At 33.7% G+C, this 115,343-nt stretch carries 128 protein-coding genes, 3 tRNA genes and 2 pseudogenes (1 of these 133 running past the window's edge); 119 read left to right on the top strand and 14 right to left on the bottom strand.

Translation table 11 applies throughout. The annotated features are described in order from the left end of the window. From CCC31_RS05930 to CCC31_RS05880, 11 genes are all read left to right on the top strand, one after another. Window positions 1-21 carry the 3' portion of a fibronectin type III domain-containing protein gene (locus CCC31_RS05930; RefSeq protein ID WP_117908446.1) on the top strand. 873 nt of this gene lie to the left of the window's left edge, so 21 of the gene's 894 nt are visible here — the last part of the coding sequence; its start codon lies off the left edge, out of view; the stop codon is at window positions 19-21. A 582-nt stretch (window positions 22-603) separates the two neighbouring features. Further along, on the top strand, window positions 604-1,905 hold the full coding sequence (locus CCC31_RS05925; RefSeq protein ID WP_290850257.1) for a diguanylate cyclase: 1,302 nt from the start codon (window positions 604-606) through the stop codon (window positions 1,903-1,905). 241 nt (window positions 1,906-2,146) lie between these two features. Continuing rightward, on the top strand, window positions 2,147-3,673 hold the full coding sequence (locus CCC31_RS05920) for a sodium:solute symporter (RefSeq protein ID WP_290850256.1): 1,527 nt from the start codon (window positions 2,147-2,149) through the stop codon (window positions 3,671-3,673). A gap of 177 nt (window positions 3,674-3,850) precedes the next feature. Continuing rightward, window positions 3,851-4,723 (top strand): phosphoribosylaminoimidazolesuccinocarboxamide synthase, encoded by an 873-nt coding sequence (locus CCC31_RS05915; protein ID WP_117908453.1) that lies wholly within the window; start codon window positions 3,851-3,853, stop codon window positions 4,721-4,723. 95 nt (window positions 4,724-4,818) lie between these two features. Next, window positions 4,819-5,565, top strand: a complete 747-nt coding sequence (locus CCC31_RS05910) for an Rpn family recombination-promoting nuclease/putative transposase (RefSeq protein ID WP_118564984.1) — start codon at window positions 4,819-4,821, stop codon at window positions 5,563-5,565. Between the two features lie 676 nt (window positions 5,566-6,241). Then, window positions 6,242-8,011: an indolepyruvate ferredoxin oxidoreductase subunit alpha gene (iorA, locus tag CCC31_RS05905; RefSeq protein WP_363347795.1), complete on the top strand. Its 1,770-nt coding sequence runs from the start codon at window positions 6,242-6,244 to the stop codon at window positions 8,009-8,011. Continuing rightward, window positions 8,011-8,586, top strand: coding sequence for an indolepyruvate oxidoreductase subunit beta (locus CCC31_RS05900; protein WP_022089113.1), 576 nt, complete (start codon window positions 8,011-8,013; stop codon window positions 8,584-8,586). The genes iorA and CCC31_RS05900 overlap by 1 nt, the downstream gene beginning before the upstream one ends. Window positions 8,587-8,615: 29 nt before the next feature. After that, the gene (locus tag CCC31_RS05895; protein ID WP_117908457.1) at window positions 8,616-9,446 is read left to right on the top strand and encodes an amidohydrolase family protein; all 831 of its coding nucleotides are present in this window, start codon (window positions 8,616-8,618) and stop codon (window positions 9,444-9,446) included. A 12-nt stretch (window positions 9,447-9,458) separates the two neighbouring features. Continuing rightward, on the top strand, window positions 9,459-11,093 hold the full coding sequence (locus CCC31_RS05890) for a class I adenylate-forming enzyme family protein (RefSeq protein ID WP_022089115.1): 1,635 nt from the start codon (window positions 9,459-9,461) through the stop codon (window positions 11,091-11,093). 218 nt (window positions 11,094-11,311) lie between these two features. After that, the gene (locus tag CCC31_RS05885; protein ID WP_117908461.1) at window positions 11,312-11,665 is read left to right on the top strand and encodes a hypothetical protein; all 354 of its coding nucleotides are present in this window, start codon (window positions 11,312-11,314) and stop codon (window positions 11,663-11,665) included. 103 nt (window positions 11,666-11,768) lie between these two features. Continuing rightward, window positions 11,769-11,954, top strand: a complete 186-nt coding sequence (locus tag CCC31_RS05880; protein WP_290850250.1) for a hypothetical protein — start codon at window positions 11,769-11,771, stop codon at window positions 11,952-11,954. Window positions 11,955-12,056: 102 nt separating this feature from the next. Here CCC31_RS05880 and CCC31_RS05875 read toward each other — a convergent pair whose 3' ends face one another. Beyond that, entirely contained in the window at window positions 12,057-12,770 is a 714-nt protein-coding gene (locus CCC31_RS05875) for a cell wall hydrolase (RefSeq protein WP_290850248.1), read from the bottom strand. Between the two features lie 565 nt (window positions 12,771-13,335). Between CCC31_RS05875 and CCC31_RS05870 the strand changes: the two genes are divergently transcribed. Next, a complete protein-coding gene (locus CCC31_RS05870; RefSeq protein ID WP_118564997.1) occupies window positions 13,336-14,625 on the top strand; it encodes an MATE family efflux transporter in 1,290 nt (429 codons plus the stop codon). A 30-nt stretch (window positions 14,626-14,655) separates the two neighbouring features. On the opposite strand, the gene CCC31_RS05865 is transcribed toward CCC31_RS05870, so the two are convergent. Then, window positions 14,656-15,468: a cell wall hydrolase gene (locus CCC31_RS05865; protein ID WP_290850244.1), complete on the bottom strand. Its 813-nt coding sequence runs from the start codon at window positions 15,466-15,468 to the stop codon at window positions 14,656-14,658. 388 nt (window positions 15,469-15,856) lie between these two features. Here CCC31_RS05865 and CCC31_RS05860 point away from each other — a divergent pair, with 388 nt between their 5' ends. After that, window positions 15,857-17,698: an ABC-F family ATP-binding cassette domain-containing protein gene (locus CCC31_RS05860; RefSeq protein WP_022089122.1), complete on the top strand. Its 1,842-nt coding sequence runs from the start codon at window positions 15,857-15,859 to the stop codon at window positions 17,696-17,698. A 150-nt stretch (window positions 17,699-17,848) separates the two neighbouring features. On the opposite strand, the gene CCC31_RS05855 is transcribed toward CCC31_RS05860, so the two are convergent. Next, window positions 17,849-18,280: a thioesterase family protein gene (locus CCC31_RS05855; protein ID WP_290850242.1), complete on the bottom strand. Its 432-nt coding sequence runs from the start codon at window positions 18,278-18,280 to the stop codon at window positions 17,849-17,851. Window positions 18,281-18,467: 187 nt separating this feature from the next. On the opposite strand from CCC31_RS05855, the gene CCC31_RS05850 reads away from it, so the two are divergent. The 7 genes from CCC31_RS05850 (at window position 18,468) to CCC31_RS05820 (ending at window position 24,254) form a co-directional block, all read left to right on the top strand. After that, on the top strand, window positions 18,468-19,001 hold the full coding sequence (locus tag CCC31_RS05850; protein ID WP_118565000.1) for a helix-turn-helix domain-containing protein: 534 nt from the start codon (window positions 18,468-18,470) through the stop codon (window positions 18,999-19,001). Window positions 19,002-19,138: 137 nt separating this feature from the next. Continuing rightward, window positions 19,139-20,182, top strand: a complete 1,044-nt coding sequence (potA, locus tag CCC31_RS05845; protein ID WP_022089125.1) for a spermidine/putrescine ABC transporter ATP-binding protein — start codon at window positions 19,139-19,141, stop codon at window positions 20,180-20,182. 102 nt (window positions 20,183-20,284) lie between these two features. Then, the gene (locus tag CCC31_RS05840; RefSeq protein ID WP_022089126.1) at window positions 20,285-21,112 is read left to right on the top strand and encodes an ABC transporter permease; all 828 of its coding nucleotides are present in this window, start codon (window positions 20,285-20,287) and stop codon (window positions 21,110-21,112) included. Then, entirely contained in the window at window positions 21,113-22,990 is a 1,878-nt protein-coding gene (locus CCC31_RS05835; RefSeq protein WP_117908472.1) for an extracellular solute-binding protein, read from the top strand. A 106-nt stretch (window positions 22,991-23,096) separates the two neighbouring features. Further along, window positions 23,097-23,903 carry an RNA methyltransferase gene (locus tag CCC31_RS05830; RefSeq protein ID WP_290850237.1) on the top strand — a complete coding sequence of 269 codons (807 nt, stop codon included), beginning with the start codon at window positions 23,097-23,099 and terminating at the stop codon, window positions 23,901-23,903. Window positions 23,904-24,106: 203 nt separating this feature from the next. After that, a tRNA-Phe gene (locus CCC31_RS05825) sits at window positions 24,107-24,179 on the top strand. Window positions 24,180-24,183: 4 nt separating this feature from the next. Continuing rightward, window positions 24,184-24,254, top strand: a tRNA-Gly gene (locus CCC31_RS05820). 110 nt (window positions 24,255-24,364) lie between these two features. Here CCC31_RS05820 and CCC31_RS05815 read toward each other — a convergent pair. Beyond that, window positions 24,365-25,207 carry a glycoside hydrolase family 16 protein gene (locus CCC31_RS05815; RefSeq protein WP_022088692.1) on the bottom strand — a complete coding sequence of 281 codons (843 nt, stop codon included), beginning with the start codon at window positions 25,205-25,207 and terminating at the stop codon, window positions 24,365-24,367. Window positions 25,208-25,475: 268 nt separating this feature from the next. On the opposite strand from CCC31_RS05815, the gene CCC31_RS05810 reads away from it, so the two are divergent. The 17 genes from CCC31_RS05810 to CCC31_RS05730 all read left to right on the top strand — a co-directional run bounded on the left by CCC31_RS05810 (window position 25,476) and on the right by CCC31_RS05730 (window position 41,335). After that, the gene (locus tag CCC31_RS05810; RefSeq protein ID WP_290850234.1) at window positions 25,476-27,257 is read left to right on the top strand and encodes a B12-binding domain-containing radical SAM protein; all 1,782 of its coding nucleotides are present in this window, start codon (window positions 25,476-25,478) and stop codon (window positions 27,255-27,257) included. Beyond that, entirely contained in the window at window positions 27,250-27,975 is a 726-nt protein-coding gene (locus CCC31_RS05805; protein ID WP_022088690.1) for a 3'-5' exonuclease, read from the top strand. The genes CCC31_RS05810 and CCC31_RS05805 overlap by 8 nt, the downstream gene beginning before the upstream one ends. Before the next feature lie 391 nt (window positions 27,976-28,366). Further along, the gene (locus CCC31_RS05800; RefSeq protein WP_290850231.1) at window positions 28,367-29,887 is read left to right on the top strand and encodes a VanW family protein; all 1,521 of its coding nucleotides are present in this window, start codon (window positions 28,367-28,369) and stop codon (window positions 29,885-29,887) included. Between the two features lie 27 nt (window positions 29,888-29,914). Then, window positions 29,915-30,892, top strand: coding sequence for an AIR synthase-related protein (locus CCC31_RS05795; protein ID WP_022088687.1), 978 nt, complete (start codon window positions 29,915-29,917; stop codon window positions 30,890-30,892). A gap of 15 nt (window positions 30,893-30,907) precedes the next feature. Beyond that, window positions 30,908-31,390 (top strand): Lrp/AsnC ligand binding domain-containing protein, encoded by a 483-nt coding sequence (locus CCC31_RS05790; RefSeq protein WP_022088686.1) that lies wholly within the window; start codon window positions 30,908-30,910, stop codon window positions 31,388-31,390. After that, window positions 31,390-32,556: an aminotransferase class I/II-fold pyridoxal phosphate-dependent enzyme gene (locus tag CCC31_RS05785; protein ID WP_290850228.1), complete on the top strand. Its 1,167-nt coding sequence runs from the start codon at window positions 31,390-31,392 to the stop codon at window positions 32,554-32,556. The genes CCC31_RS05790 and CCC31_RS05785 overlap by 1 nt, the downstream gene beginning before the upstream one ends. Before the next feature lie 208 nt (window positions 32,557-32,764). Continuing rightward, window positions 32,765-33,256, top strand: a complete 492-nt coding sequence (gene trmL, locus CCC31_RS05780; RefSeq protein WP_022088684.1) for a tRNA (uridine(34)/cytosine(34)/5-carboxymethylaminomethyluridine(34)-2'-O)-methyltransferase TrmL — start codon at window positions 32,765-32,767, stop codon at window positions 33,254-33,256. Window positions 33,257-33,580: 324 nt separating this feature from the next. After that, complete coding sequence (locus CCC31_RS05775) at window positions 33,581-34,117, top strand: nitroreductase family protein (protein WP_290850225.1); 537 nt, start codon at window positions 33,581-33,583, stop codon at window positions 34,115-34,117. Window positions 34,118-34,183: 66 nt separating this feature from the next. Next, entirely contained in the window at window positions 34,184-36,256 is a 2,073-nt protein-coding gene (gene pflB, locus CCC31_RS05770; protein ID WP_022088682.1) for a formate C-acetyltransferase, read from the top strand. A 26-nt stretch (window positions 36,257-36,282) separates the two neighbouring features. Then, on the top strand, window positions 36,283-37,053 hold the full coding sequence (pflA, locus tag CCC31_RS05765; protein WP_022088681.1) for a pyruvate formate-lyase-activating protein: 771 nt from the start codon (window positions 36,283-36,285) through the stop codon (window positions 37,051-37,053). Window positions 37,054-37,065: 12 nt separating this feature from the next. Beyond that, on the top strand, window positions 37,066-37,308 hold the full coding sequence (gene grcA3 / locus CCC31_RS05760) for an autonomous glycyl radical cofactor GrcA3 (protein WP_022088680.1): 243 nt from the start codon (window positions 37,066-37,068) through the stop codon (window positions 37,306-37,308). A gap of 212 nt (window positions 37,309-37,520) precedes the next feature. Next, the gene (locus CCC31_RS05755; protein ID WP_118565007.1) at window positions 37,521-38,114 is read left to right on the top strand and encodes a xanthine phosphoribosyltransferase; all 594 of its coding nucleotides are present in this window, start codon (window positions 37,521-37,523) and stop codon (window positions 38,112-38,114) included. 94 nt (window positions 38,115-38,208) lie between these two features. Beyond that, window positions 38,209-39,513, top strand: coding sequence for an ATP-binding protein (locus CCC31_RS05750; protein ID WP_022088678.1), 1,305 nt, complete (start codon window positions 38,209-38,211; stop codon window positions 39,511-39,513). A gap of 42 nt (window positions 39,514-39,555) precedes the next feature. Beyond that, complete coding sequence (locus tag CCC31_RS05745; RefSeq protein ID WP_260978363.1) at window positions 39,556-40,272, top strand: hypothetical protein; 717 nt, start codon at window positions 39,556-39,558, stop codon at window positions 40,270-40,272. A 1-nt stretch (window position 40,273) separates the two neighbouring features. Next, window positions 40,274-40,702 carry a S26 family signal peptidase gene (locus CCC31_RS05740; RefSeq protein WP_147339781.1) on the top strand — a complete coding sequence of 143 codons (429 nt, stop codon included), beginning with the start codon at window positions 40,274-40,276 and terminating at the stop codon, window positions 40,700-40,702. Continuing rightward, on the top strand, window positions 40,699-41,196 hold the full coding sequence (locus CCC31_RS05735) for a hypothetical protein (RefSeq protein ID WP_290850219.1): 498 nt from the start codon (window positions 40,699-40,701) through the stop codon (window positions 41,194-41,196). The genes CCC31_RS05740 and CCC31_RS05735 overlap by 4 nt, the downstream gene beginning before the upstream one ends. A 66-nt stretch (window positions 41,197-41,262) precedes the next feature. Then, window positions 41,263-41,335, top strand: a tRNA-Gln gene (locus CCC31_RS05730). Window positions 41,336-41,394: 59 nt separating this feature from the next. Here the strand turns inward: CCC31_RS05730 and CCC31_RS05725 are convergent. From CCC31_RS05725 to CCC31_RS05710, 4 genes are all read right to left on the bottom strand, one after another. After that, on the bottom strand, window positions 41,395-41,967 hold the full coding sequence (locus CCC31_RS05725) for a manganese catalase family protein (RefSeq protein ID WP_290850216.1): 573 nt from the start codon (window positions 41,965-41,967) through the stop codon (window positions 41,395-41,397). 7 nt (window positions 41,968-41,974) lie between these two features. Next, the gene (locus CCC31_RS05720) at window positions 41,975-43,429 is read right to left on the bottom strand and encodes a recombinase family protein (protein ID WP_290850214.1); all 1,455 of its coding nucleotides are present in this window, start codon (window positions 43,427-43,429) and stop codon (window positions 41,975-41,977) included. Between the two features lie 264 nt (window positions 43,430-43,693). Beyond that, the gene (locus CCC31_RS05715; protein WP_290850212.1) at window positions 43,694-44,701 is read right to left on the bottom strand and encodes a DUF3644 domain-containing protein; all 1,008 of its coding nucleotides are present in this window, start codon (window positions 44,699-44,701) and stop codon (window positions 43,694-43,696) included. A gap of 349 nt (window positions 44,702-45,050) precedes the next feature. Continuing rightward, entirely contained in the window at window positions 45,051-45,704 is a 654-nt protein-coding gene (locus tag CCC31_RS05710) for an XRE family transcriptional regulator (RefSeq protein WP_290850210.1), read from the bottom strand. Window positions 45,705-46,229: 525 nt separating this feature from the next. Here CCC31_RS05710 and CCC31_RS05705 point away from each other — a divergent pair. The 3 genes from CCC31_RS05705 to CCC31_RS05695 all read left to right on the top strand — a co-directional run bounded on the left by CCC31_RS05705 (window position 46,230) and on the right by CCC31_RS05695 (window position 46,846). Continuing rightward, window positions 46,230-46,436: a DUF739 family protein gene (locus CCC31_RS05705; RefSeq protein WP_147585424.1), complete on the top strand. Its 207-nt coding sequence runs from the start codon at window positions 46,230-46,232 to the stop codon at window positions 46,434-46,436. 135 nt (window positions 46,437-46,571) lie between these two features. Next, on the top strand, window positions 46,572-46,688 hold the full coding sequence (locus CCC31_RS05700) for a YlcI/YnfO family protein (protein ID WP_167553862.1): 117 nt from the start codon (window positions 46,572-46,574) through the stop codon (window positions 46,686-46,688). A gap of 14 nt (window positions 46,689-46,702) precedes the next feature. Next, window positions 46,703-46,846: a BC1881 family protein gene (locus CCC31_RS05695; protein WP_290850207.1), complete on the top strand. Its 144-nt coding sequence runs from the start codon at window positions 46,703-46,705 to the stop codon at window positions 46,844-46,846. Here CCC31_RS05695 and CCC31_RS05690 read toward each other — a convergent pair. Further along, window positions 46,843-47,052: a KTSC domain-containing protein gene (locus CCC31_RS05690; RefSeq protein ID WP_290850205.1), complete on the bottom strand. Its 210-nt coding sequence runs from the start codon at window positions 47,050-47,052 to the stop codon at window positions 46,843-46,845. The two genes, CCC31_RS05695 and CCC31_RS05690, sit on opposite strands and share 4 nt — an antisense overlap. 135 nt (window positions 47,053-47,187) lie before the next feature. Between CCC31_RS05690 and CCC31_RS05685 the strand changes: the two genes are divergently transcribed. The 49 genes from CCC31_RS05685 to CCC31_RS05445 all read left to right on the top strand — a co-directional run bounded on the left by CCC31_RS05685 (window position 47,188) and on the right by CCC31_RS05445 (window position 79,508). Beyond that, window positions 47,188-47,334 carry a hypothetical protein gene (locus tag CCC31_RS05685; protein WP_290850203.1) on the top strand — a complete coding sequence of 49 codons (147 nt, stop codon included), beginning with the start codon at window positions 47,188-47,190 and terminating at the stop codon, window positions 47,332-47,334. Further along, window positions 47,331-47,648: a hypothetical protein gene (locus CCC31_RS05680; RefSeq protein ID WP_147585426.1), complete on the top strand. Its 318-nt coding sequence runs from the start codon at window positions 47,331-47,333 to the stop codon at window positions 47,646-47,648. Before CCC31_RS05685 ends, CCC31_RS05680 begins: the two co-directional genes overlap by 4 nt. 9 nt (window positions 47,649-47,657) lie before the next feature. Continuing rightward, window positions 47,658-48,401, top strand: a complete 744-nt coding sequence (locus tag CCC31_RS05675; protein ID WP_290850200.1) for a YqaJ viral recombinase family protein — start codon at window positions 47,658-47,660, stop codon at window positions 48,399-48,401. A 20-nt stretch (window positions 48,402-48,421) separates the two neighbouring features. Then, window positions 48,422-49,336 carry a DUF1351 domain-containing protein gene (locus tag CCC31_RS05670; RefSeq protein WP_290850199.1) on the top strand — a complete coding sequence of 305 codons (915 nt, stop codon included), beginning with the start codon at window positions 48,422-48,424 and terminating at the stop codon, window positions 49,334-49,336. A gap of 13 nt (window positions 49,337-49,349) precedes the next feature. Then, the gene (locus CCC31_RS05665) at window positions 49,350-50,249 is read left to right on the top strand and encodes a recombinase RecT (RefSeq protein ID WP_290850197.1); all 900 of its coding nucleotides are present in this window, start codon (window positions 49,350-49,352) and stop codon (window positions 50,247-50,249) included. 12 nt (window positions 50,250-50,261) lie between these two features. Further along, a complete protein-coding gene (locus tag CCC31_RS05660; protein WP_290850195.1) occupies window positions 50,262-50,552 on the top strand; it encodes a hypothetical protein in 291 nt (96 codons plus the stop codon). Between the two features lie 108 nt (window positions 50,553-50,660). Then, window positions 50,661-50,996, top strand: a complete 336-nt coding sequence (locus tag CCC31_RS05655; RefSeq protein ID WP_022088656.1) for a hypothetical protein — start codon at window positions 50,661-50,663, stop codon at window positions 50,994-50,996. Window positions 50,997-51,001: 5 nt separating this feature from the next. Beyond that, window positions 51,002-51,829 carry a DUF4373 domain-containing protein gene (locus CCC31_RS05650; RefSeq protein WP_290850191.1) on the top strand — a complete coding sequence of 276 codons (828 nt, stop codon included), beginning with the start codon at window positions 51,002-51,004 and terminating at the stop codon, window positions 51,827-51,829. Window positions 51,830-51,831: 2 nt separating this feature from the next. Further along, window positions 51,832-52,017 (top strand): hypothetical protein, encoded by a 186-nt coding sequence (locus tag CCC31_RS05645; RefSeq protein WP_290850189.1) that lies wholly within the window; start codon window positions 51,832-51,834, stop codon window positions 52,015-52,017. Window positions 52,018-52,169: 152 nt separating this feature from the next. Next, window positions 52,170-53,669 carry a DNA cytosine methyltransferase gene (locus tag CCC31_RS05640; protein ID WP_290850187.1) on the top strand — a complete coding sequence of 500 codons (1,500 nt, stop codon included), beginning with the start codon at window positions 52,170-52,172 and terminating at the stop codon, window positions 53,667-53,669. A 14-nt stretch (window positions 53,670-53,683) separates the two neighbouring features. Then, entirely contained in the window at window positions 53,684-54,130 is a 447-nt protein-coding gene (locus CCC31_RS05635) for a hypothetical protein (protein WP_290850185.1), read from the top strand. After that, complete coding sequence (locus CCC31_RS05630) at window positions 54,118-54,504, top strand: hypothetical protein (protein ID WP_290850183.1); 387 nt, start codon at window positions 54,118-54,120, stop codon at window positions 54,502-54,504. Before CCC31_RS05635 ends, CCC31_RS05630 begins: the two co-directional genes overlap by 13 nt. Before the next feature lie 331 nt (window positions 54,505-54,835). After that, window positions 54,836-55,006, top strand: coding sequence for a hypothetical protein (locus CCC31_RS05625; protein WP_290850181.1), 171 nt, complete (start codon window positions 54,836-54,838; stop codon window positions 55,004-55,006). Next, complete coding sequence (locus CCC31_RS05620) at window positions 54,987-55,169, top strand: hypothetical protein (RefSeq protein WP_147585438.1); 183 nt, start codon at window positions 54,987-54,989, stop codon at window positions 55,167-55,169. The genes CCC31_RS05625 and CCC31_RS05620 overlap by 20 nt, the downstream gene beginning before the upstream one ends. A gap of 14 nt (window positions 55,170-55,183) precedes the next feature. Next, window positions 55,184-55,378: a chemotaxis protein gene (locus tag CCC31_RS05615; protein WP_290850178.1), complete on the top strand. Its 195-nt coding sequence runs from the start codon at window positions 55,184-55,186 to the stop codon at window positions 55,376-55,378. Window positions 55,379-55,475: 97 nt separating this feature from the next. Further along, on the top strand, window positions 55,476-55,961 hold the full coding sequence (locus CCC31_RS05610) for a DUF551 domain-containing protein (protein ID WP_290850175.1): 486 nt from the start codon (window positions 55,476-55,478) through the stop codon (window positions 55,959-55,961). Next, window positions 55,962-56,243: a hypothetical protein gene (locus CCC31_RS05605; protein ID WP_290850173.1), complete on the top strand. Its 282-nt coding sequence runs from the start codon at window positions 55,962-55,964 to the stop codon at window positions 56,241-56,243. A gap of 288 nt (window positions 56,244-56,531) precedes the next feature. Beyond that, a complete protein-coding gene (locus CCC31_RS05600; protein WP_290850171.1) occupies window positions 56,532-56,822 on the top strand; it encodes a hypothetical protein in 291 nt (96 codons plus the stop codon). Further along, the gene (locus CCC31_RS05595) at window positions 56,815-56,940 is read left to right on the top strand and encodes a hypothetical protein (protein ID WP_290850169.1); all 126 of its coding nucleotides are present in this window, start codon (window positions 56,815-56,817) and stop codon (window positions 56,938-56,940) included. Before CCC31_RS05600 ends, CCC31_RS05595 begins: the two co-directional genes overlap by 8 nt. Window positions 56,941-57,018: 78 nt before the next feature. After that, window positions 57,019-57,807, top strand: a complete 789-nt coding sequence (locus tag CCC31_RS05590) for a hypothetical protein (RefSeq protein WP_290850167.1) — start codon at window positions 57,019-57,021, stop codon at window positions 57,805-57,807. A 70-nt stretch (window positions 57,808-57,877) separates the two neighbouring features. Further along, window positions 57,878-58,306: a hypothetical protein gene (locus tag CCC31_RS05585; protein ID WP_290850165.1), complete on the top strand. Its 429-nt coding sequence runs from the start codon at window positions 57,878-57,880 to the stop codon at window positions 58,304-58,306. 197 nt (window positions 58,307-58,503) lie between these two features. Beyond that, window positions 58,504-59,040: a terminase small subunit gene (locus tag CCC31_RS05580; protein WP_290850163.1), complete on the top strand. Its 537-nt coding sequence runs from the start codon at window positions 58,504-58,506 to the stop codon at window positions 59,038-59,040. A 2-nt stretch (window positions 59,041-59,042) separates the two neighbouring features. Further along, window positions 59,043-60,431 (top strand): terminase, encoded by a 1,389-nt coding sequence (locus tag CCC31_RS05575; protein ID WP_290850161.1) that lies wholly within the window; start codon window positions 59,043-59,045, stop codon window positions 60,429-60,431. Then, on the top strand, window positions 60,428-61,969 hold the full coding sequence (locus CCC31_RS05570; RefSeq protein WP_290850159.1) for a capsid protein: 1,542 nt from the start codon (window positions 60,428-60,430) through the stop codon (window positions 61,967-61,969). The genes CCC31_RS05575 and CCC31_RS05570 overlap by 4 nt, the downstream gene beginning before the upstream one ends. Further along, entirely contained in the window at window positions 61,938-62,129 is a 192-nt protein-coding gene (locus tag CCC31_RS05565; protein WP_290850157.1) for a hypothetical protein, read from the top strand. The genes CCC31_RS05570 and CCC31_RS05565 overlap by 32 nt, the downstream gene beginning before the upstream one ends. Window positions 62,130-62,134: 5 nt before the next feature. Then, window positions 62,135-63,703: a phage minor capsid protein gene (locus tag CCC31_RS05560; RefSeq protein WP_290850155.1), complete on the top strand. Its 1,569-nt coding sequence runs from the start codon at window positions 62,135-62,137 to the stop codon at window positions 63,701-63,703. Between the two features lie 15 nt (window positions 63,704-63,718). Beyond that, entirely contained in the window at window positions 63,719-63,913 is a 195-nt protein-coding gene (locus CCC31_RS05555) for a hypothetical protein (RefSeq protein WP_290850153.1), read from the top strand. A 51-nt stretch (window positions 63,914-63,964) separates the two neighbouring features. After that, a complete protein-coding gene (locus tag CCC31_RS05550; RefSeq protein ID WP_290850151.1) occupies window positions 63,965-64,285 on the top strand; it encodes a YjcQ family protein in 321 nt (106 codons plus the stop codon). A gap of 69 nt (window positions 64,286-64,354) precedes the next feature. Then, window positions 64,355-64,516, top strand: a complete 162-nt coding sequence (locus tag CCC31_RS05545) for a hypothetical protein (protein ID WP_290850149.1) — start codon at window positions 64,355-64,357, stop codon at window positions 64,514-64,516. A gap of 80 nt (window positions 64,517-64,596) precedes the next feature. Further along, window positions 64,597-65,259: a hypothetical protein gene (locus tag CCC31_RS05540; protein WP_290850147.1), complete on the top strand. Its 663-nt coding sequence runs from the start codon at window positions 64,597-64,599 to the stop codon at window positions 65,257-65,259. A gap of 13 nt (window positions 65,260-65,272) precedes the next feature. Next, a complete protein-coding gene (locus CCC31_RS05535; protein WP_290850145.1) occupies window positions 65,273-66,169 on the top strand; it encodes a capsid protein in 897 nt (298 codons plus the stop codon). A gap of 11 nt (window positions 66,170-66,180) precedes the next feature. Further along, entirely contained in the window at window positions 66,181-66,507 is a 327-nt protein-coding gene (locus tag CCC31_RS05530; protein ID WP_290850143.1) for a hypothetical protein, read from the top strand. An 11-nt stretch (window positions 66,508-66,518) separates the two neighbouring features. Continuing rightward, a complete protein-coding gene (locus tag CCC31_RS05525; RefSeq protein ID WP_290850141.1) occupies window positions 66,519-66,905 on the top strand; it encodes a hypothetical protein in 387 nt (128 codons plus the stop codon). Beyond that, entirely contained in the window at window positions 66,905-67,243 is a 339-nt protein-coding gene (locus CCC31_RS05520; protein WP_290850139.1) for a hypothetical protein, read from the top strand. The genes CCC31_RS05525 and CCC31_RS05520 overlap by 1 nt, the downstream gene beginning before the upstream one ends. 1 nt (window position 67,244) lies before the next feature. Further along, window positions 67,245-67,625 carry a minor capsid protein gene (locus CCC31_RS05515; protein WP_290850137.1) on the top strand — a complete coding sequence of 127 codons (381 nt, stop codon included), beginning with the start codon at window positions 67,245-67,247 and terminating at the stop codon, window positions 67,623-67,625. After that, window positions 67,626-68,021: a minor capsid protein gene (locus tag CCC31_RS05510; protein WP_290850135.1), complete on the top strand. Its 396-nt coding sequence runs from the start codon at window positions 67,626-67,628 to the stop codon at window positions 68,019-68,021. 1 nt (window position 68,022) lies between these two features. After that, window positions 68,023-68,460, top strand: coding sequence for a hypothetical protein (locus CCC31_RS05505; RefSeq protein WP_290850133.1), 438 nt, complete (start codon window positions 68,023-68,025; stop codon window positions 68,458-68,460). A 56-nt stretch (window positions 68,461-68,516) separates the two neighbouring features. After that, window positions 68,517-68,813, top strand: coding sequence for a hypothetical protein (locus tag CCC31_RS05500; protein WP_290850131.1), 297 nt, complete (start codon window positions 68,517-68,519; stop codon window positions 68,811-68,813). Between the two features lie 14 nt (window positions 68,814-68,827). Beyond that, window positions 68,828-69,148, top strand: coding sequence for a Gp15 family bacteriophage protein (locus CCC31_RS05495; protein WP_290851707.1), 321 nt, complete (start codon window positions 68,828-68,830; stop codon window positions 69,146-69,148). Beyond that, window positions 69,141-69,284, top strand: a complete 144-nt coding sequence (locus CCC31_RS05490; RefSeq protein ID WP_290850128.1) for a Com family DNA-binding transcriptional regulator — start codon at window positions 69,141-69,143, stop codon at window positions 69,282-69,284. Before CCC31_RS05495 ends, CCC31_RS05490 begins: the two co-directional genes overlap by 8 nt. A 50-nt stretch (window positions 69,285-69,334) precedes the next feature. Beyond that, window positions 69,335-72,559 carry a hypothetical protein gene (locus tag CCC31_RS05485; RefSeq protein ID WP_290850126.1) on the top strand — a complete coding sequence of 1,075 codons (3,225 nt, stop codon included), beginning with the start codon at window positions 69,335-69,337 and terminating at the stop codon, window positions 72,557-72,559. Window positions 72,560-72,570: 11 nt separating this feature from the next. Continuing rightward, the gene (locus CCC31_RS05480) at window positions 72,571-72,930 is read left to right on the top strand and encodes a hypothetical protein (RefSeq protein WP_290850124.1); all 360 of its coding nucleotides are present in this window, start codon (window positions 72,571-72,573) and stop codon (window positions 72,928-72,930) included. Window positions 72,931-72,942: 12 nt separating this feature from the next. After that, window positions 72,943-75,108, top strand: a complete 2,166-nt coding sequence (locus tag CCC31_RS05475) for a hypothetical protein (RefSeq protein ID WP_290850122.1) — start codon at window positions 72,943-72,945, stop codon at window positions 75,106-75,108. Between the two features lie 13 nt (window positions 75,109-75,121). Continuing rightward, on the top strand, window positions 75,122-76,360 hold the full coding sequence (locus CCC31_RS05470) for a hypothetical protein (RefSeq protein ID WP_290850120.1): 1,239 nt from the start codon (window positions 75,122-75,124) through the stop codon (window positions 76,358-76,360). Then, window positions 76,360-76,608 carry a hypothetical protein gene (locus CCC31_RS05465; protein ID WP_290850118.1) on the top strand — a complete coding sequence of 83 codons (249 nt, stop codon included), beginning with the start codon at window positions 76,360-76,362 and terminating at the stop codon, window positions 76,606-76,608. Before CCC31_RS05470 ends, CCC31_RS05465 begins: the two co-directional genes overlap by 1 nt. A gap of 3 nt (window positions 76,609-76,611) precedes the next feature. Then, complete coding sequence (locus CCC31_RS05460) at window positions 76,612-77,409, top strand: hypothetical protein (protein WP_290850114.1); 798 nt, start codon at window positions 76,612-76,614, stop codon at window positions 77,407-77,409. 133 nt (window positions 77,410-77,542) lie between these two features. Then, the gene (locus CCC31_RS05455; protein WP_290850112.1) at window positions 77,543-78,013 is read left to right on the top strand and encodes a phage holin family protein; all 471 of its coding nucleotides are present in this window, start codon (window positions 77,543-77,545) and stop codon (window positions 78,011-78,013) included. A gap of 3 nt (window positions 78,014-78,016) precedes the next feature. Further along, entirely contained in the window at window positions 78,017-78,535 is a 519-nt protein-coding gene (locus tag CCC31_RS05450) for a peptidoglycan recognition family protein (RefSeq protein ID WP_290850110.1), read from the top strand. Window positions 78,536-78,641: 106 nt separating this feature from the next. Further along, complete coding sequence (locus tag CCC31_RS05445) at window positions 78,642-79,508, top strand: hypothetical protein (RefSeq protein WP_290850108.1); 867 nt, start codon at window positions 78,642-78,644, stop codon at window positions 79,506-79,508. A gap of 284 nt (window positions 79,509-79,792) precedes the next feature. Here CCC31_RS05445 and CCC31_RS05440 read toward each other — a convergent pair. The 3 genes and pseudogenes from CCC31_RS05440 to CCC31_RS05430 form a co-directional block, all read right to left on the bottom strand. After that, window positions 79,793-79,885: pseudogene (locus CCC31_RS05440) on the bottom strand (Mn-containing catalase); the annotation flags it as partial. Next, window positions 79,885-80,148, bottom strand: coding sequence for a spore coat protein CotJB (locus tag CCC31_RS05435; protein WP_260978366.1), 264 nt, complete (start codon window positions 80,146-80,148; stop codon window positions 79,885-79,887). The gene CCC31_RS05435 and the pseudogene CCC31_RS05440, both read right to left, overlap by 1 nt. After that, window positions 80,138-80,437 (bottom strand): spore coat associated protein CotJA, encoded by a 300-nt coding sequence (locus tag CCC31_RS05430; protein WP_290850106.1) that lies wholly within the window; start codon window positions 80,435-80,437, stop codon window positions 80,138-80,140. The genes CCC31_RS05435 and CCC31_RS05430 overlap by 11 nt, the downstream gene beginning before the upstream one ends. Before the next feature lie 200 nt (window positions 80,438-80,637). On the opposite strand from CCC31_RS05430, the gene CCC31_RS05425 reads away from it, so the two are divergent. The 6 genes from CCC31_RS05425 to CCC31_RS05400 all read left to right on the top strand — a co-directional run bounded on the left by CCC31_RS05425 (window position 80,638) and on the right by CCC31_RS05400 (window position 89,637). Next, complete coding sequence (locus CCC31_RS05425) at window positions 80,638-81,882, top strand: 6-phosphofructokinase (protein WP_117908502.1); 1,245 nt, start codon at window positions 80,638-80,640, stop codon at window positions 81,880-81,882. 322 nt (window positions 81,883-82,204) lie between these two features. Further along, window positions 82,205-83,662 (top strand): glycoside hydrolase family 16 protein, encoded by a 1,458-nt coding sequence (locus CCC31_RS05420; RefSeq protein WP_290850103.1) that lies wholly within the window; start codon window positions 82,205-82,207, stop codon window positions 83,660-83,662. A gap of 82 nt (window positions 83,663-83,744) precedes the next feature. Continuing rightward, window positions 83,745-85,175, top strand: a complete 1,431-nt coding sequence (locus CCC31_RS05415) for a family 16 glycosylhydrolase (protein WP_022088611.1) — start codon at window positions 83,745-83,747, stop codon at window positions 85,173-85,175. A 133-nt stretch (window positions 85,176-85,308) separates the two neighbouring features. Continuing rightward, the gene (gene fba, locus CCC31_RS05410) at window positions 85,309-86,178 is read left to right on the top strand and encodes a class II fructose-1,6-bisphosphate aldolase (protein WP_022088610.1); all 870 of its coding nucleotides are present in this window, start codon (window positions 85,309-85,311) and stop codon (window positions 86,176-86,178) included. 124 nt (window positions 86,179-86,302) lie between these two features. After that, window positions 86,303-87,274, top strand: a complete 972-nt coding sequence (locus tag CCC31_RS05405) for a class B sortase (RefSeq protein ID WP_117908506.1) — start codon at window positions 86,303-86,305, stop codon at window positions 87,272-87,274. Window positions 87,275-87,546: 272 nt separating this feature from the next. After that, window positions 87,547-89,637 (top strand): glutamine synthetase III, encoded by a 2,091-nt coding sequence (locus CCC31_RS05400; protein WP_022088608.1) that lies wholly within the window; start codon window positions 87,547-87,549, stop codon window positions 89,635-89,637. Window positions 89,638-89,764: 127 nt separating this feature from the next. On the opposite strand, the gene CCC31_RS05395 is transcribed toward CCC31_RS05400, so the two are convergent. After that, on the bottom strand, window positions 89,765-91,135 hold the full coding sequence (locus CCC31_RS05395; RefSeq protein ID WP_022088607.1) for a sodium-dependent transporter: 1,371 nt from the start codon (window positions 91,133-91,135) through the stop codon (window positions 89,765-89,767). 345 nt (window positions 91,136-91,480) lie between these two features. On the opposite strand from CCC31_RS05395, the gene mgtE reads away from it, so the two are divergent. From mgtE to CCC31_RS05380, 3 genes are all read left to right on the top strand, one after another. Continuing rightward, window positions 91,481-92,866: a magnesium transporter gene (mgtE, locus tag CCC31_RS05390; protein WP_022088606.1), complete on the top strand. Its 1,386-nt coding sequence runs from the start codon at window positions 91,481-91,483 to the stop codon at window positions 92,864-92,866. Between the two features lie 287 nt (window positions 92,867-93,153). After that, window positions 93,154-93,678, top strand: a complete 525-nt coding sequence (locus CCC31_RS05385; RefSeq protein WP_022088605.1) for a peptidylprolyl isomerase — start codon at window positions 93,154-93,156, stop codon at window positions 93,676-93,678. Between the two features lie 199 nt (window positions 93,679-93,877). Further along, window positions 93,878-94,099: a DUF1858 domain-containing protein gene (locus tag CCC31_RS05380; RefSeq protein ID WP_022088604.1), complete on the top strand. Its 222-nt coding sequence runs from the start codon at window positions 93,878-93,880 to the stop codon at window positions 94,097-94,099. Between the two features lie 157 nt (window positions 94,100-94,256). Here CCC31_RS05380 and CCC31_RS05375 read toward each other — a convergent pair whose 3' ends face one another. After that, complete coding sequence (locus CCC31_RS05375; protein WP_290850098.1) at window positions 94,257-94,805, bottom strand: DUF6465 family protein; 549 nt, start codon at window positions 94,803-94,805, stop codon at window positions 94,257-94,259. A 482-nt stretch (window positions 94,806-95,287) separates the two neighbouring features. Here CCC31_RS05375 and CCC31_RS05370 point away from each other — a divergent pair, with 482 nt between their 5' ends. The 21 genes and pseudogenes from CCC31_RS05370 (at window position 95,288) to CCC31_RS05270 (ending at window position 115,309) form a co-directional block, all read left to right on the top strand. Further along, a complete protein-coding gene (locus CCC31_RS05370) occupies window positions 95,288-95,728 on the top strand; it encodes an NfeD family protein (RefSeq protein WP_022088039.1) in 441 nt (146 codons plus the stop codon). A gap of 28 nt (window positions 95,729-95,756) precedes the next feature. Beyond that, on the top strand, window positions 95,757-96,671 hold the full coding sequence (locus CCC31_RS05365) for an SPFH domain-containing protein (protein WP_022088038.1): 915 nt from the start codon (window positions 95,757-95,759) through the stop codon (window positions 96,669-96,671). A 176-nt stretch (window positions 96,672-96,847) separates the two neighbouring features. Continuing rightward, complete coding sequence (locus tag CCC31_RS05360) at window positions 96,848-97,084, top strand: hypothetical protein (protein ID WP_022088037.1); 237 nt, start codon at window positions 96,848-96,850, stop codon at window positions 97,082-97,084. Between the two features lie 13 nt (window positions 97,085-97,097). After that, window positions 97,098-97,676, top strand: coding sequence for a hypothetical protein (locus CCC31_RS05355; RefSeq protein ID WP_022088036.1), 579 nt, complete (start codon window positions 97,098-97,100; stop codon window positions 97,674-97,676). 117 nt (window positions 97,677-97,793) lie between these two features. Continuing rightward, on the top strand, window positions 97,794-98,474 hold the full coding sequence (locus CCC31_RS05350) for a response regulator transcription factor (RefSeq protein WP_022088035.1): 681 nt from the start codon (window positions 97,794-97,796) through the stop codon (window positions 98,472-98,474). Between the two features lie 7 nt (window positions 98,475-98,481). Next, window positions 98,482-99,849 carry a HAMP domain-containing sensor histidine kinase gene (locus tag CCC31_RS05345; protein ID WP_022088034.1) on the top strand — a complete coding sequence of 456 codons (1,368 nt, stop codon included), beginning with the start codon at window positions 98,482-98,484 and terminating at the stop codon, window positions 99,847-99,849. Between the two features lie 186 nt (window positions 99,850-100,035). Next, on the top strand, window positions 100,036-100,362 hold the full coding sequence (locus tag CCC31_RS05340) for a DUF6145 family protein (protein ID WP_022088033.1): 327 nt from the start codon (window positions 100,036-100,038) through the stop codon (window positions 100,360-100,362). Further along, window positions 100,363-101,133, top strand: a complete 771-nt coding sequence (locus CCC31_RS05335) for a type III pantothenate kinase (protein ID WP_290850092.1) — start codon at window positions 100,363-100,365, stop codon at window positions 101,131-101,133. It begins immediately after the preceding gene. 9 nt (window positions 101,134-101,142) lie between these two features. Continuing rightward, complete coding sequence (dusB, locus tag CCC31_RS05330; protein ID WP_022088031.1) at window positions 101,143-102,099, top strand: tRNA dihydrouridine synthase DusB; 957 nt, start codon at window positions 101,143-101,145, stop codon at window positions 102,097-102,099. Between the two features lie 79 nt (window positions 102,100-102,178). Further along, window positions 102,179-102,664, top strand: coding sequence for a transcription elongation factor GreA (gene greA / locus CCC31_RS05325; RefSeq protein WP_022088030.1), 486 nt, complete (start codon window positions 102,179-102,181; stop codon window positions 102,662-102,664). Between the two features lie 45 nt (window positions 102,665-102,709). After that, the gene (gene lysS / locus CCC31_RS05320; RefSeq protein WP_290850089.1) at window positions 102,710-104,710 is read left to right on the top strand and encodes a lysine--tRNA ligase; all 2,001 of its coding nucleotides are present in this window, start codon (window positions 102,710-102,712) and stop codon (window positions 104,708-104,710) included. 390 nt (window positions 104,711-105,100) lie between these two features. Continuing rightward, window positions 105,101-105,169, top strand: coding sequence for a hypothetical protein (locus tag CCC31_RS12680; RefSeq protein ID WP_347992912.1), 69 nt, complete (start codon window positions 105,101-105,103; stop codon window positions 105,167-105,169). A gap of 409 nt (window positions 105,170-105,578) precedes the next feature. Further along, window positions 105,579-106,832 (top strand): ATP-binding protein, encoded by a 1,254-nt coding sequence (locus CCC31_RS05315; RefSeq protein ID WP_117910572.1) that lies wholly within the window; start codon window positions 105,579-105,581, stop codon window positions 106,830-106,832. Between the two features lie 542 nt (window positions 106,833-107,374). Beyond that, window positions 107,375-107,701 (top strand): annotated as a pseudogene (locus CCC31_RS05305) (GTP pyrophosphokinase family protein); the annotation flags it as partial. 35 nt (window positions 107,702-107,736) lie between these two features. Next, window positions 107,737-109,296, top strand: coding sequence for a cardiolipin synthase (gene cls / locus CCC31_RS05300; RefSeq protein ID WP_117910573.1), 1,560 nt, complete (start codon window positions 107,737-107,739; stop codon window positions 109,294-109,296). A gap of 197 nt (window positions 109,297-109,493) precedes the next feature. Then, window positions 109,494-110,927: a phospholipase D family protein gene (locus CCC31_RS05295; protein WP_260978474.1), complete on the top strand. Its 1,434-nt coding sequence runs from the start codon at window positions 109,494-109,496 to the stop codon at window positions 110,925-110,927. Further along, complete coding sequence (locus CCC31_RS05290; RefSeq protein WP_260978475.1) at window positions 110,906-111,616, top strand: response regulator transcription factor; 711 nt, start codon at window positions 110,906-110,908, stop codon at window positions 111,614-111,616. The genes CCC31_RS05295 and CCC31_RS05290 overlap by 22 nt, the downstream gene beginning before the upstream one ends. After that, a complete protein-coding gene (locus CCC31_RS05285) occupies window positions 111,616-112,659 on the top strand; it encodes a HAMP domain-containing sensor histidine kinase (protein ID WP_117910575.1) in 1,044 nt (347 codons plus the stop codon). Before CCC31_RS05290 ends, CCC31_RS05285 begins: the two co-directional genes overlap by 1 nt. Before the next feature lie 33 nt (window positions 112,660-112,692). Beyond that, window positions 112,693-113,757 carry an FUSC family protein gene (locus CCC31_RS05280; RefSeq protein ID WP_117910576.1) on the top strand — a complete coding sequence of 355 codons (1,065 nt, stop codon included), beginning with the start codon at window positions 112,693-112,695 and terminating at the stop codon, window positions 113,755-113,757. A gap of 354 nt (window positions 113,758-114,111) precedes the next feature. Then, window positions 114,112-114,660 (top strand): hypothetical protein, encoded by a 549-nt coding sequence (locus tag CCC31_RS05275; protein WP_117908601.1) that lies wholly within the window; start codon window positions 114,112-114,114, stop codon window positions 114,658-114,660. Between the two features lie 244 nt (window positions 114,661-114,904). Next, window positions 114,905-115,309, top strand: coding sequence for a transcriptional repressor (locus CCC31_RS05270; RefSeq protein ID WP_022089624.1), 405 nt, complete (start codon window positions 114,905-114,907; stop codon window positions 115,307-115,309). The last annotated feature ends 34 nt before the right edge of the window (window positions 115,310-115,343 follow it).

Here is a 115,343-nt window from a genome sequence, read left to right as displayed (position 1 = left end):
ACAGTTAAAACAAAAAAATAAAACAGATTTTATAATAAAAGCAAATTTATGATAGAATTTGAAAATTAATAAGAACACCGATATGTTAATAAGATTAGGAATTTAATCTTTAGATGTTAATATATCGGTGTTTTTAATTGTTAAAAAAAGAAAAGTAACTACTGACAATTTAATATATTAGGAATTTATGGAAAGAAAATAGATAATAAAATTAATGATGTTAGTATAAGGAAAATTAATTAAATTTATATAATGAAAAAATATGACTGTTAACTATTAATAAAATAAAAAATAATAAAAACGTTTCTAAAATAATAATACTTTCATAAAAATGCGTATTGTAATGTTTTTATTTAAGTGGTAAGATTAATGAAAATAGCTTTAAATAAGCTTACATAATACACTACTATCATATATAACAAAATGTTTTGGGGAAGACATTATTACTGAACACAATTTTTATATGTAGTTAGAAGATAAAACTATTTATGAGAGAGAAACCGGCACTTTGTAGGGAAGAGTGTCGGATTTTTTATTTCATTTGGGAAAAACCAAATATAGGAGAAGAGATAAGTTCGATAAATAGGGGAGGTAAATTAAATAATGGATACAATGCTTATTGTAGATGACAATGAGATTGATAGAAATATCATTGCTAATTATTTTGCAGAAGATTTTATGATTCTGGAGGCACAAAGTGGAGAAGAGTGCTTTAGAATTTTAAAAGAGTACAAATATAATATTGATATTGTATTATTGGATAACTGGTTACCTGATATGACAGGTGTGGATATTCTTAAGGAAAGAAAGTTAGATCAAAGATTTGCAGATATTCCTGTTATTATTGTTACAGTTAACAATGATTCAGCAAATTTAATCGAAGCTTTTAAAAATGGAGCAGATGATTACATAACAAAGCCGCTTGTAAGGGAAGTAATTAAGGCACGTGTAAGCAATGTTTTGATTGCTACAAGAAAATACGCAGAAATACAAAAGAAAAACAGAGAATTGTCAGAACTTTCCGAACTTGATCAGATGACAGGGTTATATAATAAGATGACAACTGTTAATAAAATTAATAACCGGCTTTATGAACATAAGAATCATATAGGTGCAATTATTGTTGTTGATATGGATGATTTTAAATATATAAATGACAGTGAAGGACATTTGATTGGTGACCATGCAATAAGACGAGTATCGAGAATATTGAAGGATAACTTTAGAAAAGAAGACATAATAGGTCGAATTGGCGGAGATGAATTTGTTGTATTTTTAAATGATATTCCGGATAAAGAGATTGCCAGAAGAAAGGCAAGAGATATAATTAGAATATTTAAAGTAAAGAAAAGTACAGTGATTAAAGGAAGAACTACTGTAAGTGTCGGATTAGCATTTGCTGATAATGGAACAAATGATTATAAAGAATTATTTGACAGAGCTGATAAAGCTTTAGCAGAAGCAAAGAAATATGGTAAAGCATATTACCATGAATATGGCGTGGATGATTATGGTACTTATGAAGAAAAAAGAGAAAGCGTTATTGTATATAGTAAAAGCCGAACCATATGTCATGCGATAGATAAGGCAATCAGTAGCAAATATAACGTGATTGAAGTTATTTCATCAGACGAAATAGATAAAGTTATAAAGCAACAGCGCGAAATTAGGATTATAATTGCGGATTTGTCAAATGATGAGGATGATGGAAAATTAATCATGGATTATTTAAATAATAATAAGGATATAGCAGGTATTCCTAAGATAGCAGTTTGTAAGGAAAGCAATATAGAACAGTGTAAGATAGCAATTCAGGGAGGCGTTGTTGATTTGATGATGGAACCTATTGAAAAAGATATTGTGAGAAGAAGAGTATCCAGAATAATTAAGGATGAAGAAAAGTAAATACTAACCATAATATAGTTAGTAATATTCATTTTTAGTTTTAATCCAAGCTTTAATAATTAGTTGAATAAATCCTGAAAATAAATATAAAATCTTCGAAAGAGAGGAGGAAATAACCAAATCTTTTTCGGGGATTTTTTATTGACAAAAAGAGGATGTTATGTGATAATAACTTTAATGCTTTAAAGCGTAACGGTTTAAAGCGACGATAAAGGTATGTAACTAAAAGTGGAGGAACAAAATGTTAGTTAAAGTTTTATTATTGATTGTATTTTTTGCAGTCATGATTGGAATTGGTGTGTATACAAGAAAGCATGCCACAGATGTTAACGGGTTTGTATTGGGTTCAAGATCAGCAGGACCATGGATTACGGCATTTGCATATGGAACATCGTATTTTTCAGCAGTTGTTTTTGTAGGATATGCAGGACAGTTCGGTTGGAAATATGGTATTGCCTCTACATGGATTGGACTTGGCAATGCTATATTAGGAAGTTTATTAGCATGGTTTGTATTAGGAAGAAGAACAAGAGTTATGACTCAGCATATAGATGCTAAGACGATGCCTGATTATTTTGGAAAAAGATATAACAGTGATGCCCTTAAAATTGCAGCCAGTGTTATTACATTTGTATTTTTAATCCCATATACAGCATCTGTATATAATGGCCTTTCAAGACTATTTGGAATGGCATTTGACATACCATATAGCACAGTTGTTATTATTATGGCAGTGCTTACAGGACTTTATGTTATTCTTGGTGGATATATGGCAACAGCAATTAATGACTTTATTCAGGGGATTGTAATGTTGTTTGGTATTTGTGCAGTTATTTATTCAGTATTAAACGGACAGGGTGGATTTTACAGTTCATTGTCAAAACTTGCAGCGCAGGTGCCTGTAGAGGGAGATGTAATTAAAGTTGCAGGTGACGGAATTTTTGCATCATTTTTTGGACCTGACCCATTAAATCTTTTAGGAGTAATTATTTTAACTTCATTAGGAACATGGGGACTTCCTCAGATGGTTGGTAAATTTTACGCAATTAAAAGTGAAAAATCAATCAAGACAGGTATGATAGTTTCAACTGCTTTTGCAGTAGTTGTTTCAGGTGGATGTTATTTCTTAGGAGGATTTGGAAGATTATTCTCTGATAAAATTGATATTGCAACCGGTGGATATGATTCAATTATTCCTACAATGCTTTCAACACTTCCTGATATATTAATAGGTATTGTAATTGTGTTAGTATTATCAGCTTCAATGTCAACACTTTCCTCATTGGTACTTACATCAAGTTCAACAATTACAATTGACTTTTTGGGAACAACGGTATTAAAGAAAACGGCAGAAAAGAAACAGGTATTACTTATGAAAATTTTCGTAGTAGTATTTGTAGCAATTTCAGTAATTATCGCATTAAATAAAGATAGTATTCCTAATATTGCTCAGCTTATGGGTTACTCATGGGGAGCTTTAGCAGGAGCATTCCTTGCGCCATTTATGTATGGATTATATTGGAAGAAAGTTACAAAGGCTTCTGTATGGGCAAGTTTTATTTTCAGCATCATAGTTACTGTGACAAATATGATTTGGGGCTACATACAGTCACCAATTAATGCAGGTGCATTTACAATGCTTGTAAGTTTAATTCTTGTACCTGTTATAAGTTTATTAACACCTAAGATGAAAAAAGAAGAAACAGATAAATTATTTGAATGCTTTGAAGAAAAGGTAGAAGTTCCGGTAAAGGATGCTTTGGATTAATAAAAATATAAAAATAATTTTTGAGAATTCGGGTAAATTGAAAATATAGAAAGTCTTTAGTCATTGACTTACATAAAATCTCTGTTTATAATTTTATGGTGAGCGTAAGCTTAGATACATAAAATAGAATAAACTGTTCAACAACACAAGGGCAGAAGAAAATGGAGGAGTACAATAATGCAGGAATTTAAACCGGTAAAAGAAGGAAAAGTACGTGAGATTTACGATAATGGAGACAATATGATTATTGTTGCAACAGACAGAATCTCAGCATTTGATGACATCTTAAAGAACAAGATTACAGACAAGGGTGCGGTTTTAACACAGATGTCAAAATTTTGGTTTGATTATACAAAGGATGTTGTTCCTAACCATATGGTATCAACAGATGTTAAAGACATGCCGGAATTTTTCCAGAATGACAAATTTGCTGGCAGAAGTATGATGTGTAAGAAGTTAGAAATGCTTCCAATCGAATGTATCGTTCGTGGATACATTACAGGAAGTGGTTGGGCAAGTTACAAGGAAAATGGAACAGTTTGCGGAATAAAACTTCCTGAAGGTCTTGTAGAATCAGATAAGTTGCCTGAACCAATTTATACACCAAGTACAAAGGCAGAAATCGGACTCCATGATGAAAATATTTCATTTGAACAGAGTGTAGAAGTATTAGAAAAAGCATATCCTGGAAAAGGTGCAGAATATGCAGAAAAGATTAAGGATTGCACAATTGCTTTATATAAGAAATGTGCAGAATATGCTTTAAGCAAAGGAATTATTATTGCAGATACTAAATTTGAATTTGGTTTAGATGAAAATGGAAACGTAGTAATTGGTGATGAAATGTTAACACCTGACAGCTCACGTTTCTGGCCACTCGAAGGATATAAACCGGGACAGGGACAGCCTTCATTTGATAAGCAGTACGTAAGAGACTGGTTAAAAGCTAACCCTGACAATGATTTACTTCTTCCGGATGAAGTTGTTGAAAAGACAGTTGCTAAATATAAAGAAGCATATGAATTATTAACAGGTGAAAAATTTGCATAGTTTGATATGTATATAAACCTTTAAAATCCCCATAAAATTTGATTGTGCGATTTAAAAGCATAATTGAATTTTATGGGGATTTTTTTGCAAAAGTGATGAGTGATAAGAGATTATGTAAGCCATTATTAGAAAGTATATTGAATATAAAAATAAGGGATATAGAATATGTAGATTATGAAGAAACAATTCAGATGACAATAAAATCAAAAGGAATAAGATTAGATATATATGTTGAGGATGATAATAATACAGTGTTTAATCTTGAAATGCAGACAACAGCGTATAAAGAATTACCAAAAAGATCAAGATATTATCAGGGAGTTATAGATCTAAACATGATTGAAAAAGGTGAGCCATATGATATACTTAAAGAAAGTTATGTCATATTTATTTGTACATTTGATTTCTTTGGAAAGAACAAATGTATTTATGAGTTTGAAAACTTATGTATAGATGATTGTGGAATTAAACTTAATGATGGAACGCATAAGATATTTTTAAACACAAAAGGGGATAAAAAAGGCATAAATAAAGAACTGAAATCATTATTGGAATATTTTGATGGCAAAGAACCGGAAAGTGATTTGACAAAACAAATTGATGAAAAGGTAATTGCAGTCAGAAAAAATACGAGATGGAGGCGAGAGTATATGTCGTTACAGATGGAGATGAATCTGAAATATAGAGAGGGATTGAAGGCTGGAGAGGCAAAGGGTCAGGAGAATATAAACAAACTTAACACTATATTATTAGCAGAAAAAAGATATGACGATTTAGAAAAATCTGCTAAAGATATTGAATATCAGAACAAGTTAATGAAAGAGTATAAGATTATAGAGTAAAGGGCGAAACATTATATGTAAGAGTGATTAACCTGATATAATTATTATTCTAACAGACAAAGATTAAAAGAATATTATACAACGAAAAAATCCGGAATTAGAGGTGCGAATAAAGCAATCTAATTCCGGATTTTTTTTGCAAATATGTAAGAAAAATGCAGGGGTCAGTTTGTGAAAAAAATAAAAAATTTATCTGGTATAGTATTAGTAAAGAAAGCAAAAATGGGGACTTAACGATGGTTGAGATTTAAATAAATGTAATATATGCTACTCAGAAACAGCAATACGAAAGAGTTACACTTCCGAAATAATCTTAATACGAGAAATTTTGGATAATAATTGTTGATGTTTTTTACGGATAAATTTTTCTTTTTTGATTTCATCCGTAAATATAGTAAAAAATCCAAAAACAAATCCTATATACAATCTACAAGCAAACCCCAAATTATAAATCCCAACGAAAATCCCCCAAAAACAAACCATAAACACAATCTACAAGCAAACCCTGCTTTCCCATTATATAAATATCCCTCAAAATACATCTCTACATTCATTGACGAATATATCCTAATTAGGTATAATTTACTTTATGAGTTTAAAGCAAAAAAGCAGTAAATTATGCTAAATACAAAATAATATGAAGTGCATTTGTATTGCACTATCAGTTTTATACATAATGACGAAAGGCAGGTTACATATTTTGAGTAAAAAAATTATGTTAGGTAACGAGGCGATTGCCAGAGGAGCATATGAAGCAGGAGTTAAAGTTACTTCAGCTTATCCTGGCACACCAAGTACAGAAATTAGTGAAAATGTTGTTAAATACCCGGAGATTAAAGCTGAGTGGGCACCGAATGAAAAAGTAGCTACTGAAGTTGCAATTGGTGCATCTATGGCAGGAGTTCGTTCAATGTGCATGATGAAGCATGTTGGTGTAAATGTTGCATCTGACCCATTGTACACAGTATCTTATATCGGTGTTAATGGAGGAATGGTTTTAGTTGCAGCAGATGATCCGGGAATGTACAGTTCACAGAATGAACAGGATACAAGAATGGTTGCAAGAGCAGCAATGGTTCCTGTTGTAGAACCGTCAGACAGTGAAGAAGCAAGAGTATTTACAAAGAGAGCGTATGAACTTTCAGAAAAATATGACACTCCTGTAATTCTTCGTTCAACAACAAGACTTTCACATTCACAGGGAATTGTTAATCTTGAAGAAAGACAGGAAATAGAAGATAAGCCATATGAAAGAAATGTAGCAAAGAATGTTATGATGCCGGGAAATGCAATTAAGCGTCATATTTTTGTAGAAGAACGTTTAAAGAGAATGGCAGAAGATGCATGTACATTAGACATTAATAAAGTTGAATACAACGATACAAAGATTGGTGTTATTACAAGTGGTATCGTATATCAGTATGTAAAAGAAGTATTACCTAATGCATCAGTTCTTAAGTTAGGATTGGTAAATCCACTTCCTATGAAACTTATCGAAGAATTTGCATCAAAGGTAGACACATTATATGTTATAGAAGAATTAGAGCCTGTAATAGAAGAACAGGTTAAGGCTCATGGAATCAAATGTATTGGAAAAGAAATTTTTACAGTACAGGGTGAATACAGTGCCAATATGCTTAGAAAAGCAATCTTAAAAGAAGATTTAGATTTAGATACACCTGCACAGGCACCGGCAAGACCACCAATTCTTTGTCCGGGATGTCCTCATAGAAGTACATTCTCAGTATTAAAGAAATTAAAAATTCATGCAGCAGGTGATATCGGATGCTACACATTAGGAGCTGTAAATCCTTTAAATGTAGTAGATACAACAGTTTGTATGGGTGCAAGTATTTCAACACTTCACGGTATTGAAAAAGCTAAAGGAAAAGATTTCATAAAGAACTGGGTTGCAGTAATTGGTGATTCAACATTTTTACATACAGGTGTTAATTCACTTATGAACATGGTTTACAATCAGGCAACAGGAACAGTTATGATTTTAGATAACTCAACAACAGGTATGACAGGTCATCAGGATCACTCAGCAACAGGAAAAATGTTAAATGGTGAACCAACATACGCTATTGATTTAGTAGATTTGTGTCATGCAATCGGTGTAAAGCATGTAGAAGTTGTAGATGCATTTGATATTAAGAAATTGGAAGAAGTAATTAAGACAGAAGTTGCAAGAGATGAAGTTTCTGTTATTATTTCTCAGTCACCATGTGCATTACTTAAGTCATTTGTACCAAAGGGCAAATGTTATACAATTCCTGAAAAATGTAAGAAGTGCGGAATGTGTCTCGTACCGGGATGTCCTGCAATTACAAAGAATGAAGACGGAACAGTTTCAATTGATGCAACAATGTGTAACGGTTGTGGATTATGTATGCAGAATTGTAAATTCGATGCAATTGGATTAAAAGAGAGAGGTGACAAATAATGGCAGATACAAAGAATATTATGATTGTTGGTGTAGGCGGACAGGGTACACTTCTCACAAGTAGAGTTTTAGGTGGAATCACAATTGAAAGCGGATATGATGTAAAACTTTCAGAAGTTCATGGGATGGCACAGCGTGGAGGAAGCGTTGTTACATTTGTAAGATATGGAGAAAAGGTAGCTGAACCAATTGTTGAAGAAGGTCAGGCAGATGTATTAATCGCATTTGAACGTCTTGAAGCATTAAGATATGCACATTTTCTTAAAAAAGACGGTGTAATTATCGTAAATGACCAGAGAATTGACCCTATGACAGTAGTTACAGGATTAGCAGAATATCCTGAAAACATTATTGAAAATCTTAGCAAAAAACATAAAGTAATCGCAGTAAATGCAATGGATGAAGCATTAAAACTTGGAAATTCAAGAGTATTTAATGTAATTATTTTAGGCGTTGCTGCAAAACATATGGATTTTGAAAAAGATAAATGGATTGAAGTTATAAAAGCAACAGTTCCACCAAAGACAGTAGACATTAATATTGCTGCATTTGAAAAAGGATACGAATTAGCATAATAAAAATAAACAATAAAGAAGGTGCAGTTGTGATAATTGATACACATACACACACTTTTCCGGATAGAATTGCCGCCAGAGCATTAGCCGGAATGGAGAAGAGTATTGTCGATAAACATGATTGGAATGTGAAGATAAAGGTGGCAGGAACAAGAGATGCACTTAGTGAATCTACAAAGAAAAACGGTGTCGATATTTCTGTGGTTGTTCCTGTGGCAACAAAACCTGAACAGTCTGCAAGTATTAATGAATTTGCGGCACAAACTAATGAAAAAACAAAGGAAACAGGCGTATTTTCATTAGGCGCAATACATCCTGACAATGAAGATTATAAAGATATATTAGATGACATTAAGAAAAAAGGATTAAAAGGAATTAAGGTTCATCCTGACTATCAAAAGGTTGAATTTGATGACCCAAGATATCTTAGAATTTTTAAATATGCAGATGAACTTGGTCTTGTAATTGTAACACACGCGGGAGAAGATATAGGTCTTCCGGAAAAGATTCACTGTACACCTGATATGGTGCTTAATGTACTAAACAAAGTTAATCCTAAAAAATTAGTCCTTGCTCATATGGGTGGATGGAATTTATGGGATGAGGTAGAAGAAAAATTAGTGGGAAAAAATGTCTATTTTGACACGGCTTTTTCTTTTGAAAAAGGTATTCCCCACTTAGAAAAAGAACAATTTTTAAGAATTGTTGAAAAACATGGTGCAGATAAAATTTTATTTGCAACAGACAGTCCGTGGTCTGATCAGGGATATACACTTGAAAGATTAAAAGAATTTGGAATGCCTGAAAAAGCATTGAACCTTATATTAGGGGAAAATGCAAAAAAACTATTTGAATTTTAATGAGGTAGAGAAATGCCAATCACAGAGATTTTAGAGAAGAACGCAAAAGAATACGGAAAAGATGTCTGCTTAGTAGAAATTAATCCGGACTTGCAGGAAAAGAAAAGAGTAACATGGAGAGATTACGAATTAATCGAATCCAATCCAATGTGTCAGTATAGAAGAGAAATTACATGGCACGTATTTAACGAAAAAGCAAACCGTTTTGCAAATCTGCTCATTAGCAGAGGAATTAAGAAAGGCGACAAAGTAGCAATTCTTTTAATGAACTGCTTAGAATGGCTTCCAATTTATTTTGGAATTTTAAAGGCAGGAGCTTTGGCTGTCCCATTAAATTTCAGATACGCAGCAGACGAAATAAAATACTGTGTTGAACTTGCAGAAGTAGATGTATTAGTATTTGGACCTGAATTTACAGGCCGTGTAGAAGAAATCGTTGATGAAATTGATGAAAAGAGAATTTTATTCTATGTAGGTGGTGACTGCCCAACATTTGCTGAAGATTATGATAAGTTAGCAGCAAATTGCCCAAGCTATTCACCTGACATTAAATTAACAGATGATGATTATGCGGCAATTTACTTTTCATCTGGAACAACAGGTTTCCCTAAAGCTATTTTACATAAACACAGAAGTTTAATGCATGCAGCAAAAGTTGAACAGAAACATCATGGACAGACTAAGGATGATGTATTTCTTTGCATTCCTCCACTTTACCATACAGGCGCAAAAATGCACTGGCTTGGAAGTTTTCTTGTGGGAGGCAAGGCAGTATTGCTTAAAGGTGTTACACCAAAGACTATTCTTGAAACAGTGTCAAATGAGCAGTGTACAATTGTATGGCTTTTGGTACCATGGGCTCAGGATATTTTGCTTGCAATAGAAAAAGGCGATGTTAAGCTTGAAGATTATAAATTAGACCAGTGGAGACTTATGCATATTGGTGCGCAGCCGGTTCCACAGAGCTTAATTAAAAAATGGAAAACAATTTTCCCTCATCATCAGTATGACACTAACTACGGTCTTAGTGAATCAATTGGACCTGGTGCTGTACATTTAGGAGTCGAAAATATTGACCATGTTGGTGCAATCGGTGTTCCGGGATATGGATGGGAAGTTAAGATTGTGGATGAAAATGGTGTAGAAGTTAAGCAGGGAGATGTTGGTGAATTAATCCTTAAAGGACCTGGTGTAATGGAATGCTATTACAACGACCCTAAGGCAACAGCAGAAACGCTTAAAGATGGTTGGTTATACACAGGAGATATGGCTGAGCAAGATAGTGAGGGATTTATATACCTTGTAGACAGAAAGAAAGACGTTATAATTTCCGGTGGTGAAAATATTTATCCGGTTCAGATAGAAAACTTCTTAAGCAAACATCCTGATATTAAGGATGTAGCTGTAATAGGTATTGCTGATACAAGATTAGGTGAAATATCAGCTGCAATTATTGAATTGAAACCAGGTGTAGCAACAACAGAAGAAGATATTAATAATTTCTGTAAGGAACTTCCACGTTACAAGAGACCTAGAAAAATTATTTTTGCGGATGTACCTAGAAATCCAACAGGTAAGATTGAAAAACCTAAGTTAAGACATATGTATAACAGTGAAAACTTAGTAGATGCCCAGAACAGAGCGTAAAAGGGTAAATAATTAAATAAATTAAGATAATGCGAAAAGGCATAGCCCATAGAATTAAATTCATGAGTTGTGCCTTTTTTTGCTCTTAAAATTTTTGAATAAACAGAACATATTATATCAAATTAAATATAACGACAAACAATATATTGACACACAAAGTATTAGAGAGTAATATATTTATATATCAAAGGGACAATACATTTTATAGGAGGAGCGATATGAAAAAGTATTTGGCGGGAATTACAAGTGCAATTGCAACACTAGCATGTATTTTGGCAAACTATCTGGTGAGACTTGTTAATAAGGAAGTTTCAATGTCTTATAAGGCATGGGAAGGAATAGGAAAAGAGATTATTATTTACATAGTCTTAGGATTGATTATTGGATATAATATTTATGTATTAAGCAAAAATATTAAGAATAATACAATCACAATAATAGTTGCCGTAATTGTTAACATAGTAATTGCAGCTATTATGTTTTATTGGTGGGATCAGGTATGGACAATAGTTTTATTAGTGGGAAGTTATTTAACACTATTATTAACAAAGATAATTGAAAAAGAAGCATAAATAATAAAAGCGATAGAGTTCTGATATGAATCCACAACACAAGTTGAGATAATATCATTAATTCTATCGCTTTTATATTTAAAGGAAAGAGGAGGACACAGAGATGAGAAAAAGAAGATGCAAATGGGGAATTTGTTTCACTACTTTATTAGTATGTGTAATGAGTGCAAGTGTTTTTGCGGCAACAGCTAGTAGAACAACTGTATATGCAGATTCAGAAGATAAATCGATTCAACTGGAGTACAGATGCTATGATACAGAAAAAGATAGAGGAATAATTATAGATTAAATATAGAAGAGGCAGTTGCGTCTGTGATTAAATCACTAAAGCAACTGCCTCTTCTTAGATAAGTATATTACTGCCGGATTATTCCGGTAATATTATTCAATTTTATTTAAACTGGTGATTCTGTATCTGTAATCTGCATCCTGGTACATAACCACTGAAATATAAGTAACTGCTCATATCAATAGTTTTACTATTGTATGAAACTGTATTGTCTCCATTTAAAACATCTTTAGCAGCTTTAATGCAGTCAGAATTTAAATTACCGCTGTCATATAATGATAATGATCTGCTAAGAGAACCATTTCTTGCAGGAGTAAACTGTCCACTCTGATAAACAACTCCGCTAACTGTGTTAGGGAAGAGTGAAGATTTTACTCTGTTCATAACTACAATTCCTACAGCTTTCTTACCGGCATAAACCTGATTACCTGATTCACTGTAAATAATTGAAGAAAGCATTCTTAAATCACTGCTGTTGTAACGATTCTTAACTATTATATTAACTGTTCCGTAAGTTGAACCATTAACTTTACTTGTTATTGTAATTGTTGCCTTGCCGGCCTTTAAACCGGTAACAGTACCTTTCTTTGAAACCTTGGCAACTTTCTTGTTGCTTGATTTAAAAGAATAGTAATCAACATTATTACCATTGCTTTTTAAAAGTTTCTTTATCTTGTATGTCTTATTTACCTTAACTGTCTTCGTAATACTTATCTGTGATTTGTTTGTTGAATTAATATCTGCGTTTACCATTGTAATGCTTGATGCAATAAGCATAAATGCTATCATTAGTAAACTATAAATCTTTAATTTCACAACTACCTCCAAATGTTACGCTTATATTTTACAAATGTTACAAATTTGTTACGTTTATTAATAATGCCTTAAAAAACAGTTTTTGTCAAGGGTTTTCTTAAAGGAATAATATGACAAACCGTAATAAATAATAAAAAATGAGAACAAAAACGAAAAAAATCGAATTAATTTGTTACGGTTTGTAACAATTGAAAATGGAATATATAGTGAATGAAAAGAGTGGTTCATACAAGGACTTGATGAAAATGCAATATATCATATTTTAAGTTGCACTGACTCATAAAAATTTATTTATAATAAGAAAAATTTTTTGGATATTGTAACATTTATGCTAATTGACAAATATAAAATTATATGTTACTTTTTTCAGAAGAAAAGTATATAAATTAACTGCAACGGGTAGTAGCGTATAACGCTGGAGTTCATATCGTTAGGTCTTTGAAGATATGAAGTTCCGGCGATTTTTTTGTAATAAATAACAGAAGAAAATAGTGGACGGCAGAATTTGTGTAATAAAAGAATAATGAAATGCTAAACAATATTTTTAAAATAGAAAGAGGGAATAATGAACAGAAACTTAAAAGAATTTATTAAATATACAGTTTTTAATGTTTTAGGAATGATAGGGTTGTCATGCTATATATTAGCAGATACTTTCTTTATATCATTTGGACTAGGTGCAAATGGACTTGCGGCTCTAAATTTGGCACTGCCGGTTTACAGCGTTATTAACGGAAGTGGGTTAATGCTTGGAATAGGTGGAGCTACTAAATATGCAATAATGAAAAATCAGGGAAATAAGAAGTATAATGAAAGTTTTATGAATACAGTGTTTATGGCAATCGTTATTGGAATAATATTTTTCTTAACAGGGATAATTTTTTCGGGAAATATAGCAACGCTGTTGGGGGCAAATAAACAGGTTTACCATATGACATCTATTTATTTAAAAGTTCTTCTCATGTTTGGTCCGGCATTTGTATTAAATAATGTAATGAATGCATTTGTTAGAAATGATGGAAATCCCAGACTTTCTATGATAGCAATGTTAGTAGGTAGTTTTGGCAATATTATTTTAGATTATTTATTGGTAATTAAATTTAGCATGGGAATGTTTGGAGCTGTCCTTGCAACCGGATTTTCGCCGATTATGGGACTTATGGTGTTATCGGGACATATTGTTTCAGAGAATAGCAACATTAAATTTAAAGTAGCAAAAATAAGAGCGTCATTTATTAAATCAATAATAATGCTTGGAATTCCTTCGTTTGTTGCAGAAATGTCATCAGGCATAGTGATTTTTGTGTTTAATATAATTATATTAGGCTTACAGGGAAATGTAGGGGTGGCAGCATATGGTGTTATTGCAAATTTAGCCCTTGTAGTGATTTCAATTTACACAGGTGTAGCACAGGGAAGCCAACCTTTGTTTAGTGCGGCATATGGGAAAAATGACAAGAAGATGCAGAAACAGTTATTTAAATATGCAATTACTGCTGTAACTTTGATTTCTATAGTAATATATGCAGTTATTTTGTTATTTGCAAATCCAATTACTTCTATATTTAATGGCGAAGGAAATATGCAGCTTCAGGCTATAGCAGTTAAAGGAATGTATTTATACTTTACTTCAATTTTATTTATTGGAATGAATATTGTGATGGCTACTTATTTTGCTGCAAGAGAAAAAGTAATTCCTTCATATATAATATCTTTTGGCAGAGGGTTTGTGGTTATAATTCCAATGGCGTTTATAATGAGTTTTCTATGGAAAATGACAGGGGTATGGCTGGCAATGACTGTAACTGAGGGAATAATTGCTGCTGTCGGAGTGGCACTAATAAAAAAAGCTTAGGCCTTTAAGGTCTAAGCTTTTTTATATAAATTATTTAAACATATGATGTGCAATTCTAAATTTACTTCTGTAAATATATCTGCTAAAGAATAATGTCTTTGTCATGTTGATAGTTGAGTTCTTGTAAACAACTGTCTTATCACCATTTAATGCTTCCTTAGCTGCTGCAATACAGTCAGGATCCATTCTTCCGCTATCATATAATGCTAAAGATCTGTTAAGTGAACCGTTTCTTGCAGGAGTGAACTGTCGTCTCTGATAAAGAACACCTTTAATTGTGTTAGGGAAGAGACTTGATTTCATTCTGTTAGCAACTACAATACCAACAGCTTTCTTTCCGGCATATGGTTCTCCACATGCTTCACTGTAAATGATAGATGACATATATCTTAACTGACTTGCTGTGTAACTGCTCTTAACATCAAGATTAACAGTGGCATATACTGAATCATCTGTGTCAGAAGTAACAGTAACAGTTGTTGAACCTGTCTTAAGACCGGTAACAGTACCTGCCTTGGAAACCTTAACTACAGTTGAGTCATCAGCTGTAAAAGTCATATCTTTTACTGATTCAGAATCAAGATTTAATGATTTCTGTAATTTGATTTTCTTGTTAACTTTAACTGATTTATTAATATCTAATGTATTGTCTGTGTTATCTGTACTAGTTATATTGTTGTATGAATTTTCTGTTGATGTTTCTACTTCTGAAGCTGTTGATGTTTCAGTTGCTACTGTATTAGTATTAGGTATTGAAACTGAATCATCAGCGTGTACTGTTACAAGTCCTACTGCTGCAAACATAAAAGTAAAAACTAAAGAACTGTAAATTTTACGTTTCAAAACTAACCTCCAATTATTATATAATTAATTACGAATAATTATTACGAAAAGTCGTAAATTTATTACAAAAATATTACGCCTATTAATAATGCCTTAAAATTCAAAAAATGTCAAGAGTAGGACACAGTCTTTTAACATATTTAAGAATAGGATAAAGAAAGATAAATAAGTTGCAATGAATAGTTTGTTTTGTTAAAATTTAAAAAGGTTTTGCCGTATAAATGGGCATTCTGAGCAAAAATGGTTAAAAATTTTTTTTAACAAATATATAGAATAAATAAAAAGAAAGTAAAAAATAAAAAAATTTACTAAAATATATAAAAATTTCGTTTTTTTGTGAAAATTATTGAAATTTGAAATAATTAGAATAATGAAAAGAGGCATTAATTTGAATATATTATCAGTTGAAAATATAACACATTCTTTTACGGAAAGAAAATTATTTGATAAAGCAAGCTTTTATCTTCATGAAGGAGACAAAGTAGGTGTTATTGGCATAAATGGAACAGGAAAATCTACATTATTAAAAATAATGGCAGGAATAGAAGAGCCGGATGAAGGAAAAGTAATTAAGGCATCGAATTTAATGATTCACTATTTGCCACAGAATCCTAAGTTTAATGATGAGGATACGGTCATAGAAAGTGTACAGAATATGGTACATCATCATGCAAATGAAAATGAACTTATAGAAGCTAAAAGTATGATGACACGTTTAGGAATAACGGATTTTGAACAGAAAACAGGAGAATTGTCAGGAGGACAGAGAAAAAGACTGGCTTTGGTTTCGGTGTTGCTTACACCATGTGATATTTTAATTTTAGATGAACCTACAAACCATTTAGATAGCACAATGGCTGAGTGGCTTGAAAATCAGCTTAAGGCATTTAAAGGCGCTCTTGTAATGGTAACTCATGACAGATATTTTTTAGATAGTGTAACAAATAGAATAATCGAACTTGATAAAGGAAAGATTTACAGTTATCAGGAGAAATATTCAGGATATTTGCAACGTAAGGCAGAAAGAGAAGCGAGTGACAAAGCCAGCGAACGTAAACGTCAGAGTATTTTAAGAAAAGAAATTGAGTGGATGCAAAGAGGTGCAAGAGCAAGGTCTACGAAGCAGAAAGCTCATATTCAAAGATATGAAAATTTGAAAAATCAGCAGGGAATAGTAGAGGATGAAAAAATTGAACTTAGCAGTATAAAGTCCAGAATGGGAAGAACAACCATCGAAATTGAAAATATTTCTAAGGCTTACGGAGACAATGTGTTAATCAAAGATTTTACATACAATTTCCTGAAAGGTGACAGAGTCGGATTTGTAGGAAAGAATGGATGCGGAAAAACAACTTTGATGAAGATTATTGATGGCCGAATTAAGCCTGACAGTGGAAATATTAATATTGGACAGACAATTAAGATGGGTTATTATACTCAGGAAATTGAAAATGACAAAGATGCGGGAATTGCTTATATGGATTCTGAAGACAGAGTTATTGATTACATTAAAAATACTGCTGAATTTGTCAGAACTGAAGAAGGGCTTGTTTCGGCATCAGTTATGCTTGAAAGATTCTTGTTCCCATCATCACAACAGTACAGTAAGATTGGCAAATTATCAGGTGGCGAGAGAAGAAGACTAAATCTTTTAAGAGTTCTTATGGAAGCACCAAATGTTCTTATTTTAGACGAACCTACAAATGATTTGGATATAGAAACAATGACAATATTAGAAGATTATTTAGATAGTTTTGATGGAATTGTAATTACTGTTTCTCATGACAGATATTTCCTCGACAGAGTTGTAAGAAGAATATTTTCATTTGAAGGAAATGGTGTGATTCGTCAGTATGAAGGTGGTTACACAGATTACATTAATAAAAAGAAGGAAAATGAAACACCGGAAGAAAATATTTTTTCAAATTCAAAGTCAAAAAATTCTTCAGAAGATAAAAATGGTAAGTCAGACTATAAAAATAGAAATAAAAAATTGAAATTCTCTTACAATGAGCAGAGAGAATATGAAACCATAGAAGATGACATATCTAAATTAGAAGAAAAACTTGAAAAATTAGATGATGAAATGAACAAAAATGCTACTAATTCTGTAAAACTAAAAGAATTGATAGATTCTAAAGAAGAAACAGAAACTCTTTTAATGGAAAAGATGAACAGATGGGAATATTTAGAAGATTTGGCTAAAAAAATAGAAGAGCAGGGAAGGTAAATATTGTTTATAGAAATGATAACCATAAAATAAAGGCAAGGGAAAATTTTCCTTTGCCTTTGTTGTTTCCTAATATAATAAAGTCTGTTAATGAACAGATTGTTCAGTTCTTAAAAATGTCTGATAGAATATTTTCATGATATTCTTTGTTTACTGATTATCAGATACTTTATCTAAACACTCTAAGAATTTCTCATGGTATTCAGTCATGTTGTTTTTTAATGAAACAGGTCTTCCGTTTTTACTTAAAAAGCAATGGCTTGTAATGCCTCGAGTTGTTACTTTGCCGGATTTTTTATCAACTATTTCATAATTTAATTTCATACGAATGCCATTGTATTCGATAAGGCTAACCTTAATAAGCATTGTTTCGCCAAACTGAACCATACGCTTGTATTCACATTGAACACTAAGAACAGGTGACATAATACCATTATCTTCTAATTCTTTATAAGGTATACCTAAGGAATCCATAAAAGCAATTCGGGCTTCTTCAAAATATCTTAAGTAATTTGAATGATGAACAACTCCCATCATATCAGTTTCATAATAATTTGCTTTTCGCTCATATGTAAATGTCATATTAAAAATCCCTTCTATCTTATTTAAATCATTGTATCTTTAATTTTTATTAACATTATTAGTATACATCATTTTACAAAAATGTGTTATCAAAAATATTGACAATAAAAATGCGATTTTGTATAGTGTATCTGGGTTTAGCTTTACTAAACTTTAAGGTTAGTATTTGAAAATAAAGGAAAAAATAATGGATATAGGATTTAAGATAAAAGAATTGAGAATGGAGAGGGGATTAACGCAGGAAGAACTGGCTGACAGGGCAGAACTTTCTAAGGGGTTTATTTCTCAGGTTGAAAACAATCTTACATCTCCATCAATTGCAACATTGACAGATATTTTGCAGTGCCTGGGAACGGATTTAAAAGATTTTTTTAATGATACGAAGGATGAGCAGATAGTTTTTTCAAAAGAGGATTATTTTGAAAAAAATGATAGTGAATTAAAGAATTCCATACAGTGGATAATCCCTAATGCCCAAAAGAATACGATGGAACCGATTCTTCTTACATTAGAACAGGGAGGTTCGACGTATCCGGACAATCCTCATGAGGGAGAAGAATTTGGATACGTATTAAAGGGAAGCGTGGAAATCCATATAGGTGGAAAGATTTATAAGGCAAAAAAAGGCGAGTCATTTTATTATGAAGCAAAATACAGCCATCATATAGAATCAAAAAAAGGTGCAACAATAATATGGGTAAGTTCACCACCAAGTTTCTAAAAATATCGAAACAATAATGGTAAGTTTATCACTTGATTTATAACGACGACTAAGAACTACCATAAATTTATAGGTGTGTTGATTAACGTATATAATTGTAAAAAATTGGAACTATTAAAAAGATTGGAGGATGTACAGTGAGTAATAAGATTATTGAATTAAAAGGAATAACAAAGACATTCGATGACCAGCAGGTTTTAAAAGGAATAGATTTAAATATATATGAAAATGAATTTTTGACATTGCTTGGACCTAGTGGATGCGGAAAGACAACACTTCTTAGAATTTTAGGCGGATTTGAATCGGCAGACAATGGAGAGGTTTTGTTTAATGGTAAAGATATTGCAAAGGTTCCGCCATATAAAAGAGAAATAAATACGGTATTTCAGAAATATGCTCTTTTTCCATTTTTAAATGTATATGATAATGTGGCTTTTGGTCTTAATTTGAAAAAAATGGATAAGGACGTAATAGATAAAAAAGTTAAAAATATTTTAGCTTTAGTTGGACTCGAAGGATTTGAAAAGAGAGATGTTACAAGACTTTCAGGTGGACAGCAGCAAAGAGTTGCCATAGCAAGAGCTCTTGTAAATGAACCTAAAGTTTTGCTTCTTGATGAACCACTTGGAGCACTTGATGCAAAATTAAGAAAGGACATGCAGATTGAACTAAAAAAGATTCAGAAAGAAGTAGGAATTACTTTCGTATTTGTAACTCATGACCAGGAAGAAGCGTTGTCAATGTCCGACACGATTGTTGTTTTAAATGATGGTGTTATCCAGCAGATTGGTACGCCTATGGACATTTACAACGAACCTGAAAACAGATTTGTTGCAAATTTTATTGGCGAGTCAAATATTATAGAAGGAAATATGCTTAAGGATTGTCTGGTAAAATTTGATGATATTGAATGGGAGTGCGTTGATAAAGGGTTTAAAGATAATGAAGAAATTGAAGTAGTTCTTCGTCCTGAAGATATGGATATTGTAAAACCCGAAGAGGCACAGCTTGTAGGCACAATTATTTCAAAGGTATTTATGGGAGTTCACTATGAGTATCTTGTTGAAACAAAATATAGAAATTATAAAGTTCATACAACAGATGATTATGAAGTGGGGCTTAAGGTTGGAATGACAATTGACCCATTTGACATTCAGGTTATGTATAAGATGGATTATTAATAGGAGGAAACAAAATGAACGAAGTTCATTTTCTATAAATGTTTCCGACGAATAGCCACCGACCGAAGGGCGGGGGCATTACATGTTTTACAGGAGGAAGAAATGGGACATTATAAAAATTTAATAAAACCGTATGTGTTCTGGTCATTTTTGCTTATTGTTGTGCCGCTGTTATTGATTGTGTTGTATTCAGTTACGGCAGGCGACAATTCCGTGTTGACCATACATTTTACATTAGACAATTTTAAGAAAATATCAGATCCTGTATATTTAAATGTATTTATAAAATCTCTTAAGATGGGATTGATTACTACAGGAATTTGTGTGGTGTTTGCATATCCGATGGCATATATTATTGCAAAATTTGACGAGAGTGTTCAGGATATTTTAATTTTGCTGGTTACAATTCCTATGTGGATTAATACTTTACTTAGAACTTATGCATGGATTAGTTTGCTATCAGACAATGGAATTGTAAATTCGTTATTAAAGGTTTTAGGAATAAATCCTGTAACAATGATGTATACAGATTTTTCAGTTGTAATGGGATTAGTATGTGACTTGCTTCCGTTTATGGTAATTCCAATCCATACATCTCTTGCCAAAATGGATTATTCCTTAGTAGAGGCAGCAAATGATTTAGGAGCAAATAGATTTCAAACTTTTACAAAAGTTATTTTTAAACTTTCGATTCCGGGTGTTATAAGTGGTGTAACGATGGTGTTTTTACTTTCAATATCAAGTTTCGTAATTCCATCTTTACTAGGTGGACGTCAGTATGTACTTATTGGAAATTTAATTGAAAATCAGTTTATATCAGTTGGAGACTGGAATTTCGGAAGTGCGATTTCTATTATCCTTGCAATTATTATATTAGGATTAATCAGATTAATGAAAAAGATTGACTCTGAGGAAGCAGGAGGTGAATAGATGAATAAGAAAGTTTCAATAGGACCAAAGTTATATATTGCGTTGTGTTTTATATTTTTCTATTTGCCAATTGCAATTACAATGTTATTTTCATTTAACTCATCGAAGTCACTTACTCATTTTACAGGATTTTCATTTAGATGGTATGAAAAATTAATTACGGACAGAGATATTATTTCGGCTGTTTATGTTTCAATCAGTATTGCCATAATTTCAACATTGGTATCAACTGTTCTTGGGACAATTACTTCAATCGGACTTTCAAGAAGTAGAAAGGTTCTTAAAGAATGGGTTCTTAGCGTAAATGACCTTCCTATTATGAATCCTGATATTGTTACGGCTATAGGTCTGATGATTTTATTTTCTTCTATTAAATTAGGTAGAGGATATTTGACAATGTTGCTTGCACATATCGCATTTTGTACGCCATATGTAATAACAAGTGTTTATCCTAAGGTAAGACGAATGGATCACAACCTTGCAAATGCTGCAATGGATTTAGGAGCAACACCTTTTCAAGCACTTACAAAGGTTATAATTCCAATGTTAAAGCCTGGAATTTATGCTGGAATGCTACTTGCATTTACAATGTCACTTGATGACTTTGTAGTTTCATATTTTGTAACGGGAAATGGTGTCCAAAACATTTCAATAGTAGTTTATAACATGACAAAAAGAACAAATCCGACAATTAATGCACTGTCAACTCTTCTTATTTTAGCAGTTGTAATTATTTTGATTGTTGTAAATGTAATTCCTGCCATTGCAAAAAGACAGCACAGAGAGGCAAATGAAATTGCATCAAAGGGACATGGAGTGTGGAAGAAATTTGCTCCGGTGCTTTCAGTTATATTGGCAATTGCAATTGCGGGCGGATGTGTTTATGGATTTGTTAAAGAACAAAACCGTCAGGTACTTAGAGTGTTTAATTCAGGAGAATATATGGATACAAATCTTCTGACTAAATTTGAAAAAGAATATGACTGTGAAGTTGTTTACGAAACATATGATTCAAATGAGTCAATGTATACAAAACTGTTAAGTGGAGCTGAGTATGACATTTTAGTACCGTCTGACTATATGGTTGAAAGACTTATAAAAGAAGAAAGAATTCAGCCGGTTAATTGGGATTTAATAACAAATAAGGATAATGTTATCAGTAATCTGTTTGAGAATGAATATGATCCTGAAAACAAATATACAGTGCCTTACTATTGGGGAACTGTAGGAATTTTATATAACAAAAATATTGTAGATAAGGCAGATTTGGCACAAGGTTGGGAAATCTTAAAAAATAAAAAATATGCAGGCAATATTTATATGTATGATTCAGAAAGAGATTCATTCATGGTTGCATTGAAAGTGTTAGGTTATTCAATGAATACTTCAAATCATGATGAACTAAAGAAGGCATATGACTGGCTTGTTGACCAGCGTGAAATTATGCATCCTGTTTATGCCGGAGATGATGTTATTGACAATATGATTTCAGGCAATAAAGCAATGGCAGTTGTATACTCAGGAGATGGAGCATATATTATGTCAGAAAATGAAGATATGGATTTCTTTGTCCCTGAGCAAGGCTCAAATGTGTGGTATGACAGCATGGTTATTACTAAGCAGTGTAAAGATACAAAACTTGCTAATGAATTCATTAATTTTATGCTAAGGGAGGACGTGGCAAAGCAGAATACGGAATATATAGGATATGATAGTGCAGTAAAATCGGTTTATGAATATTTTAGAGATGATGAATATGAAGGAATTTCAGCATGTGCGCCTGATATTTCAAATCCGTTAAATGAAACATTTAAATATCAGGATACTGAATTAAAAGAATTCTGTGCCGGTTTATGGACAAAGGTTAAGTCTTATTAGAATTGAGTATCGCTATTATGACTTATAAAAATAAGTATGAGTTGCAATCTATAGAATTGTAACCGATTACGAATAAAGAAAAAGTCTTATTAGAAAAAGGAGCATTATGGCAAATATTATAGAGATAACTGATTTTAATTCTCCGCAGTTAGATATTTATGCAAGAATGTCGGAAGGGCAGCTTCTTAACAGGCATGAACCTGAAAAAGGAATATTCATAGCAGAAAGTCCAAAGGTAGTTGAAAGAGCGTTAGATGCGGGATGTGAGCCGATATCAATGCTCGTTGAACATAAGCATATTGATGGAGAAGCAAAACCTATTATAGACAGATGTGGAGAAGTTCCTGTGTATACAGCACCATTTGAAGTGCTTACACGGTTGACGGGATTTAAATTGACAAGAGGAATGTTGTGTGCAATGCATCGCCCACAACTTCCTAATGTTTCAGAAGTTTGTAGCAAAGCAAGGCGTATAGCAGTTCTTGAAAATGTAATGAATCCTACAAATGTGGGAGCGATTTTCCGTTCGGCAGCAGCTTTAAACATGGATGCGGTTTTGCTCACTCATGGATGCAGTAATCCGTTGTATAGAAGAGCGATAAGAGTAAGTATGGGAACGGTATTTCAGATTCCTTGGACTTTTTTGGACAAAGAAAAAGGAGTAAGTGAACTTAAAGAATTAGGATTTAAGACAGCCGCGATGGCATTAACTGATGATTCGGTATCAATTGATAATGAGGAACTTTTGGCAGAAGAAAAACTTGCAATAGTTCTTGGAACAGAAGGAGACGGACTTGCAAAAGAAACAATTGCAGATTGTGATTATACTGTAAAAATTCCGATGTCTCATGGGGTAGATTCATTAAATGTAGCAGCAGCCAGTGCAGTTGCATTCTGGCAAATGGGAAAATAATGTGGGCTTAGACCTTTTACTTCAGGCATTTTAAAATTAAAAGTGTAAGACTAAAATCGACTTTGTCCACTTAAAAGTGGAAATAAACTTTTCGCTTCACGTTAAAATTAAATAAAAAAAATCGCTTGACAAAAGAGTGTGGTTATTGTACTATAAAACACGCGAGTGCGACTCAAAGCAAGCGCATCATGAATAAGTGATGTGCCCAGTTAGCTCAGTTGGTAGAGCAGAGGACTGAAAATCCTCGTGTCTCTGGTTCGATTCCGGAACTGGGCACTCCGCGGGTGTAGTTCAATGGTAGAACACTAGCCTTCCAAGCTAGATACGTGGGTTCGATTCCCATCACCCGCTTTTGTTATGCCTAAAAATGCTTGTAGAATTTCTTAAAAGAAATATATTAAATATACTTAATCAAAAGAACCCACATCATCGCTGATGTGGGCTCTTTTGATGTTACTATATTATTTTTTCTGATAAACTCTTACATAATCAATAATAAATTCAAAAGGAATATTAGAATCATCTACAGGTCCGCCAAGCCCACCGCCGACAGCAGTATTTAATATGAGATAAAAAGGCTTGTCAAACGGCCATGAATCATGGCTTTGGTCTGTGTCATCAGCTTTGTTGTAACGACAGTAGCTTTTGCCATCAACGAAATATTCGATATAATCTTTAGTCCATTCCATTGCATAGACATGAAAATCATCTGAAAAATCAACGTCAAAAGTTACATTTGTTGTGTACTGAATGCCATCCTTACGTGTATGATTGTGATTTTTAGAATGAAGGCTGAACAATAAATGCTTTTTTAACCTTCCAATATGTTCTAAAATATCAATTTCGCCACAGTTTGGCCAATGATCATTTTCAGGAATAGGAGGCAAAATAGCTCGTTGCTCCTTGCTCATGTTAAAGAAATCTGGGCGGCCATCAGGTCTTGTAGGAATTCCGTCAGGTAATTTATGAGGCTTAATATATGGCATCATCCATATTGCAGGCCATGAGCCGACACCTCTTGGCACTTTGGCACGAAATTCAAAATAACCATATGTCCACATTCCTTTATTTAAAGTGTTGACTTTTCCTGATGTGTATTCACGGTCGCCATCCTTTTGCTTTAAAGAACGTATTGTTAAATGACCATCTTTCACAAAAACATTATCAAGTCTGTCAGTATAGGCCTGAAGCTCGCGATTTGGCCACTGAAAGTTTCCGGTTTCATAATTCCATTTTTTAGAATCTAATTTTCCTTCGTAATCAAATTCATCATTCCAAACTAAATTGTATTCATTAATATTCATAACTATCTCCAATAAAATTTAAAATTCTTTTTGAATTTAACAATGAAAATATTTTTATGCAATACCTTTTTAAAATAATTTATACATAATAAATTGTTTTGGTGTACAATCACTATTGAGAATAAAATAAAAATATGTAAATATTGGGAGTGATTGTGAATACATAACGTATAATATTAAATTTTACACAGTCAGAATAATGAGATTAAAAATTCTACAGTATTATAATTTAAATTATAAAAACTAATAATCTAAAAGAGGAAATAAAATGAATATAGTTTTAGTAGCAATAAATGCAAAATATATACATTCAAATTTAGCAGTTTACAGCCTGAAAGCATATGCAGAAAAATATGCAAAAAATGAAAATATAGAAATAGAAATTGCAGAATATACAATAAATCAGACAGAGGATGAAGTACTTAGAAATTTATATGAAAGAAAGGCTGATATTTTAGCATTTTCATGTTATATATGGAATTTGCAAATGACAAAGCATGTAATTGAAAATATGAAAAAGGTTGCGCCTAATGTACCGATTTATATGGGAGGTCCTGAGGTCTCGTATAATGCTAAAGAATTTCTTTTACAAAATAATGAAGTAGAAGGAATTATGCGCGGAGAGGGAGAAAAAATATTTGCAAATTTTGTTACGGCTGTGTCAGAGGAGAATAGACCGATACCAAATCTTTCCAATATAAAGGGAATGGTTTATAGAAGTGCGAGCGGTGAAATTATTGAAAATGAATTGGAAAGCCCGCTCGATATGTCGGATATTCAATTTGTGTACAAAGATTTAAAACAGTTTGAAAATAAAATAATGTATTATGAGACGAGCCGTGGATGCCCATTTTCCTGTAGTTATTGCCTCTCATCGATAGATAAAAAATTAAGATTTAGAAATTTATCTTTAGTAAAAGAAGAATTGAAGTTCTTTATAGATAATAAAGTCGCACAGGTAAAATTCGTAGACAGAACATTTAACTGCAAGAAAGACCATGCAATAGAGATATGGAAGTTTATAAAAGAACATGACAATGGAATAACGAATTTTCATTTCGAAGTTGCAGCAGATTTGATGACAGATGAGGAAATAGAAATTATTAAAGATATGCGTCCAGGACTAATCCAGTTAGAAATTGGAGTGCAGTCTGTAAATGAGATGACTATTTCAGCAATAAACAGAAAGACAAATATAGACAAAATAAGAGAAAAAGTTGCTAAGATTAAATCATTTGGAAATGTACATCAACATCTTGATTTGATTGCGGGATTGCCTTATGAAGATTATGATTCATTTGCAAATTCCTTTAATCAGGTTTATGCGATGAAACCTGACCAGTTGCAGTTAGGATTTCTTAAAGTACTTTATGGTTCAAATATGAAACTTATGAGCGGGGAATATGGAATAAAGTACTTGTCATATCCACCGTATGAGGTTTTAGAGACAAAATGGATTTCATATGAGGATGTGCTTAAATTAAAGGAAGTGGAAGAAGTAGTTGAAATATACTATAATAGTTTTCAATTTTCTAATTCAGTTATGTATTTAGAAAAAATGTTTGAAACTCCATTTGAATTTTATGAAGAGCTAGGCACGTTTTATAAAGCAAACAGCATGAATGGTGAAAAACATTCGCGAATTGCAAGATATATATTGTTAAGAAAATTTGCAGAATTATTAATAAAAGAAGAAAATAGACCGATAGATATTAATAAGTTTGACGAATTATTAACATTAGATGTATATTTGCGTGAGAATATAAAAACAAGACCGTTATTTGCAAAAGATATTAATAACTTTAAGAAGGAAAAGCAAAGTATTTACAGAAATGAGAAAATATATGAAGTAATTCCTGCGTACAGGGATTATGATAGCAAGCAGATTGCAAAAATGACTCATATAGAAGTGTTTGAAAGAATTTATGAAGCACAGTCAAATCCGAAATATATTTTATTTGACTATAAAGACAGAAACGCGTTAAACAGCGAAGCAAACACAATTGATGTTACAAATTTAGTTGAAAGGTTTGGAGAGAATAATGACTAATGAATATGTCTGTGTGGATATTGAAACCACGGGATGTAAACCAATGGAAAATAAAATAATCGAAATAGGTGCTGTAAAGGTTAAAGATGGAAAGATAGTTGACACATTCTCACGTCTTATAGACCCTGAATGTAATATCCCTTATTACATAACTAATCTTACAGGAATAACAAATGATATGGTAAAGGGGCAGGATACGATAGCTATTGTGCTTAAGGACTTTATTGACTTTGCAGAGGGTGATGTGATAATGGGGCATAATATAATGTTTGATTATAGTTTCCTAAAATGCAATGCCATGGCGTACAATTATAAATTGGAAAAAAGGGGAATTGATACGTTAAAGATTGCAAGAAAAACTATGCCTGAATTAGAAAGTAAGGCGCTGGATTATTTGTGCAGATATTTTGGAATTCTTGACGAAAATCATCATCGTGCATTTAATGATGCTGCAGTTACGGTTGAATTATATAATATTTTGTGTGGCAAATTTGGTGCAGAGTACAAGGAAGTATTTGAACCACAGCCGCTTGTGTGTAAAATAAAAAAAATACAGCCTGCCACGGCAAAACAAATAAAATATTTAAAAGATTTAATGGCATATCATGGTATAGAAGAGCAAATTGAATACGACAAACTGAGCAAAAATGAAGCATCTAAAAAAATAGACAAAATTATAAGCAAAAAGGGAAGAATTTTTGGCTTTGAGAACAAATAGTGTTGTGTTATACTGTGATAATATAGGTTTATAAGCAAAACTATTATGGAATTTATAAGAATTTGCATTGCTAAAGTTAAGAAAATAGTGATAACATATGCAACCTGAGCAAATATGCAAATTAAAAATTTCTACAAATTATAAAAGTATATAAAGGAGAATTGACATGAATTTTTTTGATATGTTCAATAAGAAGAAAAACCAGAGAATCATTTCAGGTGTAATAATTGCAGTAGTTGTACTTGCAATGGTAGTGACAACAGTATTTTCTGTTATGCCGTAAATATAGAAGAGAAAACAAAATGAATGAATTTCATTTTTCTATAAATGTTTTCGACGAGTAGCCGCCGACCAAAGGGAGGGGCAATACAGATTAAGAGGAGGAAAACAAGTGAAAAGTATAAAGAAGAGCGTTGCTGTTATAACAGTAGTTGCAGCTGTACTTGGAATGTCAGTATTTGCATTTGGAGCTGCATCTTCTAAAAATTCAAAAGATAAAGATGTAATCAAAAGTGGAGTAAGAATTGAAAGTATAGACGTAAGCGATTTGACAGAAGAAGAAGCAAATACTAAGGTAAAAGCTTATGTAAAAGAAAAAACAAATGTGCCGGTTAAGATTGATGTAAATGGTACAGAGGTAAAAACTAATTTAAGTGACTTAGGATATAAATGGACAAACAAGTCAGTAATTGAAGAAGCAGTCGGAGTTGGAAAATCAGGAAATGTTATAAAGAGATATAAAGACGGACTTGATTTGAAAAATAAAGGAATTGAGCTCAAACTTGAATTTGGAATTGAAGAAAAAAATATGAAAGACAATTTAAAGAAAATTTGCGACAGCTATAATGTTGAAGCAAAGAATGCGTCTTTAAAACTTACTTCTTCAGGGTTTGAAGTTATACCTGAGCAGGATGGTGTCGTTATTGATTATGATGTAACAGTATCAGGTTTATATGATTACATAACAAAGGAATGGGATAACAAATCAGATATTTTATATACAGCAGAAACAAAGGTGTCTAAACCTAAATATACATCAGAAGATTTAAAGAAAGTTTCTTCTACACCTATGGGAAGTTACTATACTTCATTTTCTGTAGGAACTTCATATGATAATAGAAATAACAATATTAAACATGGAGCTGAAGTATTAGACGGAATTCTTTTATATCCGGGAGAGCAGTATTCATTAAATGAACATTTGGCACCATGGACAGCTGAAAATGGATGGTATCCTGCAGGAACATATGTTGATGGTGGTGTAGCAGACAGTTATGGCGGTGGTATTTGTCAGGTATCAAGTACACTATACAATGCATTGCTTGAAGCAGAAATTAAAGTTGTAGAAAGATATTCTCATTCAATGTCAGTAGCTTATGTGCCATTGGCAGCGGATGCAGCTTTAGCAGGAGATTATAAAGACTTAGTATTTGAAAATAATACGGATGCACCTATTTACATTCAGTCTGTATATAATGCAGGTGGAACATTGACTTTTAAAGTTTATGGCCATGATACAAGAGACAGTAGTCGCTCAGTAAAATATGTAAGTGAGACAGTTAAGGAAATACCAATCGGAACAAGGGTTACAAAGGATTCTTCAAAACCTACAAGTTATGAATCAGTAACTGAAAATGGTCATGTGGGATATGTTGCTAAGCTTTGGAAAGTTACATATGAGAATGGAGAAGAAGTTGATAAGGAATTGTTACACACAAGCACTTATGCAATGACTCCAAAGAAAGTTGTAAAAGGAACGAAGAAAGAAGACAAAAAGGGAGAAGAAACGACAGATAAAAAAGATGATTCTGACTCAGATTCAGATAACAAAGAAGAAACAACAAAGAAAAATGAAAAGGCTGAAAAGACAACGTCAGCTAAGGCTAAAGAAACAAAGAAGTCAGAAGAATAAAATAATATATATGATAGGCGGTGGCTTATGCGCAGAGGAAAGATTTCTGAAATCGCTTTAAAACGTTCTGTTTTAAAAAATATAAAAAACAGAAATGCTAAAGTGATTAGAGGAGCAGATTTAAGTAATGACGCCTGTGAAATACAATTAGAAGACGTTACGGTTGTAATGTCTTCTAATTGTATAGAAACATGGTTTGACGGATGCATAGAGTTTAATGTAGCAAAGGGAATGAATAATATATATGTGCAGGGTGGAATTCCACTTGCGGCAGAAGTTTCAATTGCATTACCATTAGAATATGAAGAAAAGCAGCTTGGCAAATTAATGAGAAAGCTTGATGAAGTATTTGGCAAATACAATGTGCAGATTTCAGGCGGTCATACTACTGTTTCTGCTAATGTAAATCAACCTATAATTATGTTTACTATAATGGGTAGTAAGTGCTACAATGTAAATTGTTTGAAGGATGTTAAGCCCGGACAACAGATTGTTATGACAAAATCCATAGCAGTTGGTGGAACGGGACTTATATCTAATGCTAAGACGGATATTTTAAAAGAAAAATTCATAAATACATATGTTGATAAATGTAAAGATATTATAAATTATATTTCAATTGAAGACGAATCACGTATAGCCTTGGAATGCGGAGAGGTTGCTTTACATGACATTTCTACAGGAGGAGTTTTTGCAGGAGTATGGGAACTTACATCTGCAAGTGGTCTTGGAGTGAAAATTGAATTACAAAAGATTCCGGTATGGCAGGAAACAATTGAAGTATCAGAAGTATTTGATATTAATCCTTATATGCTTGATGGTACAGGTTCTTTATTGATAGTAACAAATAATGGGGAAAGGCTTGTAGATGTTTTAGAAGAAAAAGGAATTAACGCAAGCGTTATAGGAATAATAACATCCGATAAAAACAGAGTATTGATAAATGGAGATGAAACAAGATTTCTGGAACCTCAAAGAGGCGATGAAATATATAAGTTATTCTAAAAGGAGAGGTAGAATATGAGAGAAGAAATTCTTCGGTTATTAGAAAAAAATAGCAGAATAGATATTAAAGAGATTGCTATTTTAGTTGGAAAGACAGAAACTGAAGTGGCAAATGAAATAGCACAGATGGAAAAAGAGGGGATTATAAGAGGTTACTATACTTTGATAAACTGGGATAATACAAATGATGAAAGAGTATCAGCGCTTATAGAAGTTAAGGTAACACCGCAAAGAGGAATTGGGTTTGATAAAATTGCTGAGAGAATCAGTAAATTTGATGAAGTAAAATCAGTATATCTTATGTCAGGTGGATTTGATTTTACAGTAATATTAGAAGAAAAGACAATGAAAGAAATTGCTCAGTTTGTTACAAGTAAATTATCTACTTTAGATGAAGTGTTAAATACAGCAACACATTTTGTATTGAAAAAATACAAAGATTACGGTGTGACAATGATGGAAGAACATAAAGATGAAAGGATGTTAGTGACGCCATAATGAAGAATCCAATATCAAATGTAGCAATGAATATGCAACCATCAGGAATAAGAAAGTTTTTTGATATCGTTAGTGAAATGAAGGATGCTATTTCACTTGGCGTTGGAGAACCGGATTTTGACACTCCATGGCATATTCGTGAAGAAGGAATTTATAGCTTAGAAAAAGGAAGAACATTTTACACATCTAATGCGGGACTCATGGATTTGAGGAATGAAATTTGCAATTATCTTGATAGAAAATTAGGATTACAATATGATCCTGCTAAAGAAGTGGTAGTTACAGTAGGTGGAAGTGAGGCTATAGACATAGCGATAAGAGCTATGATTAATCCGGGAGATGAGGTGTTAGTTCCACAACCGTGCTTTGTATCATATGTCCCTTGCGTTCAGTTAGCGTATGGCGTGCCTGTAACAATTGATTTAAAAGAAGAGGACGAATTTAAATTAACAAAAGAATTGTTGCTAGAACATATAACAGACAAAACAAAATTGCTTGTATTACCATTTCCAAATAATCCAACAGGAGCAACTCTTGATAAGCATGAATTAGAAGAGATTGCTCAGGTTTGCATTGAAAAAGATATATATGTATTATCAGATGAAATTTATTCAGAACTTTCATATAAAGAAAAGCATATTTCAATCGCATGTATACCGGGGATGAAAGAAAGAACAGTTCTCATAAACGGATTTTCAAAGGCTTATGCTATGACAGGATGGAGATTAGGCTATGCGTGTGCACCGCACGTTATTATGGAGCAGATGATTAAACTACATCAATTTGCAATTATGTGTGCACCGACAGTAAGTCAGTATGCAGCAGTTGAAGCTTTGAAAAATGGTGACAGAGATGTCGAAAGAATGTGTGAGTCATATAATGAAAGAAGAAGATTTGTTGTTTACAGACTTAGAGAAATGGGCCTTGAATGTTTTGAACCTTATGGAGCATTTTATGTATTCCCGAGCATTAAGAAATTTGGAATGACATCAGAAGAATTCGCAACCAGATTATTACAGGAAGAAAAGGTTGCTGTAGTTCCAGGCGATGCATTTGGAAAATGCGGGGAAGGATATTTAAGAATATCTTATGCATATTCTATTGATAGCCTAAAAACTGCATTAGACAGAGTTGAAAAATTTGTCAAAAAACTGGAACAAAAATAAATGATAATTATTTAGAAAAAGTTGTGATATAAGTAATTGTTGAAAAACTCCAATATAAAAAATTAAAATTATAATATGAGTAATTATAAAAATTATAATGTAAAAAAATTATTGGAAGTAACGATATAAGTAATTATCAAATTCATATTTTTATAAATAAAAAATAGCAAATCATAATTTGAAGAATTTGCATTGAAAGAGGGAAAAGATGAATATCGTTTTATTAGAACCTGAAATACCACAGAATACAGGAAACATAGGAAGAACATGTTGCGCCACAGGAACAAAACTACATTTAATAGAGCCTATGGGATTTAAAATCAATGAAAAATCAGTTAAAAGAGCCGGAATGGATTATTGGGAACATTTAGATGTTACAATCTATGAAAGCTATGAAGACTTTTTGGAAAAAAATCCAAATGCGAAAATATGGATGGCAACAACTAAGGGACCAAACAGATATAGTGATGTTAAATTTGAAGAAAATGATTACATCATGTTTGGAAAAGAAAGTGCAGGGATACCTGAGGAAATATTAGTTGAAAATCAGGAACATGCAATACGAATCCCAATGAATCCACAGATTCGTTCATTGAATCTTGCAAATTCAGTAGCAATCGTATTATATGAAGCTTTACGTCAGAATGATTTTGCAGGAATGCAAATGGAAGGACATTTGAGAAAATACGATTGGAAATAATAAAAATTGACATATTTTAATGCCGAAAGTTAAAAAAATCTACAATAATAGCAGGAAAACTGTTGTTTTGTAGGTTTTTTTTGGTTAAAAACGATTTTAATAAAGTTACCGTATTTTAGGACTAAAATTCGTATTAAAATATATCAAATTCCACATTAAAATTAGTCGAATATTTTTGAATCAAACCATTGCAAAACAAATAATTAAGTGATATATTAGTCTCGATTAGTGGAGACATTATGTGTTTTTGTTGTACTTTTTATAGAAGAAACAAGTAAAAAAAACGCATTTTGCCATAAAAATAACATACATGGAGGTTTATAGATGGAAACTTTAGAATGTATTAAAACAAGAAGAAGTGTCAGAAAGTTTAAGACAGATTCAGTAAGTAAAGAAACAATTGAGAAACTTGTATTGGCAGCATCATATGCACCTTCATGGAAAAATACTCAGACAACAAGGTACATTGCTATAACTAATGAAGAAGTTAAGGCAAGATTAACAACAGAATGTTGTGCAGAACACAACGCTCAGATAATCAATGGAGCCCCTTTACTTATAGCAACTTTAATTGTGGACAAGCGTTCAGGATTTGAAAGAGATGGAAGCTTTTCTACATCTAGAAAGGATGCATGGCAGGCATTTGACAATGGTATTGCAACACAGACTCTTTGCCTTGCGGCAAATGACCTTGGATTAGGAACGGTTGTTATGGGACTTTATGATATAGATAAGGCCAGTGATATAATTGGAGTTCCTGAAGGTCAGCTTTTAATGGCTTTAGTTGCTGTAGGATATCCGGATGAGAAACCGTCTGTACCGAAGAAGAAGACAGTAGAAGATTTATTGAGTTACTGTTAATAAAAGCACTAATATGTTAGAAAAGCGCAAGCTTTTATATATTTATTTTTAGGAGGAAGAACAAAAATGAGAGAAGAATGGACAGGATTTAGCAATGGCGCATGGACATCAGAAGTCAACGTTAGAGATTTTATCCAGAAAAACTACACACCATATGATGGTGATGCTAGTTTCTTAGCAGGACCAACACAGAACACAACAGATTTATGGAATCAGGTACTTGATCTTCAGAAGAAGGAAAGAGAAGCTGGTGGTGTTCTTGATATGGATACAAAAGTTGTACAGACAATCACATCACACGGTGCAGGTTACTTAGACAAAGATAAAGAAACAATCGTAGGTTTCCAGACAGATAAGCCTTTCAAGAGAGGTCTTCAGGTTAACGGTGGTATCCGTATGGCTATGAAAGCTTGCTCAGATAACGGCTATGAAGTAGATCCGGAAGTTGTAGATTTCTACACAAACTATAGAAAGACACATAACGCAGGTGTATTTGATGCTTACACACCTGAAATCAGAACATGTAGAACAAACCACATCGTAACAGGTCTTCCTGATGCTTACGGACGTGGACGTATCATTGGTGACTACAGAAGAGTTGCATTATACGGTGTTGATACACTTATCGTAGATAAGGAAGCTCAGAAGGCTGCTACACCTACAGAAATGAGACCGGAAGTTATCCGTGATAGAGAAGAATATTCAGAACAGATCAGAGCTCTTAAGGAATTAAAAGAATTAGGTAAGATTTACGGATTCGATATTTCTAGACCAGCTCAGAATGTACAGGAAGCTATTCAGTGGATGTACTTAGCATACTTAGCAGCAGTTAAGGAACAGAATGGTGCAGCTATGTCACTTGGACGTACTTCAACATTCATCGATATCTATGCTCAGAGAGACTTAGAAAACGGTACATTTACAGAAGAACAGATTCAGGAATTCGTTGACCACTTCATCATGAAGTTAAGATGCGTTAAGTTCGCAAGAACACCTGAATACAACCAGATTTTCGCTGGTGATCCAGTTTGGGTTACAGAATCAATCGGTGGTGTAGGTATTGACGGACGTCATATGGTAACAAAGACATCATTCAGATACCTTCATACATTAGAAAACTTAGGTGCAGCTCCAGAACCAAACCTTACAGTACTTTGGTCAACAAGACTTCCACAGGAATTCAAGAAATACTGTGCTAAGCTTTCAATTGAATACTCATCAATGCAGTACGAAAACGATGACTTAATGAGAGTATACAATGGTGATGACTACGGAATCGCTTGTTGTGTATCTTCAATGAGAATTGGTAAAGAAATGCAGTTCTTCGGAGCTAGAGCAAATCTTGCTAAATGTCTTCTTTACGCTATCAACGGTGGTGTTGATGAAAAGACTAAGGTTCAGGTAGGACCTAAGTACAGACCAATTACATCAGAATACCTTGATTATGATGAAGTAATGGAAAGATACGAAGATATGATGAAATGGTTATCAGGAGTATATGTAAATGCTCTTAATATCATTCATTACATGCATGATAAATACTCATATGAAAGAATCCAGATGGCATTACATGATGCTCACGTTAAGAGATGGTTTGCAACAGGTGTTGCCGGACTTTCAGTAGTAGCAGATTCACTTTCAGCTATGAAATATGCTAAGGTTAAAGTAATCAGAGATGAAGACGGATTAGCAGTAGATTATGAAGTAGAAGGTGACTTCCCTAAATATGGTAACGATGATGACAGAGTAGATAGCCTTGCAGTTATGATTGTTGACAAATTCATGGGCTACTTAAGACAGCACTACACATATAGAGATAGTATCCCAACACAGTCAATTCTTACAATTACATCAAACGTAACATATGGTAAGAATACAGGTAACACACCTGACGGAAGAAAAGCTGGACAGCCATTCGCTCCAGGTGCTAACCCACTTCACGGAAGAGATACTCATGGTGCAGTTTCATCACTTGCATCTGTAGCTAAGATTCCATTTGAAAACGCTAGAGATGGTATCTCAGATACATTCACAATCATCCCAGATGCTCTTGGAAAAGATTGTGACGTATTCACAGGTGATCTTGACGCTGACGAACTTGGTCTTGATATCGACGATCTTATCAAGTTACAGCAGTAATAAAAAATAAAAGGAAATGATTCAGAATGACAACAGGAATAATTCATTCAACTGAAAGCTGTGGGACAGTAGATGGACCTGGCGTAAGATTTGTAGTGTTCTTCAAAGGGTGCCCAATGAGATGTGCATATTGCCATAATCCGGACACATGGACTATGGAGGGCGGTACAGAGATGACTGTTCAGGAGCTTCTTGACGAATACCAAAAGAAAGCACCATTTTATAAAACCGGAGGTATCACCGCTACAGGCGGTGAGCCAATGGTACAAATAGATTTTCTTACGGAACTGTTTGCCGCAGCGCATAAAAAAGGAATTCATACCTGTCTGGATACATCAGGTGTAACATTTAGACCTGATAATCCGGAAAATCTGAAAAAAGTAGATAAATTACTTGAAGTAACCGATTTGGTTATGCTGGATATAAAACACATTGATCCGGAAGAACACAAAAAGTTGTGCAAACAGCCAAATGATAATATTTTGGCATTTGCAAAATATCTTAATGATAAAAAGATTCCAATATGGATAAGACATGTTGTGGTTCCGCATATTACAATGAACAAAGAATATCTTTATAAGTTAGGTCTATTTATAGGAAAACTTGAGATGGTTAAGGCATTAGATATTTTACCATATCATGATATGGCTAAACCAAAGTATGCAGAGCTTGGGATTGATTATCCATTAAAGGATATAGAGCCAGCTACTAAAGAAATGGCTGTAGCGGCTAGAAAAATAGTGTTACAGGGATTTAGAGAATCCAGGATAAAATTATTAGAAGAGAAAAACAAATAGGAGGTAGAGAAAATGGCAGCAAGTGCAAAACAGATTGATAATTTAGTTTCATTAATAGATGGATATGCAGAGGAAGGCGGATATCATCTTAACGTTAACGTATTAGTTAGAGATACATTACTTGATGCTCAGCAGCATCCAGAAAAGTATCCACAGCTTACAATCCGTGTATCAGGATACGCTGTAAACTTCATCAAGTTAACAAAAGAACAGCAGGATGATGTTATTAGCAGAACATTCCACGGAAATCTCTAAGATTAAGTTGGATAGTTTACTAAATAACTATTAAATAAGAGACTGATTGTATTTAATGGTAATGAATTACCGTTATAAAACAATTGGTCTCTTTTAAATTATTAGATGCAGTGCATATAAAATTGTGCTATAGTGATATAAAGCGTCCAAAAGACGATAAAATTCGTGATATGATATCATGGAAATTTAATATAATCATAAGGATGAATGATATGAAGTTATTAGAGGAAAGAATCAGAAAAGATGGAATACTTAAAGAAGGCAATGTATTAAAAGTTGATAATTTTTTAAACCATCAGATGGACATTGAATTATTTAATGAAATGGGAAAAGAATGGAAGAAATTATTTGCAGACAAGAATATTAATAAGGTGTTAACAATTGAAGCTTCAGGAATAGGAATTGCTTGTATTGTAGCACAGTATTTTAATGTACCGGTCGTATTTGCTAAAAAAGCACAAAGTATTAATATTGATGGTGAAGTATATTCAACTAAAATAGAATCATTTACTCATAAGAAAGTTTACGATGTAATCGTTTCAAAGAAATATATAGGACCTGAAGATCATGTATTAATTATTGATGATTTCCTTGCTAATGGATGTGCACTTCAGGGATTAATTCAGCTTGTCGAAGACGCGGGTGCTACAGTTGAAGGAATTGGAATTGCTATTGAAAAAGGATTCCAGCAAGGTGGAGAAATAATAAGAAATAAAGGAATTAAATTAGAATCATTAGCTATTGTAGATGGAATGAATCCTGAAACTGGAGAAATAATATTCAGAAAACAGAAACAAAGTTATTAGCCGGAAGTAAATACATTCTGGAAAACCAAAATAAGTGTGTTTCAGACTTTTGGTTCCGACGTTACTAAAAATATAATAAAAAGAGGCGATAGATATGCACAACATAGTTTCAAAATTATTAATTTACGGAAATATGCCGGAAGATTCGATATTAATGGAATTGAGTAATATTATAAGAGAATATAAGGGTGAGAATTACAAGAAGGATGAGATTATTACGAGAATATATCATCAGATAAAGAGAATTCTTGAAATTTCAACAGATTATGCGTTTGATAAGAATTTATGGCATAATTATCTTACATATTTACTTATTACAAATGAAAATCCATTTAGTTTGACTTGTGAAAAGGTAGGAGCAAGTGATGGAAGTGTAAATTATTTCGCAAAAAATGATTTTAAGCAGTTCAAAAAATTGTTTGATTATGATTTTGGACCTATGGAAGAAGAACTTGGAATTGATTGTTTTTCAAGAATTGAAAATTATAAGGCTATAGGTAAACCTGAATTAATGTACAATAAAAATGTGAGCGAAAAGGTTAGAGCCTTAAGTGAAAAATTGGAAAATACAAAAAATGAAGATGAATTTTTTACATGTGTTACTGATTTCTACAAAGATTATGGTGTAGGAATGTTTGGACTTAATAAGGCATTTAGAATTAGTGACAATGACGGCAAATTACAATTTCATGCTATTAATAATATGGAACAGGTTGCATTGGATGACCTTGTAGGATATGAAATTCAGAAAAAGAAACTTGTGGATAATACAGAAGCATTTGTACAAGGAAGAAAGGCAAACAACTGTCTTTTATTTGGTGACAGTGGAACAGGAAAGTCAACAAGTATAAAGGCTATTGTTAATGAGTATTATGACAAGGGTCTTAGAATGATTGAAATTTATAAACATCAGTTTAAAGACCTTTCAAATGTAATAGCAAGTATTAAGAATAGAAATTATAAATTTATTATTTATATGGATGATTTGTCATTTGAAGAATTTGAAATTGAATATAAATTCCTTAAAGCTGTAATAGAAGGTGGCGTTGAAACAAAACCGGAAAATGTATTAATATATGCAACATCTAACAGACGTCATTTGATTAAGGAAACATGGAATGACAGAAGCGATGTCCAGGTGGATAACGGAATGCATAAATCAGATACAATGGAAGAAAAACTTTCTCTTGTAAACAGATTTGGTGTGACAATTAATTATTCTAAACCAAGTCAGAAGGAATTCTTTAACATTGCAGTAGAATTATGCAGAAGAGCTGGAGTTACAATGAGCGACGAAGAGATAAAGGCTGAAGCAAATAAGTGGGAATTAAGCCATGGTGGTATCTCAGGAAGAACAGCGCAACAGTTTGCAAACTATCTTGCAGGACAGCAGAAATAATAAGCAATAGTAGTAGGTAGTTTGGGAAAGTATGGTGATTTGATGAAAGTATATAAATTCGGAGATATTCCTGTCGGAGTAGAAACAAGAGGTATTTATTTTAATGATAATTGTATTAATTATTTAGCTGAAAAAGCAAAACCGGAATTTGTAATAAAGGCTACAGACAAGGATTTGGAATTCGAACAGATGCAGTCAGAAGATAATCAGACTTATCCTAAATCCTATTTGGAATTTATAGCTTTATATAGAAAGTTTTGCGAAAAAGCGATTGATTATGGGGTTATTCTAGTTCATGGAAGTGTGCTTGAAATTGATGGAAAGGCATATATGTTTTCAGCTCCAAGTGGAACAGGAAAATCAACTCATGCTAAATTATGGAGAGATTGCTTTGGAGACAGAGTGACTATGATAAATGATGACAAGCCGCTAATTAAATTTAGGGAAGATGGCATATATGCGTATGGTACGCCTTGGGATGGAAAGCATCATTTATCAACTAATATGAAAGCAAAACTTGCCGGGATTTGTTTCTTGCATCAGGCTAAGGAAAATCATATAGAAAAAGCAACAAAGGAGAATGCAGTTAAGCATCTTATGAACCAGGTGTATAGACCAAGAGATATTATGGCAATGAGTAATACATTAGAATATGTTGATAAAATTGTTAATGAGATTCCGATATACGAAATGGGATGTAATATTTCAAAGGAGGCAGCTATTGTTGCATATGATGCAATGAAGGATGGAACACTGTAGTATGGAAGATAAGAAAATAGAAGATATTATTAAAGAAAAAGGTTTCTATGTCGCGACAGTAGTTGGAGACAGTATGATGCCAATGTTACATAATAAAAAAGATTTGGTGAAAATTGTTCCGGCTGATTCTAATTTAAAAGAGAATGATATTCCGTTATATAAACGACCTACAGGAGAGTATGTTCTACATAGAATAATAGCTGTGAAAAGGAAATATTACATTATTTGTGGCGATAATAGAACTCATAAGGAAAAAGTTCCTTTTGATTGGATTGTGGGCGTTTTGGAAGAATTTGAAAGAAATGGCGCAACATACAAAACAGATAATGCAGAATATCTAAATTATGTGGATAAAATGCGGAAAACTTTTTGGAAGAGAAAGTTAAAAAACATAGTAATAAAAATTAAGAGAAAAATAAGAGGAAAATGATGAAAAAGAAAACTTTATTGATAACAATGGTTTTGACAATTGTAATGTCTACATCAGTATTTGCAGCAGGAGGAGACAATTATGGAGAAGATATTTTTGGAACAACATCTTCCCAAGTAACGACAACTAAAGCGAGTGCGACAGAAAAGACAACTTATAAAGAAAATATAAAAAATAATGTTGAAACATGTGCTGCACAAAATAGCACAGAAAATAAAAATATATTAAAAAAGGCTAAGATTGTAAGTATTAAGAGAGTTAATGGAAATAAAGCCAAAATAAAATTAAAGAAAATTGATAGTGCATCAGGTTACCAGCTATGTTATTCTACAAATAAAAAGTTTAAGAATAACAAAAAGGTGTCAGGCTCTAAATTGTCATACAAGTTAAAGTTAGTGAAAAAGGGAAAAAAATACTATGTAAAAGCAAGGGCATTTTCCTTAAGCAATAATAAAAAGGTGTATGGAAAATGGAGCAAAGTTAAAAAAATATAAAAAAAGTAAAAAAGTGCTTGCAAAGGTTACTGCTTTATGATAAAATTATTTCCGTTGCAAGAGCAATGGCCCATCGCCAAATGGTAAGGCACTGGACTCTGACTCCAGCATTTTCAAGGTTCGAATCCTTGTGGGCCAGTTAAAAACCACTTCATTATGAAGTGGTTTTTTTAGCTTTATGATTATGATACATGTTTATTATTTGCAACCAGCCGGATTGTATAAATAGAAGTTCTTTTTATTATTTAAATCATCTAAAACCATTCTGAGAGCTTCACCAAAACGTTGGAAATGAACAATTTCCCTAGCTCTTAAAAATCTTATTGGGTCAGCAACCTCATTATCCTTAACTAATGTCAAAATATTGTCATAAGTAGTTCTCGCTTTTTGTTCAGCAGCCATATCTTCAAATAAATCAGTAATTGGGTCGCCTTTTGATTGAAATTCACATGCATTAAATGGGATGTCTCCAGCAGCTTGTGGCCATACGCCTAAAGTGTGGTCAACGTAGTACTTTTCGAACCCTGCAGTGTCTACCTCGTTGCAAGGAAGATCCTTGGTAAGTTGATGAACAATGGTTCCAACTATTTCTAAATGTCCAAGTTCTTCAGTTGCGATATCGTTTAAAAGTCCTGCAACTTTAGGATTAGACATAGCATATTTTTGTGACATATAACGCATTGCAGCGCCTGCTTCGCCGTCAGGACCACCGTACTGCAATAACGTATAACGATGCCCTGAAACGCCGATAAATAAAGGGTTTGCGGGCAATTTGGCGTTAGCCGTTAATGTAAAAAAACATCAACAATGCCCCACCTTTTTTATCATATACAATTTTATCAACAACACTGGTCAAAGCGTCATGCTTTTGTCTGTCAGTTGAATTGTCTGATTTAATAATATCGTATGCGGAGCGTATTTTGTTCAAAAGAATGCTTTCATTTTCATCTTCAGGCTTCTTTGAGTACTGCTCCAGCATGGCGGTTAATTGTTCACGTTCCCTTTGTAATATTTCTTTGTTGGCCTTATATTCTTCAAGTGTATCAATTCCATCTCTATATGCTTCTTTAATACGTTCTTTCTTCATGCCTATTCTGTTTAATTTATTTTCAATTAATTCACTTTCTGATTTTTCTTCCTGATTTGTAGAATGTACAACATATTCTACAGTGCCACTATCAAGAACCTTCTGCAAGGCTTCCAAAATGGCAGGTTTAAGAGCATTTTCATTTGTAAGGTGCGATTCGTTGCAGGAAGCGTGATTGTATGCTGTACATTGAAAATATGTATTGCCTGATTTGCTTTTGCCAGCTCTTACAATTCGACCACCGCAAGCAGAACACACAAGAAGTCCTGATAACCAATGTTTGTATGTTGATGCCGGTCTTACTTTTTTACCAGGTCTTTTTGTTGCTTTATCTCTATCCTGTGCTGCAGTAAACAATTCATTAGATATAAATGTATCATGTCCACCATCAGTAACAATCCATTCAGATTTATCTTTGACGTTTCGTGTAGCGTGTTCTAATCTGTTCCATATTATTTTACCATTGTAAAATTCATTTCTAATAATGTAAGCTACTGTTCTGTTCTGGAACTTTCCGTTTCTTTTAGTTCTATATCCAAGAGTATTTAATTTGACGGCAATATCAAAAAATGACATCTTATCATCTACATACCATATAAATATCTTTTTTACTATCTCTGCCTGCTCAGGTACAATTACAGGTATTCCATCCTGCATTTTATATCCGAGTGGTGGAGCAGCGTTATAACCACCTCTGGATGCTCTTTCAGTCATTCCACGCATTACCTCACCTGAAAGGTTGATAGAATAGTATTCGTCCATCCATTCAAATATACGCTGTACTAATTCGCCGATAAATCCATCAGGGATAGGTTCTGATACCGAAACAACGTCAACGTCAGCTTTTTTGAGTAGATTCTTATAAACTATAGCTTCTTCCTGATTACGCGCAAAACGGCTGAATTTCCACACAAGAATTACATCTATTGGATGTTCATCGCTTTTTGCCATTGCTATGAGTTCCTGAAAAGCAGGTCTGTTAGTTGCTTTTCTGCCTGAAATGCCATCATCCTGAAAAATAAACTGTTTTGGAATTATTATGTTGTTTTTCTTTGCGTATTCAAGACCAAGACGTATCTGTGCATCAGGAGAATACTCTACCTGATCATCTGTTGATACTCTGACGTATAATGCACCTGTTTTCATTTCTATCACTCCTTTGTTTATTTTATGAAAAATGAGTATAAAAATAACACCCAACCGAAGAACAACAGTTCTGATTGACCAGGTGCTCCAAAGAATGATAAAATACAACTTGTCTAGGGATGATTTAATCATTCTGTGGAGCTGGTCCTTAGTGGCTGGCTCTTTTTTAGTATATTGACTTAAAAAAATGTATATATTATAATACAAATAAGTTAACTCGTGAAGGATAAGGCTGGGTTCCTGAATGGGAGTAGGTCATAAGACTTAGAATTCCTTTGCCCCTGGGGTTAGCTTATTTTTTATATTATCTAAAATATGTTCAGGATCCTTTTCTAATTCTAAAACAACAAAGTCAATTGCTTGTTGAGAATATGAATATTGAGGATTCGTAAATTGTTTATGGACATAGCAAAATTTTTCATTTTCTTTTATTTTGTAATATTTACATAAGTTTGTGAAATGAAAACTTGTAAACTTGGTAATTTTATTATTATAAATAAGTTCAATATTATCTTTAGTCAATCTAGCTTGAATGTATTTAATACAGGACTTAGTTGTATATTTATGAGTATTATTTGGATCTTTCATTTCTCTGATTATATTTACGGATGCATCAGCATTTTTATCAATTTTAACTATGGAAGTTGCCTTATTAACATCCTTGGTTAAATAATGAAAATGGTCAATTCGTATTGCAAATTTCTCGTTATTATTAATTGAAATATCTTCAATATTATCTTTAACGTTTAGCAATTTTTGAGCAATTTTTTCAGGATACTTAGCTATAATTTCTGTATCTTTAAGAGCTTTCATACTTACTGATAAAGTAAGGAAATTTTGAGGAATAATAGATGTCATATCCACATCATGAAAAGCCTTCATTTTTTCATTAAAATTTATAATACAGGATTGAAATAATGGAACATAAACCATTTCGTATTCTTCTGTGATGAAGTGAGTACTGGTATTACGTAATTCTATTATTTTTTCCAAATTAAGTCTTAAAGGATCTTTGTTGTTAGTAAATATTTTTGAAACGCAATTTTCTAAAGATAATGTACGGTCTTGATTATCTTTATAGTAAATACTATTTTCACCCATAGATTTAATCATATAAGCTTTTAACATCAATTCCCAAGCATTGCAGATAAAAAGACTAAATCCTTCCACACGATATTTAATTGTAGGCTTATTATATAATTCAATAGCCATGATAAATGCTTCCTTTGATTTGTCAATTAATTTATCATATAAATCTGAATTCATATCCATAGTAACAGCTCCTTTTTTTAAAATTTATTGTTTTCTTAGCTAGACTAATTGACACAAACACTTGAATTGATATAATATACTTAACAAGAGAACCGAGAGCTAGACGAAACCTAGCCGCCGGCAAATAAGTGTTAAAAAATAGTGCCTTACTTTACCAGAGCAGGGGCACTATTTTTTGTGTGAGAAATAAGTAATAACAAGAGCTATCACACTGCACAACATTGTCACGAAAGCAAATAAGTCGCTATATGTAACCATTGGCACCAACCCCTTTCTTTTGTAAAGTCCGGCAGTTGGAATGTCACCCCTTCGGTTCTCCGGGTAAGTATATTATATTTTCAAAGTGCAATTAAAACTTTCCACGTAGCTCTACAACCTTGCCTATGATTTTAACAGGCTTTTCCTGAATTTCCTTATTTGAAAAATACATAGGGTCGTAATTTGGGTTGTTGGATATAAGAACAATACCATCGTTATATTTTTTTAATCGCTTGCATGTAGCTTCATCACCGTTAACAGTTGCGATAACTATATCACCATCTTCTGCATCGGATTGCTGACGAACGATAACAACATCGTTTTCACACATTCTAGGCTCCATAGAATTACCTTTTAGCTTTAGACCGAAGAATGTACCGCTTGATGCAAGTTCTTCTGTTATTTCCTCTGTGTCAATAATATCTTCTATAGCTTCTATTGGAATACCGGCAGCAACACGACCAAGTACCGGAATGCGAATGCCGGTAGATTTCTTTGTTGATGAATTATCTTCATGTTGCTCAAATTCAAATGTTTCATCATCAAACCAATAAGAAGTATTTACTTTAAATGCTGCTGAAAAAGCACTTAATTTACTTTGGGGTAAATCAACTAGACCTTTTTCTATTTTCGCAATAGATGTTTTGTCTTTATAGCCAACTTTCAAGGCTAATTCAGTTTGAGATAATCCATATGTTTCACGTAAATTTTTAATTTTTAAACCAATCTTTTGCTGTAGAGTCATTTAATTCACCAACCTTTACTTTATAACTTGTAATAAGTGTAACATAACAAAGAATTAAATTCAACTTTTTTATGAAAAATAGTTGACACATATTCAACAAAGTGCTATTCTATATTTAGGTTGAATGACATTCAACCAGCAAACGAAGAAAGGAGGAAATAACTTGAAGATATTTGATAATATCGATAAGGAAACAAAAAAGTCTATCAAAGATACCCTGATAAGTGCTTTGATAGACCTGTTGGTAGGAATAATCCTATTAGCAATTGATAGGCTGTTCTAGCCAGCCGGCAGGGGCGAAAGCCCTTGCTTAATTCAGATATTATCATATCCAAAAGTAAATGTAAATATGATTAGATTCTTAGGAGTGTACTTCATATGTATAGGTGTGGCTAAATTAGCATATACACTTTATTTGAGGTACAAGAAAAAGCTGGACTAACGGCTATACGGGTTGATTATTGGAATGGGAACATCTATGTTGCAGCATAGGTGTTCCTAATTAAGAGATAAGGAGATGATAGAGTGACAGATAGTGAAGCATTAAATAAGGTTATAGAAAATTCTGGATTAAAATTAACGTTTATAGCACGTGCATTAAAGTTAAGTAGAGAAGGGTTTTATAAAAAACTTAATAACCAAACTGAATTTAAAGCAAGTGAAATTGTGAAAATGCAGGAAATTCTTAATTTATCAAATGAACAAAGAGATAAAATTTTTTTTGCAAATTAAGTTGAATTAAAATCAACTCAAAGCAAATTATTTAATTTAAAAGTCGAAAAATGTTGACAAACCTCGTGCTTACAGCACAAGGGAAACCTCGAAAAAGGTCGTATCATTATGGTATCAAAACGAAAGGAGAACAAAATGATACAGACGACAATAAGAATACCAGTGGAGTTACACAGAAAGTTAAAGGAGCTGGCAAAGAAGAAAGGGTTAACAGTCAATGCATTGATTGTGCAGGCACTGTGGAAATTATAGGAGGAACAAAGTAAGTGGAATTAAAAGACATTAAAACTTATAAATTAGTTGAGGAATTAAAAAATAGGGAAGGCGTTTCACATTATTTGGCAGAACCCTATAAAGAAAAGAAAATTACAGTAAAGGGTCCTGCCCGTGTTTTAATCATTATTGATTAAACCTTAGCATACGGATAAACATTTTTTATGTTATAGGCATGATATGAGCCTTTAGAAGGTGCATTCATAAGGTTTTCGTATACAGAAGCCGGAACATTGTAATAGTCATATGTCCATCCGGAATTAAAATGAATGCGTAATATTGAACCATCATAATCATATCCAACAGCTGCAATGTTGGAAGAAGCAACGGGTATCATATTCATATTAAAAATTCTCCTTTCTCAATTACTCAGTGCTGTAACACCTGTAATGAAAGTATAAAAGGGGAATAAGCAAAAGGCAACAGACAACCATAGTGAAGCATAGGATAAAACATAACAGATAGGAGTGATGCAAAGATGAATGTATTAATTTTTGTTAATTATCAGGGAAATCAATATGAATGGGATAATTTGACAGAACAGGAGAAAAAGAAAATGACTGAGAAGCTGAACCAGCAGACGGCTGACCAGTTAGGTTATGAAAAGGAGATTATAAAAAATTGATAGACGTACAAGAAAAAAGAATGCCTGCGGAAGTGGAAGTCCCGACAAGCATTCGCAAAATAATATTACAGTTTCATTTTATACCAATTAACGAAAATAGTCAAAAGGCTAAAAAGTCCAAATTAGAAGATATTGCATGGGACCTACATTTGGTTAAGGATGTTGTGATTGCAGTTTTAATATGTGCAGTATTAAGCAATAACAAATGGATTGCTACCGGAAATGTAAATAAGATAGCAGCAATCATAACAATTGGAGCAATTATCATATATGGACTATTTGCATTTGATGTATGGCTGCGTTGCAGAAAGTAGGTGCAGGATATGTATTACAACGAATGTCCTAACTGCGGGGCAACGTTAGACCCTGGTGAAAAGTGTGATTGTTTATTGGAACAAAATGAACATATCCATATAAGAAGAGTTCAATATGCAACTAAGGCTGAATGGCTTAAGGCAAGAAAAGGTAAGATAGGTGGTTCAGATGCAGCTGCAGTTTTAGGACTAAATCCATACAAGACCAATGAAGAGTTTTGGGAGGAGATGGTAGGAATAAGAAAGCCCATCGACATATCAGACAAGCCATACGTCATATACGGAAGTAAGGCAGAGGAACACATAAGGGCAATATTTGCACTGGATCATCCGGAATACAGAGTTGAATACTTCGGAGACAACATGCTGCTTAATGATAAATATCCTTTTGCACATGCATCTCTTGACGGAGAGTTGACAGAGCTTGAATCCGGGAGAAAGGGAATATTTGAATGCAAGACAACGGAACTGTTCAGTTCAATCCATAAGGAAAAATGGGATGGTGAACACATTCCGGACAATTACTACATACAGGTATTACATTACCTGATGGTGACTGAATATGAATTTGTAGTCTTAAGGGCACAGATAAAAAGCATTTGGAATGGTGAAATAAGACTTGTCACAAAGGATTATCATATTGAACGCAGTGAAGTAGAGGAAGATATTAATTTTCTTTATGAAAAAGAGCAGGAATTTATTAATAAGGTAAGAACAAAAACAAGACCGGCATTAATAATGCCAGAATTTTAAACAGAAAGGAATAGGAAAAGATGGAATTACAGATATACAATCCAACAGATGAAAATGCAATCAAAAAGATAGATTGGAATTATGAGGAATTAAAGCAGGAAATAACAACAAGAGCGAATGATTATAAAACTCTTGTATACACAGACGACAACATTAAAGATGCAAAATCAGACAGAGCAAATCTTAACAAATTCATAAAGGTTTTAGATACCAAAAGAAAAGACGTTAAAAAGATGATGCTTGAGCCATATACAGAATTTGAAAGTCAGGTAAAGGAACTAATTGGAATCATTGGAGAAGCAAACAACAACATTGACAGTCAGGTAAAGGCTTATGAGCAGAAAAAGAGAGATGAAAAACTCGTAAAGGTTCAGGAAATTTACGATGGAATATTTGGCGGCAGTGATTTGTTATCAGTCATTACATGGGAAAGGGCATTTAAGCCTACATATCTTAATGCAACTACCACACTAAAAAGCATAAAGACGGAAATGACAGAGTTACTTGAAAGGGTAACAAATGAATTAAACATCATTGATAACGATAACGGCGAATATCAGTTTGAAATGAAAGAAGCGTATCTTAAAGACTTCAACATGGCAGAAGCCTTAAGTGTAAAACAGAGATTTGAAGAGAATGCCAGAAGAAAAGCAGAATACGAAGCAAAGAGACAGGCAGAGCTTGAAGCACGCAGGGAAAGAGAAAAGGCAGAAGCTGAAAAGATTGCCAATGCCGGTAACTTACACATTCCAAAAGAAGCAGAAGCTGAACATGTAAAAGCCGTAGCTAATGATACGGCACAGTCAATAGGAATAGAAGATGTTAAGGAAGAAGTCATAGAACTTGCATTTAGAGTAAGGGCAACGGCAAGCCAGCTTGAAGGTTTAAAGAACTATTTAAAGAGCAACAACATAGAATTTGGTCCGGTTAAATAAGGAGGAAAAGTAAATGGCAGTATCAAACAGTTTGGCAAAAAGCCAGCAGAAAACATCATTGACAGCGTATTTATCAAATGATGCAGTTAAGAATCAGATTAACAGCATAGTGGGTGGAAAGAATGGAACAAGATTCATATCATCAATCATAAGTGCAGTTAATGCAAATGCATCACTACAGGAGTGTACAAATGCATCCATATTAAGTGCAGCACTTTTGGGTGAAAGTTTAAATCTATCTCCAAGTCCACAGTTAGGACAGTATTACATGGTTCCTTTCAAAAATAACAATGCAGGAGTTAAGGTTGCACAGTTCCAGCTTGGATATAAAGGCTACATACAGCTGGCACTTAGAACAGGACGATACAGGAAATTAAACGTGCTTGCAATTAAGGAGGGAGAGTTGATTAGCTTCAATCCCCTGGAGGAAGAAATTGAAGTCAAGTTAATTGCCGACGAAGTTGAAAGGGAAAAAGCAGAAACGATGGGCTATTATGCAATGTTTGAATATACAGACGGATTTAAGAAGGCATTGTACTGGTCAAAGGAAAAGATGAAGGCTCATGCAATGAAGTATTCCCAGGGTTATGCTGCAGATGTGAAGAAAGGAACAAAGTGGACATTCTGGAGTAAGGATTTTGACGGAATGGCTTACAAGACAATGTTAAGACAGATTATCAGTAAATGGGGAAGTATGAGCATTGATATGCAGACAGCTCTTGACAGTGACATGGCAGTAATTAATGAAGATGGAACGAAGGAATATGTTGAAATAGATGAAGGAATGATTGTTGAGGGTTCTGTGGAAGAAGTTCAGAATGTGGAAAATAAAGAAGTTGCAGATGTTCAGGTGGAAGCAGAGCCACAGCCACAGACAACAGCCGAGGCAGTACAACAGTCGTTCTTCCAATAGGAGGACAAGCCTATGGATATAGTGGATTACATTCCATTTGGAAGGGAGAATGCAGTAACCAGAGCACAGCTAAGAAGCAGAACGGGAATCGATGACAGAGCAATAAGGGATATGATAGCGGCTGCAAGAAGAGATACCGTAATTCTTAACATGCAGGATGGCAAAGGTTATTTCAGACCACTTCCGGAAGAAATAAATTATGTAAAAGCACATGAAAGACAAGAATCAGCAAGAATAATGAGCCAAATTGAAGGCTTAGAAGTTGAAAGACGAATGATTAGAGAACATTATGGTAACTATTAATTGATATGCCAACATACATATCTGATAACAAATATATATCACGAAATTAATTAACTATGTTTATGTAATTAGCCTGCTACATAAGGTGGCAGGCAGAAAGGAGACAAGGTGGTTAATTCAAAACAAAAAGGAGCACGTTTTGAAAGACAACTTGCAGGACACATCAGAGATTACGGATATAAAGCAAGACGAGGGCAACAGTATTGTGGAGCAAATGGAGATGCGGATGTTGTCGGACTTCCGGGAATACATATTGAAGCAAAACATTGTGAAAAGATGAAACTGTATGACTGGATGGCTCAAGCAAAATCAGATGCAAACAAAAACGAATTGCCAGCAGTTTTTCATAAGAAGAATAATGCTGAAATTCTTGTCACAATGACATTTGATGATTGGATGCAGATATACAGAGAGTATGAAGCAGGAAGACAAGGAGACGATTAAATGACATGGCAAAAGTAGGAATAGAGAGTTTCCTATTAGATTGCCACACTAACGATAATATGGCTGAAATTGAAGCAGCTTATGGCATAAAAGGATTTGCTGTAATAGTCAAACTCTGGCAGAAGATATATTCAGATAAGGGGTATTACTGTGAATGGATAGAAAGAAGCCCACTTCTGTTTTTGTCGCAATGGTTCGGTGGGAACAGCGGTGTGGATTTAAATTTAATAAACCAGGTAGTGAATTATGCTATTAAGATAGGTATTTTTAACGAGAGTATGTTCAATGAATATGCCATTTTAACATCGGAGAGAATACAAAGACAGTATTTTGATGTTGTTAAAAGAAGAACAGAAATTGAAGTTATAGACGAGTACCTTTTAGTTAGTGTTGCCAATTTTAAGGGAAATGTAAACATAATTGAAAAAAATGTATGCAGAAATGAAAAAAATGTATGCAGAAATTCAACAAGTAAAGTAAAGGAAAGTAAAGTAAACAAAAGTAAAGTAAACAAAAGTAAAGTAAATACATATTTCGATTCAGAAAAAGTGAATGATGCATTTGCAGCATATCTCGCCATGAGAGAAAGGTCTGCTCCAGTACCGGGAAGCAAGATTGTTAATCTCATTGAGCAGCTTAATACTTTTAAAGATAAAGGCTGTAGTGATGATGAACTTGTAGAGATTGTTAAAGAAGCAACATCAAAAGGCTGGATGAATTTTTATAAGTCAGACAAAAAGAAGCCGGAGCAGAGCAAAGCAAACTTTACTGAACGAAATTATAGCAAAGATGATATGGAATCACTTGAACGTAAATTGTTAATGAGGAGATAGATATGGATATAAACAAAATGACAAAAGAACAGATTGAATACAGAATCAGACAGTTAGATGGCAGGGAAATGTTTCTGATTAGTGCTGAAGTAATGGATAGTGACGATACAAAAAGAGTGAGAGCGATTAAGGCTGAAAGAGAAATGTTACAGAAGAGATTGGAAGAGTTTGATGAAGAAAGAAATTAATGAACCTGTAAACTATTGGCATTTAATCAATTGCCATAACAGAGTAAAAAAAACATATGCACTAGATGGTTATAACTATCAGTTTGATATATAAAAAATCGAAAGGAGCGGAACTCTGGCCAGAGTAATGATATATCAGTTCCTGGAGAAAAATGATAAAAGGTGAATTGATTGTGGATAACTTTGCAGGAGGTGGCGGAGCATCTACAGGAATAGAAATGGCTACCGGATATAGTGTTGATATAGCAATTAATCATGATCCGGAAGCAATAAGGATGCATAAAGCAAATCATCCAAGCACAAAACATTATTGTGAATCGGTATGGGACGTTGACCCAATACAAGCATGTAAGGGACATCCGGTTGGATTAGCATGGTTTAGTCCTGATTGCAAACATTTCAGTAAGGCAAAAGGTGGAAAACCTAAGGATAAAGCGATAAGAGGTCTTGCTTGGGTTGCATTAAGATGGGCAGGATTAGTTAGGCCTAGAGTTATCATCCTAGAAAATGTTGAAGAATTTAAGACATGGGGACCACTTAACCGAAGCCATAGACCAATTAAAAATAAACAAGGTGTTACATTTAAGAAATTCGTAAAACAGTTCAAAGAGTTAGGATATGATGTTGAATTTAATGAACTTGTAGCTGCTGACTATGGAGCACCTACAAAAAGGAAAAGATTCTTTATGATAGCAAGATGTGATGGAAAGCCAATTAAATGGCCAAAACATACACATGGACCTTTGAACAGTGAAGAGGTTAAGGCTGGACTTGTAAAACCTTATGTTGGAGCATATACAAAACTTGACTTTAGTATTCCTTGCCCAAGCATTTTTGATACATCGGCAGAGATAAAGGAAAAGTATGGCATCAGAGCTGTAAGACCGCTTGCCGATAAAACAATGCAGAGAATAGCAAGAGGAATAAAGAAATTTGTAATTGATAATCAGGAACCGTTCATAGTACCTATAGGATACGGCGAAAGACAAGGACAAGCACCAAGAATACATGACATAAGAGAACCCCTTCCAACAATAGTATCAAGTGGAAAACATTATTTATGTGCTCCAGCATTAATTCAGTATCATTCAGAGACGAGTAAAGATGATGTGAGAGGGCAGATGATAAAAGAGCCATTGATGACAGTTGACGGAAGCAATAGATATGGTCTTGTAACTTCCTTTTTGAGTAAGTTTTATAAATCAGGTACAGGTCAAGATATAAGAGAACCTCTACACACAATTACAACATCAGCTGGGCATTTTGGAGAAGTAAGAGCGTTTCTGATTAAGTATTATGGTGAAGGAACAGGACAAGACATAAAAGAGCCATTGGACACAATTACATCAAAAGACAGATTCGGACTAGTAACCATTGAAGGTGTTGAATATCAAATTGTGGATATTGGATTGAGAATGCTGGAGCCTAAAGAGTTATATGGATGTCAAGGATTCCCGGATGATTACATTATTGACCACGATTTTGAGGGAAAGACATATAGCCGTACAGAACAAGTAAAAAGATGCGGTAATGCAGTTCCACCACCATTTGCACAAGCAATTGTAAAAGCCAATTTGCCAGAATTGTGTGTTGGAAAGCGAATGCCAAATATGAGAATAGATGCATCAAAAGAACAGTTAGCATTTATTTGAGGAGGTGAACAATAGTGACAATAAAAGAATTGGTGGAATTAAATTTCTGCATTGCTGAAATAGAAGTTGAGGTTAGGTCAAACGGCAGACTTAAAGCGAAATACTACATAGGAGATGGAGCATGGAGAGATGCGAAACTGCGCGAACATGAAGCACATCAGGATTATAAAGTTGAGTTTATAGCAGAAAAGATAAACAGATTTGAAAATGACCATGTATACCACGATGTTATATTAAAGAACATTCCAAAGAAAATATTAAAAATGGAAGTATATGCATGGCAGATGACCAGAAAACATTGGCATCCGACTAATTCAGATTCATTTGAAGCTATAGAGATTACAGTAGAAGTACCGGAAAACTACGAATTACCGCCAATGCAGGAAAAGAATGAACTTGAAGGGCAGATGGATATAAATGATGTGTTTGATAGTGAAGGGAGACTTAAATGGCAAGGATGAATAAAGAAGAGCAGGCAAGGCGTGAAGGAATGGCTTATGCCTTTAAGATTGCTAAAGAAAGAGGAATTGATGGACTGGAAAAGGAATTACGATTAAGAAACATTACAAAACTTCCAGTTGCTATCAAAGAAAAAGATGTTGAAGAATGGTGTGATGGAATGAAAAATCAGACAGTAGACAGTGTGGGAATCCTGGCAATGGTATCTTTAAGGGATGGATTTGGATTTGGTAAAAAAAGACTGTTAGAGTTTAGAGAAATATTCAACAATAAAACAGAATGTATTATGAATCCTGATTGGAGCTGCTGGGATGATCAGATAGCAATTTTAAAAGAAGAATGTGGTATTGATACATTCATAAGACAGAATGAATAGATGTTAAGAAATGTTAAGAAGTAAAATGTACATTGAAAACTAAATATTGGCTGATAAATTTCAAAAAAAACTTGATTTGTTTGGTAAAAGTATTGACATATACGTACACGTATGATACAATAAATATATCAAATGAAGGAGGTAAAACCAATGGGCAAGAGAAAAGACAAAAAGAGCCTTAAGATATGGGATTTGGTAATCAAGTCGTTAATAGCAATAGCAGCATTGATTACATCAATCGCCGAACTCATAAAGGCTCTTACATAGGAGAAAGGGAGAGAAATCTCCCAATCTCTTACAAGTATATTAGCACATTGGGAAAGAAAATAAAATGAAGAAGTTTAACTTTTCTACAGCATTTTTGATGTTTACCATCATATTAGCTTTAACAACGGAATGGTCTATAGTAGGATGCGTATTTGTAATATGTGCATCGTTATATATGCTAATTGAGACGATACCGCAATTATGGAGGATTATAAATGGACGAAAAGAAGATTAGAGCACAGGACAAATGGGATATGAAAGCAGGAGTGTCAGCAAAGACATACAAAGTCAATACAGCTGTTGCAGAAGAATTTAAAAAGGTGTGCAAGGAACTGCATTTGTCTCAGGGTCCTGAATTGACAAAGTTAATGCAACAATTCATTGAAGAAAATAGGTAAAGGAGAACAATAAGATGCCTAAGGGAGAGCCAAATAGTCAGACAATCGCATCACAGAAATGGAATGCGAAAGCAGGGTATGTTGCAAAGACATACAAGTTAAAAAAAGACGTAGCTGACGCATTTGCAGAAACCTGTGATAAGCTGGGAGTAAGTAAAGCAAGCCAGCTTACAAGAATGATGAACGAGTTTATTGAACAGAATAAGTAATTAAGAAAACTATCAGCCATTATTTGGTTGGTAGTTTTTTTATGTGAAATGTTAAAAAATGTTAAGGAGTGAGAGAAATAGAAAGTGAGGATTAAGAATGGCAAAGGTCAAAATTACAAAAGAATTAGATTCTAGAAATACGCAATATTTTAAACTAACTAAAAAGCGTGGAAAGATTACAGTTAGAGAAGCATTTGAAGCAATGGAAGAATCTTACTATTTTGGAGAGTATTTAATTCAATTTAATGTTCCAGAAGAAGTACCAATGGATTTGTATGAAGATGGAGATGAGTGGAGATTGTACGCAGCAAAAGAGTTATTGGAAGAAGAACTATACAAAGCTCATCAGGAAGGTTATGAAGAATGCAAAGAAGATTTTAACCTTGAAAATAATGGCTGGATTCAATGCAGTGAGAGATTGCCTGAAACTTTTGAACCAAAAGCAAAAGCATATTTAACCACTAATGAAGATGGAATGATAGGAGTGTCATATTATCATCATGGTTGGTCAAATGGCTATGAAAGTGTATTCGATGTGATTGCATGGCAACCACTACCAGAACCATACGAGGAGGAGCAGTAGATGAACAAAAGGCGACGTAAAAAAGAAAATAAGCGTAAGGAAATGCTGTATGAAGTATGGGGCTATGATATGTCATATCGAGAGAGAAAAGTAATGGAAAGACAGTATCACGAGTTTGTTATTGTTAGAGACTATCGAAACATTGATTATACAGAGGAACTTGAAGAGTTGAGTTCTATTTTAGGAATACCTTATAGAGTTGAAAATAACAACTATATATATCCCAATAGGATGCGTGTTAGAACTTTAAATAAAAATTTAGATTGCAAAGTGAGGTGTTAGGAATGAACATTCTTAGGCTATTAATTGGATTATTTACAGGCATTGGAATAGTTGCTGTGCTTTGTATAATTGAGCAGATAGTAATTAATATCAAAAACGAGATAAAAGATTATAGAGCAAACAAAACAAGAATTAAATGCTTATGCAGACCCCATGTTTATGCATTACATTCAATTTGGGCGGGCGAGGAAGCAGAATTCATATGTACAAAATGTGGAAAGGAAAAGAGGTTAATTATTGAGCCAAAATCTTTTTATGAATTTTTCAGGAAAAAGGAGAGTGAACAGAATGAGATTAATAGATGCAGATGAAGTGATTTTACATTTAAATGATTTTATGTTACAGCAAAGCCCTATTGATGTGCAAGATATTGAAAGCATAAAAGTAAGTGCAGTAATTCAAGATTGCATAAAAGCGATTGAAAATCAGCAGACAGCCTATGACGTGGATAAGGTTGTGGAGCAATTAGGTAAAAAACAAAATAATAAAGGATTTGGAGGCACAATTCAAGAAATATTTTATGATTCAGGTTTAAAGGATGCAATAGAAATCGTAAAAGGCGGTGGAATGAATGATTAAATTAATAATCGTAGCTGTTACAGTAATTGTGGCAGCTATAATGTACTCGTTTTGCGGTATGAGTTCCAGAGACGACAGACGCAGGGAACGTGACGCAAGAAAATGGGATGATGATTAGTCGATAAAGGTCGAACATTGATAATTGAATAGAGGTAGTTGGTTTGATATAATTTGTTGTAAATATAGAATAAGGAGAGTGGTTGTTATAAAAAATTATTTCACATGGAGAAAAATCCTTGTTTTTATAGCGATGATTGTTGTAGCTACTTTAATTCCTATTTTTATAAACGAGTCATATAAAAGGAATACTGGATATGTAACATTATGGGGAGCAAAAGAAATGCTTCAATTTTATGGAAGTGTTTTGGGCTCAATAGTAGCAGTTTATGGTGTTTATATAACTTTGGATTATAATACTTATCAGAACAAACAAAATTATATAAGGCAAATTAATCCGATGCTGAGTTCAGATAGAGATTTAGTGCTCAATCCAAAGATTTTTTCAGAGATTCAGGGAAAAACATTCTTTATAGAAATTAATAATGAATTTGAAATAAAAATATCCAAATCTATGACTAACACATTAATTGATATGATTGATGTATATAGTAAGGCAAGTGATGGAAATAATGAGTTGTTAGATAAAGCAAGTGAATATATGGAGCATATTTGTATGATAGATTATGTTCTAGAAAATATGGGACAAGGAAATGCTGTAAATATTGAAATGAAAATAAATGAAAAAAATTGTATGGCTCCTTTTGGTTTAGCGTCAGGGGAGAAAATAACATTTAAATTTATTATCGATTACAGGGGATTTGGAAAAAGTAAGAAAAATGAAATTAATTTAAACTATGAATATACAAATACCTATGAAGAACCTACATATACTCAACAAGAAAAATTTCAATTGCGTAAAAAAAACAACAAAATTTATATCGCTATGGGAAGAGAAGATTTTATGTCAAAAAGAACAGTGAACTAAAGGTATAGGACCAACTACCAATATTCGGTGGTTGGTTTTTTTATATTCAAAAACAGAAAGGATGGATAACGTGGCAGAAACAAACAAAGCTAAAGAGTATTTGCTCCAGGTAAGCAGAGCAGAACATAGAATAAAGAGACTTCAAGAAGAAATACAGACATTGCAGGAACTGGTAACAAGTACAAGTGCAATAAGTCAGGGCGAAAGGGTTATATCTTCTACATCGCAGGACAAGATGGCAGATACAATTTGCACAATCGAGGAAAGAATAGAAGAGTGGAATACAGAGGTTCGTAAGTTAGTTGAGATTAGAGCAGAGATTATGACAACGATTTCAAAGTTAAAAAATACAGACCATAGGGAAATATTATATAAAAGGTATTGCCAGTCTAAGACATGGGAAGTGATAGCATGTGAATTAGATTACAGTTACAGATGGATTTTGAAATTACATGGAAGAGCATTATTAGAAATTGAAAAATTTTTAAAGTGTTCATAGAAGTTCACATTGAACATATGATATTGTTATAATATGATAAATACCCAAAGGGAACTAAAGTTCCTCCTCCGAAATTAAGTATTTATAGAGTCATCGAAGAATGAAAGAGCATCCTTAATCAGGGTGCTTTTTTAATGCATAAGTAAAAAGCGTAATAAGTTTACACAATTTGAATAAATCAGAAAGGAGTGGTTGCAGTGACAATTAAGGAACAGAAATTTTGTGATGAACTTTTGTCGGATCCAGATTTTAACAAAACAATGGCATACAAAAAGGCATATCAAAATGTCAAAAATGATAATGTTGCGGCTGCAGCTGCTTCCAGGCTTATGAATAAGCCGGAGATTAAAGAATATATAGAAAAGCAGTTAGCTGAATTGCACAATGAAAAAACAGCAGACGCACAGGAAGTATTGGAGTATCTCACATCAGTAATGAGAAGGGAACATAAAGAAAATGTTGTAGTTACTTTGAGCAGAGAAACATCTACATATGTTCCAGATGAAAAAGGGACAATGAGAAAGCAAACAGTTAAGGAAGAAATACCCCAAATAGTTGAAATACCTACAAGAGTTTCAGATGCAAATAAAGCAGCTGAGCTTCTTGGTAAGAGATATTGTTTATATGCTGATAAGATAGACGTAAATAACGAAGCAGAGGAAAAGAAAGCAGAGAAGTTGGATAACATTGCTAGTATTTTAGCTCAAATGACACCTGTAAGAGAGGGTGAGTAGATTTGTTAATACTATCACCTAAATTTAAAGAATTTATATTAACAGAAACTAAGCGAGATTATCTTGAAGGTACTACTGCAGCAGGAAAAACTACTGTAGGTATATTTAAGTTTATGCTTATGGTGGCAAAGAGCGATATTAAGTATCATGTTATTGCAGGAGCAGACCTTGGGACTGTTGAGAAGAACGTAATTAACAATGAACGAGGCCTTTTAGATCAGTTCGATGGTTTAGCTGAATATTATCCTAAAGGTCAGGGCAAAATTGGTTTATCTCATATTAAGTACCAAACACCAAATGGTGAAAAGATAATTTACGTGTGTGGTTATGATAATAAGGCACGTTGGAAAAAGGTATTAGGTTCACAACAGGGCTGTGTTTACATTGATGAAGTTAATACGGCAGATATGGAGTTTTTAAGAGAAATCTCACATAGATGTAAGTATATGATGACTACATCAAATCCTGACAGCCCTGATTTGCCGGTATATAAAGAATTTATTAATCATAGCAGACCTTTAAAAAAATATATTAAAGATTATCCGGAAGAATTGCTGGCAGAGTTAAATGAACCTGAAAAAGTTGGCTGGGTTCATTGGTATTTTACTTTTTATGATAATGCTAGTTTAACAGAGCAGGATATTCAGGACAAAATAGATGCGGTTCCGGTTGGAACCAAAATGTATAAAAACAAAATATTAGGTCTTAGAGGAAAGGCTACAGGTCTTGTATTCAGCATATTTGACAGAAAGCATCATGTTATTACAGTTGATAAAGCAAAAGCATTTATCAGAAACAGAGCAGATAAAAAGCAGACAGAATGGTTTGAAATATATACAAGTGGATTAGATACAGCGTATTCAACTAAAAGTCCTGATACAATAGCCATGAGTTTTGCAGGAATAACAAATAGAGGCAGATATATACTTTTGGATGAAAGAGTGTATAACAATGCTGAAATAGGAGTTCCATTAGCTCCGTCAGATACTGCTAAAAACTATTATGATTTTCTTGAAAGAAACAGAGCAGAATGGGGACTTGCAAAGCAGACGTTTATTGATTCTGCTGACCAGGCAACCATAACTGAATTAAAAAAGTTTAAACGAGAACACGCACAATGCTTATATGTGTTCAATGAAGCATATAAGGGTGTGAAAATTATAGATAGAATTATATTACAACTTGGTTGGATGAACTTTAATGATGATAAAGACATTCAGTCAAGTTTTTCAATTGTTGAAACCTGTAAGGAATATCAAAAGGAATTAGATAAGTATTCATGGAAAGAGGAAAAGGACCAGGAACCGGAAGACGGCAATGATCATATGGTTAACTCAGTTCAGTACAATTGGATTCCATACAGAAAGAAAATAGGAGTAAATAAAGAATGAGGTTATTAGATAAAATGAGAGATGGAATAAGACATTTTTTAAGAATACAGGACGCTCCAAAACAGACGTTTAACATTAGGGAATTACTTAATTATGATGGAAACTGTGTAAAAAATCTTATTTGGTATCGTGGTGATAGCTACGAACTGACACAGCTTTATCAAAACATTCCAGGTGGTTCTGATGGTGTGAAGTTTTGGGCTGCACGTTCAACTGTTGGAAGAGAGATAAGAAAAATACATACAGGCTTACCAGGGATTATAGTTGACCGATTGACTGACATTATTATTAATGATTTTAGCCAAATTACATTTGCAAAAGATACAGACAAAAGGACATGGGACGATATAGCAGAAGATAATAACTTTAAAGAAATACTTAAAAAGGCAACGTCTAAGATGCTTGTATTAGGTGATGGTGCATTTAAAATATCACTCGATACAAAAATAAGCCAATATCCGATTATAGAGTTTTATGGAGCAGATAAAGTTGATTATGTGTATAACAGAGGACGAATACAGGAAGTAGTTTTTACTACTGAATATAGATACAACGATACAAGCTACTACTTAAAAGAACATTATGGATATGGTTATATTGCCTACAAACTTTACAGAGAAATGGATGAGGTAAGTGTTGCTGTTAATACAATTCCAATGTTGAGTGGATTAACCGATGTTGCATTTGATGAATCAGTAATGATGGCACACCCAATAAAGTTTGGAGAAAGTGCAAAGTGGGAGGGAAGAGGTCAGTCTATCTTTGATAAAAAGACGGATGATTTTGATGCGTTAGATGAAGCATGGAGTCAATGGATGGACGCTTTAAGAAAAGGGCGAAGTAAGGAGTGGATTCCTGAATCATTACTTCCAAGAAATCCTGAAAACGGAGCAATAATCAAACCAAATGCCTTTGACAATTCTTATATTGCAAAAGGTGATGATATGTCTGAAAATTCTCAAAATAAAATTGAAGTGACACAGCCAGCAATTCCACACGAATCGTATCTGGCAACGTACATTACTGCCCTGGATTTGTGCCTGCAGGGTATTATAAGTCCTAGCACGTTGGGAATTGATGTGAAGAAGTTAGACAATGCAGAAGCACAGAGGGAAAAAGAAAAGACTACTCTTTATACAAGAGGAAATATAGTAGACATCTTACAGGACCAGATACCTTTATTTATTCAGAAAGTATTTGATGTTATCAATATAAGTCAAAATAAAACATTAACAGAGGTTAAATGCACAATTGATTTTAGTGAGTATGCTAATCCGTCATTTGAAAGTCAGGTAGAGACAGTTGGAAAAGCTAAGACACAGGGAATTATGAGTGTAGAAGCATCCGTTGAGGAACTGTATGGTGATACAAAAGATGAAGAGTGGAAAAAAGAAGAAGTTGCAAGATTAAAGGCAGAGCAGGGAATAGCAGACGAACAGGAACCGGCTTTGAATATGGAAGGAGATTTAACTGATGAAGGTAATAGTAGGGAAAAAAGTATACCAAATGTCCAAGAACAAGGCAATGAACCTTCTTAGACTTGCAAGTGAGCAAGTTCCAAGAGGAATATATGCATTGGAGAAAGACAAAGTAATTGAAATGAGAAATGATAAATGTAATTCAGTTACTCAGGTAAAAAGTTTAAAAAGACAGTTTAAAAAGGCTGGTTTTAAAGTATATGCTAACGGAGTTGATTAGAAGATATGCCAAAGGATTATGACGTTGAAGAGGCTTTCAGAGCAATTGAGAATGAACTTATAAATTCCATGATGCGAAATTTGTCACATCACAGAGCAGAAGAAATGAAAGAAGGATTGAACTGGACTTCATGGCAGGCAGAACAGCTTAAGGCTCTTAATGTATACAAGCAAAAGAATCAAAAGAAGTTCACCAAGATATTTGCAGATATTAACAGAAATATTGAAAAGTCCATATTGCTACATAGAAGAACAGGAGAAACCGAACAGGAGAAAGCCATTCTTGAAGCAATAAAAAAGGGAGCAAAGTTAACACATAAGGCAGGGAGCACCATTGAAGGTGCTTTTTTTCGTATTAACGATAGAAAGTTAGATGCATTGCTAAATGAGGTTAATAGCAGCATGAGAAAAGCAGAAACTGCAATGCTCAGAATGGCAAATGACCAGTACAGAAAAGTAATATTTAATTCTCAGATATACTACAATACGGGAGCTGGAACTTATGAAAAGGCAGTGGATATGGCCACAAAAGACTTTTTAAGCCGTGGAATTAATTGTATAGAGTATAAGAATGGTGCAAGAGTGAATATTGCTTCGTATGCTGGAATGGCTTTAAGAACAGCAAATACTAGAGCATATTGTCAGGGCGAAGGCACTAAACGTCAGGAATGGGGCATAACAACAGTTATAGTAAATAAACGCGGTTTACCTTGTCCTAAATGTGGAAGATGGACTGGAAAGATATTAATAGATGATGTATGGAGTGGTGGAAAAGCAAGTGATGGACCATATCCGCTAATGTCTCAGGCTATGGCAGGCGGTTTATATCATCCAAACTGCAAAGATGGACATACAACATATTTTCCAGGCATCTCTGCAAAGCCTGAAAAGGTAACAAAGAAAGAAATGAAGCGGGCGGTAATTGCAGAAAAACAAGAGAATAGAGACAACTTAATACAGAGAAACATAGATAAGTTTGATAGGTTATCAAATTATTCATTGGATGAAGAAAACAAGAAGCAATATGCTGTTAGAAAGGAACAATGGGAAGAGCAGGCACAAAGCCTGAAAAATGATTCTGAATATCAAAATGCAAAGGTAAGGGCGGGAGTAAAAAATATTGAAAAATTGCATAGTTCTGATATAATGAAATCAAAAGAAATATTTAGAAAAATGGATGATACAAGGGAAGGATTTAAGTTTATATCAGATAAAACTTTTGATAAACTAACAATTCAAGCCCGAAAGAATGGAGCCATTATTCTAAGAGGAACAAAGGAAGTAGAAGAGCATCTTGATAAAATGGAGGCAGCAGCATCTAATATAGGTGATATACTGTTATTTAGAGAGAATGTATGCGTTAGTGAAGTATTAGAGGAGACATATCATTTTGAGCAAAATAAAGTAAAATTAAACAATGACAAAAAAGAACCATTACGTACTATACTCAATGAAATAGATGCTAAACAATATTTGTTGGAGAATGCTAGTAAATATCAAATACCAAGAAAAGAAGTTGAATTAACACAAAAGCAACTAGAATCCTATAAAAATCAGTTAAAAAAGTATAAGTAAAAGGAGGTGCTTAGGATGAGTAAAGTAATTGACAATTTCCAAATAGGAAAATATGCAGTTTTAAAATTGGATGAAATGCCAAAGAGGGGATACAATAAGTTTCGTATTGAAGGGAAGGAATTTGAGCCAGTTCCTATTTATGATATGCCACAATGTATAGCCATTGAATCAAATGAAAATTTCTTAAATAGAAAAGTTGAATTTATTTAGTACCACCCAGTCGAAAGATTAGGTGGTATTTTTATATAAAAAGGAGAAATTATGGATAATTTCAAAGCGGTATACAAGATTCTTTCAACATTGGAAAAAGCAATGGATCTTCCGGAATTTGACATGTCAGCAATTGATTACAAATCACTTGGAGTAACAAAAGAACGTTGGTCACGTTATGTTGAAATGATGTCTGATGCAGGTTACATCAAAGGTGCAAGAGTTGGAACAAATACCATAGGAGAAATTATTGTTAATTGTGATAATATCCGAATTACATTAAAAGGTTTGGAGTATTTAGAACAAAACAGTCTAATGAAGAGAGCTGCCGAAATGGCAAAAGGAATCAAAGAAATAGTTCCGGGAATTTAATAAAGGTAATTAACAACATCCGAAAGGGTGTTTTTTTAATGCAATAAAATGAAGAATAGGAGGTAGTTCATGTTAATAGCTAAAATTGATTTCTATGACAAGGATAATAACCTTGTCTTAGTGAAAGCCGGAGATGAGGTAAAGGCAAAGACAAAAGAGCGCAGGGAATATTTATTAAAAATAGGCGCAGTAATTGAAAAAGATGAACCAAAGGCATCTGCAAGCAAGTAGGTGCTTTTTATATGCCCAAAACGTGATGGCTTAAAACTCTCGGAATAAGCTGACGAGCTAAAACGGAAAGGAAAACGAATATGATAAGAAGAACATTATTGCCTATGAACATTCAGTTTTTTGCAGAAGGTTCAGGAGAAGGTAATGGAGACGGAAACGGTAATAATAACCAGAACAATGCCGGAAATGGTAACAGTAACCAAAATACTGGAAATAACAATCAGGGTGCAACATATACCCAGGAACAGTTAGACGGAATTGTTAATAGCAGAACTGCAAGAGCTGAGCAGTCGGCTTTAAGGTCGTTCTTTCAGCAGCAGGGAATGTCAGAAAATGAAGTGACACAGGCAATTAACAGTTACAAAGCGCAGAGAGCAAAGAATACACCTGATGTTGCAGGAATGCAGACAGAGCTTGCACAGACTAAAAGTCAGAATCAGCAGCTTGTGGTTCAGAATTCAGCAACAATACAGGCTGTGGAGTTAGGAATTGATGCAAAATCTATTCCATATGTAATAAAAATGGCTGATTTTAAGGAAGTAATGAATACAGATGGAACAGTTGATGCTGAAAAAGTAAAAGCAGCAATAAACAAGGTTTTAGAAGATGTACCAGCCTTGAAACCGGCAGATAGTGGAGCAAATAATAATCAGGGATTTACACAGATTGGAGCTCCAAATAGTAATAATCAGCAAAACCAGGATGACTTATTAAGAGGCATCTTTGGAATAAAGAAAAAATAGGAGGTAGTAATACATGGCAGCATTACAGTACGCTGATATTTTCAGCAACATTTTAATCGAATTATATGGTCAGTCACAGGTTTCTGTAGATTTATATAATTCAAATTCAGACATTCAGATTGTGAATGGTAAAAACTTAAAGATTCCTAAATTATCAGTAAGTGGATATAAGGACCATACAAGAGGTAGTTTAGGTTTTAACATAGGTTCATATTCAAATGAGTATGAAACAAAGACATTAGATCACGACAGAGATATTGAGTTTGTAATCGACCCGGTAGATGTTGATGAAACTAATTTAGTAGTAACAATTGCAAACATTCAGAAGAGATTTGAAACAACTCAGGCTATTCCTGAAGCAGACTGCTATACATTTAGTAAGCTTTATTCAGAAGCTAAAAGAGTAGGTGCGAAGGTTAAGACAACAGCTCTTACAACAGCAAATGTTCTTTCAGATTTTGATGATAACTTGGAAGCTATGACAGATGCAGGTGTCCCACTTGACAGAGTTATTCTTTATTGTACACCAGCTTACCTTAAGTTGCTTAAGAATGCAGAGGGTATTCAGAGAACACTTGAAGTAAGCGGAGCAAAGGGAATCGACAGAAGAGTTCATTCTATCGATGATATTGGAATGATTAAGGAAGTTCCATCTGCAAGATTTAAGTCCAAATATAACTTTACTTCAGGATGTACAGCTGATGTATCAGCGGTTCAGATGGATTACATGTTAATTGATCCTGAATGTCAGGTATCAAGAAACAAGTATAGTTTCATTACAGTATTTGAACCTGGAACAGATTCAAGAACTGCGGACAACTATTTATATCAGAACAGAAAACTTAATGGTACATTTGCTATTGATGAACTTATGAAAGAGGGATGTATCATTCATGCAGCAGCAGAATAGGAGGCAATACCATGAGAGCGGTAAAGGATAATAAGGTATATAACATATCTGAAATGCAGAAAGATGAATATCTTACATTAGGATATGATATTTACGATGATGAAGGTAAAATTTTAGAACACTCACCTAAGACTACAGTTTCATATGCAGAATATGAAAAGGTGGTTAAAGAAAGGGATGAGTTGAAAGCTCAGCTTAATAAAATTTCAGGTGACAAATTCTCTGCAATGGAAGCGGATGAATTAAAAGCATATGCTATAGAACATGGAATTGATTTAGGTAATGCCACATCAAAAGAAGGAATTATCAAAAAAATCAAAGCTAGTAATGCAGAATAGGGGGTGAGCCTATGGCTTACACCCCTTATGTGTCTTTGGAAGAATATTTGAAAACTGCCAGAGAGTTAATACCACAAGATGATGTTGATAAGATGTTGAGGCAGGCAAGCAGACATATTGATGCACTGACATTTAACAGAATTGTTGCCAAAGGATTTGATAATCTTACGGAATTTCAAAAAGATGTGGTAAAAGAGGTTGTATACAGACAGGCAGAATTTGAATATGAAAATGAAGACATGATTAATACTGTATTATCAAGTTATTCACTTAATGGAGTATCAATGAATTTTGGTAGTTCATGGAATTTATATATTGAGGATGGAGTCGCAATTAGAAAAGATTTATATGCTTTATTAGAGCAGACAGGGTTGTGCTGCAGATTGGTAGGTGTGTAATGAAATATCCTAATTTGGTACCAAAATCGATGTGCAAGACAGATATAAATGTAACTATTTATAAAGAAGGAGTATCTGAAACAGGTGCTCCTTTAATTGCACTTAATGATGAATTAAAGTGTAATTATCAGGACATGGCATATACAAAAATGACCGCAGAACAGAAGATAGTAACTTTAAGCGGAAAAGCTTATTTTTGTGGAGATATATGCCCGGAGCAGGCTGTTATAAGTAGTGGGAAAGTAACAGTGTTTGGAGTGGAAAGAACAATATATCAGGGAACAAAAGCAAGAAATCCGGATGGAAGTGTAAATTATACGTTATTGGAGTTGGTGTAATATGAAAGTAAGTTCAACTATCAAATTGAATATGGGTAGGATAGCAAAATTAACAAAAGCACAAAGAATGGCATTAGAAATGACTGCGGAAGCAGTACATACTGATATGGTTCAGTCTCAGGTAATTCCATTTGATACAGGTAATTTACAGAATACACAGACTTTTGTAGATTATTCTGACAGTGCAAGCGGAAAGATTACAATTGCTTTTAATACTCCATATGCAAGAAGATTGTACTATCATCCTGAGTTTAATTTTACAAAATCAGAAAATCCAAATGCAAAAGGCAGATGGGCAGAGGATTATCTTGAAAATGGTTCAAAAAAGGATTTTGCACGAAAAACATATAAACAATTGTACAAAAAACTTGGAGGTATATAGATGATTTCTTTAAAGGATATAAAAGACTGGTTGAAGCAGTTTGATATAGCTGAACATTATTACATGGGAAAGTTAGATAACAAGCAGGATAAATCTGTTGGAGTATATCAGAGAAGAACATCTGATCAGCCAAGAATGTGTATAGGTGAAAAGTCATCATATGACATTAAACCTGTATCAATACTTCTGCATTGGTCAAATGATGCAGATGAAACAGAAGAAAAAGCGATGGCTTTATGGAATGTTTTAAGAAGCCAGACAAATGTAACAATTAACAATGTTCATATCCCTTATATAAAGTTACTTAATTCAGAACCTATAGATGTAGGAACAGATGAAAAAGGAGTATACGAAAGGGTTATAGAAATAGATTTTTATTATTCGAAAGGAGTATAATATGTCAGCAGAAAATTCAGGAGTTTTTCCGGTATATAAAAATGCGTTTAAGGTGGGAGCTGCAAAGGCATCTTTAAATGACATAGCTGATATGGAAAGTTTTTCAGTGTCATTTGACAATGGTATTGAAAACTGGACACCAATGGATGCAGAAGGATGGCAGAGAGGATTAATGACAGCAAAAGCATTGACAATCTCAGTATCCGGAAAAAGAAACAACGGAGATACAGGAAATGATTACGTAGCAGGAAAAGCATTTGTAAATGGTAGGGATGCAGAAGGATGTTTTCAGTGGACATTCCCAGATGGCACAGTAGTACTAATGGAAAATGCAATTTTTAGCGTAACAGCACTTGGAGCAGGTGACAGTACAGCAGTAGGACCACTTGAATTTGAAGTTCAGAGTAACGGTAAGCCAACTGTAACACCGGCAATTTAGAATTAAGGAGCAGGGTTAAAAGCCTTGCTCCATTTTAGTATTAGGAGGAATATAACATGTCAAAGATTATTGATATTACAGATAAATTAGATTTTGAAGAAAACCCAAGATTAAAAGTAAAAGATATAGAACTCGAAGTTGATGCAAGTGCAGAAAACTTATTGAAAGTAATGGGTCTTGCAACAGATGAACCAACGGCTAAGGATGTTCTTGAAATGTGTGAAATCATATTTACAAAAGAAAGCAAAAAGAAATTAGATTCTTTACATCTTAATTTCAAAGACTATAACACTGTAGTAATGGCTGCAATTAATCTTGCGTCCGGAAGTGAGAATGAACAGTCGGGGGAGTAGATACATTCTATGACCTGATAGATGATTTTGACCTCATAGTGAGTTCTTTTGCATCTCAGTATGGAATAAGGCTGGCAGAATTAAAAACAATGCGGTGGAGTGAATTTGTGAGCTTGCTAATAGGAATTTCACCAGATACGGCACTTGGAAGAATAGTTTCCATTAGAGCAGAAACAGACAAGGAGATACTAAAGAACTTTAATGATGAACAAAGGAAAATCAGGAATGAATGGTTATCGAAACATTCACGGGCAACAGTAAAAAAAGAAGATGCAGAGAAATCAATGCAGAACATAGAAAAGATGTTTATGAGAATGGCAGGGTTAAATGTATAGAATTAAATGCAATATATGTGGGCAAACCTTATGCAAAGCGGACATCTTTAAGGGTGAAATTAAATGCCCACGATGTAATCAAATTAATTACATAGAGTTTATCAGGAAAAGAAAAAATGAAGTCAAGAGCCAATAATCTCCACCTTAGAGTAGGAGAGCGTGCCTGCTTTAGAAAGGAGAGAGAATATGGCTGAAAGTGTAGGTCAGATTGGACTTGATTTAGTTATTAATCAGAATCAATTTCAGTCACAGTTAAACGGAATAAAATCAGTTGCAAAAAAGGCAGGGGCAGTTATAGCTTCTGCCTTTGCTGTTAAAGGAATAGTTAACTTTGGAAAAGAATGCCTGGAATTAGGTAGTGATTTAGCAGAAGTTCAGAACGTAGTCGATGTAGCATTCCCAAATATGAGTAGTACAATTGATAAATTCGCTAAAAGTGCAGCAGCTCAATTTGGATTATCAGAAACTATGGCCAAGAGATATGCCGGTACATTTGGCTCGATGGCATCAGCGTTTGGATTTACAGAAAAAGAAGCAGCTAATATGAGTACCACATTAACAGGATTAGCCGGTGATGTGGCATCATTTTATAACATTAGTCAGGATGAAGCATATACAAAAATAAAATCTGTATTTACAGGTGAAACTGAATCTTTAAAAGATTTAGGTGTAGTAATGACACAAACAGCGTTAGATCAGTATGCTCTTGCTAATGGTTATGGAAAAACAACTGCAAAGATGAATGAGCAGGAAAAAGTTGCGTTAAGATATGCATTTGTTCAACAACAGTTATCAAATGCTACAGGCGATTTCGCCAGAACATCAGACAGTTGGGCAAATCAAACAAGATTATTAGCATTGCAGTTTGACAGTCTGAAAGCAAGTTTAGGTCAGGGGTTAATTAATGTGTTTACTCCGGTTATTAAGGCAGTTAATGTACTTTTAGGCAAATTGGCAACGCTTGCAAGTGCATTTAAAGCATTTACAGACTTAATTACAGGTAACAAGAATGCAGAAAAATCCACAACTGGAATAGCAACAGGAATGGAAAATGCTTCTGCAGCCGCTTCTGATGCAAACAGTAATGTGAAATCAATAGGAGATACTGCTACAAAGACGGCAAAAAAAGTTGAAAAATCACTTGCAGGCTTTGACAAGATAAATAAATTAACTGAACCAACATCAGATGATTCATCATCAGGAAGCAATGGAAGTAATGGTAGTTCAGTAGCCGGTAGTCAAGTTGACTATGGAAGTCTTAATAAAGGCGAGACAGAACTAGATGGATATTCAAAGAAATTTGCAAAGATTTTCAAGGACATGCAAAAAGAACTGGCACCAACAACAGAAGCATTAAAAAAACTGTACAATGAAGGTTTGTCTAAATTGGCTGGTTTTAGTTGGAATGCACTTAAAGGCTTTTATACTAATTTTTTAGTTCCAGTTGCCAAATGGACATTAGGCAAAGGATTACCTGAATTTATATCAGCATTAAATGATGGATTAAACAATATAAATTATGGAAAAATAGAAAAATCCTTAAATAATTTATGGAAAGCACTAACTCCATTTGCCATTAATGTAGGTGAGGGTTTACTTTGGTTTTGGAAAAATGTATTAGTTCCATTAGGTACATGGACAGCTAATGAAGTAGTCCCAAGATTTTTAGAAACCCTTAAAAATGCAATAAACATACTTAATGCAGTAATTGAAGCATTAAAACCATTGTTTAAATGGCTATGGGATAACGTATTAACTAAAATTGCAAGTTGGACAGCTGGTGCATTCACCACAATATGGGATGGAATTAATGGAGTACTAAATAAATTCTCGGATTGGTGTGAAAAACATCCGGGAACAATCAGGACAGCAACAGTTGCCGTAGCAGGATTTATGGCAGCATGGAAAGCAATAAAATTCGGCGAATTTATTGTAAATGCAGGTGGTATAGTGTCAATTTTGGAAAAAATGAAGAAAGCTATATCAGCGTGTACCGTTGCAAAGATAAAGGACAATATCGAAACAGCCAAGATTGTTGCGCTATATGCAAAAGATGCAATAGTGAAGGCCGCAAGTACTGCAAAAACTATTGCATTAACAGTAGCGCAAAAAGCAGCCGCATTAGCACAAAAGGCATTAAATATTGTTATGAATGCAAATCCTTTGGCTTTAATAGTAGTTGCAGTTACAGCATTAATTGCAGCATTTGTATTGCTGTATAACAAGTGCGATTGGTTTAAGAAAGCTGTTGATAAAATTTGGAAAGGTATTAAAAGTGCCTTCTTTGTGTGCTTTGATGCAATTAAGGAATTTTTAACTACAACATTACCTGATGCATTTTCAAAATTAAAAGAAAAAATAGACCCTATATTACAAACTATAGTAGGAATAGTTAAGACTTATATAGAAAGTATTCAAACTGTAATTAATGGAATAACTACAACTGCAAAGGGAGTAGTAGACTTTATTACAGGAGTATTCTCAGGTGATTGGAAAAAGGCATGGGATGGAATAAAGGGAATCTTTAGTGGTTTCTTTACAGCATTAAAAGGAATACTTGCAACAGTTGGAACAGTCATAAGCGGGCCATTTAAGGTAGCATGGTCAGCTATATCAACAACATTTAAAGGAATGGGTAGTTGGTTTCAGACTAAATATGACGCAGTTAAAACAGTTTTCGTTAATGTTGGAACATTCTTCAGTGAGAAGTTTACAGGAGCATATGATAAAGTCAAAAGTGCGTTTGCAAATGTAAAATCATTCTTTAAAGAAGATGTATGGGGAGCAATTAAAGGTTGCTTTAGCAATGTAGTTGATTGGTTTAGCTCAAAGTTTAGTGCTGCGTGGACAGCAGTTAAGGATGTATTCAGTACAGGTGGAAAGATATTTACCGGAATAAAGGAAGGTATAGCTGATACGTTTAAGACAGTAGTTAATGGATTAATAGATGGAATAAATAAGATTATTAAAATGCCGTTTAATTCTATAAATGGCATGCTTAATAAAATCAGAGGCGTTGGAATAGGTAACGTAAAACCATTTGAAAGTCTATGGAGTGAAAATCCAATATCAGTACCTCAAATACCTAAACTTACACCAAAACTTGCACAAGGTGGTTTTGTTAAAAAGAACACTCCACAGCTTGCAATGATTGGTGATAACAGACATCAGGGAGAAGTTGTTGCACCTGAAAACAAATTACAGGCTATGGTAGATGAGGCAGTAAGTAAAGCTGGCGGTAACGGAATCACAAAAGATGAATTAGCAAGAATAATGGACAGAGCAGTAATCAGAATTATAGCAGCTTTTTCAAGTGTTGGATTTAATATCGATGGCGAACAATTGGCAAGACTTGAAAAAGCAAAGAAAGCAGCATTAGACAGACGTTTTAATAGTGTGACGATAGTATAGGAGTAATGGATATGGCAGAAGCAGTATTAAAGGCAGGAAGTGTTGAACTTCCTGCGCCTGTCAGCTTGTCAATAGCAGATGAATTGATATGGACGGCAGATACAGGCAGAACATTAAACGGAAAAATGACAGGTGATGTAGTTGCAGAAAAAAAGACAGTAAGCATAACATGGGGAATTTTAACAGAAAATGAATACTTAAAAATTAAGAAAAATCTAACAAGAGGATTTTTCCCGGTTACGTTCAGAGATGATGGTGGCTTGATAACTATTAAGACATACAGAGGAACATTAACTAAAGAAGTTTTAGGAAGATTGTCGGATGGAGTTTTTTATTACAAATCGGCAACAGTAGACTTGATTCAACAGTAAAGAGGAAATTAAATGATTAATGTAACAGAAGCATATAAAGAAGCAATAAAGGAAGATAGAATATTTGACCTGCAGGATAAAATTATTCTTAAAGATGATACGGAAATACCATTAATTATGTCAGATGTTTTGGCATATTCCATTAATTCGGCTACATCATCTGACAGTACATTTGATGTAGGAAGTGTTGTGGCGGCTAAATTATCGCTGACAATCGATAACACGGATGAAAGATTTGAAGATGTGGACCTGACAGATGCAAGAATATCAACAAAGATAGGTCTTTTAGTAGAAGACAGCTTTGAATATGTAACAAAGGGAATATTTTACATTAACAGTGCCCAGGATTCAGGAGACACAATAGTTATTGAGGCTTATGATAAGATATTATTTCTTGATTTACCATATGCAGAAAGTACTTTGGCATATCCTGCAACCATCAGGGAAATACTTCAGGAAGCGTGTACACATTGTGGAATTACATTAGACACAACTACAATAGGAACCGGAGCAAATTATATAGTTAATTCAAGACCGGCTACAGATTCACTTACATTCAGGGACATTGTAAGCTATTGTGGGAAAATTCTGGGAAAGTATGCATACATATCAGCAGATCAGAAATTAAAATTTGCATGGTATGAAAAATCAAATTCTCCTTATGAAATAACAGAACAGTCTTCATTAACGAAGAATCGTTCGTCAATGACAATAACAGGTGCGAGATTTGGATATACAGTTACAACTGTTAAGGAAGGAGAAACTGAGCAGACAGAAGAAAACAAGACTGCATTTGTCGGAACAGAAGGATATGTTCTAACTATGGAAGACAATCCCTTGATTCAGACAGAGGACATGGCAAATAAAGTAATGAATATACTTAAAAGTTCCGTGGTAGGAACAACAATAAGGGTTTACGGTTTATCGTGTTTATCTGACCCTACAATAGAAGCAGGGGACAGTATTAAAGTAACTGACAGAAAAGGAAGGTCATTTGAAAGTTTTATTACAAACTGTACTTTTACACTTTGTGGTAATCAGGAGCTATCTTTAGGCGCTGAAACTGAAACAGAAAATCAATACCAGCGTTTTTCAATATCTGACAAGATAGTATCAAAGGCAAATCAGAATAATCAACATTTGATTAATGATTACAATAACGAAATGCAGAGATTGACGGATTTGATGATGGGTTCGTTTGGTATATATAAGACAGAGGAAAAACAGAAGGATGGTTCAACTATTTTCTATCTGCATGATAAAAAAACATTGAAAGAATCAACAACAATATGGAAAATGACAGCAAATGCAATAGCAGTTTCGACTGATGGCGGAAAGACATTTAATGCAGGACTTGGAAAAGACGGCAATGTAATTACAAAAGTACTTTCAACTATAGGTATCAATTTCGACTGGGCAAAGGGTGGTACTCTTAATCTTGGTGGAGAAAAGAACGGCAATGGTGTTTTAAAGGTCACAGATTCGTCAGGTAATTTAGTTGGAATGATGTCAAACGATGGATTAATGGCTAATCGCGGAAAAGTAGGCGGTTGGAATATTAGCGATTCAACTTTTTCACAGGAAGTAACGTCAGATGTGGGAACTTATGGTGTATACATGCAACCACCTACTCCAGGAGAAAAATGGGCAGGATTTTGTATACAGAAACTTATAAGTGGCAGTACATATGATCACATGTTTGAAGTGAATGGAGATGGTAATCTGTTTGCTAAAGGATATGCAGTTATAGACGGTTTTTTGAATATTGGGAGTTATGCAGTTATAGACGGTTCTTTAGAGACTAAGAGTTATGCAAATGTAGGAGAGAATTTAGGTGTTGGTGGTGACTTAATTGTACACGGCACTGCACAGATTGAAAATGTATCGGATATATTTGGAAAGATGTTCTGCTGTGTATCAGCGGTTGTGACTGAAAGCCCGGCAACTATCAATGCACCAGATGGTTATATTCCAATAGCTGCAATTAACGCTGATTGGGCAGCTTACCCAGATACAGCTTTCGAGATAGTTCGACAAGGTGGATTTAATCTGTTACTCACAAGAAATTTAAAGACAAATCCGGCAACATCAGGTAACTATGTAGCAGGTAGTGGTGGAGGAAGAAGAGCCAACATTCTTTTTGTTAACGGAAAGTTTATATCCGGCTATGACGTATAGAAAGGAGGCAGATATGTACAATAACATACATGAGGTGGAATTTGGACCATCAACCCTGACGCAGATTGAACAGCTGTATCAATATGACAAGGGGCAGATTCTTAAGATAGCAGACCCAATAGAAGATGGAACAGAGGTACAGTTTTCAAATGGCAATAGCGATACAACAATAAATAAAGCAATAAACGATAGTCAGGTAGAAATACCTGATATTTTATTGCAGGAAAATAAGAAAATCTTGGCATATTTGAAAATAATTAACTCAGATAGTGAAACAACAATCAAGACTGTTATTATTCCTGTTAAGGCAAGAACAAAGCCGGCAGATTACATTGAACCTGAACAGGAAAAGCCGTTTAGAAAATATGTTGAAGAAAAGCTTGAAAACGCAGAAAAACTTGTAGCAGAAGCAAATGACAAAGTAAAGGTAAACGAAGAATGTCTAAAGCAGATAGACACCAGGACAGAGCAGGCAACAACACAAATAACAGAGGTGACGAATGCAAAGCTTACGGATTTGGCAGATACTACAAATCAACAGCTAGAGAACATAAATACCACAGCAGTATCACAGATTAAAGCTATAAACAGTTCTGCGGCAGCCGCAGGAGAATCGCAAACAAAAGGTATTAATACAGTAGCATCAAGTCAGATTAGTAACATTACAAATGTAACAAATCAACAGTTGAATAACATAAATGCCACAGTTACACATCAGATAGGAATTATTGAGGATAAAACATCTACACAGATTGAGAGTATTAATAATACAGCTACAAGTCAGATTAGTGCCATTAATAGCACAGCTTTAAGCCAGATTAAGAGCATCAACAATGTGGCGCAGGAAATGAATTTACATTATTCTGAAATGTGTAGAAACCTAGGGATTGACCATAACGGAATTGTATTTGCAGAGACAACTAGAGAAAGACCGTCTACAATGTATTCTATTGATGTAAGTAATTTTAAATATATAAAGTTTGCAAAAGTTGTTATAGGTGATTTTATTGAAGTTACTTTACCTGCAGAAGGTATATGTAGTATCTGGATAACAAATTTAGAAGCCGTAGAAACTAATGTAATTTCAGATAAAGAATATGATGTTTCACTAATTAGTGAATTAAAATATTATGTAGCATATCCAGGCTCAGGTCATAAGACTATAGTTAACTATAGTCTTTATAACGATGAAGATGGAATTAATGGAGTGACAGATTTGATAGTTGAAAATGCTTTAGGAGGTGACTATTAATGATACTAACAAAATTCCTAAAAAACATAGCAGATGCTATCAGATACGCAGAAAAGAGCACTAATAAAATAAAAGCAATTGATTTTGCTGATAGGATTAAAAAACTAGGTGGTAACGGATTTGAAGTAGAAATAGTGGAGGACAGTTATGAAGTTAAATTGGAAACTAATTTTAAAACGGAAACAATCGTTATAAATGATACTGACGAGACTGTAGTAGAGGATAAATTAGAAGAAAGTGAGGAATAATATATGAATTATAAATATGTGAAGGTTACAGATAATAGTGTTTATTCAAAATTAAAAAATGCATTAGAAGAATTTTATGGTGAGGATGCAGAAGTAGTATATGTTTCTGATACAACCACAAATTTTATAGGAAGTATGATATTTAGAATAAACAAATTTTCTACAAAATATATACGAATTGCAACTAGTAGTAAGTGGGGAGAAAGAGAAATATCTTTTGGAGATTCTTTATCTTCTAATAAACAAAACATTCTTAACCCAACTTATTTTGCAGGAAAGTTGAGTGATGAAAACAGTTGGAATACTACTGCATATAAAAGTATGTCAATCCTATGTATGGAAGATAGTATTTGCATTATAATTAAATGCTCAAATTCAACGAGCAATTGTTTAATAGGTGGAATAGCAAAAGCGACAGATAATAAATTCTACGCATATGGATATGTTGGCGGAAATGATAGTGGAATATATAATAGTCCGAATAAATATACATGTGTTTACAATATAACGGATGATATAAATGATAACTATGCACTTCCACTAGGAAATCCTAGATATTCAGGAAATTACAATAACGAAGATGATAAATTAGAACTTCATAAAATTCAGTTATTAAATAGTAATTTAAAACCGTTAACAGATTCTGATGGAAATAACATATATTTCAATAATTTATATGGAAGCATTGGAGTATATGACGATTCCATATTGTTCCCAAGCAGAGGTCTTATTACACCTAAAGTATCATTACAGGAACGCTTAATGTTTACACCTAGAAGTTTGTATATTAAATTGGACTAATCATATGAAACAAATCAGAGCAGGACCACAAGGTCTTTTTTTATTACTATAAAAGTGTAGCTGTTAGAGCTTAATTAACTCTGACATCTGCACTTATTTTATTATCAAAAATAAGTAGAGAAGGAGCAAATACATGAAACACATTAAAGAAATTATCACAGCAGCAGGAAGCACATTGTCCTCGTTCTTAGGGGTGCTTTACATTCCAACATTATTAATGGTACTTTGCAACATTATTGACTACACTACAGGATTAATGGCGGCAAAGTACAGAGAAGACGGAACAATAAGCTCGTACAAGAGCTTCAGGGGAATTGCAAAGAAGGTATCAATGTGGCTTTTAGTAGTCGTCGGAGCAATCATTGACCAGCTTATCTTATATGCATCTCAGACAGCAGGAATCACATTACCATTTACATTCCTGATAAGCTGCATAGTCGCAATTTGGATTACCTGCAACGAACTTATTAGTATTCTGGAGAATATAGTAGATATAGGAGTGGCAATACCAGCATTCTTACTGCCATTAGTGAAAAATATTAAAAGTCAGACAGAAGAAAAAATACATTTTGACAATGAAAATGATGAAGAAAGTGAGGAATAAGATATGAAGATGTACAAGAGAATGGCTAAATCAATCAGCTATTCACCGACCAAAAGAAACAGAAAAGATGTAAAATACATAGTTATTCATTACACTGGAAATAGCAACGATACGGCAAAAAACAATGCTGATTATTACGCTACAGGAAACACAAGACTTGCCGGAGCACATTTCTTCGTAGATAAGTTAGGAAACACAGCCAGAAGTATTCCAATGAACAGAACAGCATGGGCAGTAGGCGGGGCTAAATACGCCGACTGCAAAGCTACAGGCGGTGGAAAGTATTACAGCAAATGTACAAATTACAATTCAGTCTCAATTGAATTATGTGGATGTACAGAAGCAGAACCTTATACGAAAGAGCAGGCAGCAGCAGTTAAGCGATTAATCAAATACATTCGCAAATACTGTCCTAATGCACATACAGTTATACGTCATTTTGACGTTAACGGAAAACATTGCCCGGCTCCGATGATGAACGAAAAAGTATGGAAGAAATTTAAAAAGGCAATTGGCGAATAAGTGAACAGAGACTGACTAATGGGGAGCACTTCGGTGCTCCCTTATTTTTGTTGTATGTTGTAGAAAAATGAGATAATATAGAAAGAAAAAGTATTGGAGGAAAGATTTGAAAAAATTAATAAATAGTAAGAAAACAATTGCGACAATAATAATTGGGGCGTACATTATAATACTAATAATAAGCATGGTTGTTGGTAAGCATTTAACTTTAAGTGACAAATTGGAAAAAACATATTACATATCACAGATAATATCATCTATTTTTGTAGTTAGTGGTGTTGTTATAGCGGTATGGCAATATTATTTATCAAAGAAAGCTGAAAATAGACAACTTAAATTGATAACCATTCAAAAGTCTGTAGATTTAGCCGAATATTACAAAGACAACATACTTAATTTATATGAAATATTACATTTTGTATATGGAACGACAGGAATAAGCGAATTGTTAGATAAGATTGATTACAAGAAAATGAAAGAATTTGATAAAACTGAATGTGATGAAATTGTGTCTGTTGAAATTCAAAATAAATTAAAAGATATTCAGGAAAGTGATAAAATGCTAAATTCAATACTGAATGCCAATAATATGTTTGGATTAAATTTAAATTTCGTGAGAGTGGAAAAAAAAGATGGGGAAAAAAGTGTATTGATAAATAAAAAAAATATAATGACAAGCTTTGCGGTTGAAGTAAAAAATAAACTTCTTAATAATTTAGAGTTTTTTGCTATGCACTTTGAACATAATACAGCAGATGAAACTGTAGTTTATCAATCATTACATCAAACGTATATAGAGATTGTAAGGATGATGTATTATAATATAGCACAATCAAATGAAACTGCCGATGTACATTTTTATTCTAATATTATTGGTGTTTACAAATTATGGAATGAAAGAAAATATCAAGCGAAAAAAGAAATTATTGAAAAAGCAAGAAATATGACAAATAGAGGAAATGTAGTAGAATAGAAAAAAAGTTGACAATTTATAGTGAGAATAATATTATAATATTAGTAGGAGATATATTTCAAGGAGGACATTACTATGAAGGTTGGAGGAACAACAATTTTTTAAATTTCTGATGGTATTGTTACAGTAAGTACTATATTAAAAATAAAGAACATAAAATCAAATAGATTTTATGTTCTTTATTTTTTTATAAGCCTTTTAAAATCAAAGATTATTTCCTTGAATTTCTGAAAAAATCACCACTTTCTTCTATATAAAAACCGTCATACGTTATTGCAATACCCTCCACCATACTGAGATATTATTACCTGTGCAATTTTGGGGTTTCTACATTTTATATTTACCGGGTACTGAAGTCTTTTTTCATAACTATACATTAGCAATTACCTCCTTCCCATGGTAAAGGGGAATCGTTCCAATTCCAATAATCCTTAACATCAACGTCGTAGGATGTAATGGGACCAAATTCCCTTGTATATTCATCTACGGCATCCATTCTTATTTTTTTAACTTTCTTATAATATTCAATCGCTTCAGAGCAACTGGGATGAGTATCTAAAAATAATTTTACGTCATCCATTGCAAAACTTGCCTGATTAATTATTTTCATAAGTTTTAAACGATTTGCATTATTCTTCATTTCTACCCCTCCATGGTTTATTTAAATCTTTAAATATGGTTCCGCATTCAAATGCATCACACATATCGAAAAGTTCACCCCATTTTTGCCATGGAACAAATGCCATAGCCGGATTCATCTTATCAATATGCTCAGTTCCTATGTCACAACCATCTTTATGACAAGGGCATGAATTCATTTCTTTATCATGCTTATCGCCTTTTTTATCCGGACCGGCATTTTTGCATAAAGAACAAGGCTGATTCATATTTCCATGCATTTGATTGCGACCACGGTACATATTGTTCATTCGTGTCTGATTGCCACATCTGCAGGGAGGTATTTGGTTAGAATGCATATTACAATTTGTGCAGCTCATTTATACACCATCTTTCTAATGTTTACATTAGTATTTTATGCAAATAAAAATAAAAAGTTCTGAACATAGATATAGTTTTTTGTCACAAATTCGTTTATACTAGAAATAGTTTGACTTTTTAGGAGGAAATTATGAGAAATTGTTTAGTTGCCCAGTCGGGCGGACCAACAGTAGCAATAAATGCAAGTCTTGCAGGAGTTATACAGGGAGCTATTGATAGTAAAGAATTTTATAAAGTATATGGTTCAATTAATGGAGTTCAGGGACTTTTAAATTCAAGACTTATGGATTTGACACATAAAGTTGAGACAACTCCTATGTTTATAGAATTATTAAAAAAATCACCTTCAATGTATTTAGGATCATGTCGTTATCAGTTGCCTGATTATAAAGAGGATGATACACCATATGCGTATATCTTTAAAAAATTTGACGAATATGAAATAGATGCATTTTTCTATATTGGTGGAAACGATTCTATGGATACAGTTGATAAATTAAGCAAATATGCATTAGCAATAGGAAGTGATATTAAGATAATTGGAATTCCTAAGACAATCGATAATGACTTATGCGTAACAGACCATACTCCGGGATATGGTTCAGCAGCTAAATATATTGCATCAACATTACTTGAAATAGGTCATGATACAAGCATATATCCAATTAATAGTGTTACTATTGTGGAAATTATGGGAAGAGATGCAGGGTGGCTTACAGGAGCAGCTGCATTGGCAAGAAACACATATAATGATGCACCGCATCTTATTTATTTGCCGGAAGTAGCTTTTAATAAAGATGAATTTATTGAAGATGTAAAGGCTGCTATGGATAAATATAATAACGTTGTAGTTGCTGTTTCAGAAGGAATAAAAGATGCAGATGGAAATTATATAAGTGCGACAAATGCTGTTGAAGATACATTTGGACACAGTCAGTTAAGTGGAACAGGGAAATGTCTTGAATATATTATAAAAGAAAATATTCAGGTTAAAGTTCGTTCAGTTGAAATAAATATTTTACAAAGAAGTGCAGCTCATATGTCATCAATTACAGATATAGGTGAAGCATTTAGATTAGGAAGACATGCAGTTAAATGTGCAATTGAAGGAAAGACAGGAATAATGGTTACGTCTATTAGAAAAAATAATGAGCCTTATTCAATAGATATGGGTGAGACACCTGTTGAAAATGTAGCAGGACTTGTAAAACATGTACCAAGAGAATGGATAAATGAACGTGGAAATAATGTTACACAGGAATTTATTGATTATGCATATCCTTTAATTTTAGGGGAGCCGGTTGTTAAATATCAGAGAGGCATACCTGATTACCTTGACATATCACATTTATTCCCTAATAAATTTGACAATTAAAGTTAAAAAAATATAATAAAAAAATTTTATAAAATGAGAAAATGGGTAAGTTTAAAATAAAAAAACTTATTCATTTTTTTGATAAAAATTCAAAATATAACGTGTATAAAATGTTTGATAAAATAAGGCAAAATAATTAAAAAGAAGGAAAAAGTAAAAACGTTTTTAGAAAAACTAAAAAAAGAGTACTTTTAATTTAAAGTGAATACTTTTTATGACAAATTTTATGTGGTATATTTAAATTGGTATAATGGCTGTTTATGAATTGATGAAATTTACAGATAGCATACAATATAAAATTAGGAAAAGGAGAAAATAAAGAATGAAAGGGTTTAAAGAAAAATTATTAACTGGAACATTAGCATTTACAATGGTATTAACTAGTGCAGCAGTTCAGTTTAATACAACAGAGGTTAAAGCAGACACTGCAGGAAGTGATTACAAACTCGTATGGAGTGATGAATTTAATGGGACAGCTCTTAATACAGACAACTGGACATATGATTTAGGAAATGGAGGATCAAATGCAGGTTGGGGAAATAATGAAAAAGAGTATTACACAAACAGAACAGATAATGTCTATGTATCTGATGGAACATTAAAGATTACAGCATTAGAACAGAAATTTAATAGATATAATTATACATCAGGAAGAATCAAGACAGCAGGAAAACAGACTTTTAAATATGGACGTATGGAAGCAAGAATAAAACTTCCATCATTAAAAGGTGTGTGGCCGGCATTCTGGATGCTTGGAGTTGATCAGAAAGGATGGCCATGGTGTGGGGAAATTGATATTTTAGAAGCATGGAATACAGATAATTTCGCACAGGGAGCTTTTCATTGGAATACAGGAGGAGAAGATAATTCATATAGTCCAAATTATATTGCAAGACAGCTTAATGCAAGGTATACAGCATATAATTGGTACGATAAAACACAGTGGCATATTTATGCAGTTGAATGGAATGATAAGAAAATAAATTATTTTGTAGATGATACATTATATTTTTCAGTTGATGTTACAAGTGCAGATAAAAAGGATGAAGCATCTAAGTATTATTATTTCCTTTTAAATGTGGCAGTAGGTGGAAATCTTCCGGGAACAACTCCTACATATAACACTTTACCTGCGACAATGGAGGTGGATTATGTAAGAGCTTATCAGAAAACAAGCGATCAGGGTGGAAATACAGCTACATGGACTGAACAAGGCGAGGTGCCTGTACATACAGTTACATTTAAAGATGAAAATAAAGTAATGAGTACATTTACATGTTATGATGGTGAAACTCTTGAAATCCCAAGTGTATATGCCGGAGAAAATGGTTTTGAAGGCTGGTATACAAGTGATAATCAGAAAGCAATTAACACTATGAGAGTTAGAGGCAGTATTGAGTTGACTGCAAAATGGTCAGTACCACATAAGGTTGAACAGGATATTACAGATAATAATAGAGATAATAATAGAGATAATAATAGAGATAATAATATAACTACTATGCCTTCAGTAAAAAAAGCTGTTATAAAGTCAGCCGTAAAGAAGAAAGGAAAAGCTGTCATCAAAATTAAAAAGATAGCTAAAGTTTCAGGTTATCAGTTGAATGTGGCACAGAATGTTAAATTTAAAAAAGTAAAAACTATAAATACAAAGAAAACAACTGTAATTGTCAAAAAAATAAAGTCAAATAAGAAATATTATGTTAGAGTCAGAGCTTATAAAGTAGTGAATGGTACTAAAGTATATGGAAAATGGAGTAAAGTAAGAAAAGTAAAATAATCTTTTGATATGTTCTATAATAAAAAATATGCTAAGAGCAAAATAAAAACATAGAAGTACAATTTAAAAGTAGGAGAACATTATGAGAAAATTAATGAACAAAGTAATAGGTACAACTCTAGCAATAGCGATGGTTGTTACATGCATGCCGGTGGCAAATGTAAAAAATGTTCATGCAGCAGAAAAAAAGAATACAGCATATAAGCTTGTATGGAGTGATGAATTTAATGGAACATCACTTAATATGAATAACTGGAATTATAATATTGGAAATAGTGGAACAGACGGAAAAAATCCAGGCTGGGGAAACAATGAATTAGAATATTATACAGATAGTGAAAAGAATGTAAGTGTTTCAGACGGAACATTGAAAATAACAGCAATTGAAGAAAAAACAGTTGATCCAAAAAATTCTAAAGTTACATATTCTTATACATCAGGTAGAATAACAACAGCTGGAAAACAGGATTTTCAGTATGGCAGAATGGAAGCAAGAATAAAACTTCCATCATTAAAAGGTGTATGGCCGGCATTTTGGATGCTTGGAGTTAATCAGAAAGGATGGCCATGGTGTGGAGAAATTGATATTTTGGAAGCGTGGAATACAATTAGCTTTGCACAGGGAGCTTTCCATTGGAATGCAGGAGTTGGAGATGACAGTCCATATGATAACAAATATGTTTCCGGTCAGTTGAATGCTTCATATTCAAGATATAACTGGTATGACAAAACGCAGTGGCACATTTATGCAGTTGAATGGGACAATGAATATATACATTATTTTGTAGATGATGTTGAATTTTATAAAGTAAATATTTCAACAGCAGATAAAAAAGACGAAGGAATGAAATCATATTACTTCTTATTGAATATGGCAGTTGGAGGAAATCTTCCGGGAGTAGCACCTGATGCAGGAACACTTCCGGCAACAATGGAAGTAGATTATGTCAGAGCATATCAGAGAACAAGTGATAATGGAACCAATTCGGCAAAATGGACAGAACAGAATCAGGTTCCTACATATCAGATAACCATGAAAGATGGAAAGAAGACTGTGTCAAATGTTAATGCATATGACGGAGAAACACTTGATTTGCCTGTTTTAACAAAAAAAAGATATACATTCAACGGCTGGTACACAAGTGACGGAAAAGAAATAACAGAAAAGTACAGAGTAAGGCAGAATACAACTATAGTAGCTAAATGGACAAAGGTAACTGTAAAGCAGCCTAAATTAACAAAATTAGTTAATAAAAAGAAAGGCACTATTTATGCTAAATATAGTATAAAAGGAAAAAAAGCAGATAGTCCAAAGGGTTACCAGATAAAATATGGAACAAACAAAAAGTTGAAAAAAGGAAAAGTTACTTCAACAACTTCAAAAAATATTACTATTCCATTTTTGAAATCAGGTAAGACATATTATGTTAAGGTAAGAGGCTATAAATTGGATTCAAAAAACAAAAAAGTATTTGGAAAATGGAGTAAAATAAAATCAATTACCGTAAAATAAGAAAAAACACAGGGTAAAATTAGTAAAACTAATGGTTTTAAATAAGAAATATGTTTGCAATACTCTGAAAATGGGGTATAATAAACACGGTTAGAAAAAATCTCTATAAATATAAAACATACGGAGGTACAATATGTTAGTTTCAGCAAAAGAAATGTTAGAAAAAGCAAAAGCAGGTCATTATGCTGTAGGACAGTTCAACATCAACAATCTTGAATGGACAAAGTCAATTCTTTTAACAGCAGAAGAATTAAAGAGCCCTGTTATTTTAGGTGTATCTGAAGGTGCAGGAAAGTACATGACAGGATTTAAGACAGTAGCTGCTATGGTTAAGGCTATGGATGAAGAATTAGGAATTACAGTTCCTGTAGCTCTTCACTTAGATCACGGAACATACGAAGGATGTTATAAATGTATTAAGGCAGGATTTACATCTATTATGTTCGATGGTTCACATTATCCAATTGAAGAGAACATTGCTAAGACAAAAGAATTAGTAGCAGTAGCTCATAATATGGATATGTCAATTGAAGCAGAAGTTGGTTCAATTGGCGGTGAAGAAGATGGAGTTATCGGAAGAGGCGAATGTGCTGACCCTGATGAATGTAAGGCAGTAGCTGATCTTGGTGTAGATATGCTTGCAGCAGGTATCGGTAACATTCATGGAAAATATCCTGAAAACTGGGAAGGACTTAGTTTTGAAACTCTTGATGCAATTCAGCAGAAGACAGGAATTATGCCATTAGTTCTTCATGGTGGTACAGGTATCCCAGCAGATATGATTAAGAAAGCAATTGATCTTGGTGTATCTAAGATTAACGTTAATACAGAATGTCAGTTATCATTTGCTGATGCAACAAGAAAGTATATCGAAGCAGGAAAGGACTTAGAAGGAAAAGGATTTGATCCTCGTAAGTTACTTGCTCCAGGTGCAGAAGCTATTAGAGCAACAGTAAAAGAAAAAATGGAATTATTCGGTTCAGTTGGAAAGGCTTTTGAATAGGCATATAACATACCGGGCATCCTGAAATATATTTTTAGGAAGCACATAATATTAGTAACAATGGGCTCCTGCTTGAAGCGGGAGCCTTTAATAGTATTTAGGATTTAAAAGAGTATTTTATTGTATGAATAGAAAAGAATTTGTAGATAATAAAATAGAAAATAATATCAAAATAAGAGATAATAAAATAGATGATGAATTAAGGATAGGATTTGATTCTGAAAAGAAAGAAAATACTGAAAAGAAAGAAAATACTGAAAAGAAAGAAAATACTGAAAATAAGAAAAACAAAATATCAGGAATTGCATATAACATAGTGAGGGTAATAGCATTTACCGTTGCCGGTATAGCATTTGGATATGCATCATATGAATTGATGGATTCATATTTGGATTATACAGCAGCTCAGGAAAAATATAGTGCAGTTGATGAAATGTTTAATCAGATACAGAGTACAGAACAGACGGCAGATACGTCAGATACAGCTCAGACAGCTAGTAGTGCAGAATACCAGGGAACAATAACCAAATGGGTATGGGACTATGATGCAATGTTAAAATATAATGATGAGTCAAAAGGATATATTAAACTTGATGGCACAAGAATTCAGTACCCTATAGTTCAGCATAGTGATAACGATTATTACTTGGTAAAAGGTTCAGATAAAGTGGCAAATGGTGGTGGAGCTATTTTTATGGATTCACGTTGTGGAGGACTTGATGCCAGAATGAGTGTTGTGTATGGACACAACATGATGGATGGTTCAATGTTTCACGACTTAATGAAATTTTCAAAAGAAGATTTTTGCAAGAAAAATCAGACATTTGATGTTTATGTGGGACATCGTCATTATATTTATCACGTATTTTCGTCATTTAGAACTAAGGCAGATAATGAAGATATATATAAGTTTGGCTTTAAAGATGATGATGAGTTTGCTAAATGGATTAAGAAGACTTATGACAAGAGTAATTTCAAGTATGACAGTAAAATGCCAGGTGTATCAGACAAGATTTTGATATGTTCTACTTGTGTGGATAACAATGGTAACAGAATGGTTGTATGTATGTACAGAGGGGAAGAAGTAGTGGATTAGTGTAAACTAACTTAATTTTATTAAGTAATACTTAAAAAAATAAGGGATTTTAGGGAATGGTATTGATTTTTATTAAGAAATAGTGTAACTTATATATCGACGAGGGAAACCTCACCGCTAAATGAGATTAAGAACAAGGGCGTTCTTCAAAGAATTATTTGGAGAAAAGCCTTTTTTTATTACAAGGCTAAAGACATATAGAGTGGACAGAGTAAATGCCTTTTTAAATTAGCGGAATGAAAAATAGTTAAGTATAGAAAGGAACAGACACTATGGGAGTTAATGTATCAGAAGTATTTGGACAGAATGTATTCGATGAATCAGTAATGAAGAATCGTTTACCTGAAGCAACTTACAATGAAATTAAGAAAATTATGCACGAAGGTGGAGATATCACAATGGATATCGCAAACATCGTTGCACAGGCTATGAAGGAATGGGCTGTTGAAAAAGGTGCTACACATTATACACATGTATTCCAGCCATATATCATTTCAGTAGGAGCTGAAAAACATGATTCCTTCGCATCATTACCAACAGATGGTAAGATCGATAATACATTTACAGGAAAAGATTTATTAATGGGAGAACCTGATGCATCATCATTCCCATCAGGTGGATTGAGACAGACATGTGGAGCAAGAGGTTATACAGCATGGGATGTTACATCACCTGCTTACATAAAAGATGATACACTTTGCATCCCAACAGCATTTTGCTCATACACAGGTGAATCACTTGATACAAAGACACCTTTACTTAAAGCAATGCATGCAGTAAGTAAATATGGTATAAGACTTTTAAGATTATTAGGAAATACAACATCAAGAAGAGTTCTTTCATATGTTGGTCCTGAACAGGAATATTTCTTAATTCCTGAAGATTTATATGAACAGAGACCTGACCTTAAATTCTCAGGACGTACACTTTTCGGTGCTATGCCTCCAAAAGGACAGGAAATGTCAGATCAGTATTTTGGTGATATTAGAGAAAAAGTTAAGAAATTTATGTCAGACGTTGATGAACAGTTATGGAAATTAGGAATCACAGCAAAGACACAGCATAATGAAGTTGCTCCTTGTCAGCATGAAATTGCACCTATTTTCTCAGTTTCAAATGTAGCATTAGATAATAACTACTTAGTAATGAACGTATTAAAGAAGACAGCTAAGAAGTATGGATTAGTTTGTTTATTACATGAAAAACCATTTGATGGAATTAATGGCTCAGGTAAACACAACAACTGGTCGCTTACAACAGATGACGGAATTAACTTATTCAAACCAGGTAAAGAACCTGAAAATAATAAAGTATTCCAGTTAGTACTTGCATGCCTTATGTCAGCAGTTGACAAACATGCAGTATTGCTTAGAACAGCCGCTTCTAACACAGGTAACGATCACAGATTAGGAGCAAATGAAGCACCACCTGCAATCATTTCTATTTATTTAGGAGATCAGGTTGGAGATGTAGTAGATCAGATTATTAAGACTGGAAAAGCTACTTCAAGCCTTCATTCAGGTGTAATTGATTTTGGTATTAACAAACTTCCTGTATTAGAAAAGGATCCTACAGATAGAAACAGAACATCACCATTTGCATTTACAGGTAACAGATTCGAATTCAGAATGGTTGCTTCATCAAACTCAATTGGTGATACAAATACAGTACTTAGTGCAATGATGGCAGAAGCATTTGCAGATGCAATTGATGCTCTTACAGGTGCTGAAGATTTAGATAAAGCTGTAGAAGAATATACACTAAAACTTATGAGAGAACATGAAAGAATTATCTTCAATGGAAACGGTTATTCAGCAGAATGGCCTGTAGAAGCTGAAAAGAGAGGACTTCCAAACTGCAAGTCTATCGTAGATGCAATTCCTTCATTAGTAGCTGATTCAACAGTTAAGATGTATGAAAGATTCAATATTATGTCTAAGGCAGAACTTGAAGCTCGTAAGGAAATCATGTTTGAACAGTATGCAGGAGTAAGAAATATCGAGGCTTTAACTATGATTGATATGGCAAGCAAGATGTTTATTCCATCAGTTGTATACTATACAAAAGAACTTGCTGATACAGCAATTGCAGTAAAAGAGGCAGGAGCAGATGCTTCAACTCAGATAGAATTATTAAATGCTGTAACAGCTAAGTTAAATGAAGCTAAAGCAGGATTAGAAGACTTAAAGAAGGCAACAGCTAAGGCTCAGAGCATTGATGACAATCAGGAAAAGGCAGAAAGCTACAAGTCAGAAGTAATGGCAGCAATGGCAGAACTTAGAAAACCTGTAGATGAACTTGAAATGATTGTAGACAAAGAAGTATGGCCGGTACCTTCATATGGAGATATTTTATTCTACTAAAATCAAAAACTAAATATGATAAATAGCGAAAGTGCACCGAAAGAATGAAAACTTCCGGTGCACTTTTGATTTGAGTGGCAAGCAGCGCGAGCGTAAATTTCAATAAATATATCAGGGCCTTTCAGCCTTATTTGAAGAAAACAGAAATTAATCCGTTTACAATAATTATTAAAGTTATCAAAGGTAAAATCCATTTACAATAAATACGTATTTTATTTGGAACCTTAAGTCCTGAGCCTAAATTAACCTCAGCAATGTAATTATCCCATCCCCATCCATATTTGCTTGTACAGAATAAAGTGTAAATCAGGGAACCAATTGGAAGAATTAAATTACTAATCATAAAATCTTCTAAATCTAAAACACTAGTTCCATCACCTAAAGGATGAAAACCTGATAGAAGGTTAAATCCTAAAATACAAGGAAGAGATGCTAATATAATAACAATAGTATTTACAATAGCTGTTTTCTTTCTGGACCATCCCCATAAATCCATGCATGAGGACATAATGTTTTCAAATACTGCAATTACAGTTGAAAAAGCGGCAAATGCCATAAATATAAAGAAGCAGCTTCCCCATATTCTTCCGCCGGGCATTTGAATAAATATATTAGGTAAAGTAACAAAAATAAGACTAGGTCCCTGATCTGGGTTAACTCCAAATGCAAAGCATGATGGAAAAATAATAAGTCCTGATACAATTGCTACAAAAGTGTCTAAAGCGACAATGTTTATTGATTCACCTAATAGGCTGCGGTCCTTGCCCAAATAACTTCCAAAAATTGCCATAGAACCCATTCCTATACTAAGTGTAAAGAATGCCTGATTCATAGCAGCAACAATTACATTTACCAATCCGATTTCTTTTATTCTATTAAAATCAGGAACAAGATAAAAATATAATCCTTTATCAGATCCATCAAGGAAAATACTGTTAATGGCTAAAACTACCATAATTATTAAAAGTGCAATCATCATTGTTTTTGATATTTTTTCAACACCATTTTGTAAGCCTAAAGAGCATACAAGGAAACCAAGGATAATAACAATTACAGTCCAGAAAATCATTTCTGATGGAACATTAAGCATATCAGAAAAATGAGCCTGCACATCTGCTGTAGTAGCGTTTGTGAAATCACCTTTTGCCATGTCGAAAAAGTATCGTAACATCCATCCGGCAACAGTAGTGTAAAACATCATTAAAATATAATTTCCAGCCATTCCAACATATCCATGAAGATGCCAATATTGCCCTTTCTTTTCCAATGCCTTAAATGAACGTGAAATGCTTTGCTGACTTGCACGCCCGACAGAAAATTCCATAGTAAGAATAGGTAAGCCTAAAATTACTAAAAACAAAATGTAAAATAGTACGAAACATCCGCCTCCATTATTACCTACAACGTAAGGAAAGCGCCACACATTGCCAATTCCAATGGCGCATCCAGCAGAAATAAGGATGAAGCCAAGTCTCGATTTAAATTTTTCTCTTTCCATTAAATACCTCGATTCTATAGTGGTTCTTGCATCATATTAAAGAAATTAAAAGAATTTGTCAATTTAACGTGTTAGTGCATTAAAATTATATAAAAATATTTAGTAAATTTTGAAGAAAATTATTGTAAAATAGGGGAGTGTAAAGCCTTTCTTAGTTGAAATGAACAAACAATTGTTGTAGAATTAAGTGGCGTGTAAATACTAAAAATGAATAAAAAAGAAAAGTACTAAATTTTGATATTCATAATCTTATATTAATAAGAAATACAGATAGCAAAATTAAATTTTCCATACTTAATTTCAGTATTAAATTTAATAATATATAGAATAGAAAGGAGGAGCATCATGTTAGACGAGTTAGATGAATTAGTGAAAAAAGTAATTGAACTAATTGAAGATAAGAAATATGTACTAGTAAAAAAAGAGTTTGCTGACATGAATGAGGCGGATATAGCTGAAGTATTAGAAGAACTTCAGGAAGAACTGCCAACACAGGAATTTATAAGGGTATTCCGATTGCTCCCCAAAGATATAGCGGCAGATGTATTTGCTCATCTTCCTGTAGAAATTGAGCAGTATATAATTAATTCCCTTACAGATAAAGAAACAACAAACATTATTGAAAACATGTTTGCTGATGATGCTGCCGATTTGATGGAAGAAATGCCGGCGAGTGTTGTAAGAAGAATTTTGGCATTGGCTTCGGATGAAACACGAAATGATATAAATCATTTGTTAAAATATCCGGAAGATTCTGCCGGTAGTATTATGACAGTCGAATTTGCTGACTTGAAGGAAAACATTACTGTAAAGCAGGCGTTAGAAAGAATTAGAAAAATAGGAATTGATAAGGAGACAATCAATACCTGTTACGTACTTGATTTGCAAAGGCATTTGGTAGGATCGGTAACACTTAGAACTTTGCTTCTTGGCAATCCTGATGCTATTGTAAGCGATATAATGGATGAAAATGTGATTACTGTAAGTACGTTAGATGATCAGGAAACTGTAGCCAGACAATTCCAAAAATATGACTTTATGGCAATGCCTGTAGTAGATAGTGAAAACAGACTCGTTGGTATTATTACAGTCGATGATATTTTGGAAATTATTGAAGAAGAGGCAACAGAAGATATGGAAAAGATGGCAGCTATTTTACCATCTGACAAGTCATATTTTAGAACGGGAATATTTGAAACATTTAAATCAAGAATTCCATGGCTTCTTATATTAATGATATCAGCTACAATTACAGGTACAATAATAGACAGTTTTGAAGCAAAACTTGCAGGAATTACAGGATTAGTTGCTTTTATACCTATGTTAATGGATACCGGTGGAAACTCAGGTGGACAGGCATCAGTTACAATTATTCGTGCGATTTCACTTAATGAAGTGGAATTTAAAGACATTTTCAGGGTAATATGGAAAGAAATAAGAGTTGCAGTTTTGTGTGGCTTAACATTAGCGGTAGTTAATTTTATAAGAGTTTTAATTATGAATGCTTTAGGAACAGGAATTACTCACGAAGCTATAATGGTAAATATTACTGTGTGTATTACACTGTGTATTACGGTAATGTGTGCTAAGTTAGTTGGATGTATGCTTCCAATATTAGCAAATCAGTTGGGATTTGATCCGGCAGTAATGGCTAGTCCGTTTATTACAACAATCGTGGATGCTATTTCACTTGTATTATTCTTAAAGATTGCAACATTTATGTTAATGTGATAAAGTTTTGTATTGAAAAACCAAAGAGAGATACAAATACTTGTATCTCTCTCGGGTAAATTTATTCTAATAAAAAAAGGGAGGAGAATCGACTCCTTAGCCGATTCACGAATATGCCTGATGCATATTCAAAATTATGAAAAAATATGAAAAAACGAGTAACAAAATCAGTAACAACTGTTTTTGTTTACAATATATATACTAAAGTTAAATCGTGAAAAAATGATGTTTTCAATGTGAAAGTATATTTAATTTAGTATGAACAAAATATGAACGGAGGAAAAGCAATGGCAGAAAAGAATCCAATAGTAACAATCGAGATGGAGAACGGAGATATAATGAAAGCTGAATTATATCCTGAAGTTGCGCCTAATACAGTAAATAATTTTATCAGCCTTGTAAAAAAAGGCTTCTATGATGGAATAATTTTTCATAGAGTAATTGAAGGATTTATGATTCAGGGTGGAGATCCTGAAGGAACAGGAATGGGTGGCCCGGGATACAGTATTCAGGGTGAATTCAATTATAATGGTTTTGCAAATGACCTTAAGCATACACCGGGAGTGTTATCTATGGCTAGAGCAATGGATCCGGATAGTGCAGGATCACAGTTCTTTATTATGCATGAAGCCGCACCACATTTGGATGGACAGTATGCTGCATTTGGAAAAATCATCGAAGGAATGGATGTTGTTGATGCAATAGCAACAACAAAGACAGGTGCGATGGACAGACCTGTTAATGAACAGAAGATGAAAAAGGTCACAGTTGAGACATTTGGTGTTGAATACGACGAACCTGAAACATACTAATATTAATTTAGTGAATTATAAAAATGTAATGGTTATATACTAAAAATAGAATTGAATTTAGTTAAATATCATTTAATATATCAATTATATATGGAAAGTATTGAATTATAAAAGAGTTAATATTACAATTGGTTTGTCAGAAAGACCTTGGAGAGGGTCTTTAAAAACTACTACTGTATAGATAGAAGGAGAACTTATCATGGCACAGATTACAAAGAATATGATTATCGGCGATATTTTAAAAATTAATATGGGAGTAGTTCCTATTTTATTAAATGAAGGAATGCATTGTATAGGATGTCCTGCATCTCAGGGAGAATCATTAGAAGAAGCTTGCATGGTACATGGCATTGATGCTGATGCGCTTACAGTAAAGTTAAATGAATTTCTTGCAAATGTAGAAAATGAAGAAAATAAATAATATTGTATTAAAAATCTAATGAAGACAGCAATGTTATATATTTCTTATGAAACAATATATTAAAATTAAGATTGTTTTAAATTAACAAATAAAAAGCAATTGCACCAATGTATTAAACGTGGTGCAATTGCTTTTTATAATATATGTAATTGTTTAATTATAATGTAATAAAACCTGTAGCTTTGTCGATAACATAGTAAGCACGATTATCTTCAGGTTTGATATAAAGTTCAACAGATGTAACTGTTTTCTTTCCTGTTTTGGCTGTGTAATCAGCTTTAGCAGCTTCCTTTAATGCTTCAACATCAAATTCTTTTCCATAGAACTGAACTAATACTTTTTCAACTTTTTTAGCGGCAGCTTTTTTAGTTGTAGTCTTTTTAGCAGCTTCCTTCTTAGGTTCAGCTTTAACAGCTTCTTTTTTTACTGGAGTAACTTTAGCAGCTTCCTTCTTAGGTTCAGCTTTAACAGCTTCTTTCTTTACTTCAGTAACTTTAGCAGTTTCCTTCTTAGGTTCAGCTTTAACAGCTTCTTTCTTTACTTCAGTAGCTTTAGCAGCTTCCTTCTTAGGTTCAGCTTTAACAGCTCCTTTTTTTACTGGAGTAACTTTAACAGTTTCCTTTTTTGTGTCCTTAACTTCAGCTTTTGTATCAATTTTTTTTGCAGTTTCTTTTGCAACAGTTTTTGTAGCTTTTGATGTTGCCATAATGAAATCCTCCTTTTTGTAAGGTCGATTAATAAAAGCCCACCAATATTGTAAGTAAATCAACCTATATAAATAAAATTTTCTATAATATTCCGAAGATAATAATAACGCGGGCAAAAAAAAATTGCAATAAATGGAAAACAAATTTGGCAATACACACAAATAATAAGTCGTAATTTAAAAAAATGTATCAAATATACCAATAAAAAAGTGCCTTAAATATAGTAAATAATTGTTAATTACAGTCTGATGTTTCATACAATTATGAATTAATAAACATATAAAATAGAGGAAAACCGGTATAAATAATGTTGATATTGAACCCTAGGACAAATGCCTATTAAGGCTATTCACTTTGAAAAATTGTTTTTCATATTTGCAAAATCAGGTAATTAAATGTATTCAAAGTAACATAATATTTATTGTAAAAAGATATATATGTATGATAGAATAATATAGAAAAATGCAGAAAGGAGCGAAATATGGATTATGTTGTAGTATGGCTGGCTCTGTTTGTTATACTTGCAGTTTCAGAGTTAATAACAATGGGATTAACAAGTATATGGTTTGCTGTAGGAGCACTGGCCGCATGCTTAGTTTCGGCATTGGGGGCAAATTTGATTGTGCAGGCAATAGTTTTTGTTGTTGTGTCAATCTTAATATTATTATTTATTCGCCCATTTGCAGTAAATTATATTAACAAAGATCCTGAAAAAACAAATGTTGAGTCCATGGAAGGAAAGGTTGGAGAAGTGACGGCTGATATAAACAACGTACTTGCAACCGGAACTGTAAAGATTGATGGAATGGACTGGACAGCAAGAACTGATAATGGAGAAATCATAGAAGCCGGAGAATATGTAAAAGTATTAAGGGTTGAGGGTGTCAAAGTTATTGTCGAAAAAACGGAACTAAATAATTGAGCATGAAGTAAGATTGAGGAGGAGTAAAATGCCATTATTAATTGTAGTAGTAGTATTAGCGTTGATTTTAGTATCAACATGCGTAAAGATTGTACCACAGGCACATGCCTATGTTATTGAAAGACTTGGAGGATATAAATGCACATGGTCTGTAGGTCTTCATTTTAAAGTGCCATTTTTAGATATGGTAGCAAGAAAAGTTAACTTGAAGGAACAGGTTGTTGATTTCGCACCTCAGCCGGTTATTACAAAGGATAACGTAACAATGAGAATTGATACAGTTGTATTTTTCCAGATTACAGATCCTAAACTTTTCTGCTATGGTGTAGAAAGTCCTATTATGGCTATTGAAAATTTAACAGCAACAACTCTTAGAAATATTATTGGTGATTTGGAATTAGATGAAACACTTACATCCAGAGAAATTATTAATGCTAAGATGAGACAGTCTTTAGATGAAGCAACAGATCCATGGGGAATTAAAGTTAACAGAGTGGAACTTAAGAACATCATTCCACCAACAGCAATTCAGGATGCGATGGAAAAGCAGATGAAGGCTGAACGTGAACGTAGAGAAGCAATCTTAATTGCAGAAGGTGAAAAGAAGTCAGCTATTCTTAGAGCAGAAGGAAAGAAAGAATCAGCAGTACTTGAAGCAGAGGCAGAAAAACAGGCAGCAATCTTAAAGGCTGACGCTGAAAAACAGAAAAGAATTCTTGAAGCAGAAGGTGAAGCACAGGCAATTCTTAAAGTACAGAATGCAACTGCAGAAGGTATCAAATTAATAAAAGAAGCAGGAGCAGACCAGTCAGTACTTACATTAAAGAGCTTAGAAGCATTTGCTGCGGCAGCAGACGGTCAGGCAACAAAGATTATAATCCCATCTGACATTCAGGGACTCGCAGGCTCAGTAAAAGCAATAACAGAAGTAATAAAAGACTAATAATAAAAAAAGACAGGTTCTTAAGAAAGCTTGCTTTCAGAGAGAACCTGTCCCTTTTTTTGAGGATACTACGAATGCCACAAAAATTACCGCAAAATTGCCACATCAGTATAATTGAATAAGTGAATATGAAACTTTATAATAAACAAAGGCAGACGAATGATTAGAGGGGAAAAATGGATAAGATAATAAAAAAGACAATCATAGGAGTTATGTTATGCGTTGCCTGCATAACAATATGTGCATGCAATGGAAAAGAAAAAATAAAAGAGACAACTGCTGTAAATGATAATACATATATAGAAGAAACAACAAATCAAGAAGTAAGTACAAATAATGAAGAAAGTACACAGGACGCTTTAGATGAAGCGATTAAGCAGTTAGAAGAATTAAATGATATTTTAAAGGATTAAAAGGAAGGGTAAAATGAAAAGAATAGCACAGACATTTTTTATAACAATGACAATAATTATGATTTATAGCATGAGTGCATTTGCGGCAGTAGATTATAATGTTATGACAAATGAAGAATTAGATGTAATTATAGAAGACAATAATTCTATTATTGATACTAAAAGTGTAAAACTTACAGAAATAAACAATAAATGCATAGAATTAATAAAAAAGAATACAAAACCAACAGAAGAATTTAAAATAAAAATAAATGAATATACTGAAAATTTGAAAATATATACTGAAAGAATACGTGCACAGAAGGAAGTGTGCCAGAAGAAAAGCTTAAAGATGGAAAATGCAAAATTAAATAATAAGAAGAAAAGTTATATAAAAAAACAACAGATAAAATATATAAAGAGTCAGAACAAGCTTTCATCTATTTTGAGAAAAGCTACAAAAGAATCAAATGAAATGAAAAAATATATTAGAAGCAGTCAAAAAGTAACAGAAAGCAAGGTTATTACTACAACAGACAGAAGATTAAATTGCGATAACCGAAAAATACAGATAGCATCGTTAGAATTAGAATCTGTAGTTTCAGAAAATTAAAGATAACCGTAAATAGGAGGAAACAAAATGAACAAAGTTCATTTTTTATAAATGTTTCCGACGAATAGCCGCTGACCGAAGGGCGGGGGCATTACATATTTTATAAGAGGGATAAAAATGAGCGAATTAATTTATATAGCTGATGATGAAAAGAATATACGTGAGTTAGTAAAATGTTTCTTAGAAAATCAGGGATATGAAGTTGAGACATTTTCTAATGGAGATGATTTATTTAAAAGATATAAAGAAAAAAATGCTGATATGATAATTTTAGATGTTATTATGCCGGGAACAGATGGTGTGGAAATATGCAGGCAGATAAGACAAATAGCAAATGTTCCAATAATCATTTTATCAGCAAAAGATAGCGAAGAGGATAGGATAAAAGGAATAAGTGTTGGCGGGGATGATTATCTGACAAAGCCGTTTTCACCAATAGAACTTGTGGCGAGAGTTCAGGCATTATTTAGAAGAATTTCGATGGATAAGGTAGAAAAAGTAGAAAAGGTTACATTTGGAAATATAAAAATTGATGTGACTAAGAAGCAGGCATATGTAGATGATGAGGAAATTGCTCTTACACCACTGGAATTCGACTTCCTTAAATATCTTATACAAAAGAATAATCAGGCAATTTCTAGAGAAGAATTGCTTAAAGAAGTGTGGAAAATCGCATATGATATTGATACAAGAGCTACAGATGATACAGTAAAGAGGCTTAGAAGAAAAATAGCAGACAGCAATGTAGAAATAAAAACAGTATGGGGATATGGATTTAAAATGGCATTAAAAAAGTAGGTGTAAAATGAGAACGATATATAAACAATTATTGTCATCAATGCTTGCAATTTCAGTTGCAGTACCTATTATAATCTTAGTTATTTTTAATGTTGTAATGACTAATAATATACAGACCACGGCTAAAAAGGAATTATCAAGCACAATGACAACGATGGAAAAACTTGTGCAAACATCGTATGAAGAAGGGGACTCATCAGAACTCCTTACTAATTTAGTTGCAGCTCTTACTTCCACAAAATTATCAGGAAACACTAATTTTTATATTTTGAGAAATGAAAATATAAGTTTTAAGAGTGATAGTGGGTTTGAAATAAATGATGGTCAGATAATAAAAATTTCAAAATCAAAAAAAGATATCCACAGAGAAAAAATTAATAATTATCAGTGCTACATTTCAGTTGTATCTTTAGACAATTACGAGGGTGTTAAAAATGCATCAATGGTATTTGTAACGAATACGAGGACTGGGACGGACAATCTTGTAAATTCTAATGTAATATTAATGATTATTATACTTATTTGCATGATAGTAAGTGTTGTATTTTCCGTAAAATTGTCAAAAAGTATTAGCAATCAGATTATGAAAGCCTGTGCTTACGCAAATGAAGTAGGAAATGGAATATTTACAAATAAAATTGAAGGACAGTCAAATAAAGAAATAGAAGATTTGTATAAGAGCCTTAATCATATGGCTGCAAAATTAAAAGCAAATGACGAAAATCAAAAGAGTTTTTATCAGAATATTTCTCACGAGTTTAGAAATCCACTTATGTCAATACAAGGTTATGCAGAAGGTATTGAAAGTGGAATATTAAGCGATAATGTAGGGGCGGCATCAGTCATCAGACAGGAAAGTATAAAACTAAATAAGATGGTGGCTGAACTTCTTACATTATCCAAATTTGATAGTAAGATGTATAATGTTTCCATTGAGAAATTTAATGCAAGAGAGATTATGTTAGATGCTTTGCAGAGAATAAAAGGAATTGCATTAAAAGAAGAAATCGATATTGATATGGAAATAGATAAACAGATGAGCATAAATATTGACGAAGATTTGTTCCATAATGTTATTTTAAACATTACATCAAATTGTATTAGATATGCAAAAAAACAGGTTTTTATCAGAGGATATGTAATGGAAGGTAAAAACGTAATTGAAATATACGATGATGGAGATGGAACAATTGAAAAGAACATTCCTCATTTGTTTGAAAGATTCTATAAAGGAGAAAAAGGAAACTTCGGATTAGGTCTTGCAATAGCAAAAGAAGCAATGGAAAACATGAATGGAAATATAACTGCAATACCAAATGGAGAAAGCAAAATTCCGGGAAATTATAAAATTAAATTTTTGCTATGTTTTAGCTAATATTTGTCAAATTAATTTGGTTAAGGCAAATTGAATATTAAAAAATGCCAAAATGGGAAAAGAGTTGTATTAATAATTAACAGATATTTACTCTACTTTATTAACATTAGTAAGTTTTTCTTGACAAATTCTGTATTTTGCGTAAAGTTAAAAAAGACGAAATGACAAAGAACGGAGAAAAACAGAATGTTTAATGAAAAAATGGTTTTGTGTGCGTCTAATGCATATGAAAAAAAGTATTATTTAAACGATCAATTTTCTAATCTTCCGGAGCGTGTAAAACAGGAATTGCAGATTATGTGTGTGCTGTTTACAGAAGAAGTAGGTGGAATTCTTATTTTGCAATATGAAGAAGATGGAACATTACAGATTGTCACAGAGGCAGATGAGGGAGACCTTTTATATGATGATATAGGATGCGGATTAAAGGTTAAGCAGATGCAGCTTGATAAGAGAGAACTTTTAGAATCACTGGAAATGTACTATAAAGTATTTGTTTTAGGAGAGGAATAAATGTTAATTACAGTTGACGCCGGTAATACTAATATCACACTTGGTGTATTTAAAGAAAAAAAAGTTTATGCTACATTTAGAATGACAACTCAGATGGCAAGAACATCAGATGAATATGGAGTATTAATTGCAGAAATGCTTGGACGAAAAGGTATTTCACCTAAAGATATTGAAGCAGTAATAATATCATCGGTTGTACCTAAGATTATGTACTCATTAACAAATGGAATTTACAAATATATTGGATTACATCCTATTGTTATTGAGGCAGGCACAAAGACGGGAATAAAGATTCAGCGTGCAAATCCTAGGGAAGTTGGAACAGATAGAATCGTAGATGCAGTAGGTGCATATGAATTGTATGGTGGACCATGTATTGTAATTGATTTTGGAACAGCTACAACATATGATTTAATTACAAAAGATGGAACATTTGCAGCAGGAGTTACATCTCCGGGTATCAGAATTTGCGCAAAGGCATTATGGAATGATACTGCAAAGCTTCCTGAAATTGAAATTAAAAAGCCTGAATCAATACTTGGAAAAGATACAATTACGAGTATGCAGGCGGGTATAGTTTATGGCTATATCGGACAGACAGAGTACATCATAGATAATATGAAAAAGGAAAGCGGACTTCTCGACGCAAAAGTTGTTGCAACAGGTGGTCTTGGAAGAATTATTTATGAAAATACGGATAGAATAGATATTTATGATAAGGAACTCACTCTTCAGGGAATGAGAATTATTTACGAAAAAAATAAAAAGTAAAGGTGCTTAATGAAGATAGGAAATATTGAAATTGAAAATTGTTTGGCACTTGGACCAATGGCAGGAGTAACAGACCTGCCATTTCGCTTGTTGTGTAAAGAGATGGGGTGCAACATGCTTTACACGGAAATGGTTAGTGCAAAGGCAATTCTATATAAAAACAAGAATACCAAAGAATTATTGAATATAGATAAAAATGAACATCCTGTAGGAGTTCAGTTATTTGGCTCTGACCCTGATATAATGGCACAGATTGCAGCACAGGTTGAAGAAGGAGAGTGCGATTTTATCGACATAAATATGGGATGCCCGGTTCCTAAAATTGTAAATAACGGCGAAGGTTCAGCATTGTTAAAACAGCCAAAATTAGTAGAAGAAATTCTTACAAAAATGGTTAAGGCCGTAAATAAACCTGTCACTGTAAAGATACGAAAAGGCTTTGAAAATGGAACGGTTTATGCTGTTGAAATTGCAAAGATTGCAGAAAGCTGTGGTGTATCGGCTATAGCAGTTCATGGAAGAACGAGAGAACAATACTATAGTGGCAAGGCAGATTGGGATGTAATAAAAGATGTAAAAAAAGCAGTAAAGATTCCCGTAATTGGAAATGGAGATATTTTTTCAGCTGAGGATGCAAAGGCAATGAAAGAATATACCGGATGTGACGGATTAATGGTTGCAAGAGGTGCAAGAGGAAATCCATGGATATTTAGAGAAATTAAAGAATATCTTGAAAATGGGAATGTTATAGACAAACCGACAATAAATGATATAAGAGAAATGATTATAAGACATGCTAAAATGCTTGTTAATTATAAAGGTGAGTATACAGGTATTAGAGAAATGCGAAAACATATAGCATGGTATACGGCAGGTTTGCCACATTCAGCAGAACTTAGACGTATGTGTAACCAGATTGAAACTATGGAAAATTTGGTAGAGACGGTTAACGCGAAACTGCAATAAACATTGACATTAATGCCGTGTTAGGCTATTATTAATTGTAAAACTTTAAATATAAAAATTTGATCGGAGGATTAAAAAAATGGCAGAAACAAAGAAGAACGTACTTACAAAAGCCGGACTTGATAGATTGGAAAAAGAATTAGAAGATTTAAAGGTAAATAGACGTAGAGAAGTCGCTCAGAAAATTAAGGAAGCAAGAGAACAGGGCGATTTATCAGAAAACGCTGAATATGATGCTGCAAAAGATGAGCAGAGAGATATTGAAGCAAGAATAGATGAAATCGAAAAAATTCTTAAAAATGTTGAAGTAGTTGCGGATGAGGACGTTGATATTAATAAAATCAGTGTTGGATGTCATGTAAAAATCTACGATTATGAATTTGATGAAGAATTAGAATTTAGCATTGTAGGTTCTACAGAAGCAAACAGTCTTCAGCAGAAACTTTCAAATGAATCTCCATTAGGAATGGCATTACTTGGTCATGAAGTAGGTGATGATGTACTTGTTGAATTAGCAGATGGAGAAGCTAAATATAAAGTATTAGAGATTAAGAAGGTACTTTAATTTTAATAAAAATTCACAAAAAGATATAGATATAAAGGAGTAACAATGGGACAGCAGAATAACCAGAATCAGCAGCAGGATATTAATCAGCTTTTAAAGGTAAGACGTGAAAAATTAGCTGATTTGCAGGAAAAGGGAAAGGATCCTTTTCAGATTACAAAATATGAAGTAACATATCATAGCCAGGAAATTAAAGATAATTTTGACAAGTTAGAATGTGGACATGATGAAGAAGGAAAATTAATCAGAGAAGACTCTAAATTAGTTTCAATTGCCGGACGTATTATGTTAAAACGTGTAATGGGTAAGGCTTCATTCTGTAACGTTCAGGATAGAGATGGTAACATTCAGGTTTATGTTGCAAGAAATGATATAAGCAAAGAAGAACCATGGGAAGAATATAAGGATTTCAAGAAAATGGATATCGGTGATATCGTTGGAGTTAAAGGTTATCCATTTAAGACTAAGACAGGTGAAATGAGTATTCATGCAACAGAAGTTACTCTTCTTACAAAGAGTCTTCAGATTCTTCCTGAAAAGCATCATGGTCTTACAAATACAGATATGAGATACCGTCAGAGATATCTTGATTTAATTATGAATCAGGAATCAAAGGAAACTTTCATTAAGCGTTCAAAGATTATTAAGGAAATCAGAAACTTCCTTGATGCAAAAGACTTTATGGAAGTCGAGACACCTATGCTTGTACACAACGCAGGTGGTGCAGCAGCAAGACCATTTGAAACACATTACAATTCATTAGATGAAGATGTTAAACTTCGTATTTCTCTTGAATTATACCTTAAGAGACTTATCGTTGGTGGTTTAGAAAGAGTATACGAAATCGGTAGAGTATTTCGTAACGAAGGTGTAGATACAAGACATAATCCTGAATTTACACTTATGGAATTATATCAGGCATATACAGATTACTATGGTATGATGGACCTTACAGAAGAAATGTTCAGATACCTTGCAGAAAAAGTTGTTGGAAGTACAAAGTTTGCTTACAACGGAATTGAAATCGATTTTGGTAAGCCATTTGAAAGAATCACAATGGTTGATTGCATTAAGAAATACACAGGCATTGATTTTGATACAGTTGCTACAGATGAAGAAGCTAAGGCTTTAGCAAAAGAACACAATATTGAATTTGAAGAAAGACATGGAAAGGGTGAAATCATTAACCTCTTCTTTGAAGAATTCTGTGAAAAGAACCTTATCCAGCCTACATTTGTTATGGATCATCCAATTGCAATTTCTCCACTTACTAAGAAAAAACCGGAAGATCCTACTAAGGTAGAACGTTTTGAGTTATTCATTAATACATGGGAAATGTGTAACGCATACTCAGAACTTAATGACCCAATTGATCAGAGAGAAAGATTTAAACTTCAGGATGCAGCTGCTGACGCAGGTGATGAAGAAGCTAACCATACAGATGAAGACTTCTTGTATGCACTTGAAGTAGGTATGCCTCCAACAGGTGGTATAGGTTATGGAATAGACAGACTTTGTATGTTATTAACTGATTCACAGGCTATTAGAGATGTATTGTTATTCCCGACAATGAAAAGTTTAGACAGCCCTGTTAAGGAAAATAAGGCAGTTAAGAGTGACGAAGCAGAAAATTGCGACCAGAATGCGACTGTTGAAGAAAAGATTGATTTTTCAAATGTAAAGATTGAACCTTTATTTGAAGAAGAAGTTGATTTTGAAATATTTAGCAAGTCAGACTTTAGAGCAGTTAAGGTTAAAGAGTGTGTTGCAGTACCAAAGAGCAAAAAACTTTTACAGTTTACACTTGATGATGGCACAGGCGTAGATAGAACAATCCTTTCTGGTATTCATGCATATTATGAACCAGAAGAATTAGTTGGAAAGACACTTATTGCTATTACAAACCTTCCACCTAGAGCAATGATGGGAATTGAATCTTGTGGTATGTTACTTTCAGCAGTAAACAACCTTAAAGATTCAGAGGATGAAGAACTTCATCTTCTTATGGTTGATAACCATATTCCAGCAGGTGCAAAGCTCTATTAAGATGATGTAAAGATGTACCGTTTTACTGAATAGACGGGACGTACTTCATTTGATAAAAAACTAAAAAAACAGCGATTTACATCAAACTTACATCAATTGATGCAGAAATCGGTGCAAGCAAGAAAAAATCGCATAATTAGTGCAATGAGTGGGCAATTCCAATCGGAGTTGCCCATTTTTAAAACAAACAGAAATACAAATCGGAAGTTGTGGAGAGATTTCCTGAACTTTCCTTATTTTTCAAGGCTTACAGCCTCTTAGATAGTGAAATGATATGTATTTTCCCTTATTTTTGCCCTTATGCGGAATCCCGTTTTGCTTTTCTTGTTGGGTGAGCGTAAATATTCATTGTGGTACTGACATCATAGTGTCCTAACAGTTCCTGTACTGGTGCATGTGATTTATATTGGAATTCGATGCTATGTGAAAGACTGGATGGAAGAACGGGGATATTATTAAGAAAAGACGGACGGCCATCAAAAACAAGGCTGTCCGTTTTATGGATGAAAAGGAATTACATTAAAATATTGTTTTTAACATTTCAGCAAAATCTTCAATGTAGTATCCTGAATTATCCTTTCGCCAGAAGGCACAGTATGTTTTTCTGACAGACTCACCATTTCTGACGAGAGGAACTCGCTCAATGGTTGAATCAAACCATCTTCTTTTTGTTGTTTACCTATAATAACGATTGGAGTAGTCGATTATAGACACTGCAATCAAAAAAATCCGAAAATATATTTATCAACATTACATAAAAGTGTGTAGATGCACATAAAATGGGAATATATATTGAAATTCACGTCGTTCTGTGATAGAATCTCATTACTAAAAAGTGTGCAGATGCACGGAAAGGGGGAGCGTAACGATGGAGATTAAAAGAGACGCTTACCTACAGCAGCTGACCCTGCGAAAAGATAATGGAATGATAAAGGTGATTACCGGCATTCGTAGATGTGGCAAATCCTTTTTGCTGTTTACCATCTTTAAGAGATACTTACTGGAGAACGGCGTTGATGTTGATCATATTATTGAGATTGCATTGGACGGTATTGAAAATGAGGAACTAAGAGATCCTAAGGTGTGTTTCAAGTACATCAAAGATGCCATGAAAGACGATGGCAAATACTATCTGCTTCTTGATGAAGTGCAGTTTATGTCACAATTTGAGGAAGTGCTGAACAGCCTGCTCCGCATGAGCAATATTGATGTGTATGTCACCGGAAGTAATTCCAAGTTCCTGTCCAGCGACATTGTGACCGAATTCCGTGGCAGAGGTGATGAGATTAGAATCTACCCTCTCTCCTTTGCAGAGTTTTATTCTGTCTATGACGGCGATTATGATGATGCATGGGATGACTACATGATCTACGGAGGATTGCCGCAGATCGTAAGTTTCCAGAGCGAACGACAGAAAGCGGACTATCTGAAGAACATCTTTGCAAATGTCTATCTGAAGGATGTTATTGAAAGAAATAAGATTCAGAACGTGGATGAGATTGGGAATCTGGTTGATGTGCTTGCATCTGCAATCGGCGCACCGACCAACCCTTCAAAGATTGCCAATACCTTTGCCAGTGAGCGCCAGATGACTTATGCTAATAAAACCATCTCCAAGCATATCGACTATTTGACAGATGCCTTTTTGATTTCCAAGGCAAGCCGATACGATATTAAGGGCAGAAAGTATATCGGTGCAAATCTGAAATACTACTTTACGGATCTGGGACTGAGAAATGCACGTCTGAATTTCAGACAGCAGGAGCCTACTCATATCATGGAGAACATTGTTTATAACGAGCTGTTGATCCGTGGCTACAATGTTGATGTGGGTGTCGTGGATATCTTCGATAAGGATAAAGAGGGCAAACGTGTTCGCAAGCAGTTGGAGGTTGACTTTGTGGTGAATCAAGGAAACCAGAGATACTATATCCAGGTTGCATATGACATGACTTCGGAAGAAAAACAGACGCAGGAGTTCAATTCTCTGCGTAATATCCCGGACTCTTTCAAGAAGATCGTCATTGTAAATGGCAGCAAAAAGCCTTGGAGAAATGATGAAGGTTTTGTCATCATGGGAATGAAGTATTTCTTGCTGAATGCGAATAGTCTGGAATTTTAAGTCGATTTGAGTTGTTGCTGTGGTGTTGTTCTATTTCAAAAAAGAGTGAAATGATATAAATAAGGCCAGCCGATGTGGTAGCATTTATGTGGGAGTACATGAAAGTACCGGAGGATTCAAGAGAAAAAGTTAAGAATCTGTTTAAAGATGCAAATGAAAATGGAGTAAAAATAAGTCATTAGGCACCAACACTGTATGATGTTGTTCCGAAAGAAGAAATTGCTGAATTTGAAGAGCTTATGCGCAAAACCATAGCTGACATTGTATCAGAAGCCAGTAGCGTTGCCTGTTGGGTGTATGCGCAGAAATATGTGAAGCACAAAACCCTAAACGAAATGCTGCAAGAATTGCCAGACGTAAGTCAATTCATCCTAGCTATGGATACCTGGTTTGAAAAACTGATGGAGAAATAATCTGGGAAAATAGTTTAAAGTTTACATGTTATGATCATGTATGAAGTTGGAACAAAATAAAAGAATTGTGCTCTACTATTGTTCAAGAAAAAAACTCATTGACATATTTCAATCTATTTAGGAGGATAACAGGATGATATTAAAGTTATTGAAATAAAAGATTATATAAAAAATCCAAAATCGAATGGTTATCGAAGCTATCATATGATTGTTGAAATACCAGTATTTTTTGCTAAGGGTAAAACACCTATGCGTGTAGAATTACAGATTCGAACCAAGGGTATGGATTTCTGGGCAACATTGGAACATCAACTTCGCTATAAAAAAGGAATTGAAGAAATGCCTGGCTATGATGAGATAAGTGAAGAATTACTTCATTCTGCAAGAGCTATCATTGAAGCAGATAATGAAATGCAGAGAATAAAAGACAAAATTGGTATGTTACACGAAATTTAGGGAGAAAACTGAGCAAGTAGGAAGGTGGAATATATATGAAACAAGATACTTTAGAGGGCAAAGCAAAAACAAAAAATGGGGTAAAACGGCTGTGTTTTTCCATAATCTGCATTCTTCTGGAAGTGATTTTTATTATTACTATCGTAACACGCTTGAATGAATATGCAGAAATCATAAATTTATTTACAAGGATTTTGAGTGGGATCTTGGTTTTGGGATTGTACGCATCAAATAAGACATCCTCTATGAAAATGCCTTGGGTCATCTTAATTCTAATTTTCCCAATTATGGGTGTAGGCCTGTATTTGTTGATTGGTTTGAATGGTGGCACACATAAAATGCGTGCGCGATATGCAGAAATTGATAGCAAATTGTTACCAATGCTTCCGGACAGTCAGGAGTGTTTGAGCAGAATAAAAGAAACAATTCCGAAAGCAGGAAATATAGCAAGTTACATACAAAGAAATTCGCAGTATCCAATCTATCAGAATACGGATATTGTATATTTTGATGAAGCAGTGAAAGGATTAGAGGCACAGCTTAAGGATTTGGAGAAAGCACAGAAGTTTATCTTTATGGAATATCATGCGATAGAAGACGCTGAAGCATGGCATAAGATTCAAGATGTTCTGGAAGAGCGAGTAAAAGCAGGTGTGAAAGTTAGAGTATTCTACGATGATATGGGTTCTATAGGCTTTATTAACACAGATTTTGTGAAAAAGATGGAGGCAATAGGAATTCATTGCCGTGTATTCAATCCGTTTGTGCCAGGTTTAAATCTGTTTTTGAATAATCGTGATCATAGAAAAATAACAGTTATTGATGGAAAAGTCGGATTTACAGGTGGATATAATCTAGCAAACGAATATTTTAATTACACACACCCGTATGGACAGTGGAAAGATACAGGTATTCGTTTAGAAGGAGATGCTGTTCAGTCGCTTACGGTGACATTTTTGGAAATGTGGAATGCAGTAAGTGATAAGGATGCTAATGATTCTGATTTTAGTAAATACCTTTTCCACTATGATTATGCGGCACAGCAAACTGGGTTTGTTCAACCTTATGCAGACAGCCCTATGGATAATGAGCAAGTAGGAGAAGAAGTTTATATCAGTATGATAAATAAAGCTGAAAAATATTGTTGGTTTATGACTCCATATCTAATCATAACAGATGAAATGACGCATGCGTTATGTCTGGCTGCTAAGCGAGGGGTAGACGTAAGAATTATCACACCTGGTATCCCTGATAAAAAATTCATTTATAATATAACTCGTTCTTTTTATCATGGATTGGTTAAACATGGTGTTCGTGTTTATGAGTGGACTCCTGGTTTCTGTCATGCAAAAATGAGTGTGGCAGATGACTGTATGGCAACTTGTGGAACAATTAATCTGGATTATCGAAGTTTATATCACCATTTTGAAAACGGCTGTTTTATGGCAGATTGTCAGGCAGTTGTGGAAATAAAAAATGATCTGATAAGAACGATGGGAGAATGTCGTGATGTGACAGACCAATATCAAACCGGACGAAGTGCATATTTGCGACTGGGACAATTATTTATGAGATTATTTGCTGGATTGCTATAAGAATCTGATGAAACGACCTTTCAAAAAACAGTTGATTTAGAAGTTAACTGTTTTTGAAAGGCCGTTTTTGCTATATCTAACAGTCTGTTGTACAAAGAAGATTTTGCATTGATGAAAAAACAAACCTTGTTGAGGTTAAATTGAGATTGACTTTGTATTGTATAAGTATGAAATAAAAAGGAATTAGGTGATGTACAATGAAAAAGTATAAAATATGTAAAATCCTTCTTGTTATACTGGCAATTTTTTTATGTGTGGCTTTTTATGAATTGCTCGGAATCTGCATTGCATATAAAAAGCAGCCGGAAGTGTCCAATACAACCAAAAAAGAAACAAAAAATGGTTCGTGGAACGAATGCAGTGAAAATACGGAACGTGCAGTGATCATAGAAAAGAATCCAGAAGCGCTTTTACAAAGAGTGCGTTTGATCCAGAATGCAAAAGAGGAAATTATTCTTTCTACTTTTGCATTTAAATCCGATGAAAGTGGAAAATTAATCTTAGGAGCACTGCATGATGCGGCAGACAGAGGTGTGCATATTCGTCTGTTAGTAGATGGAATGGAGAGCTGGATTGATATGGAAGGGAATCCGTATTTCTATGGATTATCTTCCCATGAGAATGTTGAAATTAAACTGTATAATAAAGCCAACCCGTTGAAACCATGGAAAATGATGGGTAGAATGCATGATAAATATTTGATTGCAGATGGTAAGACATATATTCTTGGCGGAAGAAATACATATAATTATTTCCTGGGGGATTTTCCGGGACATAAGAACTATGACAGAGACGTGTTGGTTGTTTGCAATGAACCTGAGAAAGAAAATTCAGTTAACCAGTTGTTAGATTATTTTGAAACTATATGGGATCAGGAAGACAGTGGTTATTTTCATAACAATAAAAAACTGGCAAATAGAAAATCTGTAAAGAACGCAGTTTTAGAGCTGCAGAACGGCTATCAGAAATATTTTGAAGAGAATAAGGAAAGAATCTGCGATACCGATTATACGGACGAAACTTTTGAGACAGAAAAGATTGCATTAGTGTCAAATCCTATTCACACAGGTTCCAAAGAACCAGTAGTGTGGTATCAGTTGGGAGAATTGATGAAAAATGCAAAAAATCGTGTGAAGATCCACACGCCATATATTATCTGTAATGATATGATGTATAATACATGGGAGGAGATTGCAGAGAACGTTTCAGATTTTTCTATCATGACAAATTCAGTTGCGAATAATGGGAATCCATTTGGGGCTGCCGATTATGCGAAAAACAGAAATAGAATCTTAAGTACAGGAATTAATATCTGGGAATATGAAGGCGGTTATTCATACCACGGAAAAAGTATTTTGATTGACGATGATCTGTCTGTAATCGGTTCCTTTAATATGGACATGAGAAGTGCATATCTGGATACGGAACTGATGCTTGTAATTCGCAGTAAAGATATTAATAAACAGTTGGAAGAGGGCATGATGGAATATGAAAGAGTGTCCCGCCAGGTATTGGAAGATGGAACCTATCGTGATCCATATCATGTAGAGCCAATCGAATTAACAAAGAAACGTCAGAGAAAAATATTTTTGGTACAGCATCTGCTTGGATGGGCAAGGTATCTGTTTTAATAAGGAGGAAGGAAAACGTGTTTCAAATATTGATTGTAGAAGATGATAAAGAATTAAGCCATCTATTCCAAAAAGTGCTTGAGAAGAATGGATATCAGGTCAAAAGTGCATCGGATGGAGCACTGGCATTAGAAATATTGGATAAAGAGTATATTGATCTGATCATTTCCGATATTATGATGCCGGTTATGGATGGTTATGAACTGGTGTCGGAACTCCGTTCAGCAGGGTATCAGATACCGGTACTTATGATCACTGCGAAAGGTTCCTTTGATGATATGCGCCAGGGATTTCTTTCGGGAAGTGACGATTATATGGTAAAACCGGTAAATGTGAATGAAATGGTTTTAAGAGTTGGAGCACTGCTTCGCCGTGCACAGATACTGAATGAACACAAAATTGTGATCGGTTCAACAGAGTTTGATTATGATGCAATGACGGTTACAACTGATAAGGAAAGTCTTGTTTTGCCTAAAAAAGAATTCCTGCTTTTATATAAGCTTGCAGCTTCGCCAGGCAGAACATTTACAAAACAACAGTTGATGGATGAAGTATGGGGATACGAGACGGAGGCAGACCCACATACGATAGAGGTACATATAGGAAGAATAAGAGAGCGTTTTAAAGATAACCCTGATTTTGAAATCGTAACAATGCGTGGAATTGGATACAAGGTGGTGAAAAAATAATGGAACAAAAGAAAGAAAAAGGATTGCGGATCCGATCCTGTCTGACTGGTGCAATCTGGCTGGCACTTGTATTTTCAACAGTCATATCTGCTTTATTATTTGCTTTTTTGAATCATTTTTTTAATCTGCCGGGCAGCATACCTGTGCTTGGCTGGCTTTTGATTTTCAATACATTGATTGCAGGACTGATCACTTCCTTTATTAATGCAAAGTTACTGGAACCAATTACCAGACTTAGTAAAGCAATGAAGGAAGTTTCTCAGGGAGATTTTGAACAGCATTTGGAAACGAACAGCCGTATAGCAGAAGTTGGAGAATCTTATCAAAGTTTTAACGTTATGACAAAAGAACTTCGTGCAACAGAGGTGTTGCAGATGGATTTTGTATCTGATGTTTCTCATGAGTTTAAGACCCCGATTAATGCCATTGAAGGATATACAATGCTGCTTCAGGGAGAAGAACTGTCTCCGGATCAAGAGGAATATGTAGAAAAAATCTTATTTAACACCCAAAGACTTTCCGGATTGGTTGGTAATATTTTGCTGTTATCCAAGTTAGAGAATCAGAATATACCAATGAAAAAAACAGAATATCGTCTGGATGAACAGATCCGCCAGGCATTTCTTTCATTGGAAACAAAATGGACAGAAAAAGAAATTGGTTTTCAGGTAGAATTGGAGGAAGTTAAATATACTGGGAATGAAGGACTTTTTATGCATATCTGGATAAATCTTTTGGATAATGCGATTAAGTTCAGCCCTTCAAAGGGGACAATTACGATGTTTCTGAAACAAGAACAGGATTCTGTTAAGTTCATTCTGGAAGATGAAGGACCAGGAATAGAGGATGATGTAAAATCCAGAATATTTGACAAGTTCTATCAGGTAGATGGATCTCATAAAGCAGAAGGAAATGGCCTAGGTCTTGCACTTGTAAAACGGATTGTAGATAGTGCCGGAGGAACAATCAAAGCAGAAAACCGTGAATATGGTGGATGCAGATTTGTTATAGAGCTGCCAAAGCAGAAAGATGAGATTATATAGTTTTAAGATAAATTAGAAGATGGGAGGATTTATATGACATTTTATCAGGAGTTGCAGTTAAATCAGGCAGGTTCTAAAAACCTGTTGAAAAAGAGTGAAACACTAAAAGAAAAATTATATCATATGTGGGTATATCTGGTGAAGATAGCTGTTACAATGGCATTTTGTTTTTTCTTTGTTAGTATTTTCAGCATCCTATTTGGAAAGGAGAACAGCATTGTAGGTGTAGTAGTCTTATTATGTCTCATGGTGTTTAGAAATGCGGATCTGGGGATCCACATCGGACAATCTACGATGCTTTTGGCTTTGTTCTTTGTAATTATGACTGTATGTCCGCATTTAGCAAATCAGTTTTCACCGGTATTGGGAATGCTGTTAAATATTGCGGCACTGGCTGTGTTGATTCTGTTCGGATGTCATAATCCATTCATGTTTAATCAATCTACATTGGTTCTTGGGTATCTACTGCTATATGGTTATGATGTTACGGGAAAAAGCTATCAGATGCGATTAGTCGGAATGGCTTTAGGTGCAGCACTTACCTGCTTCGTATTTTATCGAAATCATAAAAACAGAACCTATAAAAGAAATCTGAAAGATCTGATACAAGAATTTGATATCATTTCTTCCAGAACAAAATGGCAGATATGTCAGATTTTATGCGTACCGATAGTCCTTTGCATTGCAGAACTTTGTAATATGCCACGTGCAATGTGGGCTGGTATTGCGGCCATGTCCACGATTTTGCCGTTTATGGAAGATATGCACTACAGAGTCCGTAAAAGGATTGTCGGAAATATTGCAGGTGTTATATGTTTTACAGTATTATATTTTCTGCTTCCTTCGTCAATCTATGCATATATAGGAATTCTTGGTGGAATCGGTGTAGGATTTTCAGCACAATATGGCTGGCAGGCAGTATTTAACACATTTGGTGCTTTAGCCATTGCTGCAGAGACTTATGGACTACAAGGAGCGGTTAGTCTTAGAGTGATTCAAAATGTTTTTGGTGTTGTGTTTGCTTTAGCATTTTGTGTTATATTTTATTGGTTTATGTCTAAAAAAAACGGTTCATGCGGGACTCAATGTACGCTTTAATGAAGAAAAACAGATTACTTCTGATAACGAAATTCAAAAGTGGGCGAAACAGATTGTAAAATAGTACTCTTAGCGGAACTAATCAGGTGATAGGTAACATTTACTTCAGGATCAGTTAAGGGAATCCGTTTGTGTTATACTGTTTTATAGATTTTTCTTGCCCTTGTATTTGCCCTTATCAGAGTTCATAAACACTGATGGGACGATATAACACAAGGGAAAAAATAAGGGAAAGCTCACCTGCGACAAATCCAGTGCTTTCAAGGGTTTGCGGAGAATTTAATAACAAAATATAACAGTTATTAAATCTCTTAAAACAGGTGAAATCTCAATCGGAATTTGGAGGTAAAAAGCATGATGAAGCTCGATAATTTTATTAATATGATGACGGGACACTTTAATAACAAAGAGCAGTTTGATAATATGCAGAGAGAAGGGAAAACATATCCTTATGCAGAACACATTAATACAATCTGTAATGAGAAAATTTTAAACCTTCCTAAAGATTTTAATGGTAAATTTGTTGTTGAAGAAAGCTACTATGAGACAAATGGTAAACGCCATGCTTCCCCACATCTTTTCCTTATTACAGAGAAAGAAGACGGAATTGTGTTGTATTCTTATGAAATACCAGAAGGAGAAGATAAAAGTACGTTTTCATATGATTCTATGAAAAATGCTGACTACACTGAATTGAAAAAATCTGAAAAATTCACTCCGGCGCTCTATCATGAGAAAGATGGAATCTGGGAAGGAGGCAGTACAAGCCAGTTTTCACCGATAATGACATTTAAGCTTTGGGAAAAGTTTTCTGATAGTTGTCTGGAGGTATCTGAAAGCATGGAAGTTAATGGAAAGAAAACTTTTGGATATGATGAACCAATTATCTATAAGCGAGTATAATCCAAGAATGAAATATTGCGATAAATTCCAGTTTGTAGAATTCAAAAATTTAATATGAAATATGAGATAGAGCGTATGGAAATTAACTATACGTTCTATTTTTTGCCTTTTTTGAAAAAGTGATTAAAAAACTATTGACATTTTGTTACTGAAACAAAATAGTAATCATTCCTAATTTACATTGACATACTAACATGAAATATATATAATCCTTATTAAGAACAATTCCTAATAAGGAGAAATTATGAAAGTAAGAAGAAATACAATCCAAAAAGATTTAGTTTTAAGGGCTGTAAATGAAATGAAAAGACATGCAACTACAGAAGAAGTGTATGAATTCATTAAAAAAGAGCATCCGACAATTGGAAAAGGAACTGTTTATAGAAATTTAGGAATTTTAGTTGAAGAAGGAAAAATTAGAAAGGTTGAAGTTCCTGACGGACCGGATCGTTTTGATTTTACACTAAAGGATCATTATCATGTTAGATGTATTAAATGTGGTGATGTTTCTGATGTTGATATGGATGAGGTTAAAGATTTAACTGAGAAAATTAATAATGTTCATGGAATAAAGTTTCTGAGCCATGATATATTTTTTAAAGGAATTTGTTCGTTATGTTTAGAGAAAGAGGAGGATTGCGAGGAATAATTAAATACTATATAAATTAAGCTGTGAATTTTTT

It is taken from the genome of Eubacterium sp. LMAG:50 (genome assembly GCF_008680265.1).
Lineage (GTDB): Bacteria > Bacillota > Clostridia > Lachnospirales > Lachnospiraceae > Eubacterium_U > Eubacterium_U album.
The sequence above is the reverse complement of the archived record's forward strand: the minus strand, read 5'-3'. Positions and strand labels throughout refer to the sequence as shown.

Bases quoted from the DNA above. Each gene is read 5' to 3' on its own strand.
- CCC31_RS05925 (WP_290850257.1), top strand. From the start codon at position 604: ATGGATACAATGCTTATTGTAGATGACAATGAGATTGATAGAAATATC.
- CCC31_RS05920 (WP_290850256.1), top strand. From the start codon at position 2,147: ATGTTAGTTAAAGTTTTATTATTGATTGTATTTTTTGCAGTCATGATT.
- CCC31_RS05915 (WP_117908453.1), top strand. From the start codon at position 3,851: ATGCAGGAATTTAAACCGGTAAAAGAAGGAAAAGTACGTGAGATTTAC.
- CCC31_RS05910 (WP_118564984.1), top strand. From the start codon at position 4,819: ATGAGTGATAAGAGATTATGTAAGCCATTATTAGAAAGTATATTGAAT.
- iorA (WP_363347795.1), top strand. From the start codon at position 6,242: ATGACGAAAGGCAGGTTACATATTTTGAGTAAAAAAATTATGTTAGGT.
- CCC31_RS05900 (WP_022089113.1), top strand. From the start codon at position 8,011: ATGGCAGATACAAAGAATATTATGATTGTTGGTGTAGGCGGACAGGGT.
- CCC31_RS05890 (WP_022089115.1), top strand. From the start codon at position 9,459: ATGCCAATCACAGAGATTTTAGAGAAGAACGCAAAAGAATACGGAAAA.
- CCC31_RS05885 (WP_117908461.1), top strand. From the start codon at position 11,312: ATGAAAAAGTATTTGGCGGGAATTACAAGTGCAATTGCAACACTAGCA.
- CCC31_RS05880 (WP_290850250.1), top strand. From the start codon at position 11,769: ATGAGAAAAAGAAGATGCAAATGGGGAATTTGTTTCACTACTTTATTA.
- CCC31_RS05870 (WP_118564997.1), top strand. From the start codon at position 13,336: ATGAACAGAAACTTAAAAGAATTTATTAAATATACAGTTTTTAATGTT.
- CCC31_RS05855 (WP_290850242.1), bottom strand. From the start codon at position 18,280: ATGACATTTACATATGAGCGAAAAGCAAATTATTATGAAACTGATATG.
- CCC31_RS05850 (WP_118565000.1), top strand. From the start codon at position 18,468: ATGGATATAGGATTTAAGATAAAAGAATTGAGAATGGAGAGGGGATTA.
- CCC31_RS05840 (WP_022089126.1), top strand. From the start codon at position 20,285: ATGGGACATTATAAAAATTTAATAAAACCGTATGTGTTCTGGTCATTT.
- CCC31_RS05835 (WP_117908472.1), top strand. From the start codon at position 21,113: ATGAATAAGAAAGTTTCAATAGGACCAAAGTTATATATTGCGTTGTGT.
- CCC31_RS05830 (WP_290850237.1), top strand. From the start codon at position 23,097: ATGGCAAATATTATAGAGATAACTGATTTTAATTCTCCGCAGTTAGAT.
- CCC31_RS05815 (WP_022088692.1), bottom strand. From the start codon at position 25,207: ATGAATATTAATGAATACAATTTAGTTTGGAATGATGAATTTGATTAC.
- CCC31_RS05810 (WP_290850234.1), top strand. From the start codon at position 25,476: ATGAATATAGTTTTAGTAGCAATAAATGCAAAATATATACATTCAAAT.
- CCC31_RS05805 (WP_022088690.1), top strand. From the start codon at position 27,250: ATGACTAATGAATATGTCTGTGTGGATATTGAAACCACGGGATGTAAA.
- CCC31_RS05795 (WP_022088687.1), top strand. From the start codon at position 29,915: ATGCGCAGAGGAAAGATTTCTGAAATCGCTTTAAAACGTTCTGTTTTA.
- CCC31_RS05790 (WP_022088686.1), top strand. From the start codon at position 30,908: ATGAGAGAAGAAATTCTTCGGTTATTAGAAAAAAATAGCAGAATAGAT.
- CCC31_RS05785 (WP_290850228.1), top strand. From the start codon at position 31,390: ATGAAGAATCCAATATCAAATGTAGCAATGAATATGCAACCATCAGGA.
- trmL (WP_022088684.1), top strand. From the start codon at position 32,765: ATGAATATCGTTTTATTAGAACCTGAAATACCACAGAATACAGGAAAC.
- CCC31_RS05775 (WP_290850225.1), top strand. From the start codon at position 33,581: ATGGAAACTTTAGAATGTATTAAAACAAGAAGAAGTGTCAGAAAGTTT.
- pflB (WP_022088682.1), top strand. From the start codon at position 34,184: ATGAGAGAAGAATGGACAGGATTTAGCAATGGCGCATGGACATCAGAA.
- pflA (WP_022088681.1), top strand. From the start codon at position 36,283: ATGACAACAGGAATAATTCATTCAACTGAAAGCTGTGGGACAGTAGAT.
- grcA3 (WP_022088680.1), top strand. From the start codon at position 37,066: ATGGCAGCAAGTGCAAAACAGATTGATAATTTAGTTTCATTAATAGAT.
- CCC31_RS05755 (WP_118565007.1), top strand. From the start codon at position 37,521: ATGAAGTTATTAGAGGAAAGAATCAGAAAAGATGGAATACTTAAAGAA.
- CCC31_RS05750 (WP_022088678.1), top strand. From the start codon at position 38,209: ATGCACAACATAGTTTCAAAATTATTAATTTACGGAAATATGCCGGAA.
- CCC31_RS05745 (WP_260978363.1), top strand. From the start codon at position 39,556: ATGAAAGTATATAAATTCGGAGATATTCCTGTCGGAGTAGAAACAAGA.
- CCC31_RS05740 (WP_147339781.1), top strand. From the start codon at position 40,274: ATGGAAGATAAGAAAATAGAAGATATTATTAAAGAAAAAGGTTTCTAT.
- CCC31_RS05735 (WP_290850219.1), top strand. From the start codon at position 40,699: ATGATGAAAAAGAAAACTTTATTGATAACAATGGTTTTGACAATTGTA.
- CCC31_RS05720 (WP_290850214.1), bottom strand. From the start codon at position 43,429: ATGAAAACAGGTGCATTATACGTCAGAGTATCAACAGATGATCAGGTA.
- CCC31_RS05715 (WP_290850212.1), bottom strand. From the start codon at position 44,701: ATGGATATGAATTCAGATTTATATGATAAATTAATTGACAAATCAAAG.
- CCC31_RS05710 (WP_290850210.1), bottom strand. From the start codon at position 45,704: ATGACTCTACAGCAAAAGATTGGTTTAAAAATTAAAAATTTACGTGAA.
- CCC31_RS05700 (WP_167553862.1), top strand. From the start codon at position 46,572: ATGATACAGACGACAATAAGAATACCAGTGGAGTTACACAGAAAGTTA.
- CCC31_RS05690 (WP_290850205.1), bottom strand. From the start codon at position 47,052: ATGAATATGATACCCGTTGCTTCTTCCAACATTGCAGCTGTTGGATAT.
- CCC31_RS05685 (WP_290850203.1), top strand. From the start codon at position 47,188: ATGAATGTATTAATTTTTGTTAATTATCAGGGAAATCAATATGAATGG.
- CCC31_RS05675 (WP_290850200.1), top strand. From the start codon at position 47,658: ATGTATTACAACGAATGTCCTAACTGCGGGGCAACGTTAGACCCTGGT.
- CCC31_RS05670 (WP_290850199.1), top strand. From the start codon at position 48,422: ATGGAATTACAGATATACAATCCAACAGATGAAAATGCAATCAAAAAG.
- CCC31_RS05665 (WP_290850197.1), top strand. From the start codon at position 49,350: ATGGCAGTATCAAACAGTTTGGCAAAAAGCCAGCAGAAAACATCATTG.
- CCC31_RS05660 (WP_290850195.1), top strand. From the start codon at position 50,262: ATGGATATAGTGGATTACATTCCATTTGGAAGGGAGAATGCAGTAACC.
- CCC31_RS05650 (WP_290850191.1), top strand. From the start codon at position 51,002: ATGGCAAAAGTAGGAATAGAGAGTTTCCTATTAGATTGCCACACTAAC.
- CCC31_RS05645 (WP_290850189.1), top strand. From the start codon at position 51,832: ATGGATATAAACAAAATGACAAAAGAACAGATTGAATACAGAATCAGA.
- CCC31_RS05640 (WP_290850187.1), top strand. From the start codon at position 52,170: ATGATAAAAGGTGAATTGATTGTGGATAACTTTGCAGGAGGTGGCGGA.
- CCC31_RS05630 (WP_290850183.1), top strand. From the start codon at position 54,118: ATGGCAAGGATGAATAAAGAAGAGCAGGCAAGGCGTGAAGGAATGGCT.
- CCC31_RS05625 (WP_290850181.1), top strand. From the start codon at position 54,836: ATGAAGAAGTTTAACTTTTCTACAGCATTTTTGATGTTTACCATCATA.
- CCC31_RS05620 (WP_147585438.1), top strand. From the start codon at position 54,987: ATGGACGAAAAGAAGATTAGAGCACAGGACAAATGGGATATGAAAGCA.
- CCC31_RS05615 (WP_290850178.1), top strand. From the start codon at position 55,184: ATGCCTAAGGGAGAGCCAAATAGTCAGACAATCGCATCACAGAAATGG.
- CCC31_RS05610 (WP_290850175.1), top strand. From the start codon at position 55,476: ATGGCAAAGGTCAAAATTACAAAAGAATTAGATTCTAGAAATACGCAA.
- CCC31_RS05605 (WP_290850173.1), top strand. From the start codon at position 55,962: ATGAACAAAAGGCGACGTAAAAAAGAAAATAAGCGTAAGGAAATGCTG.
- CCC31_RS05600 (WP_290850171.1), top strand. From the start codon at position 56,532: ATGAGATTAATAGATGCAGATGAAGTGATTTTACATTTAAATGATTTT.
- CCC31_RS05595 (WP_290850169.1), top strand. From the start codon at position 56,815: ATGATTAAATTAATAATCGTAGCTGTTACAGTAATTGTGGCAGCTATA.
- CCC31_RS05570 (WP_290850159.1), top strand. From the start codon at position 60,428: ATGAGGTTATTAGATAAAATGAGAGATGGAATAAGACATTTTTTAAGA.
- CCC31_RS05565 (WP_290850157.1), top strand. From the start codon at position 61,938: ATGTCCAAGAACAAGGCAATGAACCTTCTTAGACTTGCAAGTGAGCAA.
- CCC31_RS05560 (WP_290850155.1), top strand. From the start codon at position 62,135: ATGCCAAAGGATTATGACGTTGAAGAGGCTTTCAGAGCAATTGAGAAT.
- CCC31_RS05555 (WP_290850153.1), top strand. From the start codon at position 63,719: ATGAGTAAAGTAATTGACAATTTCCAAATAGGAAAATATGCAGTTTTA.
- CCC31_RS05550 (WP_290850151.1), top strand. From the start codon at position 63,965: ATGGATAATTTCAAAGCGGTATACAAGATTCTTTCAACATTGGAAAAA.
- CCC31_RS05545 (WP_290850149.1), top strand. From the start codon at position 64,355: ATGTTAATAGCTAAAATTGATTTCTATGACAAGGATAATAACCTTGTC.
- CCC31_RS05540 (WP_290850147.1), top strand. From the start codon at position 64,597: ATGATAAGAAGAACATTATTGCCTATGAACATTCAGTTTTTTGCAGAA.
- CCC31_RS05535 (WP_290850145.1), top strand. From the start codon at position 65,273: ATGGCAGCATTACAGTACGCTGATATTTTCAGCAACATTTTAATCGAA.
- CCC31_RS05530 (WP_290850143.1), top strand. From the start codon at position 66,181: ATGAGAGCGGTAAAGGATAATAAGGTATATAACATATCTGAAATGCAG.
- CCC31_RS05525 (WP_290850141.1), top strand. From the start codon at position 66,519: ATGGCTTACACCCCTTATGTGTCTTTGGAAGAATATTTGAAAACTGCC.
- CCC31_RS05520 (WP_290850139.1), top strand. From the start codon at position 66,905: ATGAAATATCCTAATTTGGTACCAAAATCGATGTGCAAGACAGATATA.
- CCC31_RS05515 (WP_290850137.1), top strand. From the start codon at position 67,245: ATGAAAGTAAGTTCAACTATCAAATTGAATATGGGTAGGATAGCAAAA.
- CCC31_RS05510 (WP_290850135.1), top strand. From the start codon at position 67,626: ATGATTTCTTTAAAGGATATAAAAGACTGGTTGAAGCAGTTTGATATA.
- CCC31_RS05505 (WP_290850133.1), top strand. From the start codon at position 68,023: ATGTCAGCAGAAAATTCAGGAGTTTTTCCGGTATATAAAAATGCGTTT.
- CCC31_RS05500 (WP_290850131.1), top strand. From the start codon at position 68,517: ATGTCAAAGATTATTGATATTACAGATAAATTAGATTTTGAAGAAAAC.
- CCC31_RS05490 (WP_290850128.1), top strand. From the start codon at position 69,141: ATGTATAGAATTAAATGCAATATATGTGGGCAAACCTTATGCAAAGCG.
- CCC31_RS05485 (WP_290850126.1), top strand. From the start codon at position 69,335: ATGGCTGAAAGTGTAGGTCAGATTGGACTTGATTTAGTTATTAATCAG.
- CCC31_RS05480 (WP_290850124.1), top strand. From the start codon at position 72,571: ATGGCAGAAGCAGTATTAAAGGCAGGAAGTGTTGAACTTCCTGCGCCT.
- CCC31_RS05475 (WP_290850122.1), top strand. From the start codon at position 72,943: ATGATTAATGTAACAGAAGCATATAAAGAAGCAATAAAGGAAGATAGA.
- CCC31_RS05470 (WP_290850120.1), top strand. From the start codon at position 75,122: ATGTACAATAACATACATGAGGTGGAATTTGGACCATCAACCCTGACG.
- CCC31_RS05465 (WP_290850118.1), top strand. From the start codon at position 76,360: ATGATACTAACAAAATTCCTAAAAAACATAGCAGATGCTATCAGATAC.
- CCC31_RS05460 (WP_290850114.1), top strand. From the start codon at position 76,612: ATGAATTATAAATATGTGAAGGTTACAGATAATAGTGTTTATTCAAAA.
- CCC31_RS05455 (WP_290850112.1), top strand. From the start codon at position 77,543: ATGAAACACATTAAAGAAATTATCACAGCAGCAGGAAGCACATTGTCC.
- CCC31_RS05450 (WP_290850110.1), top strand. From the start codon at position 78,017: ATGAAGATGTACAAGAGAATGGCTAAATCAATCAGCTATTCACCGACC.
- CCC31_RS05435 (WP_260978366.1), bottom strand. From the start codon at position 80,148: ATGAAGAATAATGCAAATCGTTTAAAACTTATGAAAATAATTAATCAG.
- CCC31_RS05430 (WP_290850106.1), bottom strand. From the start codon at position 80,437: ATGAACAATATGTACCGTGGTCGCAATCAAATGCATGGAAATATGAAT.
- CCC31_RS05425 (WP_117908502.1), top strand. From the start codon at position 80,638: ATGAGAAATTGTTTAGTTGCCCAGTCGGGCGGACCAACAGTAGCAATA.
- CCC31_RS05420 (WP_290850103.1), top strand. From the start codon at position 82,205: ATGAAAGGGTTTAAAGAAAAATTATTAACTGGAACATTAGCATTTACA.
- CCC31_RS05415 (WP_022088611.1), top strand. From the start codon at position 83,745: ATGAGAAAATTAATGAACAAAGTAATAGGTACAACTCTAGCAATAGCG.
- fba (WP_022088610.1), top strand. From the start codon at position 85,309: ATGTTAGTTTCAGCAAAAGAAATGTTAGAAAAAGCAAAAGCAGGTCAT.
- CCC31_RS05405 (WP_117908506.1), top strand. From the start codon at position 86,303: ATGAATAGAAAAGAATTTGTAGATAATAAAATAGAAAATAATATCAAA.
- CCC31_RS05400 (WP_022088608.1), top strand. From the start codon at position 87,547: ATGGGAGTTAATGTATCAGAAGTATTTGGACAGAATGTATTCGATGAA.
- CCC31_RS05395 (WP_022088607.1), bottom strand. From the start codon at position 91,135: ATGGAAAGAGAAAAATTTAAATCGAGACTTGGCTTCATCCTTATTTCT.
- mgtE (WP_022088606.1), top strand. From the start codon at position 91,481: ATGTTAGACGAGTTAGATGAATTAGTGAAAAAAGTAATTGAACTAATT.
- CCC31_RS05385 (WP_022088605.1), top strand. From the start codon at position 93,154: ATGGCAGAAAAGAATCCAATAGTAACAATCGAGATGGAGAACGGAGAT.
- CCC31_RS05380 (WP_022088604.1), top strand. From the start codon at position 93,878: ATGGCACAGATTACAAAGAATATGATTATCGGCGATATTTTAAAAATT.
- CCC31_RS05375 (WP_290850098.1), bottom strand. From the start codon at position 94,805: ATGGCAACATCAAAAGCTACAAAAACTGTTGCAAAAGAAACTGCAAAA.
- CCC31_RS05370 (WP_022088039.1), top strand. From the start codon at position 95,288: ATGGATTATGTTGTAGTATGGCTGGCTCTGTTTGTTATACTTGCAGTT.
- CCC31_RS05365 (WP_022088038.1), top strand. From the start codon at position 95,757: ATGCCATTATTAATTGTAGTAGTAGTATTAGCGTTGATTTTAGTATCA.
- CCC31_RS05360 (WP_022088037.1), top strand. From the start codon at position 96,848: ATGGATAAGATAATAAAAAAGACAATCATAGGAGTTATGTTATGCGTT.
- CCC31_RS05355 (WP_022088036.1), top strand. From the start codon at position 97,098: ATGAAAAGAATAGCACAGACATTTTTTATAACAATGACAATAATTATG.
- CCC31_RS05350 (WP_022088035.1), top strand. From the start codon at position 97,794: ATGAGCGAATTAATTTATATAGCTGATGATGAAAAGAATATACGTGAG.
- CCC31_RS05345 (WP_022088034.1), top strand. From the start codon at position 98,482: ATGAGAACGATATATAAACAATTATTGTCATCAATGCTTGCAATTTCA.
- CCC31_RS05340 (WP_022088033.1), top strand. From the start codon at position 100,036: ATGTTTAATGAAAAAATGGTTTTGTGTGCGTCTAATGCATATGAAAAA.
- CCC31_RS05335 (WP_290850092.1), top strand. From the start codon at position 100,363: ATGTTAATTACAGTTGACGCCGGTAATACTAATATCACACTTGGTGTA.
- dusB (WP_022088031.1), top strand. From the start codon at position 101,143: ATGAAGATAGGAAATATTGAAATTGAAAATTGTTTGGCACTTGGACCA.
- greA (WP_022088030.1), top strand. From the start codon at position 102,179: ATGGCAGAAACAAAGAAGAACGTACTTACAAAAGCCGGACTTGATAGA.
- lysS (WP_290850089.1), top strand. From the start codon at position 102,710: ATGGGACAGCAGAATAACCAGAATCAGCAGCAGGATATTAATCAGCTT.
- CCC31_RS05315 (WP_117910572.1), top strand. From the start codon at position 105,579: ATGGAGATTAAAAGAGACGCTTACCTACAGCAGCTGACCCTGCGAAAA.
- cls (WP_117910573.1), top strand. From the start codon at position 107,737: ATGAAACAAGATACTTTAGAGGGCAAAGCAAAAACAAAAAATGGGGTA.
- CCC31_RS05295 (WP_260978474.1), top strand. From the start codon at position 109,494: ATGAAAAAGTATAAAATATGTAAAATCCTTCTTGTTATACTGGCAATT.
- CCC31_RS05290 (WP_260978475.1), top strand. From the start codon at position 110,906: ATGGGCAAGGTATCTGTTTTAATAAGGAGGAAGGAAAACGTGTTTCAA.
- CCC31_RS05285 (WP_117910575.1), top strand. From the start codon at position 111,616: ATGGAACAAAAGAAAGAAAAAGGATTGCGGATCCGATCCTGTCTGACT.
- CCC31_RS05280 (WP_117910576.1), top strand. From the start codon at position 112,693: ATGACATTTTATCAGGAGTTGCAGTTAAATCAGGCAGGTTCTAAAAAC.
- CCC31_RS05275 (WP_117908601.1), top strand. From the start codon at position 114,112: ATGATGAAGCTCGATAATTTTATTAATATGATGACGGGACACTTTAAT.
- CCC31_RS05270 (WP_022089624.1), top strand. From the start codon at position 114,905: ATGAAAGTAAGAAGAAATACAATCCAAAAAGATTTAGTTTTAAGGGCT.